This is a genomic window from Leptospira ainazelensis (assembly GCF_016918785.1).
GTDB classification, from domain to species: domain Bacteria; phylum Spirochaetota; class Leptospiria; order Leptospirales; family Leptospiraceae; genus Leptospira; species Leptospira ainazelensis.
Genome location: NZ_JAFFPT010000071.1, coordinates 1 through 115,343, shown reverse-complemented (window position 1 = coordinate 115,343; position 115,343 = coordinate 1). Strand labels below are relative to the sequence as shown.

Here is a 115,343-nt window from a genome sequence, read left to right as displayed (position 1 = left end):
TTCTCAAAATCCGAATCGTGGTCGAGGGAGTATTGGAAGCCCCCGGAACAGGTCTTGGTTCCACGATTCTTTCCACCGCCAAGATCAAACCGAGATAGGCTCCCCAGAGAACAAAGGCGATATTAGCGCCGTGCCACAGTCCTCCGAGACACATGGTGAGAAACATGTTCAACTGGGATCTGAATTCTCCCTGTCTACTTCCGCCTAACGGAATGTAGATGTAATCCCGAAGCCAGGTGGAGAGCGTGACGTGCCACCTTCCCCAAAATTCGCGGAAAGAAACCGATAAAAAAGGTCCACGAAAGTTTTCCGGAATATCGTATCCGAGTAAGAATGCGGATCCTCTCGCGATATCCGTATAACCCGAAAAGTCGCAGTAAACCTGACAGGCGAAACCGACCATTCCGATATAAATCGAAGCCGCATGATACGAACTCGGTTCGAGATACATCGGCCCGACGATTCCCGCTATCGAATCCGCGAGAACCGATTTTTTAAAAAGACCGAAGATCAAAAGAAAAATCCCGAGTTTCATCCGATTTTTATCGATTTCCGGATGATCGAGTTTCGGAAGAAAATCGGTGGATCTCATGATCGGACCCGCGATCAATTGAGGAAAAAAGAGAATGAAGAGAAAATAGTCGCCGGACCCGATTCGATTCGGAATCAAACCCCTATGGATATCGACCTGAAGTGCGATCAATTGAAACGTATAAAAGCTGATCGCAAGCGGAAGAAGGATTTCAACCGAGGTTCCCAGTCTTTGCCAGAGTTCCATTCCCGTGAGAGAACTCATGGAATCCATTACGAAATAGTAATATTTAAAGAATGCGAGGTTGATCCCGTTTAATACGATCACCCATTTCAGTAGCTTGCTCGTGGATTCTCCGCGTTCCCGAATCTCCCAGAGTTTTGTGGAGAAGTAGTAATTGACTCCGATGATCAATAAAAAATGAATCAAAAAGGCGATATGGGAATAACCGTAGAAGATGATCGAAGAAACGAGGAGAACCCTTTTTTTCCAGGGTCCGTCTACGTTCCAGTAGATCAAATACGTAATAAGAAATAAAAAAAGAAAAGGTAAGGAATTAAATAACATCAGAGTTCCGAAAGATAAATTCTAAATCTATAATATTCTCAATAAGACCAGAGATACAAAAAACGAACCTGTTTTCCGGCTCCGAGAATTTTCGAAATCGGAGAATCCAATTTTAACTCCGGAGATTGAACCTGATAGAAGTTTGCTCTTTTTTCGGCGCTCTGTGAATAGTAGATGATTCGAGGACTTGTATTTCCGGGAGTTTTACGGTAATTCGGGAGGGCCATCGTTTCCTGAATTGCGTTGTCAAAATAACCGACCTTATCGATCAAACCGTGTTGTAACGCTTGCGAAGCGGTAAAAATTCTTCCGTCCGCGATCTTACGAAGTTCGGTCGGATTTTTTCCGGGGCGTCCCGTTTTAACCACTTCGAAAAATTTTTCATAAAGATCGTCTACGATCGATTGTAAAAGTTTTCTCTGTTCGGGAGTTAGGTCTTCCAAAGGAGAACCGATCGTTTTGTTTCCACCCGAACGAATCGATTGATCCTTGATTCCTAATTTGTCGAGACCTTCCTTAAAATTGATTCCGGAAAGAATGACTCCGATAGAGCCGGTGACCGTCGTCGGATGTGCGACGATAAGATCGGTCGCCATTGCGATATAATAGGCGCCGCTTGCCGCCGTATCCATAAAAAGCGAAACAACAGGGATTTTCTTTTTGTTCTTAAACTGGAGAATTTCTCGATACAAGATATCGCTCGAAGTTACGGAACCTCCGGGAGAATTGATTTTTAAAATGACCGCTTTGATTTCAGGATCCAACTCCGCGAGTTCGAGTTGTTTTTTCACCCCGGCAAGAATCGAATCTTCCTGTCCTCCAAAAAAGGTTTTTTCACCTTCGTCGCTGATCACTCCGTCGATCGGGATGATGAGAATTTTATCTTCGTTTTTTCCCGTAAGAAGTTTTTCTCTGAGTTCGGCCGATTTGCCGGGGCCTCCGAGATTTGCGTTCACGGGGATATAACAATTCGTTACAAAGAGAGCCAGGATGAGGGAATAGGTCCAAGTTAGAATCGGTGCTTTCAAAGAAATTCTCCTGTGGAATCGTCAGTTTCCGCCGACAAAGCAGGCTTTCAATTCCTTTCCTAAGACCCAAGTTTTAAAAAAGAATTCAAAATTGATTGGAAATATTTTCCCGTTTCCCGCAGTCTTGTCCGCCGTGCCAAAAATATTCAGCCAACAATCACAATTGAAACTGAACGAATCGGGGAATCAGATTCTTTCTTGGATTTGGAAACATCCGGAGAGCGGTAAAAATCTCGAGATCATCGCCGGATACGATCCTGCGGAACGCTTTTTTAGTTCCGGCTCGTATTTGATGTATCCTTGGGTCAATCGTCATTCTTCCGATCACATAACGCTTGGTGAAGAATTTATTTCCTTAAAAGACTTGGGATCCAAAGACAATAAAGGTTACCCTTCACACGGTCTTGCGTATTCTTGGAGACGAAGCGTTCTCGATCGTACGGATCATTCGGTTTTTTTGGAATTGATTCCGGACGAATCTCTCTCGCTTACACCTTTGGGTAAGATCCGAGTCCGGGAAGAATATTCTTTGCATACGGTTTCCAACGAAGAGATTTTGACTCTAAGAACCTTTTTTCAAAATGAGAATTTGGTGCCTTTCCGTTTTTGTTACGGTTATCATCCTTATTTTCGAATCAATTCTCAACCACCTTTGGCGCAACTTAGGTCTAACATCAAGAAACAGATTCCTTTACAAGAAGATTTGATTCCGGTCTATCCGATCTACGGAGTCGAGACGAATGTATTCGAGTTGGAACAAATACCAACTCTGGATTCCTTATTTTTTGACGAAGAGCCGAATGTAGTATTGCAGGTTCGAAACGAGTCGTATCAAGTTTCAATTCATTCGTATGCAAACGTTTCGAATGAGATCCCACTTTCTTATATGCAAATCTACACAGACTTTTCCGGAAATCGGATCGCGATCGAACCTATGAGCGCTCCGGGGAACGCGGTTTTACACGGTTTTTCTTTGACGACCTTGCTGCCCGAAGAAGAAAAGAGCGGTTGTTTTCAGATTCGGCTTTCTCCGTTGTAAAACTTTTGACGACGTCCTATCTTGGAACGAAGGAAAAAACCTTATGTTCGCATTCTTCTTGACAGAAAGGGGTCGATTTTCAGTCTAAACAAACAGGAAACCAGACACAAATGAGCAAACCCTTAATCGTTCAGAGTGATAAAACTATGCTTTTGGAGGTCGATAACCCCGAGTTTGAGGCCTGTCAGACCATTGTTTCCAAATTTGCAGAACTAGAAAAAAGCCCGGAATACCTCCATACTTATAGAATTTCACCACTTTCTCTTTGGAACGCCGCTTCCATAAAGATGTCTGCGGATGAAATCGTAGAATGTCTCGAAAAATTCTCCCGGTATTCGGTTCCGAAAAATATCGTGAACGAAATCCGCGAACAGATCAGCCGTTACGGAAAGGTAAAACTTGTCAAAGAAGAATCCGGTGAACTCGCGATCATCTCGAATGAAAAAGGATTTCTCCAAGAGATCGGAAATCATAGAGCTGTACAACCGTTTATCGAGTCTACTTTTCCGGATAAGATCTATATCAAAAAAGAATACCGCGGTCATATCAAACAAGCCCTTATCAAAATCGGTTTTCCTGTGGAAGACCTCGCAGGCTACGACGAAGGAAATAAATACGGATTCAATCTCAGAGCCGATAGCATCAGCGGAAAAAAATTCGGAATGCGCGATTACCAAAGAGCCTGTGTGGAAGTGTTCCACGCCGGAGGAGGTAACGAAGGCGGCTCCGGTGTCGTAGTTCTTCCTTGCGGAGCCGGGAAAACCATCGTAGGAATCGGAGTGATGCAGATCGTCGGAGCCGAAACTCTGATTCTGGTTACCAACACACTTTCGATCCGCCAGTGGAGAAACGAAATTCTAGATAAGACCGACATTCCTCCGGAAGACATCGGAGAGTATTCCGGTGAAGTCAAAGAGATTCGTCCGATTACGATTGCGACATACAATATTCTCACCCATAGAAAGAAGAAGGGAGGGGATTTTACCCACTTTCATCTTTTCAGCGCGAACAACTGGGGATTGATCGTCTATGACGAGGTCCACTTACTTCCCGCTCCCGTTTTCCGTATGACTTCGGAACTCCAAGCCAAAAGAAGACTCGGTTTGACCGCGACCTTGGTTCGAGAAGACGGTCTGGAAGAAGACGTATTCTCGCTTATCGGACCAAAAAAATACGACGTTCCTTGGAAGGAACTCGAGAGTAAGTCTTGGATCGCGGAAGCAAAGTGTAAGGAAATCCGAGTGAATATGGACGACGACCTTCGTTTGAAATACTCCATCGCGGACGATCGCGAAAAATTCAGACTCGCTTCGGAAAATCCGGAGAAGATGAAGGCGATCGAACTCATCATGAAAAAACATTCCGAGTCTCATTTGCTCGTGATCGGACAATACATCAATCAGCTGGAAGAAATATCAAAGAAATTTAATATTCCTTTGATTACCGGAAAAACTCCGCTTCCGGAAAGACAGACTTTGTATGATGCGTTCCGTTCGGGACAGATCAAATCTCTCGTGGTAAGTAAGGTGGCGAACTTCTCCATCGACTTACCGGATGCGAATATCGCGATTCAGGTTTCCGGAACCTTCGGTTCTAGACAGGAAGAAGCGCAGAGATTGGGACGAATCCTAAGACCTAAAGGACACGACAATACCGCCGTATTCTATTCTTTGATTTCAAGAGACACAAACGAAGAAAGATTCGGACAAAACCGTCAGTTGTTTCTTACGGAACAAGGATACGAATACGAAATTTATACTCTGGATCAATTCAGAGAAGCTCAAGAAGAATTGGCTCAGCTTCAACTGAACAACGCCTGATTCTTTTCGACAAAACCGATCGGCAAGAGTTGTTATTAAAGTAAGAAACACCAAAAAGAGGAACAGCATGGATCTCAGCGCAAAAAGGCTGAACGTCATCGAGCCCTCTCCTACACTCGTGATCACCGCGAAAGCGAACGAGCTGAAAAAAAAAGGAGAGGACATTGTAAGTTTCGGAGCCGGAGAGCCGGATTTCGAAACTCCGTCCCATATCAAAGAAGCCGCAAAAAAGGCGATCGATAAGGGAATGACGCGTTATACGGCTGTTTCCGGAACGGTGGAACTCAAAGAAGCGATCGTAAAAAAATTCAAAAGAGACAACGGTCTTGATTACGAAAAGAATCAGATCATCGTCGGAACCGGCGGAAAACAAGTCATTTATAACTACTTTCTCGCCACCTTAAACGCAGGAGACGAGGTAATTATCCCCGCCCCGTATTGGGTGAGTTATGCGGACATCGTTCGTCTCGCGGAAGGGGTTCCGGTTATCGTTCAAACGACTCCTGAAAACAATTTTCAGATCTCTCCGGAGCAGTTGAAAAAAACGATCACTCCAAAGACAAAATGTCTGATTCTAAACTCTCCTTCTAATCCGACGGGAGCCGGTTATTCCAGAAAGGATCTGGAAGCGATCGGAGAAGTGGTTCTTAGTAGCGGAATCCACGTTATGAGCGACGATATCTACGAAAAGATCGTCTACGATGGTTTTGTGTTTTCGAATCTTGCGATGCTTTCTCCCGAACTCAAAAAACAAACCTTTGTCATCAACGGTGTTTCGAAAACCTATTCCATGACGGGTTGGAGAATCGGCTACGGCGCCGGAGATAGCAGCGTCGTAAAAAACATGGAAACGATTCAGAGTCAGTCGACTTCCAATCCTTCTTCCATTTCGCAAGCAGCGGCGGAGGCGGCTATCGGCGGGGATCAGGCTTGTGTGGAAGAAATGAGAAAGGCTTTCGAACAAAGAAGAAATAGCATCGTATCACTTTTAAACTCGATTCCCGGCGTTCAATGTAAAAATCCGCAAGGAGCCTTTTACGTATTTCCATATCTGAACGACGTCTACAAAACCCCCGGTTTTGAAAGGCTTCGGAAAGAATCGTCGGAAACGTCCTTGAGTAAACTTTTCTGCAGCGTTCTATTAGAAAAGTATAAAGTAGCTGCGGTTCCGGGAATTGCTTTTGGAGAAGATAACGCACTGAGACTTTCTTATCCGATGAGCGAGGTAGATATCAAACGGGGCGTGGAAAGAATCGCGGAAATGATAAGGGATTTGAGCAAGTAATCGATGAGACGGATCATCCTGATCCTCGCCTTTTTTACCGCGAATCCGTATCTTTGGGGAGGAGATTGGTTGGTTCTCAAGCCGAACGCTCCTCTCTATTTATTCCCGGATAAACAATCGGAAATTTTGAGAAGACTCGGATTCGGAGAAATCGTCCAGAGTAAAAACGAAAAGGAAAAACAAAGCGAGAAAAATTTTCGTTTTGTTTCCGACGGGACAGGACTGAGCGGTTGGGCCTCTACGCAGTCCCTATTTAACGTTCAGGAAAAGGGCGGTTATAGAATTGTCCTTCGTTCCATCGATCGTATGTTGTATTCCCCGAATACCGGTCTCACAGAACTCGAATCCGTATATCAATATCTGAGTTCTCTCGAGGACAACGGAGTTTATCACGGAGACGAATATCTTTACTTAAAAATAAGAAGAGCCGTTGTTCTTCAGAGAATATTAGAGATTTTGCAGGAAGGCGACGGCAAAAAAAAGGAAACAAAACTTCTCGATTACCTTTCCAAAAATCCGGGAGAAATCATTCCCGGAGAAAGAGGAAAACCTTCCAAGATCAATCCTGAGGTTTTCTGGAAAATCGGAGAAGAGTTTAGAGATACGGGACCGGGCGACTTTGCAGCCTTCCTAGGAGTGAAGTATTCCGAAGAAACGATCTGTAAAAAAGATATATTCTGTTATTTAAACGACGAAAAAAAAAGAAAGATCCGTTATCTCCAACTCCAACCAAACGGTAATTATGCGACTGTTTTTGCGGGTCAGGTTTCGAAACGTTTGGAAACTCTGACAAAAGATCCAGAAACCGTAGACTGCGGAAAAGATCCGGCAAAAAAGGAAATTTTTGAATCGTTTCGAAAGGATCTGCAAAGTTTACCGTATCGATACGGAAAAAAATATCACCAATTCTTAAAAGTGATTCAGAAAGAATGTCTGCAGTAGATCTGAACTCCCGTAAAATCCAATTCAACAAAGAAAAATATTCCACTCCGATCTGCGGGCCGATTTTGATTTTACACGGACTTTTCGGTTCTTCCAAAAACTGGCCGACGGTCGGAGATTTCCTAAGCCGATATTCCGACGTTTATCTGCTTGATCTTCGCAATCACGGAGATTCTCCGCACGCGGACGAACATTCTCTCGCTTCGATGGTCGAGGACGTTGAGGTTTGGATTCGTAAGAATGGAATCGTGGACCCGGTATTTCTCGGTCATTCGATGGGGGGACTTGTAACGATGGGATTTGCGTTGAAAAATCCTGAAGTTCCGTCTTTTCTTTTTGTCCAAGACATTGTTCCAAAGGATTATCCTCTGCGTTACGATCTCGAATTCGCTTGTTTACGAACCGACGTTTCCCAATTCAAAACGAGACAGGAAATCGACGCGGCCCTTGCCAAAATTCTTCCCAACGCCTTTATCCGAAATTTTTTGGAAATGAACTTGGAAAGAATGGAATCGGGCGGTTATCGATGGAAGTTAAACGTAGAGGGAATAGAAGGTTCGCCCCGTTTGCTCCAGGACTTTTTTCAAAAATTCACTGAAAACCCTTTTCCAAAAAAGGCTAACTTTCTTATCGGCGGCGCTTCCGAATATTTTTTAGAGGAAGACATTCCGGTGGCAAAAAAATTCTTTCCGAATTCTAAATTCTATAGAATCCCGAACGGAGATCATTATATTCATTTTACAAAGGCAGCGGAATATAAAAGAATCTTAGAATCTATTTTGGAACAGAAAGACGATTCTGAATTTTTAGTAAAATAAATCCGAACAGAAGACAGGTTCCGATTCCAAAGGGAACCAAATACGTAAATCCGAATCCGGTCCATTTCCCAAAGATCAAAGTAAGGATCGGAGTCAAGACGATCGAAAAAGCAGCATAACTATCTTTTAAATCTTGCATATAAGAAAATGCTGAAATTCTTCCGGTCAAAAAGACGGCGATGATCGGACCTACCGTGTAGGACGCGATGGAAAGTCCCAATTCCACCAAACCCGTTTTTCCCGTCGTCAGAAAGAGGGGAAGCAGGGAACTTAACAACAAGACAAGGCCCCAAAAAAGACTCAAGGTCGCAGGACCGTATTTCGAAATTCCCAAATCCACTTTGGTCGTAAGGGAAAGGGAATTGATCGAACTCGACAACGTGGACATCGCGGAGGCGAGGATGGCGGCGAGTAAAAAACCGGTGATCGGTGAAGGGACTTCTTCTAAGATAAACTTCGAAAAAACCTTATCCTTGGGAAGATTTTCTCCCGCATAATAAAAGTATAATAGAACACCGATACCTAAAAATAAGACGAACTGGAAAAATACAAAAATACCCGAAGAAATCATCGCCTTCTTTGCATCCGGTTCCGATCTACACGCCAAAACTCTTTGGACAAACATCTGATCGACCCCGTGAGTTCCTAACGTCAAAAGAATTCCGCCGAGGATCGCCGTCGGAAAAAAATACGCCGAGGAAAAGTCGCTCCACTCGAAAACCTTGAGTTTGCCGATCGTGGAAGCCGTTTGAAATACATTCAAAAAATCGAATCCTTTTTGGGAAAGGAGATATCCTAAGTAGAAAAAGGCAAAAATTCCGCCTCCGACATAGATCACAAATTGAATCGAATCCACCCAAACTACGGAACGAAATCCACCCTGAACCGTATAAAGAATCGTAATTCCTGAAATCAGAAGTAAACTTAGAATTTCGATTTCTTGAGTTCCTAAACGGATCAGACCGTATTGCCGGAAAAACACTTCGAGTAAGATGGCGACGGGAATCGCAGAAGCATACATTCTTACTCCGTCTCCTAAAATTCTCGTGAGTTTAAAAAGATAAGTTACGGTCTTTTGCGAAATTTTTCCGTATTTCATCCCGACCCATTCGTAAACTGAAATAAATCCGGATTGATAATACATGGGAATAAAAAGTTGCGCGACGAGGATTCTTCCTAGAACAAAACCCAAACCCAAACCGAGGAAGGTGAGATTTCCCGAATAACTCAGTCCGGGAATGTTTAAAAAAGTAAGCGTCGAAGTTTCTGTCGCAACGATGGAAAAGCTGAGTGGAATCCAGGAAAGTTCTCTTCCTGCGAGAAAGTAGTTGGAAGAATCCTTATCTTTTTTTCGGGAAGTAAACCAACCTGAAAATAAAACGAGAATGACGTATGATAAAAGTACAAATAGGTCTGCGATTCCAAAGTGCATAATCAGGCAGAATTCACTCTTGTTTTACGCGGAAAACTCTTTTTCGCAAAGAATTGTTTTCCGTATTTCTTTCCTTGGACCAAGCTGTTTTTTAATCAAAAGACTTAAAAAACTGAATTCCAATCCGTTCGAAACTAAAATTCGATCGATCGTTTTTTTCTATAAAAGTTGAATTCTCAAAATCCGAAATTCTAAAACGGAAAAAGCAAATGACGATTTGATTTAGAGAGAAATCGTGGTCCTAATTTTTACGATTCGGTTCCTTCCTGGCGTCGGTTTACATCGTCCAAAGCGGGTTCAAAATCGGAATCAGATGGTTTTGCAAACATGACATCGATCCGACAGTATTCCATTACCGTTCCGGGAACCTCCGCGAATTTAGGACCCGGCTTTGATCTTTTTGGTCTCGCGTTTCGAATCTACAATCGGTTCCAATTTCGTTTTTTTTCGGATGGAGAATTTCATACTTCCGTCAAGGGGATGGAAGTCCTTCCTTTTGATCCGGACGAAGACCTTGTCATTTCCTCGTATCGGTCCTATTTTCAGAGATTTCTTTCGGGACAAAAATTGGTTCCTTATTCTCTCATTATGGATTTGCGTCTTCCGATGAAGGGCGGTTTAGGCTCGAGCGCAAGCGCGGCTGTGGCGGGAGTTTGTGCGGCCAGATTTGCTCACAAAAATTTTTATCCGGAGATTCCGCTTCCGAATGAAAACGAATTTTTATTTCACCTCGCTCAGATAGAAGGTCATCCCGACAATACGATCCCCGCTTATTTAGGCGGATTTGTCTTTGCCTATTTTAACGGAGAACGATTGGAGTTTGTAAAAAAGAAATTTCCTAAACGAGTTCGTTGTTTTTTGCTCGTTCCGGATTTGGAAACCTCGACTCATCAATCGCGTAAAACGTTGCCGGGAAGTTACACCACGGAAGACGTAATTTTTAACATGAGTCGGGTTGCAACCTGGATGGAATTTTTGGATTCAGGAAATATGGAATTGTTGAAGTTGGCTTTGGAGGATCGGGTTCACACTCCGTATCGAATGCATTCCGAATTCGAACTCAATCCTCTTTTGGAAAAAATCAAGAAGAATCTTATCGGATATTCCCTTTCGGGAAGCGGGCCTTCGGTTCTTCTTTTTTGCGAACGTAAAAAAGCGGGCAGGGTAGAACAGATTTTGAAAGAGAAAGTCGCGGAGTTTTGCGACCTGACTCATTTCGGTTGTCAGATTCTTTCCCTAAAAGTGGAAGAAAACGGAATTTCGGAATCCGAAAAGAATATTAAGATTCCTTAAACTTGTTCCTCGTCCTCTTTGTCTTCTCTTTCTTCTTTCCCGAACGTATACAATCCCTTTTTGATCGGAGTTCTTCGGTTGAGTCCCGGATGAATTCGGGAAACGGTAAAGATAAATCTCATTCTTTCTTTACCGAAATTATTGATAAAGAATTCGGAGGACAGACTGATTTCAAAATACTGAGTCATCCTTTCCTTATTGACTTTATCCGAAATTCTAAAATCGGCCTTTTTACCGATCACTTCGTAACTATCCAGTTTCTCCGTGGATTCCATTCGGGAAAATGTGGGCATCGCGGGAGGTTTGAAAAGAACGGGAGCGTTTCTCATGATTTGAATTTCGTAGTCTTCCGATTCTTTCGCCTTTTTGAAATTGAAGACGAGGTGATCGTCGGAAATCGAGTTGCAAAAAGTCCGTATTTCTCCGGTCTTTTGTCCCACGCTAAACCGAACGTTTCTCTGACTTTCGGATACTACGAGAACAAAACGGTCTCCTTCTTCCGGAGGAGTTCCGGCGCCTGCGTTTTGTTTTTTCAAGGCCGGATAAATGATTTCTTGAAAGAATAAAAGGGATAGACCTGCGAACGCGGCCAGACCGACGAGCATTAAAAAAATGTCTAAACCTACGGTGTAGATGAGTCCGAGAGTGAAAAACAAAATCCCTCTATCGTCTTACATCGATTTTGTGAACGGACGAATCGTCGCTCATTCTGGAACGAACCATCATAGAGAGCAGATTTTTCATCTGCTCCGGACTGATCACCTGATTCATTCTTTCTTCAAAGGAAACCGGAGAAGGTTTCATTACGAGTTCTTCGGGTTTGATTTCATTCTTTTCGGTATTTGGCGCCGGAAACGAGTTTGGATTCGATTCTTTTTCCAGGATGATCGGTTCTTTGTTTCCTTCTTTTACAGGCTGGGCCCAGGAAAACGAAAAAGGTTGGATCGTCATTCCAGTTACATTCATAAACCCGTACCTCCTTTTGGATCTCTGTTCGCTTTTTTGCGAAAGAAAGTCTCTATGTTCAATATCGGTAATAGGAGATTCACTTTAGGGTTTTTTCGAAAAATTTTCCTTGCATACCCAAATTTGCTCAAAAACGGAAGCTCGGGTCCATCCGGATTGGATTTCAATCCTTCGAGGGGAACCTTCCGAATTTATCGTTTGCCAGCTTATCGGAGGTTTCTAACCTGGCTAGTAGGGAAACCAAGTCTCGATTCTATGAGACCATCGGGGGAAATATTTCCATGCAAGACATAATTGCCAAACTCAAAGCCAAAGAATCCAGACCGCTCTTGGTGATCACTGCACTTTTCTTACTCTATATCGCGGTCACGTCTCCTTTGGTGGTTTCTTACTTTTCTCCGGACGGTGTAGCCGAAATCAACGGAAAAAATTATACGATTAAGGATGTGGAAAAAGAGAATGCGAGACTCGCTCGTAAATTCTATTCCGAAACCAATGATCGTTTGTATCGTGTACTTTCCGAATTTGCGAGCAAAAAGGTCGTCGCGTTAGCGGCAAAGGAACGTAACGTTTCGGAAAAGGATCTGATGGAACCTTCCGTGCAGGAACCGACGCTTGCGGAAATGCGCGCGATCTATGATCAGTATAAAAATTCTCCCGCTCTCAAGGGGAAATCCTTTGATGCGGTAAAAGCCGAAATTCAAAATCATCTCCTTTCTCAAAAAAAGGAAGAAGCTCGAAATTCTGTCTTTGGCGAACTTCGCAATCAATATAAGATTTCGGTAAAGGTAAAAGAACTTCCTCCTATGAGAGACGATTCGATTCTTACGGGTAACAATCCGTCTCTGGGTCCGGAAAAAGCAAAGGTTACGATCATCGAGTTTTCGGATTTTGAATGTCCTTATTGTAAACGAAGCCAGGATGTAAATTCCCAACTCAGAGCGAAGTATAAGGACCAAATTCGCTGGGTTTTTAGGGACTACCCTCTATCCTTTCACCCGAATGCAATGTTTGCCCATATCGCAGCGAACTGCTCCGCTCCCCAAGGAAAGTATTGGGAATTCTTCAATGTTCTTTTTGAGAATTCCGGAAATCTTCCAAAAGACCGCGTTTTAGATCTCGCAAGATCCTCCGGCATGGATATGAAAGCCTTTAGCCAGTGTGTGAACGACGCCGCCGTCAGAAAAGAAGTGGAAGCCGATATGGCCGAAGGTGAGAAATACGGAGTCAGCGGAACTCCCGCATTCTTTATCAACGGAATTATGGTGGAAGGCGCTCAACCTTTGGAAGCGTTTACCAAAGTGATCGATCAAGAACTTAAAAATTAAAATTAAAAACTTAGGAGTCGGCCAAATATGAGTAAGACAGTGAAAGTAGCTGTTACAGGCGCTGCAGGACAAATCGGATATTCTCTACTTTTTAGAATCGCTTCCGGACAAATGTTCGGAGCCGATACTGCGGTGGAAATTCAAATGCTCGAATTGGAAGCTGCGGTCCCTGCGGCAAAAGGTGTAATCATGGAATTGGAGGACTGCGCGTTTCCTCTTCTCCAAAAAGTGACCGTGTCTTCGGATTTGGACGTCGCTTTCAAAGATATCAACTGGGCCTTGCTCGTAGGATCCGTTCCTAGAAAAGCCGGAATGGAAAGAGGAGATCTCCTCAAAATCAACGGTGGAATTTTTGTAAATCAAGGAAAAGCGATCGAAAAGAACGCGGCGAGCGACGTAAGAGTTCTCGTAGTCGGAAACCCTTGTAATACAAACTGTTTGATCGCTATGAACAACGCAAAGGGTGTTCCGGGAGATCGTTGGTTTGCGATGACAAAACTGGATGAGAACAGAGCAAAATCGCAGTTAGCCGGCAAAGCGGGAGTTCCCGTAAAAGAAGTCACTCATCTCGGAATCTGGGGAAACCATTCTTCCACACAATATCCTGATTTTTATAATGCAAAGATTTCCGGTAAACCGGTAACCGATGTGATTTCCGATCACGATTGGCTCAAAGGCGATTTTATCAAAAACGTTCAACAGAGAGGAGCGGAGATCATCAAAGCAAGAGGAGCTTCTTCCGCTGCGAGCGCGGCTAACGGAGTCGTAGACACCGTTCGTGGAATCATCAATCCTACCGCGCCTGGGGACGCATTCTCCGCCGCGATCGTTTCCGACGGATCATACGGAGCTGAAAAAGGTCTGATCTTCGGGTTTCCTTTGAAGTCCGACGGAAAAAAAGTGGAGATCATACAAGGTCTCCCTTTAAACGACTTTGCAAAAGAGAAATTCAAAATCACTCATGACGAACTCGTTTCCGAAAGAAATGAAGTAAAGGAAATGCTCTAAACTTTAGTCGAAGAGGCTTTCAGAATCTGAATCCATCCACATTCATTCAGAAAGCCTCTGGCGTTCTGGAATCCTTAAAAAAGGATTTCTTATATCGCACCCTGGAAGTTCCTTTTGGGGTCGATTTCTCTTCCAACGATTATCTCTCCCTCACAAAACATCCAAAACTGATCGCAAGTCTAAAAGAAGGTTTGGACCTCTATGGAGCCGGTTCCGGCGCTTCTCGTTTGGTCAGCGGTCATAGGGAAAGTTTTGATCGGGTCGAAACGGCCGTTTCCGAATGGACCGGAACTCAAAGCTCCTTGTTTGTGGCAAACGGTTACGCGGCCAATCTCGGGCTTCTTTCGTGTATAGCCAACGCAAAGACCGAGATCTTTACGGACCGTCTCAATCACGCTTCGATTTTGGACGGTGTTCGTCTTTCCGGAGCCGAAAAAACATATTACAAACATCTAAACTTAGATCATCTGGAAGAATTGCTCCGCAAGTCGAGGTTGAAGGAAAGGATCATCGTTTCGGAAACAGTTTTTAGCATGGATGGTGATTTGGCTCCGATTGAAGATCTTGTTTTTTTAAAAAACAAATACGAGGCGATCCTCGTTCTCGATGACGCACATTCCATCGGAGTTTTTGGAAAGCAGGGTTGCGGAAGAGTCGCACAAGTTCTCGGAAAAGATAGAATCCACGAGGTCGATTTTATCACTTATACGAGCGGAAAGGCCCTCGGGTTAGAAGGGGCTTGGATCGGAACTTCGAAAATCGGAAGAGAGTTTTTGATCAACAAGATGAGGACGTTTATTTTTTCCACGGCGCCTATGCCCTCGATCGCACACGCCATTCCGACTTCGATCGGGCTTTTAAAAACGATGGATCGGGAAAGGGAGAATCTTTTTCAAAAGTCAAACCGCCTCCGCGCATTGATCCAAACCAAAAATTATCCGATGACAAATTCGGAATCCCAGATCATTCCGATTCTTTTTCCTTCGGAAGAATCGGTATTAGACGTCGCAGCTCGTTGTAGAGAAAACGGTCTTTACGTAAAGGCGATTCGACCGCCGACCGTGTCCGCTCCTCGGTTGAGAATCTGTGTTCATTCCGATACAACCGATTCTGCATTAGAAAAATTGATTTCACTGTTGCCGGTTTTCTGATGTCGGTTTTTATTTCAGCAACGGGGACGGATGTGGGAAAAACGCTCTTGAGTTCTTTGATTCTTACGAAATATGGAGAATCTCTGGGACTCAAGTATTTCAAACCGATTCAGACCGGAGACGACAGCGATCGCGCCTCTGTGATGTATCTCAGCGGTCTGCATGAAAGCAGATTTTTAAAAAATTATTATTCCTTTGCTTTTGCGGGTTCTCCTCATTACGCCTCAGAACTCGAAGGAATTGAAATCGATACCGACGAATTGGCGAGACATCTTTTTAGCATCCGAGAAGAGAATCTCGTAGTGGAAGGAGCCGGCGGTCTTTTGGTTCCATTGACTCGAAAGACTCTGGCGATCGAAGTCATTCGGCAATCCGAAATTCCTTTGATCTTAACCGCGCCCGTTTCTTTGGGTTCGATCAATCACACTCTACTTTCTTTGGAAGCGATTCAAAATCGAAAAATAGATCTCAAAGGAATTTACTTTATAGGAACTCCCGATAAGACAACCGAAGACAATATAAGAACGATCTTAGAATGGAGCGGGGTTCCGCTATTAGGATTTTTCTTTTTAAACTCTAAGGAAAGAATGAGCCGAGAACAGTTTCAGAAAGAATGCGGACAAAGATTTGATCCTGATTTTATTTTGAGGGATGCGATTTTATGATCTGGTATCCTTTTACTCTTCAATATGAACCTGAAATCCCGCTCAAAATCGTAAGAGCGGAAAAGGAATTTCTCTATGACGAAGCAGGAAATTCCTATGTCGACGCGGTTTCGTCCTGGTGGGTCAGTATCCACGGACACAATCATCCCAAAATCATCCAAGCGATGAAGGATCAACTCGATCGTCTCGATCACGTTTTACTCGCGGGTTTTACTCATGATCCCGCCGAAAATCTCGCGAGTGAACTTCTCAAAATCACGGAAGGATTGTTCCACAAAGTTCTTTATTCAGATAACGGATCGACTGCGGTCGAGATTATGATCAAACTCGCGTATCAGTATTTTCAAAATCAGGGAGAATCCGAAAGAAACATATTCCTAAAATGGAATGTTTCGTATCACGGAGATACGATCGGGACGATGAGCGTGGGAGGGGATTCCGTCTTTAATCGGGTTTTTGCAGGTTTATTTTTTCCGACTCAGGAATTTACGAGTCCGAATTGTAGCTTTTGTCCGGTGGGAAAAAAACCGGATTCTTGCAAAACGGAATGTGCGGATGCTATCGAAACCTTTTTTAAAAAAAATCCGAAACGTGTCGCCGGAATCGTCATCGAACCTTTGATTCTCGGATCCGGAGGAATGATCTTTTACAAAGAAGAGGTTTTACAACGTCTGGAAAGAATTTCTAAAGAATATGGAGCCCTTCTTTTGGTCGACGAGGTCTTTACCGGTTTCGGAAGAACCGGATTCTTCTTTGCGTATCAAAGGGCAAAAATAAAACCCGATCTCATCGCGACGGCAAAGGGACTTAGCGGCGGAGCGGCTCCGATCGCGGCGACTCTGGTTTCGAAAAAGATACATTCAATTTTTGTAATTCCTGAACCGGAAAAGGCGTTTTATCACGGACATACAATGACCGGAAATCCTATTGCCTGTGCGGCCGCGCTCGCTTCCACAAAACTGATGTACGAAGAAAATCGTTTGGACCAAGTGGCCTTACTTGAAGTGAAGTTGAAAAAAGGACTTGAAACCGTTCGGAAAGAATTTGCAGATTTGATCCGCGACGTTCGAGTTCTGGGAGCCGTCGGAGTTTTAGAATTGGAGGTCGGTGAACAAAGCGGCTATACGTATCCTGGAAACAAAGTTCTGAAAAAAAAGTTTCTTGAGAAAGGTGTGGTTCTAAGACCTCTTGGAAACGTGGTCTATATCGCTCCTCCTTATGGAATCTCGGACGATTCTTTGGAAAAGATTTTTCGGGTTATACGCGAGACCTTAGCCGAAATTTATTCAGGGAAATGACTTTTCAAGAAAACTCCCACCCTCGAATCTGTCTGAAGAATGTCTGCAACACTCAATACCGCCGAAAAAATATTCTCTGAAGCTCCGAGCATGATTACAAAGGAAGAGGCTCTGGAAATTCTCGATGGAAGACTTCCGTTGACAACCTGTTTGGACAGAGCGTTTCAAGAAAGAAACCGATATTACGGAAACAAGGTTCGAATTCATATCTTAGATAATATCAAAAACGGACATTGTCCGGAAGACTGCGGATACTGTGCTCAAAGAAAAAACGCCAATTCCGGGGTTCAGGAATACCCAATGAAATCCGAAACCGAAATTTATGAGGACGCGGTGAAGGCAAAGGAGAATGGGGCCTACCGTTTTTGTATGGTTACTTCGGGAACAGGACCGAATCGGCCGACCACCGAAAAACTCGCCTCGACAATTCGTAAAATCACCGACGAACTCGGAATGAAGGTTTGTCTTTCAGCCGGTTTGTTAGACGAGGACAAGGCTCAACTTTTGAAGGCAGCCGGTCTTGATCGTTACAATCACAATCTCAATACCTCTCAAAATCATTATCCTGAAATTTGCGATACTCATACGTATGAACAAAGGGCGGAAACCTTAGGTTCGGTTTCCAAAGCTGGAATCGGAATGTGCAGCGGGGTGATCGTCGGAATGGGGGAAACTTTTCGTGACCTCGTGGATGTTGCTTTTGAACTCAAGTCTTTTCGAGTGATTTCAATTCCGGTGAATTTTTTCATTCCGGTCAAAGGACACGCGATCAAAAATCCAAACGTTTTGAGTCCTGAACTTTGTGTAAGAATTCTTTGTCTTTTCCGTTTGGTGAATCCGGATTCTGAAATCCGGATCGCCGCAGGAAGAGAAGGGCATCTCAGAAGTTTGTCGGCCACGGCTCTTTTTGCGGCTAATTCCTTGTTTTCGTCGGGATATTTGAACGTAAAAGGATCCGACATGGTGGAAACGATCGGAATGATTCGAGACGCCGGTTTTATCCCGGAACTCGCTGACGGGGGGATACTTCCGGAAGATTCCGAAATGGAAGCTCTTTATTCCGAAAAAAATTTCCCGGAATTGTATAAATTTAAGAAATTGTAAGGGCTTTTAAAACCTCTAAAAAAAGGGGTTTCCGGCATTTTTTAAGCTTTCCTCGCAACTTTTTTTTGTTAAATTGAGTCTGAAGACAGTGTGGATTGTTAAGTACCCTCCCCAAATTTGGCGATCCAAGTAGTGAAAGAGATTTTTCGAGAGAAATATCACTTTTGCACGAAGCTAAATAGAAATTTTAGTTTTATAAGACAAGAATACGTTATGCGCTTTGTTGTTGAAAAAAACTGAAGTCAAAAATTTGAAAAATGATTTGGAAATGTCGGAGTTCGAGATTATTCTTTTTAAAAAAAATTGGAAAGAGTAAGTTCATTTTTTTTAGAATCGGTTTGAAAGCCTGAATCCATCTAAAAATCTGGCATTACTGGAGTTAATGGATGAAATATAAAATAGAAATCAATAAACTGAAGAACGGTTACATAGAAGCTAAGCTGATTGATACTGCTTCCAACAATCCGATCGAGTTTAGAATTTGTGATTCTGAAGATTATCTCCAAGCTCAGATTGCAGATTGGCACAAACGTTTTCATATGAAAGAGCCACAGGAACAGTGATAGATCTTTGATCAGGTTTCTCTTTACTTTTTCTTTGCTTTTTGTTTTTGTTTCCTGTTCAGTTCTGATTAAAAAATCATACACAGACTACTCCAGTTCTGACTTCGAATGTTGGTCTGGAGCCGGTTACCGATCCTCCGAAAAATTCCAACAATACTATACTCTCTGGAACACGATGCGCGGAATTTATCGCGAGGAAAACCAGAGGATCGAAACCGCCAATATAGTATTTGTCGGAAATTCTTTGATTCAATTGTTTCCGAGCGATCTGATGGCGAAAGAATTTCCCGGAGCTCTCAATCGAGGAATCGGCGGCGACCTCACGGAACTCCTTTTGCAACGTATCGAAGAGGACGTTCTTTCCTTAAATCCAAAGGTTATCGTTTTGGAAATCGGCGGCAACGATCTGATTCAGGGAAAGTGTTTGAACGACATTGAAACGAATCTTGCAAAAATTTTAGAAAAAATCTACCAAAAAGATCCAAATCTAAAAGTGATCATACTTGGAATTCCTCCGGTTCGAACACAAAGTATCAACAACGTATCTCCCGTGCTCAATCTGACTTGGATCTCGATATCCCAAGGATATAAGAACGCCGTATTCCTGGACAATTGGCAGTGGCTCCGAGAAAAAGAAAGACCGGCTTTGAGACGCGAATTTTGGCTCGAAAAAGATAAGATCCATCTGAATGAAAACGCGTATAAAATCTGGGTCCAAAAATTAAAACCGCTTCTGACACCGTATCTGTAATAGTTGTATCACCTTGCTCTTAATTCTCACTCAAAATCCGGAAGAAATTCGTAAAGAACTCCTTTTAGAAACTGGGAGTTTTGACTTCCTATCCCAAGATGACAATTTATCTTTATCGTCCGCAAGGATTCGAACGACCGGGTCTTGGAATTGTATCGAATGGAAAATTTCGAAAAAACTCGAACCGAAAGAGCTTATGGAACTTCGAGAAAAATTTGCAAAAAAGAATTCGGATCTTTTGCAAGTGGATCGCTTGCTCGATTCTAAAAAGAAAAGTTTGTTCGCTTTCGATATGGACTCCACTCTCATCCAACAGGAAGTGATCGACGAACTCGCCAGGCTTGCGGGAGTTTACGATCAGGTGGCTTCCGTCACAAAGGAAGCGATGGAAGGAAATCTGGACTTTCACGAAGCGCTCAAAAAAAGATGTCTTTATCTCAAAGGACTTCCGACTTCGATTTTCGAAGAATTGTATCCAAATCTTACTCTGAATGTCGGAGTAGAAAAACTTCTTCTCGGTCTTAATGAAAAAGAAAGTAGAACTGCAGTTTTTTCTGGCGGTTTTACGGACATCCTCGAGACGTTTCAAAAGGAACATAGAATCGGAGAAGTCCGTGCAAACGTATTAGAAAAAGAGAATGGAGTTCTTACCGGCTTTGTCTCAGGAGAGATCGTGGACAAGATCAAGAAGTGTAAATTCTTAAAAGAAATTCGGGATCGGGAAAAAATCGATTCTTCGCAAGTTGTTGCGGTCGGGGACGGAGCTAACGACGCTCTTATGTTAAACGAAGCCGGGATCGGAATCGGTTTTCACGCAAAAGACGGTTTGAAAAAGCTGATCACCAACTGGGTCGATTTTGCGCCGATGGACGTTTTGTTATTTTTGTTTTCTTAATTTTTTCTGAAAGTCTTCCAAAGCTTTTAAGGCTTCGATCGGAGTCATCTCTTCCAATTTCAGTTTCAGAATCGATTCTTCCGTTTCGGAACGAACTTCCTTTTTTTCGGTTTCGACGAACAACATCGGCTGTGCTTCTTGGATCCGAATCTCTTTCTTTTTGGATTCGAGTTCTATGAGAAGTTCCGCCGCACGTTTTACGATCGGTTCGGGAACTCCGGCGATCTTCGCGACGTAGATCCCGAAGGACTTCTTGGCTTTTCCCGCACGAACCTTTCGTAAGAATAGGACTTTGTCTTCCTTCTCCAATGTTTCCAGATACAGATTGAAGATCCCGCTCAATCGGGAAAGTTCAGTGAGTTCGTGATAGTGGGTGGCAAAGATTGTCTTTGGTTTGATCGAAAGAGAAGAAAGATATTCTAAGATCGCCCATGCGATGCTCATCCCGTCGTATGTGGAAGTGCCTCGGCCGACCTCGTCAAAAAGGATCAAGGAATCTTCGGTGCAGTGATTTAAGATGTTCGCGGTTTCTTTCATCTCCACGTAGAATGTGGATTCTCCGGCGGTTAGATTGTCCCCCGCGCCGATTCGAGTAAAAAGTTTGTCCACGATCGAAAGCCTCGCAGACTTTGCAGGGACAAAGGCTCCCATTTGAAAGAGAATCTGATTGAGCGCGATCTGTCTCATAAAAGTCGACTTACCGGCCATGTTCGGTCCCGTAAGAACCGCGATCGCCTTGTCCTGCGTATCCAGATAAAGAGAATTGGGAGTAAACTCCTGACCGGGCGGAAGAGTCGCTTCCACAACCGGATGTTTGGAATCTACGAGATCCAAAGAACGATCCTCCGAAAGTTGAGGACGAATCCAACCGAATTTGTCCTTTGCCGTCAGCGTTGAGATCTGAAAATCCAAATCGCCGATTTCTTCCGAAAGTTCCAAAAGAAAGGAGGAATACTTGAGAACTTCCTCGACCATAAGATTGAATTCGGCTCTTTCGATTTCCTGAATGATTTCGTCCGCTTCGAGGATGGTTCTTTCGATTTCTTCGAGCTTTGGAGTCGTAAAACGTTCACTACCGACTAACGTCTGTTTTTTGAGATAATCTTTCGGTGCTTGTTCGGCTTGAACGCGGGAGATTTCTATAAAATATCCAACGATCTTATTATAACGAATCTTTAATGTGTTTAAACCGGTCCTTTTTTTCTCTTCGGTTTCCAATTCTAAGATCCAGTCCTTTCCCTTAACTCCGGCCTCTCTCGCCTTGTCCAGTTTCGGGGAGAATCCCGAGCGTAAAAACGGGCCGTTTCCTAAAATGACGGGGAGGTCGTCGTTCGGATTCAGTTTGGAATCGATAAACTGAGAGAGGGAATTTAATTTTTCAATCGGGATCAAAAACGGATAGGAGAGGGTTTCCAATTCTTTCTTTAAGCGAGTTCCGGTTGCGATCGAACTTGCGATTGTCCTGAAATCTCTCGGATACGCGTGATTTCCCCGAAATCGAGTGAGAATTCTTTCCAGATCTCCGATGTCTTTTAGAGCGGAAACAAAGGGGGCCAAAACGGTCTTTAAAAGAATGTCCTGTTTTTCCCAGCGAGCATAGAGAATCAGAGGATCACATTCGGGAAACAAAATTCTTTGTTTGAGAAGTCTTTTGCCTTTTGCAGTATTGCAAAAATTGAATATAGAATAGAGAGTATGGTTTTTTTCCTTCTCATTCTCCACAAGTTCTAAGTTGAGAATGGTTTCCCGATCCATTTCCAAAAACTTACCGGAGCTCAAAATACGGGGTTCTCGAAGAACGAGTTTGTTGTCCCGATATGTTTCGCGGATATATTCGTTTAAATAGAGCGAAAGAATGTGAAACGGGTCCTTATCGCTGATTTCGGCTTGGTCCGGCAATAGAGTAAATTCACGATTCTTAAAGTATTCGAGATCCTTAAAAAAGGTAACTTCGGTTTTTGGAACGCAGATTTCGGAAGGACGAAATTTTTCGAGTTCGGCGATGAGTCGTTCCAAACCCGTAATCGAAGCCGAAGAATAAAACAATTCCCCCGTGGAAAAGTCGGCCATGGCAAAATAAATCAGGCTTTTTTTGAGATGTAAAACCGCGAGATAGTTATTCTGATAACCGGAAAGCAGATTTTCCTCGATGACCGTTCCCGGGGTAATGATACGAACCACGTCTCGGGTCATGAGTTTGGAACTCGGATCGTCCGATTTGGTCTGTTCGCAGATCGCGATTTTTTTTCCTGCGCTCAAAAGTCTCGAAATATAATTGTCCTTGGAATGATACGGAATCCCGCACATAGGAACCGCATTCTGTCGTTTGGTGAGAGCGATGTCTAAGATGGAAGAAGCTACTTTTGCGTCCTCCAAAAACATCTCGTAAAAATCTCCCATTCGAAAGAAAAGAATCGTATCCGGAAAATCCTTTTTGATCGCGAGAAATTGTTTCATCATCGGAGTGTTGAGCGCATCGGCGAGATCACTCCAGTATTCCGCGGAGGTTCCTGTGGTTTCTAAACTCATAAGACTGACTTTGCGTTCCTGATAAAATCGATTATTTTTTGCGGGTCTTTTTGCCCGGGTGAAGATTCCACTCCGCTTGCGACGTCGACTCCGAAAGGTTTTACTCTTTCAATCGCCGAGGCTACGTTTTCCGGATTGAGACCTCCGGCGAGTAGAAACTTTCTTGTGATTTGAGACACGAAGTCCCAGTTAAAACTTTCTCCGGTTCCTCCGCCCACGCCTTTGGAGTAACTATCCAGGATCAAAAATTCTCCCGGAACGGAATTCAAATCCTCGTCTACAATTTGTTTGTCGACACGATACGAGCAGATCTGGTTTTCTCCGAGAAGTTCGATTCGATAGATGGACGCAAGCGCCGGATCGTCCCAAACCCACTGAACGTAATCGTGCGTAAGCATGTTTCGAATCGATCGAATTTCTTCGGGAGAATTTTTGTAAAAGAGTAATACGATTTTCGGTGAATCCTTTTGGGTCCGATAGAATTGAATGATGTCTTTTGCAGTCGCGATCTCTATCTTTCTCGGGCTGGAAGGGGCGAAATTAAGGCCGACAAAATCGGCGCCTTCTTCTTTGCAAATTTTTGCGATTTCAAGATCTCGGATTCCGCAGATCTTGACCTTTGGTTTTTGAGCGAAATTCGGTTTCATGAATCTGGTTTTTCCAGTTTGGGAGAGGGGTTTCTTTAGATCACGTACTTTAACACTCGTCAGTTTCTATCGGGAATTTACTGTCGGTTTCGATGGCCCTTTCTCAGTCCTTCCCGATCGCAAACGGAAAGAAAATCCGGATCTTGATCCTTGGGAAAAAAGAACTTCCGAATCTTTCTCTGGATGCAAATTCTCAGAGAAGCGAAATTTCAAAACAAACCGGATTGGAAGAATCTTCTATCTTTCTTTTGAATCAGGTGCACGAGGATTCGATTTTGGATTCCTCCATAACTCCTTCCTTTTCGTTTTCCGTTGCGGATGCTTGGATCGGTTTTGAATCTCAAAAAATTCTCTGTATCAAAACCGCGGATTGTATGCCGATTTTTTTTTGGTCCTCGACAAGCGGGAAGTTTGCGGCGGTCCATGCGGGCTGGAAAGGAACGTTAGCCGGAATTGCTGAGAAAACGATTCTCCAATGTTTTTCCGAAACGGAAAGAAAAGACGGATCTCTTTTCGGTTTTCTCGGACCTTGTGCGAGCGGGCTTCGTTACGAAGTGGGAGAGGACGTGGCCTCTTTGTTTCGTTCCGAATTTTCCTTCTGTTTAAAACCTTCCTCCGAAGAGAAAAGTTTTTTGGATTTGGAATCTTTTCTTAAGTTTCGACTGGAAAAGAATCGGATTTGTGTAAATCTCGATTCTTCCGGAATTTGCACGATGGGGAAAAACTCAGATTTCTTCAGTCATCGCAAAAAGGACGTGGGAAGAAATCTGAATCTGATTTGGAAAGAAGATTAGACCTTTGGAATTTTCTTGATTGCTGCGTTGATCTTTTCCAAAACCTTTTCGCGTTTTACCGGTTTTGGTATATAGTCCATTGCGCCTTCGTCGATGAGATACTTGAGAACTGCAGGTGTGTTCTCTTCGGAAACGAGGACGATTCTCGGTAAAACTCCCTTTTCTTTGATCTCGAAAAAAGTTGCGAATCCGTCCATGACGGGAAGATTCAAATCCAATGTGATCAAATCAACCAAACGATGTTGGTCGAAAAGTTTTACGAGTTCCTTTCCGTTTTCCGCGAATCCGATTACCTGATATCCCTCCGATTCCAAGATTTGAGCCAATTGTTTGGCCTGAAATCTCGAGTTTTCGGCAATCAATACCTGATAAGGTCTTCCGTTGGGAGCTACACCTGCTTTCATACTTAACCTCTTTTTAGAGAAAGGATTCGATTACCTGACCGATTTCTTTTGTTCCTACGACCGTAGATCCGGATTCCGCGATGTCTCTCGTTCTTTTCCCGGTTGCGATCGTCTGGCGCACCGCAGTTTCGATCTTGTTTGCTTCTTCTTCCATAGAGAAAGAATAACGCAACAAGAGAGCCGCGCTCAAAACCTGAGCGATCGGATTGGCCACACCTTTTCCGGCGATATCGGGGGCCGAACCTCCGGACGGTTCATACAATCCAAATCCGGATTCCGAAAGAGAAGCCGAAGGCAACATTCCGATCGAACCCGTAATGATCGATGCCTCGTCGGAAAGGATATCTCCGAACATATTCTCGCAAAGAATCACGTCGAATTGTTTCGGATTTACGATCAACTGCATCGCCGCGTTGTCCACGTAGAGATGATTCAATTGGACGTCGGAAAATTCTTTCTTATGCAGATCGATTACAACTTCTTTCCAAAAAACTGAAGTCGTCAAGACGTTTGCCTTGTCGATGCTTGTCACTTTATTATTTCTTTTACGAGCCGCCTGAAACGCCACTCTGGTAATCCTTTCGATTTCCCTTCTGGAATACTTCATGGTGTCATAGGCGAATTCTTCCTGTCCGGATCCTTCTCTTCCCTTGGGTTGCCCGAAGTAGATCCCGCCGGTCAATTCTCTTAAGATAAGAATATCGAGTCCGTCTCCGATGATGTCAGCGCGTACGGGCGAAGCATTCTTTAGTTCCGGATAGATGATCGCGGGTCTGAGATTGGCGAAAAGATCGAAGTGTTTGCGAAGGGGAAGAAGCGCGCCTCGTTCGGGTTGTTTTTCCGGCGGAAGGGTTTCCCATTTGGGGCCGCCCACGCTTCCGAAAAGAATCGCTTGGGATTCTTCACAGAGTTTGAGAGTTTCCGGCGGAAGCGGATGTCCGGTCTTGTCGATCGCGATTCCGCCCACATAACCTTCCTTAAAGTTAAACTCGGAAGCCTTTGCGCCGAGGGCTTTTTTTAAAACGGAGAGTGCTACCTCCATTACTTCCGGACCGATTCCGTCTCCGGAAAGTACAGCTACGTTCTTCATTCTTTTTTGGATCCTTGTTAGTTTTGTTTGATTACGGATTCGAAAATATCCAGACCTTGATTTAAGAAGTCCGTGGAAATCGTAAGAGGAGGCATGATTCGGATCACGTTATCCGCCGTTGCGTTGACTACGAGTCCGGCTTCCAACATCGCTTCCGCGACCGGTCTGGATGGAATCGCCAATTCCACCCCGATATGAAGTCCCTTTCCTCTGACGTCTTGGATCACAGGATACTTTCCTTTCATCTCGATCAGTCTGGAAAACGCAACGTCCGAACAAACGTTTACGTTGTTTAAAATTTCTCTTGTCTGGATAATTCGAATGGTTTCATACGCGACCGCCGCGGCGAGGTGGTTACCGCCGAACGTGGAACCGTGAGATCCCAGTGTAAAAAGATCCTGGTATCTCTCGCCGACGATCAGTGCGCCGATTGGAAAACCGGAGCCGAGTCCTTTTGCGAGGGTCATCGCATCCGGACTAAAACCCAGAGTTTCAAACGCAAATAACGTGCCCGTTCTTCCCATTCCCGTTTGGATTTCGTCAAAGATGAGTAACGCGTCGTTTTCCGCGGTCAATTCTCTGGAAAGTGTGAGAAAGTTTTTTGTCAGCGGTATGATACCGCTTTCACCGAGGATCGGTTCCACGAGAAGAGCTACGATTCTTCCTTGATATCTTTCAAACGCGGAGACGAGCATCTCGTCGTTGTTAGGTTCGACAAATTCGATTCCTTTGAGAAGTTCACCGTAACCTTTTCTGATCTTATCCTGTCCGGTCAAACTCATCCCGGAAACGGATCTTCCGTGAAAACTTTTTTCAAGGGAAAGAATGATCGGATCTTCGATATTTTTGGAATAGGCGTATTTCCGCGCGAGTTTAAAAGCGCCTTCGATCGCTTCGGTTCCGGAGTTTGTTAGAAAGACCTTTCCCGGAAAAGAATTGAGAATCAGAAGTTCCGCGAGTTTCGCGGCCTCCTCGGAGTAGAAGAGATTGGAAGTGTGAAAAAGTTTGTCAGCTTGGTTACGGACTACCTCGATGATGTCCGGATCCGCGTGTCCTAAATTTGTGACGGCGACACCGGAGTGAAAGTCGATGTATTGTTTGTTGTCGTAGTCAAAAAGGAGTTCGTTGACTCCGTAACGAAACGCGACGTTGTATCTGGCATAGGTATTGATCAGATAGTGTTCGGCCAATTCCTTGGTATGTTGAAAAAGTTCCTTTTGAATTTCCGTGTCGTTCATGTAAGCCCTGCCAATTTTAAAAATATTTCTTCGGAGGCCTGGATCTCGGAAAGAAGACCGTCCGTTAGTGTTTGAATCTCTTCCTTGGTTTTCGGAGCGATCAAACTTTGAAAGGAAGAATAGATCTTGATCTTAGGTTCCGTGCCGGAAGGTCGAATGGTAAGTTTCGCGTTGTCTTCGAGAATCACTTGGATTACGTCCGAGGATGGACAACCGGAAAACGCGGATTTAGAAGCGCTTCCTTTTGCAGTCTGCGTTTTGTAATCCAGAATACCAACGATTTTTCTTTGGTGAATCCGTTTTCCCAAAAGATCGCTCGTTTTCAGCGATTCCAAAGATTTTTGGATCTTTTCCTTTCCAGCGCTTCCTTCCAAGGTCAGGGATTTGAGACTTTCTTGGAAGAGGCCGTACCGAAGATAAATCTCATCCATATAGGCGAGAAGATCTTTTTTTTCGGTAAGAATTTCGAGAAGAAGGAGCGCCGAGGAAAGAGAGTCCTTGTCTCTCACAAAAGAAACCGGAAGATAACCGAAGGATTCTTCCCCTCCGAATAAAAAGAAATCGGTTTTGCTTTTGTCGAGTTTTGCCATCACCTGCGCGATGAATTTAAAACCGGTAAGGACGTTCTTATATTTTACCTTGTTTTTTTTCGCGATGATTTCCTGCAGATCCGTTGTGACGATCGTTTTGACAAGAACTGCTTTTTTCTTTTTCTTTTTAGATGCCGCATAACGTTCACAGAGATAGGCCGCCATGATCGAACCGATCTGATTTCCGTTGAGGAGGACGTAATTCCCTTTGCCGTTTTTAACTCCGATTCCGAGACGATCCGCGTCGGGGTCGGTCGCGATAAAAGCGTGAGCGTCTTTGGAGATTGCGAATTTACGGGAAAGTTCCATCGCTTCCGGTTCTTCCGGATTGGGAAACTTTACGGTAGGAAATTCACCGTCCGGATCTTTCTGCTCGGGGACTAAGAATACGTTTTTGTAGCCGAAACCGTTGAGAAGTTCCTTCATCGATTTTCCGCCTGTTCCGTGTAACGGAGAATAGACGACCTTCAAAGAGGAACGATCCTTTGTTTTTAAGTTAGGAGAAAGAATTCCCGCCTTTGCGAGTTCCTTTTTGTAGGAGGTAAAACAATCCTTGCCCGCAGGTTTTACGAACTTTTTGTAAGCCGCGTCCTTTGGAGAAAGAATGGAGACTTGATTCCAATCGTTTATGGATTCGATCTGAGAAATGATCTTTTTGTCATCGGGAGGAACGAGTTGTCCTCCGTCGGCGAGATAGGCCTTAAATCCGTTGTAATCGGGAGGGTTATGGGAGGCCGTGATAACCACGCCGCCGCTTGCTTTGTAATAACGGATCGCATAGGAAAGAAGAGGGGTCGGAGTTACTTCCTTAAAAAGAACTACCTTCACACCCAAGGAAGCGGCGATTCCCGCAGTGACTTCGGCAAATTCTTGGGACCTTCTTCTGGAATCGTAGGCGATTACGATGGATGCCTTTTTGTTTTTCTTTGCGAGATAACCGACGAAGCCGAGGGCTGCGCGACCGACCGTATATTCGTTCATTCTTCCGATTCCGTTTCCGAGACGACCTCGCATTCCTCCTGTCCCGAATTCAAGAGGAACTGAAAATGCTTCGACTTCGAGACCCGATTCTCCCTTTTTGAATTTTTCAAGAGCGGCCGTTGCTTCTTTGCGAGCTGCGGAGGAGAATGGATCTTTTGTCCAGGAAAGGATCAAGGATTCAGGATGATTCATAGTTATAAAAAGATTCCGAGTGACTTTTTTTTAAGAGGATTAAATTCATAAAAATCGGGTTTCCCTGAGGTTCAACCCTAATTTTAGCCGATTCTAAAAGTATGGAATCTTACGAATTCAACCAAGATGAAAACAGAGAATTTTTGAGTTTGAGCAAGGCCCTCAAGATCGCGTCTCTCTCTTTTTTCTGTCTTTCCGGAGTCTCTTTTTTTTCAGCCTTTGTCTCAAACGATATGGGCAGACTGATCCTGTATCTTGTTCCCGGAATTTTATTTCTTTTGATCGGAATCTGGAGTTATAGCGCGGGGATTTCTTTTAAGAGGATCGCCGAAACCAAAGGAGAGGATTTAGATTATTTAAGAATTGGGTTGCGCAGTTTGAAAATCCATTTTTGGCTTCAGATTTCTTTTGGATTTTTTGCAATTCTATTTCTTTTGGGAGGGGCCATTCTTACCCTTGTCTCTTGATGGAACCGAGAGAATTCTGGATCGAAGAAAGGCTCGAAAAGTATCGAAAGACCACAGGATGTAATTTAGGAGAAAGTGGAATTCGAAATATCAGTTTTGGAGAATTGCTCCGGACTTTAGGAATCGGTTTTGATGACCTCGCTTCGATTTCCTTGGAAGATTCACCCAACCAAGGTGATCTGGAACTTCGAGAAGAGGTCGCCAAACTTTATCCTGGGATACAAGCCGATCAAGTTTTGATCACGACCGGGACCGGAGAGGCCCTCTACATTCTTTTTTATCTTCTCTGTAAAAAAAAATCTTCAATCGCCTACTTTGAACCGGCGTTCCAAGCGTTGTATGAAATCCCAAGGATGATTGGAGCGGAACTCCGATCCGTTTCCCTTTTGGATAGTCTTCGAAAAAATCCGAATTCTTTTTTGTCTCGAAATTCTATCTTAGAATTGTTTTCGAAAAACGCGGATCTTACGATTTTCAATCATCCTCAAAATCCGAGCGGTCTTTCTTTGGATGCGGAAGGAATCGAAACCGTTCAAGACGCCGCTTTTAAAACACCGGGTTGGATTCTTTTTGACGAACACTATCGTTTTTTGGATTTTCAAAATGACTTGAGTTGGAGCGGGGCCGGTTTGAACGAACGAGCCGTTTCCACGGGTTCGATCACAAAGTGTTTTGGAGTGATGGGACTTCGAATCGGTTGGATGATAGGCCCCAAGGATCTGATTGCAAAAGCGAGATCCTTCAAAGACTATCTAACGCATACGGTTTCTCCGATTTCGGAATTTCTAACGCTCCAGATTCTAAAAAATAGAATTCGTCTTTCGGCTCGGATTAAAAACTCGATCTTAGAAAATATTCAATATTTTGAAAGTGTTTGGAGGGAGGTTCCCGGACTTGACGGGTTTACTCCTCCCGGTGGAGGTGTTGTTTCTTTTGTGCCTCTTCAGGATGGGATCGTTTCTGCGGAATATGCGGACGCTCTGATCGAACAGTGCGACGTTTTTGTTCTTCCTGGAAAGGATTTCGAAACGGAAGGCTGGATTCGAATCGGTTTTGGCGAAACCGTGGAACGATTTCGTTCGGGGATCGATCGCTGGAAGAAGCTGAGGTTGTAATAGCTCCTACAAAATCCGTGTCTTCTGCAAAAAGCTAAAATTTCAAATGGAAACGTTCGAGGGTCTGGATGGATGGTTTTGAGAAGAATTTTAAAATTCTTTCCCAATCAAAAAAATCAAAAATTGTGAAAAACTCGATTTGTGAGTTGCATCGGATGATAGGTGAAAATGGCCCTTTGGAAAAATCTAGCCCTGAGATGTGGTCCTTGCAGAGAATATTGTTTTCCACCTGCCTGTATAAAATCCGAAACCAAGGGTTCGAATTCTTCCAACTGAATCCGAAACCGAATTTCTTTTTGAAAAACTTTGAAAATTTGTTCTCTGGAAGAACTTTTCCACTGAAACGGATTCGGAAGAAGGTTGCGCTCCTTTAACCAAAGCGGGAGATTCTTTCGTTCTAATTTGGAAGGAATGAGAGTCCCTAGATAATACGATTCCGGATGTTCCAGATCCACATTTTTATCGGAGGTTTCCCGAAGATATCCTTGGGCGTAGAGATCACAAAATGCAAGTTCGGGAGAATAGGATTCTTCATAAAATTCCTGTTTGGAAAAAGAAGAAACACGGGCCGCGACAAAACGGATTTTGATTTTTTTCCCGATGCCAAAAGGGATCCAAGAGGATGGAAGTTTTTCCTTCCATTCTTCCCAGGGAAAAAGTTCATCCCAAAGAATCAAAGAATGAAGATACAACCGATAAGGATGGGGCGCCGCGGCGCTGAGCAGATCCGGGTCTGTTGCGACTAACGTAGAACCGGATTCTTCTTTGGAAAAAAGTTTTCTCCAAGGTTTTCCGCTGAAAAAATGAAGTCCGTTTTTTAAAAGTTTCCAAAAAAGAAACTTTGTCCGGTTGGAAATCTTAGGATTGAGTTTTTCAGTAACTTCGATCTTTTGTTTTCCTCCGGCAAAGGCCTTACTTTTGATTTCGACCTCGGTTTGAAATCGGGTTGGAATTCCATTCTCTCGAAAGAGATGGGTTTGACCCAAAAGATTTTCCAAATCCTTTTGATTTACGATCGTTTCTTTTTTGTATTCTTCGCTGAGAATCGGTTGAAGTCTCTGTTGTGCAAGGACCCTTTTGCTCTGAAAGAAGGGAAGGATATTGACGTTCCAGATACGATCGATCTGGAGTTGTAATTTTGTAAAGGCGAGACGAAACATGAATAGAAAGGTTGCCAGGTAGAGCTTTTGAAAGGCTCTGAGATTCTCCACTCAAAAAGGAAAAAGTCATTCAAAATCCTTCTTAAACGCCAGAAAATCGGCGGAAAGGTTGACAGAGAAAGGCGCCAATCGATTATGTCCTTACTATGGCCAGAAGATGTGAAGTAACCGGGAAGGGCACCGCCTCCGGAAACAATGTTTCCCATTCCCACATTAAGACAAGAAGAACCTGGAAGGTGAATCTTATCAAAAAAAGAATCTTTTTGGAAGACGAGAACCGTTGGGTTACAGTTCGTCTTTCTACCAGAGCGCTCCGCACTCTGAGAAAAAAAGGAATTAAGGCCGCCATCAAAGATAACGGCGGATCCTTGGGCGTTCTTGCTCCGAAAAAATACGCAGGAATCCAGAAGTCAGCTCCAAAAACAGCCTGACTCTTCTTTCCTCAAGTGGTTTTCCCGAATCTTTTCTCTTCTCAGAAAAGAATTCGGGGAGGTCGCCACACCTCTTCATTTTCAAAAAGACTACGAACTCGCAATCGCCGTAATCCTCAGCGCTCAGTGCACGGATGAACGCGTCAATCAAGTCACTCCCGCTCTTTTCAAAACGTTTCCCACATTAGAATCATTTGCCAACGCGGATATTTTGGAGATCGAAAGGCTGATCTTCTCCACGGGTTTTTATCATAACAAGGCGAAGTCGATTCAGGGATTTGCACGGAAATTGTTAAACGACTTCCGCGGAAAAATTCCGAATACGATCGCCGAATTGATTTCTCTTCCCGGTTTTGGAAGAAAGACCGCAAACGTCGTTTTATCCGAGGTTCACGGACTCGTGGAAGGGATCGTAGTCGATACACACGTCAATCGAATCGCGAAAGTTTTGGGACTGAGCAAAAAAAGCGATCCCGTTCAAGTGGAAAAAGATCTCATGAATCTTCTTCCCAAAAAGTATTGGAGAGATATTTCCTTGTATTTGATTTTCCTCGGAAGAAAAAGTTGTAAGGCACATCGCCGATTTTGCGAAGAATGTATTTTAAAAAAAGAATGTCCCTCGTCCTCGTTTGTCAACGGAGCTTAGAAGAATATGGAAGTATTTATCGATCAAAAATTGGAAGGAATGGAACTCGCGACCCAACACATCGTGATGTCGAGGGATCTCAATCAGCACGGATTTCTTTTCGGGGGACAGATGCTCGCTTGGATCGACGAGGGTTGTGCGATGTTTGTCATGGAAAAGATTCGTTATTCGAACATCGTTACGGTGAGTATGGCTGACGTCGTTTTCAAAAGTCCGGGTCTTTTAGGAGATATCATTCAAATCTTCTCCAAAATCGAAAAGGTGGGGAACAGTTCCATCACGATTCGAAACACTTCGATCGGAAAAAGCCAGAGTCGTAAAGAATTAAAAGAGATCATCGATTGTAAGATCACCTATGTCTGTTTGGATGAAAATGGAAAACCCTTTCCGTATTTTAGAGATCATTTCGAACTTCAGGATCTGAAGTAATTGTTTTTATGGCTCCTCGATTTCCCGTCTCCGTAGAAAAAGAACAAAAACTCTCCGAATTGATGGAGGCTCTTCAGATAAAAGAGAACGATTTAGAAGAAAGTTTTACGAGAAGCGGCGGAAAGGGCGGACAAAACGTAAACAAGGTTTCCACCGCGGTTCATCTCAAACACAAACCCAGCGGAATCGAAATCAAATGTTCGCTTTATAGAACCCAGGGACTCAATCGTTATAAAGCCCGAGCGATTCTTTGCGAAAGAATCGTAGAACAAAAACAAAAAGCGAGTTCAACAATTTCAGAAGTTCAAAAAAAGGCGATTCGGAACAGACAAAAGGATGCGAAACGAAAGAAGGAAAAGTATTCCAGAAAAGGACAAAATTTTCCTTCCATTCTTCCGGTCGCGGAAGAATCTTTTGAAGAAGAGATTCAAGATGAAACTCTGGATTGAAATTCTAAAAGTCTAACGTATATCCGAATATGGCCGAAATTCTAAACCACACTCTGATTTTGGAAAAGATCAAAAACTTGGGCGCTTCTCCGGGGTGTTATCTTTGGAAATCTAGAAGAGGCGAGGTTTTGTATGTAGGTAAGGCGAAAAATTTAGACAAAAGAGTCCGCAATTATCTCAAAGAATTTCATCCGGATATCAAGACCCGCGCTCTCCAAAGAGAAATTTTCGATCTAGACTGGATCGCGACACGAACCGAAAAAGAAGCGCTGATCCTCGAAGCGACTCTGATCAAAAAACACAATCCTCGTTTTAACGTTCGTCTCAAGGACGATAAAAAATATCCTTATATCTGCGTTTCTCTTTCCGAACCGTTCCCGATGGTCTACGTTACGCGAAAGCTCAGGGACAACGGAGACCGTTATTTCGGTCCGTATTCGGACGTTCGTTCCACTCGCGAAACGTTAGACATCATTCTTAGAATTTTTCCCATCCGTAAAACAAGACAGGTCCTTCCTCTTCCAAAACCCAGAAGACCGTGTTTGAATTTCGATATGGGTCGTTGTCTCGGCCCCTGTCAAGGAACGGTTTCCGTAGAAGAATATAAAATCATAGTCGATCAGGTGATTCAATTCTTAGAAGGAAAAAAGGATTCTCTCGTCGGAGATCTGAGTACCAAGATGAATTCTTCTTCCGAACGTCTTGAATTTGAAAAGGCGGCCCGTTATCGGGACATGCTCCAGAGGATTCAAAACTTCCGGGAAAAACAAACCGTGGTCAGCACCGACGGCGGAGACGAGGACGTGATCGGTTTTGCAAGAAAGGAAGACGAAGGACAGGTGATTCTTCTCGAAGTCAGGGGCGGAAGACTCGAAACCAAAAAGTCGTTTCCGATCCAAGGGGTTTTGGATGCGGAAGAATCGGAAATCCTCGGAGCTTTTTTCCGAGACTATTATTTGAACGCCGCCTTGGTTCCACCCGTGATCTTTGTTCCGACCGATATCCAAGAGGAAGTTTCCGCGGTGATCGACGTCCTACAGGAGAAAACCGGGTTTCGACCGAAGCTCAAGTCTCCTCGTACAGGAGACAAACGTTCTCTTTTGAAAATTGCGGAGAAGAATGCGGAGCTCAGTCTTACCGAACGTCTACTCGCGACCCATTACCGGGACCAAACCGCTTCTTTAAAGGAAATCCAGGAGATGTTCTCGCTCGAACGTCCTCCTCATATCATCGAATGTTACGATATCAGTCACTTTCAAGGTTCCCAACCCGTCGCGAGCGGGGTTATGTTTGTGGAAGGCAAACCTTTTAAACAAGGATACAGAAAGTATAATATGCGCGGATACGAGGGAATCAACGATCCCGGTATGATGCACGAGGTGATCTCGAGACGTCTCCAAAGGATCGTAAACGAAGAAGGTGTTTTCCCGGATCTGATCGTGATCGACGGAGGTCCGACTCAGTTGACCAAGGCCTGCGAAGCCGCGGTCGAAGCGGGCGCCGAAGGAATTCCGATGGTGGGTCTTGCGAAAAAAAGGGAAGAAATTTTTTTTCCCGGAGACAACGAACCGTTTATCTTTGATATGAATTCTCCCGGAATGAGGCTGCTCCGACATCTTCGGGACGAAGCTCACCGATTCGGTGTTACACATCACAGGACGCGTAGAAATAAGGAAACGATGCGCGCTTTGATTCAGGATGTTCCGGACATCGGACTCAAAAGAAGCAAACTTCTCCTGCAACATTTCTCCGGAGAAAAAAAGATCGAAGAAGCTACGAAGGAAGAACTTCTCGGAGTTCCCGGAATCGGGGAAAACCTGGCCGAAAAAATTTTGAAACAACTGCAAAAAAAAGAATAAAAAAATCTAAAATTCCATCCGCACGAATGTTTCCCGGAACCGTTGAAGACGGAGGGAAACATGAAACTCATATCCGTCTTTACGACGTTACTATCTCTGATCCTTTTTACGTCCTGCCGGGGAAAGGGAAATTCCGCCTTTCTGATGCCGATCGCGCATCCCGGAGAATTCAAACTTTTCTATGACCCCGCCTACTGGAGCGGTCGGGAAATTCCAAAACCCAATCTCAAAGAATGGCTTTCACCCGGAGTAAAAATTCGATCCGCGCATGGGGTCGCGTGTTTGTTCGCGGGCACCGATTTTGTATACGGTATTTCGGTCTGTTTTCCGGACCCGGAAAAAAATGTAGAATTAGAAATTCAGAATATTCTAAAATTCTGGAACGAAAATCCGGAAGGAAGAACCGAATCGGAAGAATTTAGATTCTCCGAACTCGGAAACGGAAAACTGAAAGTGGAACTCAACAGGGATCTGCTTTCGGATTGGGACGAGGACTGGTTGATTCTTTCCGGAGATCCGGGTTTGGATCGATCCTTCAAAAAAGTTTCCTTTTCGAAAACGAATCTTCTTTCCATCTTTTCCGAAAACTCACTTTTACGACCTCATTCTCCAAATGCCTTTGTCGGGTTTAGCGTTTTAGCGGGTCCAGGAAGAATGAAAATTTTGTTCCATTCTCATAACAGAACGCGGGCATTTAACAGTTTGGTTCTTGAAATTCCGGGAGATGTTTCCATTCTTTCGGATTTCTTTTTGGAAATTCAAAAAAAGAACTCGGAGGTTTTGGTTCTTTGTCAGAAAAAAATTCCTGAACTATCGGAGGTTTTCGGAGGGACCAATGCATCGACGGGAAGATTTCTGGAATTTCAAAATCCTTCCGGACAAACGATTTGTTTTCAAGACCTGCGATTGGAGATCAACGAGAAAGAATTTTCGATGCAAGAAGGAAACGCGTTTTTGATTCCGGGGGAAACGATTCTTCGAATCGAATCCGAAAGTACTCTTCCGGGAACTGAGCTCCCCGGTTTTCCTTGGGCGGAACTCAAAAAAAAAGGAGATTGGTTTCTAAAAACTGCCTCCGGTCAGATCCCGATTTCCAATCGAGAAAGTAGTTTTCAAGAAGGGGAAAAATTTTATTCGAGTGAAGGAAATTTTTACTCCCTTTGCGCCAAACCAGGATTTTTGGAAGGATCGGACCGACTTTGTATGAGTCCCGGTGTCGCCGGAAACCAGGACGATTTCGAAAAAACTTCGTTTTGTGAACTGGAAAAATTCCAATTGGAAGAGGCCAACTTCAGCGGTCTTTTTTTAGGCGAAAAGACGGACGGAAATCAGAAGTTTCTGGATTTGGAATATTCAGGAAATAGAAACTGTAATCCGAATCGATTGTCCGTCGAGATCGAAGGAAAAGAATCTCCGATCTGGTTGGATGAAGAACTAATAGAGCCGAATTCGATTTTGACTCTGGGCAGACGGGACTGGATCCAAAAACGGATCCTTCTTTCCCGGAACGATCTTTCCGATTTGAAATTCGGAGCCGAGTTTTTTTTAAAGGATCGATTTTTGAAAAAGAAAATCCTTCTTTCGCAAAAAAGCGAGGAGACTCCGATTCTTCAAAAGAAAAACGGTTTGGTCCTTTCTCTTTTGTTTCGAAACGGAATTTGGATCCCGCATCCAAGTTTGAGATCCGATGCTTTTTCCGCTTCCATTCAAAATTTTCATTTTATGAACCCGGGAGCTAAATCCGAAACGGATGATTCTTATAAAAACGTCCACGCGGAACTTTCCGAACTTTCTTGGATGGGTTCTTACGACGGCGGCGTTGCCGTAAGCGGCGATCGTTTTCTGGAATTGGATTCCTTAAATTCAACGGGCAAAATTTTGGAGGTTCTTTCCGGAGCAAAAAGTTACCGTTTTTTAGTTTCTCTTTCGGCCGGAAAAAACGTATTCTCTGCGTCCCAACTCGTTTGTTTTCCGAATGTGGACACTTGGCTTTTGCCGGAACTGAGTCTTGGTTCTTCGGGAAGAATTCGGATTCTTTCCTTGGATAAAAATTCCATCGAGGACGAGGTCGTATGGAACGCGCAAGGACCGGGAATCAACTCTACTTCGCAAAAGGTCAGAAGATCCGCTTCCAGGATGCGGACCGTTGCCGGAACCTCTTTGTGGAAAAACAGCGCCTTGTCCGATTTGTCCGAGCGAAAGTCGAGCTGTTCTCAAACCGAGGCGAGTCCAGGTTTTGCCAATCGAACCTTCCCCTTTCTTTTTAGAGAAACATCAGCAAATCCATCGGGACTCGATCCGCATTTGAGCTGGAATCTTCCCAAAGAAGCAGGGCTTGTATCGAGTGGAATTCAAATTTTCAGCTTTCAGCCGAGTTTTTCAGAAAGCTCGATCGTCGGGGAATTTTTGAGTTTTTGGTCCCAGGTAAATAAAAATATATTCGAGTTATGGAATATTCCAAAAGATTCATTGAGGTATCTGATTCCGGTGGAAGGAGAGGATCTTATACTAATTCCGGGTTCTTCTTCGATTTTGATTTCGGCCGTTTATCCAAATCCGATTCTTTCCACGAACGAATGGTTTGTGATCTGTAATCGCGGATCTGAGGCTGTGGACGTGCAAAATCTCGAAATCCGAGACAGCTCTTCCTCCGACCGTCTTGTGGAATATTCGGTTCGATTCGGAACTTTAAGCCCGCCCGGTTGGGGAACATACAATTCGGATCTTTACGGTTGGATTTTTAACGATCGATTTTTGCAACCGGATGAATGCGGTTATGTTCTTTCTCCGACTTTTAAAAACGAATCCGTTCCGTTTTATACTGAAAATTTTCGTAAAATTTATACGATCGAGAAGACAAATACGATCGGGAACGGAATCTCCAAAAATGAAGGTTTGGATTTATTTCAGGAAATTCAACAAACTCTTGTTCACGTTCATAGTTACGGAAATCAATATTCGCCCTATCCATTCGTGATCGAAGCGGAGGCGGGCGATCTCATTCTTCTCAAAGAAAATCGGTTCGGCGATTCCATCTTCGACTACGAGGTTAAGAAGAAGGATCTGCCATGAAACGATTCTTAGTATATTCCGTATTCCTTATGGTCTCTCCTCTTTTTGCGGCGGAGAAGAATTCAGGGTGGAAACAGATTTCTTGGTTTGCTTGGGGACTCGGCTCAGGAAGAGAGATTCAAAATTCTTCCGAGAATCGGAACGAAAAAACCTACAAAGAATTGAGAATCAACGAGTCTTTGTTTCACGCAGGTCTGGATGAAAATTACGGCTCAAAACACTGGAATCTAAAAATCCAAGCCGACGGTTTTGTTTCCTCCGAATCCAAGATTCGTTTTTACGCAGGAAGAGATCTTTTCTTTGAACTTAAGAATGCAAAACTTTCACTCGCTCTCGGCAGAATTTCGGAGGAAGGAAAACATTCCTCCTTTCGGGATTGGGCTGACGGAACCGATGGAATCGTGGTTCGAGCGAACTTTAAAGAATGGGGAAACGTTCGTATCGATCTTTTCGATTTTTATTCGGGATATCAGCTTTTTGAAAAGAATTCCTTTCGAGAAACGATTCGGAATACAAAAAAGGATCAGTCCTTCTCGTTAGACGAAATCTCTAACGTCGACTCGAATTCGGACTCGTTTCGAAATCGATATCGGGGAGGCGTCGGCTATCGATACGCTCTCTGGTTCTTAGAAGCGGGGGTTCGGTTTCAATATCTAAACTTTCAGAATTGGGGAAGATACGGAGACGATCTTGCGGTAAGCTCGAATTCTTCGGGGGATCGGGATTATCTTACACATTCTACGATCGATTTGAATTGGAAGTGGAACGGCTTCTTTTGTTTTCTCTCGGGTATTCTTGCGAAAGGACAAGACAAAACGGGCTGGAACCGAATTCGGAATTCCGGAAACATTCCGATCACGGGGGAAGCGATTCTCGTATCCTTTGGTTTTGAAAATTCACGCTGGAAATTGGAAACCTTCGGTTTTCTTCCGGACCGCGATCGACGCAAAGAAAACGGGGAAATTTTAGAATTGGGTTTTGTGGGAATCGGATCCAATCCTTCTCCGGTGTTTGCGACCAATCAAAGCCTGGATTTTTATCCTTCCGCCTGGGTAACGGAGAAAGGTCTCGAAAAACAGTTTTCTCTTCTCTCCGGGAAAAGGCAATCGGCTTGGTCCGGAATCAATTTAGAATATAAGGAATCCATGATGCGATTGCGATTTTATCTCGCATCTTACTTTTTTCTTCGAGAAAACGCGGGGTGTTCGGGAGCTTTGACTCTCTCCAGAGACTCTTTTCAGAATGGATATTTTCGAGAGTCGTTTTTCCAAACTACTCTTTTTTTTCCCACGGAAGAGGAAAGGGTTCCGCTTTCCTTTTTGAAGTTGACTCTGGGAGGTTGGATGAGTGATCCACAAACGGCTCAGAGAGAATTTTTCTTTCAGGTCCAATCCGGAGTTGTTTTATGAAAACTTATTTTTCTCTTTTTGCGATTCTTTTCCTTTTTTTCGGTTGTGGGCATCCCGAGGATCCGAATCTATTTTGGGTAAACCCGACTCGGCCGCGCAGTCTGGAAGCTTATTTTTCCTTTCCGGGCCGTTATGTTTCGAATTCTAAAAAACGAAACGTGAGGGATCAAATTTTAAGTTTGATCGAGGAAGCGGATCATTCGATCGATCTGTGGATCTATTCTTTTGACGATCCCGAAATTTTAGAGGCTTTAGTCCGAGCCGAGAAAAGAGGAGTTCGATTGCAGATTGTCGCGGACCCTGAAAAAGTGTATCCGGACGATTTGGTTCGGCTCGGACTTTTTAGAAGATGGGAACGATCGGGTTTACAACATTCTAAAATACTCATAATCGATCGAAAAGAAGTGTTTCTGGGTTCCGGAAATTTTACCTGGTACGGGTTGGAGAACGATCTTAACGGTTATCTGTTGTTTTCACTTTTTGAAACTGAAATTTCGGATTTTTATTCGTTTTTAGAAGAGGATCCAAGATTTCCGAGCCTTGCTATTCCTCCTTTTCTGTTTTATATTTCTCCGGACAAAGGAAGGTTGATTCAGAATCTTTTGTTAAGAGAAGTAGATAAGACAAAAAATTCGATCCGATATTTGATCTTTGATCATTTTGATTCGGTCTTGAGTTCCCGTCTTTCCTTAGCGGATCGTAAAGGAGTTGTAGTCCAAGGCGTCTATGACACTCCGGTGGACGGGGAAGGAAAGTTTCTCGCGAACGTTTTGATACAACCCGATTCTAAAATTTTAGGTGATGGAAACGACGAAAACGTTTCGACGGATTCTTTTGGAAAAGGCGGTTTACTCCATCATAAAACGATGATATTGGACGAGACGACCCTTTTGAGCGGTTCTTTTAATTTTTCGGTGAGCGCGAGGGATAATAACCGTGAGATTTTATTTAGGACAAACGATTCGTATCTACTCAGGGAATTTAAAGAAGAATGGAATCGTGTTTTGCAACAGTCGATTCCCTATCCATCTTCTTTTCCGAAACAGAATGTTAGCATAAACCCGATCGGCTTTCGTTATTCTGAGGATTCACTTCCCAACGGGATCGAACAAAATCTCTGTAGAGAAACTTTCGAAAATGAAGAATCCCTTTATCTTGAATCGGGATCCGCTTTTCTAAAGTCGATTTTAGAATACGATTTCGATCCGGGAGAACGTTGCAAAACCGTGAGCGATTTTTCCTCGGGTAGTAGCGGGTTTACCGGAAGAAAAACAAATCATCCGGTAAAAACTCCGAACTTTCGCCGGAACTCGAGGCTCCTTAGCAAAAACGGATTCCTCCTCCGCGAGAGCGGGGACACTGAAACAAATAAGCCGAATTTCGGTTTGAAACCGGTCTTCCTTTTTATGCCGGATCTTTTTTCCGTAAACTCGGGGAATTTACTTTTACCGGATTCCCTTTTTTTTATCGAAAATCCGCTCCGCGTTTTTTACTATCAGAGAGGAGAGGGACCGGCTCTCGTTGTTTGGAATCGAATCGGTTCCTTCCTAAACATTCCGGCTTTGTTAAACGAAGGAATGATCTTTTTGGAATTTGAATCTGCTTTTTATTCGTTTTGTTTTCACGAACGGAGCAAAAAAGGAACCGAATATACGGAATTGATAAACGAAATCCTTTCTTTTAGAGTCAGCGAATTGACGACTCAAAAACTTCCCGAAGAAAAAACGCCGATTCAAAGAAGAAAGGAATCGGGTTCTTTTTGTTATCAATACTGAATCGACGGAGAATCGGATTCTTCTTTGGATGTCCTGAGAAAAAAGCCGCTCAAGATCCAAAATAGAATCACAACTTCGTCGTCTTGGAAGTAACACTGAAAAAGACCGGAAAGAAAAAATCCCGAGAGCCCGAAAAAATATAAGGATCTTTCGTAAGGTAAAGAACTGGAAAGAAGCTTATGATACAAACCGGTTCCTAATGCGATAAAAAGAAAGATCGCCGGAAAACCGAAAACCGCAAAGAGATGAAAGTAGTCGTTGTGAGCGTGGCCTCTTTGTGTGGTTTCATAAAAGTAATAGAGCTCTCTGTATTTTTCGGAATGTGCGATTCTGGATTTTTCAATCTCTCGGTTGTAATTTCCAGGACCTACTCCGAACATTGGATTTTCCTGAATCAAAGGAAAGGTGGAATCCCAGATAAACGTTCTTCCTGCGTCGGTATGTTTTTCTTTCCCGAAGATTGGATCCGTGATCTTTTGTCCCGCTTCCGTAAAAGAAAGTCCGATTCCGAGTAAGAGCAAAAGAAACAAAACACCTGCGGATGCGATCAGAATTTTGGCGGTCGGCAATTCTTTACGCAAAGGACCTAACACCAAAAATGCGGTAAAAGAAGAAAAGAGAGCGCCGATCATCGAAGAACGCGCGTTGTTTAGAAAAACTACGTAGAGGAAAACAATAAGAATCAATCCTTTGAGTAAGGCTTCTTTCCAGTTTTGGTTAAAGAGCGGTTTTAAAAAAAGAAACAAAGGAAGAGGAAAGAAAAATTGGAGAAGGCCGCCGAACGTTAGGTGTGTGTTCATCAAGCCGATCGGAAGATATAGGGGAAGTTTTCCGATCTGACCCATAGGGTGTGTAAACTTCCAGTTCGAAGACTCTCTATATAGATCGCTGATCAGTCTGGAAAGACGAACCGAAGAAAAGCTGGAGACAAGTCCCGTAACCAAGAGCACCCAAAAAAGAATCTGTAAGGCTCGATATACCGCCGGAAATTCTTCCTTTTTTAGATTCCACGCTACGATTAAACCGCTGAAAAGAAAGATATCTTTGAGTTCCGCGTTGAATGCGGTTTTCGCATAACGAGAAACACTTTCTTCTCCCATAGCATGAACGCAAAAGTCGATCAGATACCAAACAAAAAAAGCGAGTGCGATCGTGATGACGGGCTCCTTCCAAAAACCTTTTGTTTTGGATGAAAATAAGGAGGATACAAAAGCCAGGACAAGAAATCCCTGACTGAGTGAGACGGAGACTCCGATTGTTACAATGCTTGCGCAGAATAAAAAAAGAGTGATTTTTCTAAGACGTTCGGGCATCTTCTCTAATCGATTGAACCCAGGTTTTCTGTAAGCTAGGAATTGTAAATTCGATAATTTCTTTCAATCGATTGATACAGAGGATTCCGGTAGAGTCCGTGATTTTAGGAGATCTTTGATGAGAATTCTTTATTTTTCCGATACCTTTCTGCCAAAAGTGGACGGCGTCGCTATTTCTATGAAAAACTTTGCGGAGCTTCTGGCAAAACGGGGACATACTTTTATGATCTGTTGTCCTCGTTACGGAGAAGGGGATTTTGATCGTATCGGAGACTCGATTCGGATCGAAAGATTTAGAAGCGGTTATCTTCCGAGTTACCCCGATATCAAAGTGGTACTTCCGTCTCCGAGTAAGATCAAAAGAATCATCAAAGAATTCGAACCGGATCTCGTTCACATCCACACTCCCGGTTTGCTCGGTCTTTACGGAATCAATGCGACCGAAAAATACGGAATTCCTACGATCGGAACCTATCATACCCTTATGTCCGAACAAGACATGTATCTTTCTTTTTACAGACTTCTAAAGTTGGATAAACTTTTTTTGAGGGCGAGCAAATCCGAAAAAAAACTCAAGATCAAAGACTTGAGTAAAATCGAGAAGTTTGATAAGTTCAACATCCGTAAAAAAATCATTCTAAAAATTTCAAACAATATCTACGAACGCTGCGACCTTATCATTTCACCTTCGCATCTCATAGAAAAACAACTGAGGGAATTCGGACTCAAGACCAAAATCGCCGTGATCTCCAACGGACTGGATCTCACGAGTTTCAAAGGAACTATCAAAAAACTACCTACCGCGCCGAAATTACTTCACGTCGGAAGAATCTCGTATGAAAAGAACTGCGACGTGATTCTCAATGCGTTTAAATTGATCCACGACGAGATTCCGGATTCTACGCTTACGATCATCGGCGACGGACCGGCTCTTCCTTCGTTAAAGGTGCAGGCGCAGAATTTAGGTTTGGAAAATGCGATCACGTTTACCGGGTTTATCAAACGTGAGGAACTTCCCGAAGAATATCCGAAATACGATTTGTTTCTGACCGCTTCTACGATGGAAACCCAAGGACTTGTAATCTTAGAATCCGTTGCTTGCGGACTTCCCGCGGTCGGTGTGGATTCGTTTGCGATCCCCGAATTGATTCACGACGGAGGGAACGGATATATCGCAAAACCATTCGACGTAAAGGGAATCGCGGAAAAAGCCGTTGCGATTCTAAAGGATCCTGCGTTGTATGAACGTTTTTCGGAAGAATCCATTAAGATCTCGAAAGGTCACGAGATGACGGCTTGTGTCGATAAGATGGAAGAGGTTTATAAGACCATTGCAAGCGTAAAAAACAAAAAGAAAAGAAACACTCTGATCAACATGTTATTCTCTCTTCCCGATCCTCTGGATCAGTTTTTACGTTTTTTAGAATAGGGTATTGATGTTGTAAACGACTCGAATTCGTTTGATCACGTCTTCGGGTTGAATCCATTCCATACATGCGAAGTCTTTTCGAAAGCAGGTTGTGTTTCCGTAGATACTGCAAGGTCGGCAAGGTAGATTATCGATTTGTAATACTCCTGAATCTTCCTGGCCGAACGGCGCAAATCCGGAATAGGGATGTGTCGTTCCGTAGATTCCTACGACGGGACGTTTTAAAAGGGCTGCGATATGGACGTTGGAAGAATCCATTCCGATCATGATATCCATCTTTTCCATGATTCCGAGTTCGCCGCGAATCCCGAGTTTACCGCCGGAGACGATCTTCAGAGATTCTTCGCTTCCTTTTGCCCATTCTTCTAAAATTTTGGATTCGTCTCTAGATCCGAAAAGGAAAATTTTCACCCCCGGAAATTCCTCCAGAAGAAGTTTGAGAAGAACTTGGCTCTTTTCTCTCGGCCATTCTTTGAGTTCATGACCGGCAAACGGCGCGAAGCCGATCCAAAGCCCTTCTTTCTTTTTTACGTTTTGAGATTCAAAAAATTCTTTTGCGAAAATTTTGGATTCAGGATCCACATTGATCCACGGGCCTTTTCGAACCGTCGCTGGGTAACCCGCTTTTTCAAAAACCTTTAAATAACGTTCCACCGTGTGCGGCAACGGAGTGAGAATCTTTTTTTTCTGACGAATTTGTCTGAGTTTTTCTTTTCTTCCCTTTACGATCCGGAAAACTCCGATCCCCCGAATCAGGAAAAGAAGGCTAATCAATCGGGAGCGTACGGAAGAATGAAGATCGATTACTTTTTCGTAAGGACCGAGTTTGTTGATCTCTTTGAAAAGACGATACAAACCTTGAATGCCGCGGTAACGTTTGAGATTAAAACCCACGACGTTCACATTCGGGATATTGTAAAAGAAGGGAGCGTAGTTTCCTCGTGTAACGATCGTAAGTTGTATGTTGGTATATTTGGCCGCAATCGCGATGATCGCCGGGGCCATAAGAGCCACGTCTCCCATGGCGGAAAAACGCATGACTAATAAGTTCATGATTTTTTGGAATACAAGGAAGGGTTCAGGTTTTGATCGTTGTACATCTTCATCTGCCTGTAGACCTTATAGAACTTGTCGCCGTTTTTTAAATCTTCCAGAAGTTCGTCGAGACAAGTGGAAAGATCGATTCTTTGTTCGAGTAAAACTTCGAGTTTCCGTTTGCAGTTTTGGATATGAATTTCGTCCACGTCCTTTCTCTGAGTTTGTTCTTCCATGTGATAGATTTTGAGTTCGAGAATGCTCATCCGATCGATGAGCCATGCCGGGGTTTCGGAGTTCATTCTCGCTCCCGGTTTTTTCGGAACTGACTTGAATTCGGAGGAAATTCGATCGTCTAAAATTTCAACGAGATCGGTGCGCTCCTGGTTGAGTTTATCGATCTGTCTTTTAAAACCTACCAAGTCCTTATCCGGAAGGTCCGGTCTGCGGATCTCGTCTTCGACATGCCACTGGATGGTATCGATTTGATTTTTGCTATAAAGAATGGATTCTATACTGTCTGCGGGAAAGGGATTGGGGGACGCGGCTTCTTTTTTATGCCAGTCTACAACGGATTGACGAAAAACGGATACAACTGAGTTCGCTTTCAAGGTCATTGTGTATAACTTTGTGCGGTAACCCAGAAAATCAAGAGAAAAGCATCGAAAGAAAGCCGATTCAAGCCGCGGAGCATTGAGAAATCCTTTACATTCTCGTCCAATTCCAATAGAGTCACCTGCGTCTTATGGCACGAAAAATACATCCAGAAATTTTGAAATTTCTTTCCGGCATATCTCTATTCCAAAAATTATCTCCGTCCGTTCTCACTCGGATCTATCAGAATATAGAGGAACGAAACGTTTATAACCACGACGTTATTTACTTTCGAGGCGATATTTCGGATAAACTTTTTATAGTTCGCCACGGAGAGGTGATGCTCACTTTTGGGGAATCGGGAAAGGCGGTAAAATATCTTGGAGAGGGTGATTTTTTTGCGGAGAATAGTCTGATGACACGAACCCAACACGGCGGTTCTGCGATCGCAGTTATGGATTCGCTTTTGTATGTGTTAGACGGACATTTTTTTCTCAAACTCGCCGAAAAGGAACCGATCCTTTCGGGAAATTTGATCCGTCTGATGAGCAACCGTTTTCGAGAACATCTCGAACCCGACGACAAGTTGACTTCGGTACCAAGAAGAATGATCTGTCACGTACCATTGGAGGAGATCCAAGGTTATAAGGAGAAACTCGACGCGATCGTAAAGATCAGCGGGTATTCTCACGAAGGAAAGATGACCTTGGTCCCGATGGAATCCTTTGAAAAGGTAAGTTCGCAGGAAGCCATTCGAAAATTATCGATCTTACGAAATCAATATCCAGTGATTCATCTTTTCTTTCAGCGTGCGGGACTTAAACCCGAGTTGGACAAACTCCTTCTTCAATCGGACCAGATCGTTTTCTGGGAAGACAATCCGGAACGGAACCAAAAGAAAAAAACCGAAATTCTAACCTATTTTCGTTCTCGAATCCGAAACTTTGCCGGAAGAACGATCCGTTATATCGATTCTTCGAATTCAATCCATCCCGAAGACAGCGTCAAACACCAGAAAATCTTTCATAAGGAAGAAACCTTCGGCAGATATTTGGTCTCCAGAACCAGAGGTCTTGCGTTAGGCGGAGGCGGAGCCAGAGCGTTGGCCCACGTTGGCCTCTTGAGAGTATTAGAAAGAGAGAATATAAAGATCGACTTTGTTTCCGGGGCTTCCTTTGGCGCGGTGATCGCCGCGCTTTATGCAAGGGGAGAAAATACGGATACGATTCATAAGATGATTTATAAGTTTTTCGGCGGATTGGACAAACCCTTTGATCCGACCGTTCCTCTTGTTTCCTTTTTTAAAGGGAAAAAAATGAATCGAATGTTGAAGGACGCTTTCGGTTCCGCGCTGATCGAGGATCTTAAGATTCCGTTCGTGACTTCCGCGGTGGACCTTCACAGCGGAGAGGAATACGTGATGGATAGAGGTCCGGTCTGGGAAGCCTTAGCGGCGGCGATGAGTTTGCCGGGAATGTTTCCTCCCGTATTTCACGGAGATCATCTTCTTGTGGACGGGGGAGTGATCAACAACGTTCCCGAAAATTTAATCCGACAAAAGGGCGCGGACATCATTCTTTCCGCGAACGTTTCTCCCTTACGGGACGAGGCGATCGTACGATTGTTGGAAGACAGAAAGATAACCGGGAAATCGTTCTTTAAAAATCTTTGGGAAGATCTCAAATACCCTCCGATTTTAAAAATTATGGGGCGCGCGATCACATTGGAAGGAAGAGAAATCACAAGATTACGAAAGGATAAAATGGATCTTTTTATCAATCTTCATATCGAAGAATATTCGTTTTTTGATTTTGGAAGATTTCGGGAAATCATACGGAGGGGTGAAGAAGAAGCCGAAAAACATCTCGAAGATATCCACGATCTTTTTAATCCCGGAAAAAAATTTTCAAAGAAGAAAGGATAGAAGAAACTCCTGAAGACGAGTCGATTCTTTTCTGTAGTTCTGTTTCCATTCTGCGCTTCCGCTTGGTCCGACGGTATTCGTGAGGGCAAAGAAGGCGCAGAAAGAAATTTGAAATTCTTCGCAGACTCGGGCGAGTCCGAAACATTCCATATTTTCAAGACCGAGATCGTTTATTCTCAAGAATTCCAGACTTTTGCCGGAGACGGTTTCGATCGTTACGGATCCTGTTCCGTTCGTTTTGGAGACTAGGATTTCTTCCACGGCTGAAAATTGAAATGGACTTGTAAACTCGAAAGAATCCGGAACGATTTCCGGGATACGAATTCGTTTTTCGATCTTTGCAATTTCCTGATTTTGAAATTCAAACGAATATCCGAAACGTTCCTTCCAAAAACTAGGATGTAGCCAAGGATAAACTCCCGCAGAACCTATAAAAACGATCTGAGAAGGAAGAGTCAGGCCTTTGTTTCGTTTTTGAAGCAGGAGTTTTTGAAGATTCAGAGCCGCTTCTAAGTTCCCGATTCCGCAAAGAAATGTGTTCCATTTTCCGGAATCTTGAAACCGGTCCAGTTCTTCCGGAATCGCGGAGCAGAGAAGAGTTGAGGCAGGGTCAATCTTCATCGTTTGTATAGAGAGAATGAATTACGTTTTCGTAAAGTTCAAAGACGACGTTTCGTTTGAGTTTCATCGTCTCGGTCATCTCTTTTCCTTTTTCAAATTCTTTTGGTAGAATGTGGACGTGAGCGATCTTTTCAAAAGACTTAAATCCCGCACGACTGGAAATTTTTTCTTTTACGATATTCTTAAAAAAATGAAGGATATCCTTATGAGAATTCCATTCGTTCGGATCTTTGGGAATCGATTTTCCTTGCGATTTGAATTCTTCAACGACTCGATCATAAAAAGGAACGATCAAAACTCCGAGATTTTTGCGATCCTGACCGACGACGATGACCTGGTTGATAAATTCGGATTCGGTAAGTTTGGCTTCGATCGGCGCGGGTTCTAAGTTTTCACCGCCCGAAAGAACGATCGTATCCTTGGCTCGTCCCGCGAATTTTAATTCTCCGGTTTGTGTCCAAGTCAGAATATCGCCGGAATCCAACCAACCGTCTTGCAACGCTTTGGCGGACTTTTCGGGTTCTTTGTAGTAACCGGAAGTTACGTGCGGACCCTTGTGCCAGGCCACTCCTTTAGCACCCGGTTCGGTGACGATCTTTCCGTTCTCTCCTACAAGTTTGATCGCCGTTCCGGGTAACGGAGCGCCGATTGCTCCGTTTTTAGGAAGCGGAAATTCTCCGATGGCTCCGATTCCCGTTGTCTCAGTCATACCGTAGGTTTCGATGATAGGGATCCCCGCACTACGAAAGAAAAATTGAATGTGATAGGGCATGGCTCCCGCTCCACAAAGTGCGAAGCGCATTTGTCCGCCGAAAAGATCGCGGACCTTTTGAAGAATCTTATAGGAAATAACTTTCAGAGGATACATCGATAAAAGCAGAAGACTCGCTACAAAACGATCCAAGACCTTTTGGTTCGGATTTTCCACTTCGGTAGACGTGTAAGAATCCCGGATGGTGTCTTGCAGACTTGTAGTAATGGCCGCGATTTTAACGGCAAAATGAAATAGGTTTTGTCGAAAAGGGGGGCTTTTGCGAACCGTGTCGTGAATTCGTTTGTAAAGACCTTCCCAGAGTCGGGGAACTGAAACAAGCACCGTCGGTTTTACTTTTTGCATATCGGCCGGAATCGTAGGAACCGAAGAACATGCCATCGATGCCCCCCAAGAGATCAGGGTGGTTTCCAAAAGACGTTCGGCTATATGCCAAGGCGGAAGAAAGACGATCGTTCTGTCTTGGTAAGACCCGGGAACAAATTCTTGGAGTTGGTGGATTCCCCAAGTAAAACTTCTATGATTGAGCATAACACCTTTTGGCGCGCCCGTAGTTCCGGATGTATAGATGATGGTCGCGAGATCTTTTCCGCCTAAAACTTCGCCTCTTTGATGATAGGTTTTGTCTCCCTTTTTCATCCGAATCTTTTCGCCGTCTAAGAGCGCTTCTTCTAAGAAGAAAAATTTTACTCCGCTCAGATGATTGCGAGCGCTTTCTAAATCTTTCCACTTGGATGGAGGATCGATGAGAAGAATGGTCTTTACGTTTGCAAAGCTGGACTTATCTTCTAAAAGTTTTTTCAAAACCTTTTCGTTTTCTAAGAATAGAATTTTAGCTTCGCTGTGACCCAGGATGTATTTCAAATCGTCCAGAGTCGCGTCACAACCCCTGGGTACGTCCACACAACCGATCGTCACCAAGGAAAGAGAACAGAGGGACCATTCATACCGGTTATCGCAGATCAGTCCTGCGGTGTTGCCTTTTTGTAAACCGAGTTCGATCAAAAAGGAGGAAAGATTGAGTAGGTTCTCATACCAGTCTTTGTAGGAGATTCCACGAAAGTCACCGGCTTCTTCTCGGATCCAATACATAGGTCGATCTGCATAAACGGAGGCGACGTCTCGGACTAAATGGTAAAGGCTCGTTTTTTCCATGGAAGGTTAGGGTAGAAGCCCGACGGTTTCTTTGATTCCGGTCATCAAATTGATGTTTTGAAGGGCTTGTCCGGCCGCACCTTTGACAAGATTGTCCAAAGCGGAAACGACGACTAACGTGTTTCCTCTTCTTCGGATGGAGATATCCAGGAAGTTTGTATTTTGCACTTTCCGAAGTTCGACTTCTTCCGGAGTTTTTAAAATCCTCACAAAAGGTTCGTTTTTGGAAGAATTCAAAAGGACTTGCATCGGATCTAACGCGGGTTCCTTCTCCAATTCCAAAAAGATCGTGGAAAGAATTCCTCGGAAAACGGGTAAAAGATGGGGAACAAACAAAACTTCCGGCTCTTTGAGCCCCGAGTTTGCAAAGATATATTCCTGGATTTCGGGTTCGTGTTGGTGAGTGAGAATCTTATAAGCCCGAAAATTTTCATAGACCCCCGTGTAGGAAAAACCAGCGTCTTCGGTCCTTCCACCCGCTCCCGAAACTCCGGACTTGGAATCGGCGACAATTCTGGGTTTAAGGTTTTTTCTGAGTTCGTTTAACAAAAATACCGGAAGAATCACCGAAGTGGAAAAACAGCCGGGATTGGAAACAAAGTCGGCGCCCGCGATTTTTTCTCTGAAAATTTCAGGAATTCCAAAAACGGCCTTATCCACATAGGAGAATTTTGTGTGTTTGAGTTTATAAGATTTTTCTAATATTTCTTGATTGTGAAGTCTGTAAACTCCGGAAAGATCGATTACTTTATGACCAGCGTCTAAAAACTTCGGGGCCGATTCGATCGAAACTTCGTTGGGAACCGCTAATACGACTAAGGATTTTCTGGGAACTGCGTCTTCGTGTTTGTGAAAGGTAAGATTTTTTGGAAAAGGAATTTCTGGAAAAACTTCGGATAGAGTTTTTCCGGCGAGTTTGTCGCTTGTGATATGAACGACTTCGTGTTCCGATTGGTGCGAAAGAAGAGAAAGAAGTTCCTTACCGGTAAAACCGCCCGCTCCTAAAATACTGATTTCTGCCATAATTCCCTTGTCTTGTTTCGTCTATCTTCGCGCTGAAGAAAGTAAATCGTTGTAAGAACCGTTTTCTTTCTCGGCCCGTTTCCTGATTCGCTAAGGGAAAGAATTTAATGGGAGGACTCTTCTGTAACTAAAAAAAACGCCGGACGATTTCTCATCCGGCGGTCAAGGGTTCCTAAAAAGAAAGCCAGTGTTTAACCCGCAGCCTCTTCCAATTTTTCCTCTTTTTCTTTGCGAGGTTTTTTATCCTGCGCTAAGAGGGGAAGGCTGTTCAGATCTCGAACCATATTCTCGATCGTGAATGCGGTTTCAGGATTGGATCTCAGATACTCTTTTGCCGCATCTTTTCCCTGCCCGATTTTTTCCGTGTTATAGGAATACCAAGCTCCTGCCTTATTGATAATATCATGTTTTACTCCGAGGTCAACCAGAGAACCTTCTCGGCTGATTCCCGCGTTGAAAATTATGTCAAATTCAGCCTGTTTGAATGGCGGAGCACACTTGTTTTTGACAACTTTGACACGGACCCGGTTTCCGATCGATTCTTCTTTTTCCTTGATCGTTTCGATTTTACGGATATCCAGACGGACGGAACAATAGAACTTGAGAGCGTTTCCGCCTGTGGTCGTTTCGGGCGATCCAAACATAACGCCGATTTTCATTCGGATTTGGTTGATAAAGATCACCACGGTTTTGGATTTCGAGATCGTGCCTGTCAGTTTCCGAAGGGCTTGAGACATCAGACGGGCCTGCAATCCCATGTGGGAATCTCCCATATCTCCTTCGATCTCCGCTTTTGGAACCAGAGCCGCCACAGAGTCGATTACGATCAAATCGATCGCGTTGCTTCGAACCAGGGATTCACAGATTTCCAGCGCTTCCTCTCCGTTGTCGGGTTGAGAAACCAGAAGTTCGTCTATGTTGACGCCCAACTTCTTCGCGTAAGAAGGATCCAGCGCGTGTTCTGCGTCGATAAACGCCGCAACTCCGCCTCTCTTTTGCGCTTCGGCAATCGCAGAAAGGGTCAGAGTGGTTTTCCCGGAAGATTCCGGGCCATAAATCTCCACAATTCTTCCGATCGGATATCCGCCGATTCCAAGAGCGATATCCAGATCTAGAGATCCGGTAGGAATCACCTGGACCGTCTGTCTCGCGGCGTCCGATCCCAATTTCATAATCGCGCCCTTTCCAAATTGTTTTTCAATCTGGCTCATTGCCTGTTCAATGGCTAACTTTTTGGAATCGTCAACACTCTGTGGTTCTTCTTTTGTCTTCTTCATAATACCTTCTCCCATGTTTTTCTGCCTCCGTTTTTACGGTTCCAGGCAGTGGCTCTGCGATGCAGAAGCGGTTCACTTTTTTGAGTATAAATCCTATACCGGACAAAAAAGAATCATCCGGGTTAAAAAATGCCGGTTCTGATAAGATTTTTCAAAAACTTGGGTTTATGTCACCCGGTTTTCTGAGTGCAAATCTAAAATATATGTAAGTATTTGTATAGCAAATTTTTGAAGGCTATTTCGAAAGAATCGATTTTTTTTCTTGGTCCAGAGTCTTCTGGGCTTGTATCGCTTTTCGAAGTGTTTCTCGGTTTCGAACCAGAAAATTTCTAAAAAAGAAAAACGTAAGAATAAACGCGCTCAAAACGAGAAACGTTCCCAAACCAAAACGCGTCCAAAACGAGATCGCGTTTTGACTTGGAAAGAAGAATAACGTTCCATCCATAAGCCGAAGCCGATCACAACCTTGACAGTGGGAACTTTTGGATTGAAAGTAAGAATTCAATTCTCCGATGGATTGAGAATCCGCAATTTTCCACTCGTTTGTTTCTTGAGAATAAAGAAGACTTTCGTCTTCCGAAAAATAATAAAATGCAGAACTGAGACCCGTTTTTGGAAATTCTACCGAAGGGATTCCCCCTTGTCTTCCAAGATAAAAATCCACGTAGTACGAACCGACGGGAAAGGTTTGAATTTGAGAAAAGTTGGGAAACTCGTTTCCGAATGTCACGATATGAAAGAGTTCCGATTTTTGGTTTCGAATTCTCAAACCCCCGAGATTTGGAATTTTTTTCAATTCCAAAAGAAGAACCGTTTTTGACGGAAAATTCTTTCCTTCGAGTTTAGGTGAGAGAACTTTTTTTAAGTAGAGTTCGAGCCTGGATTCTTCGGCTTTTTTCCAGACGGGAATCGATTCGACGAGCCAAGACTTTTCCACCGTCGCAGGATCCCCTAAGAACCGTTTGAGAGAGTCCAATCTCTCCGAAAAACTCGGAGTTTCCGCGTAGGATGTCTGACTCCAGAGGAGAAAAAGTATAGAAAGAATAGAAAAACGTTTCATGGGGAATCCTTTTTTTGTCTACGGAGATTGGATCCAATGGATAGGATTTTCATCCTTTACGGGATTTCCGATCTGGAAAGAAGAATTCCGAGGAGAGAAATCATTTTTTCAAATTCTTCAAAAGATGATTTTCTCCTATACAAGACGCGATTCTTTGGGATACTCATAGAATTCGAATTTAGGTTTTAAAAGATGATCGATTGTCCGATTTGCCAAGTGTATCAGTCCGATGAAAAACCGGAAATTCTCGCTCGTTTTGGAGAATTTTCAGTTCGTCATTCCGAAGAAGAAAAAGGGCTCAGAGGATATCTTTATATCGAACCCGCTTCTCACTGGACTTCCTATCAAGAATGGAACAGCGGAGCTTTTTCCGATTTCGGAAAGGCTTTAGAGTTTGCTACAAAATGGATCTATCAAAATCATTCTCCGGTTAAAATTTATACGGTTACGGTTTCGGAAATGGCGCCTCATATGCACTTCCATCTGATTCCGCGTTATACGGACGATCTAAAAGGTGTGGATTACATTCGTCTGGCTCTTCAGGGAAAACTCCCAGGACAGGGTTATATTCAAAATTTATAAAGTAATTGTATTAGAATTTGGAGGAAAGGATATGAGAGTTTTGAAACTAAAAAACATTCTGCTTTTAGGAATGATTTCATTCTTACTGAGCGGTTGTATTTACCGCGACATCCGAGTTCCGGGATTGGGAACCAACTATACACAGTATCTGATCAATTCGGAGGATTTTCAGATTCTCGGAACCGTGGAAACCGAGGGAGTTTATACTTCCTGGGTCATGCTCTGGGTCACCGGAGAAACCGGTTATCAGGAATTGTTGGACAAGTCCAAGGCGATGGGCGGCGACGAGATCATCAACTATCGTTTTGAAGTGAGGGAAACCAGCATTCTTCTCGTGATCTGGAATCGAATCCAATGGAAGGCGACCGCACACGCCATCAAATACAGAGAAAAAATCAAAAAACCTTGAGTAGAAATTGAAAAGACTCCGGGGCAAACCGGAGTCTAACAGGATAGAATGCAGACAAACAAAGCCCACCTGATTCTGGAAGCAGGCCTCTCCAGAAAAGCAGATTTCGTCGAAATTTTTGAAGAAGAAACCAGATCCTCCTCGGTCAGTCTGAGAGATCGTAAGATCGAACAGAGTTTTGCCGGGATCGACTACGGAATCGGAATCCGTCTGATTTACGGAACCGACGTTCTCTACGCACATACAAACAACGAAGATGCGGAACATCTGATTTCTCTCATCGATCTTCTCGCCGATTCCAGAGGAGCCGCGAAAGGAAAAGGACAGGCCCTTGTCTTTCGTGGAGATCTAAAAACTCCTTCCTTTCCCGCGCAGATCACAGATCCGAGAAAAATTTCACCGGATCAAAAATTAGAAATTCTTTATAGAGCCGATCAAACCGCAAGAGCTACTTCTACGAATATCGTTCAAGTCAGCGCCTCTGCATCCGATTCCGTTTCGAAGATTGGAATTTACAACTCGGAAGGATTGGCTTTAGAAGATTTACGCGTGAGAAGCAGATTCAGCATCAACGTGGCCGCCGAAAAAGAGGGGGAACGATTTGTGGCTTCGGAAAATCCGGGCGCAAGAAAGGGTTTTGAATTTTTTACAAACCTTCCGATCGAACAACTTTCCAAAACAGCCGCCGAAAGAGCTCTGATGATGTTATCCGCCGGTTATATCGAAGGAAAAAAAATGCCGGTCGTGATGGGAAACGGATTCGGAGGAGTGATCTTTCACGAAGCCTGTGGACATCCTCTGGAAACCGAAGCCATCCGTAAAAAGTCTTCTCCCTTTGTGGACAAGTTGGGACAACCGATTGCAAAGGCTTGTCTGACCGCAATCGATGACGGAACGATTCCCGATTCTTGGGGAAGTATCAGCGTCGACGACGAAGGAATGACTCCTCAGAAAACCGTTCTCATCGAGAATGGAATTCTCAAAAATTATCTTTCCGATCGAATCGGCGCCGAGGAAGTCGGGGTCGCAAGAACGGGAAGCGGACGCAGAGAAAGTTATATGTATGCGCCCGTATCTAGAATGAGAAATACTTATATCGCCGCCGGGAACGATTCCTTTGAGGACATGCTCGCTGGAGTAGAATACGGACTTTTCGCCAAAAAGATGGGCGGCGGTTCCGTAAACCCCTCCACTGGGGAATTTAATTTTTCAGTGGAAGAGGGATACGTTATCCGAAACGGCAAAGTCGCGGAACCGGTGAGAGGCGCAACTCTGATCGGAAAGGGCGATGAAATTCTTCCCAAAATCAGCATGGTAGGAAACGACTTGGAACTCGCCGCGGGAATGTGCGGAGCCGCATCCGGTTCGGTTCCGGTTACGGTCGGTCAACCGACTCTCAAAGTGGACGAAATTCTTGTGGGAGGTCGATGATGGACTTGGATCAATCCGTTGAATACGTGTTAGGCGTCTGTAAACAGAAAGGTCTGGATCAATACGATCTCGTAGGTTCCGAATCCAAGGACGTGGGAATCGAACTTTTTAAAAAACGAGTGAGCAACACCGAACTTTCCAACTCGAGAGGAATCGGAATCCGTCTGATTCAAGACGGAAAACCCGGTTACTCCTACAGCGAAAAACTTTCCGAAGAAGCCTTGTCTCAGATGGTGGAAGACGCGATCGCTCAGGCAAAAATTTCGGATCCTTTGGACATCGATCTTCCCGGACAATCGGAACTTCCTGACATTCCGATCCGTTCCTACGAAGAATCTTTGGAGTCTCTCGGTTTTGAATGGTTGAAATCCACCGGAGAAAAGTTGGACGAGCTCGCCTGGACGGCGGACGAACGAATCGAAAACGTTCCGTATTCTTATGCCGGAAAAACCTGGAATCGATTTATATTAGCAAATTCGAAAGGACTCTTTCACAGCGAAAAATCGAATCTGGTCTCCGCGGGAGTTGCGTTAGTCGCAACCGATGGAAAATCCAAAAAGATGGGCGGTTATACGAAATCCGGACTCGACGTGGATCAAATTCAACCCGAGAGGATCGTAACCACCGCGACCGAACGTTCTCTTTCTCTTTTGGGAGCGGAACCGGTAAAAAGCGGAAATTATCCGATCGTTCTTTCCAATCGGGTCAGTCCCCAAATTTTCGGAATGTTCTCTTCTCCTTTTTCCGCGGACAGCGTTCAAAAAGGTCTTTCTCGTTTGGAAGGAAAGGTCGGATCTCCGGTCGCTTCTCCGATTTGGAACGTCTTTTGTGATCCTCATATCGTGGACTATCCCGGTTCTCGTCTTCTGGATGCGGAAGGGGTTTTGACCCGCAAAAAAGCGATCATCGAAAACGGAATTTTGCAGACGTATCTTTATAACTTAGAATCCGCAAAAAAAGCGGGAGTGGCTTCCACGGGAAACGCAGTTCGTTCTTACGGCGGACGAGTGGGGACTTCGTTTACCAACTACGTGGTTCCCAAAGGAAAAGAATCTCTTGAGGAATTGCTTTCCCGTTATCCGGAATGTATCTACGTTTTAAAACTGGAAGGCGGTTCGGGTTGTAGCGCCGTTTCCGGAGAAATTTCGATCGGAGTCCAAGGCTTCTATTATAAAAACGGAAAGCCGGTTCATCCGGTAGATCTGATAACAATGAATCTGAATTTTTTTGATCTTCTTTTCTCTATTGAAGGAATTTCAAACGAGTACAACGATTCCTATTCTTCGATAAAGATTCCTGATATATTAATTCGGGAAGCGAGCATCGCCGGTTAATCCGAGTTTTCGCTTGCAGATCTTTTTACTCCGAGGTTTTCTTTCCGAAACAAACATCGATTCGGGAGAAAACCTTGAGTTCCTTTGCAGTTCCCAAATTCCTATCTAAAACTTATTTCCTCATTCTCTTATTTTTTGCGACCGGTCTGAGCGCGCAGGTTCGAATCGAATTCACACCTACGGGTGAAGTCAAAAAACCTTCCCAGATCCGCGCTCGTTTTTCGGAATCGATGATTCCTCTCGGAAATCCGAAATTCTCTTTGAACCCTTTTGCAATCCGTTGTCCCGTATCTGGAAGCGAACGCTGGGTGGACGATAAGAATTGGGTATTGGAATTTCAATCGCCGCTTCCCGGCGGAGTGGAATGCAGCTTTGAAACCAAAAAGATAAAATCCATCGCCGGAACTTCCTTAACCGAAGGGGAAAAGTTTTCATTTCATACGGGCGGACCCGAACTCGATTCTTCCGCTCCGTATGAAGGCGGGATTATCGACGAGGATCAGATTTTTATTTTGGATCTGGATTCGGAAGTCGATCTTTCCTCCGCGAGCGATCATCTTTACTTCGTAACCGAAGGAATCCGGGACAAGATCGGATTTAGCAGAGTGACAGGTTCCTTGGAAAAGGAACTTCTCAAAGCCAATTACAGAGAAGGCAAAGACGAAAGAACCATTTTGATCAAGGCCGATCAAAAGTTTCCCAGCGGAAAAAAAATTCAGATCGTTTTAGAACAAGGACTCAAATCCAAGACCGGAGTGGCGAGAAGTTCCACGAGAAAGATAGACTTTACGGTTCGCAAAGCTTTTTTGGCGGAATTTAACTGCGATCGTGTCAATGCAAAGGCCGCTTGTATTCCTTCCTTACCACTTACCGTAAATTTTAGCGCTCCCGTATCCGTGGAACTTTTGCGAAAGATTCAACTGCAGACCGCAGACGGAAAATTGATTCCCGCGAAAGTTTCTTCCGAAGGAGGTAATTACGATTACGGGGTGAGTTTCCCCACGCCACTTTCACCGAAGTCCAAGTTTCAGATTCTTCTTCCCTCCGGAATCAAGGACGACGCGGGAAGAAGTCTTGCCAATCAATCCTCCTTTCCTCTGACGGTTTCGACGGACGATTATCCGCCGCTCTTAAAGTTTGCGGCGCGATTCGGAATTTTGGAACGTTACCCGGAAGCGGTCTTGCCCGTTACGATTCGAAATTTAGAAGCTGAGAATCCGGTCCGACTTTATCAAGTCAAAACGAGTCCCGACACTCAGGAAGTGGTCCAACAGCAATTTGATAAGTTAAAAGAGAAAGGAAAAGAAATTCTCAATTGGGCTACCGGAAAGGACGAAAAAAATCAAACCCCTCCAAAACAGTTTACCGGAAAGGAAGTGATCCTCGGGGTCGGTCAGGTTTCCGAAATCATAAAATATTTAAAAATTTTAGAATCCTTAGATCACAAGGATTCGATCTTTGATCCGAGTCGAAATCAGCTCCCACCCGGAACCAACGAAATCAAACTCCAATCCAAACAGGGAGTCCGCCGTTTTGAAGTGGTCGGAATTCCTCTCAAAGCGCCGGGGTTTCACGTCGTGGAAATGAAATCGGACGTATTAGGAAATTCTTTATTAGGAAAGAATCAACCGTTTTATGTTCGCACCGGAGCGCTTGTCACCAATCTTTCGATTCACTTCAAATGGGGAAGGGAATCTTCTCTTGTTTGGGTGACAAAACTCAACGACGCAAAACCCGTTTCGAACGCGGACGTACAAATTTTCAATTGTAAGAATGAAAAGGTTTTTTCGGGTAAAACCAGTTCTTCCGGAACCTTGATCATCAAAGGACTTCCTACGAGAAGTTCCGTTCCGTATTGTTCTTGGAAACCGTATGAAAACGGCCTTTTTTTGACCGCGGCGCACGAAGACGATTTTACGTTTAGCCATTCCCGTTGGCAGAACGGAATCGAAAACTGGAGATTCAATCTTCCCGGAGATTACGGATCGAGTAACGTTCACTTTCATCCGGTGATGGATAGAACTCTTTTTCGTGCAGGCGAAACCGTTTCGATGAAGATCGTTTCCAGAGCCAAAAAATCCAGCGGATTTGAAATTCCGGGCGCGAGCGAATATCCGAGTTCCGCCAAAATCATTCATTCCGGAACCGAAAAAGAATATTCTCTTTCTCTAAAGTGGAATCCGGAAGGAACGAGTTCCGTTCAATTTAAGATTCCGAAAGAGGCCAATCTTGGAGTCTACCGAGTTTTGTTAAACGAATTCGGCGGAAAAAATCACGAAAGCCAGATTTCGATCGGAGAATTTCGTGTGGAAGAATTTAGAGTTCCTTTGATGAAGGCGGACTTTCAGACGAGCGGTTCGAATATCGCTCCTTCCAAAATAGGAATTTCGGGCAACGTCCGTTATCTTTCGGGTGGTGGAGCCGGTAAAATTCCGGTGTTATTACGAACCCGAGTTCTTCCTGGTGGCGGGGTTTATTTTTCGGATTATTCCGAATTTTCGTTTAGCAACGGTAAGGTGGCGAAAGCGTCCGAGGAAGAAGGTGAAACACAAAACGCAGGTTTTACAAAAACACAGCTGACCTTGGATCCAAAAGGATTTTTTGATACAACCGTGAAGTCGATTCCTGAATCCGATTCTCCTCAAAGACTCGAGGCCGAATTGGAATACAGGGATCCGAACGGCGAGATCCAGAGCGCGTTCCGTTCCTTTCCGATCTATCCTTCCGAGTTTCACGTGGGGATCGCTCCCGAGGGTTGGGCGGCTGTGCAAGATTCGGTGAAGTTTAAAGTGGCCGTCCTTGATCTCAAAGGGACGCCGGTCGAAGGAAAGAAAGTCTCCGTTCGCGCGTTCACAAAAAAATACTATTCCAACCGAAAGAGGCTTGTAGGAGGATTCTACAGTTATGATCACAAATACGAGATCAAAGAAATCGGAGAGTTCTGTTCGGGGAAAACAAATGGTAAAGGATTTTTGTTTTGCAACGGTTCGGTCAAAGAAACGGGAGAGATTTTCTTTGAGGCTTCTCTTTCCGGAGAAGAAGTAAAAGCGAATTCTTCGGTTTGGATTACCGGGAAAGAGGATCTTTGGTTTGCGGCCAGCGATCACGATCGTATGGATCTTCTTCCGGAAAAGAAAGAATACCAGGCCGGCGAGAAAGCTCGCTTTCAAGTTCGAATGCCTTTTCGAGAAGCGACCGCGCTTGTGACCGTGGAAAGAGAAGGGATTCTTACATCCTTTACAAAAGTTTTAAGCGGTAAGGAACCCGTTCTCGAAATTCCGGTGGAGAATTCATACGCGCCGAACGTATTCGTTTCGGTTCTTGCCGTCCGAGGACGTGTGGAGAATCCGAAAGAAACGGCCCTTGTCGATTTAGCAAGACCTTCCTTTCGTCTGGGACTCGCGCAGATCCGAGTCGGATGGAAACCGTTCGAGGTTCCGGTTCGTGTGGAAACCGATAAAACGGTTTACGGAACCAGACAAAAGGCAAAGGTCAAGATTCAGATCGAACATCCTTCCTCCCAAGTAAAAAAAGATGCAAGAATCACGTTAGCCGCCGTTGACCAGGGACTTTTGGAACTCAAGGCCAACGATACTTGGGATTTGCTTCGAGCGATGATGAAAGAAAGAGGAAACTCGGTGGAAACTTCCACGGCTCAACTCCAAGTCATCGGAAGAAGGCATTTCGGTTTAAAAAGTCTTCCTCCGGGTGGAGGCGGCGGTGGAGCGACCACAAGAGAACTCTTTGATACACTTCTTTATTGGAAAGCCGATCTTAAGCCCGACGAAAACGGAAAACTGGAAGTCGAAGTTCCTCTCAACGATTCTTTGACTTCGTTTAAGATCGTCGCCATCGTTCATTCGGGAAAAGATAAGTTCGGTTCTGCATCGACTCAGATTCAGACCACGAGGGATCTCCTTGTTTATCCTTCGATCGCTCCGTTTGCAAGGGAGAAGGATCGTGTTCAAAGCGGTCTTACGATCAAAAACACGACGGATCGTTTGATGGATCTGAGTATCACTCCAAAAACGTCTCCGGATCTCGGACTCGAGATGAAGAACGTCAAAATTTCTGCGGGAGAATCGATTGTAGTTCCGTGGGATCTTGAAATTCCGACAAAAAAAAAGGAGATCGTCTATGAGTTTCTTACAAAAGAAAACGGAGGAACGTTTGCCGATACGGTTCGGTTTCGGCAAAAAATAGGGGAGTCAGTACCGGTTCGGGTTTTACAGTCCACTTTTGTTCAGATAGAAGACGGAAAGTTAAACGTTCCGATCCAAGAGAATCAGGAAGCGATAGCGGGAAGCGGAGAATTGGAAATCAGTTTGAAATCTTCCCTCACGGGCGGTGCGATTTTTTCCGCGAAGGAAACGATGAGTCGTTATCCGTATTCTTGTCTGGAACAAAAACTTTCCAAGTCGATTGCGGCCGGATCTCAGAAGGATTGGGATCAGATCATGGATCAGCTCAATTCGTATATGGACGGAGACGGGCTTCTGAAATTTTTTCCTTCCTCCTTGTATGGAAGCGAAATTTTGACGGCCTATCTTTTGATTCTTTCATCCGAATCCGGATACAAAATTCCGGATGCGATCAGAGAAACACTGATCGAAGCTCTCAACCGATACAGTAAGGATTTGATTTTTAGGAACAGTTATATTTCCAATACGGATACAAGACTCAAAAAAATCATCGTATTGGACGCGATCTCTCGTTTTAGCAATCTCAGCGACGAGAGCATCCGTGCGATCCAGACCGATCCGAAAATTCTTCCTTCGGATATCCTGATCAGTTTGAGAAATATCTATTCCCGATCCAATTCGTTTAAGAATCAGGTTCCAACGTTAGACATTCTTTTAAAATCCAGATTTCGGATCCAAGGAACCTCTTATAACTTCGTGGATGAATCGGGCCTTTGGTGGCTTCTTTCTTCCAACGATTCCACCGTGATGAGGACGATTCTTTCGGTGGTCAAAGATCCGAATTGGAAAGAAGATCTTCCTCGGATGATTCGTGGCGCGATCACAAGACAAAAGAAAGGAAGCTGGGATATCACAACCGCAAACGCGTTAGGAATTCTTGCGTTTCAAAATTTCTCCAAACAATTCGAGAGGGATTCCGTAGACGGAACCACAACCGTCACATTGGAGAATCAATCCAACACTTTGGAATGGAAGAATAAAAAAGATCCTTCCGCGTTATCGCTGCCGATGCCGAAGACAACTCAAAATCTTGAGTTTGTACAAAACGGAAACGGGAAACCGTACGCGGTGATTCATACAAAGGCCGCACTTCCTCTCAAAGAAAAATTGGAAAGTGGAATGAGATTGGATAAGGAAATTTTGGACGAATCCGGAAGTAAAAAATCCTCTTTTAAAGAAGGGGATCTGGTCAGGGTTCGTTTGAAAATTCAAACAGAATCGACTCTTTCTTGGGTGGCGATCCGGGATCCGATTCCGGCGGGGGCGAACATCCTCGGTTCCGGTTTAGGAAATGATTCCAGATCGGGAAGCGAACTCGCAACGGACGGAGACTGGTGGTCGTCTCCTACGTTTGTGGAAAGAAAGTGGGAAGGTTATACCGCGTATTTCGAGTATCTGCCGGCCGGAAGTGTCACTCTGGAATACGTCTATCGCATCAATCAATCCGGAAAATTCGTACTCCCGTCGACCCGCGTAGAAGCGATGTATCTTCCGGATCAGTTCGCGGAAGTGCCAAACGCGGATCAGACCGTAAACAAGGACTAAAATAATGATTGGAAAGAATATGCTGATTTTTTTGTTTATCAGTATATTCTTTTATTCGAATGTATCTTTTGCGGAAGAGATTCCGACCTATAAGTCGGTCCGGAATTCCTATCGATCCTCGGATGGGACTCTTTTGGACGTTCACGGAAGATTTTTGCAGTCGATTCGTTTTGATACAAAGGAAAGAAAACTCGCCTGGGTGGAAGAAGGGGAAATTCCGGAAACTCTGTTTTTAGCCTTGTTGCTCCAAGAAGATAAACGTTTTTTCGAACACTCCGGAGTGGACACGATCGCGATTCTGGGAGCGGTTCGAGATCGTGTCGTCGGAAATTCCAAACGGGGCGCGAGTACGATTTCCATGCAGCTTTCCGGAATTTTTCTAAAAACAAAACCGGGAAGAAGGGGTTTTTTTGATAAATGGAATCAGATTCAATTTGCCAGAGAGTTGGAAAAATCCTGGAAGAAGAATGAAATTCTTACGGCGTATCTAAACCTCGCTCAGTTTCGAGGAGAACTCAGAGGACTTCGTTCGGCGAGTCGTGGAATTTTTCACAAAGAACCTTCCGCGTTAAGCGAAACCGAGTCGATCCTTCTTGTCTCTATGCTTCCGTTTCCGGGAGCGGGGGCTGAAGTTTTGGCGAAACGGAGTTGTATTCTCGCGAAAAAAATTCAGAAAGAATCTCTTTGTTCTTCTTTTGAAAAGTCGGCTCAAGCTGCCGTTTCAAAACCGACGGGACTTCCATCGACGGGCGGCATCGCGTATCATGCGGCTCAAAAATTCTTTCGAGAGAATTTAGGATTTTTAGAAAAAAACGGAAAACAAAAAACTACCATCGACTTTGATCTTCAATGGAAGGTTACAGAACTCGCAAAAAATATTTTAGACGGACTTAAAAAACAGAACGTCGCCGAAACCGGCGTTGTGGTTTTGGATAACACATCGGGGGCGATCCTTGCCTACGTCGGCAATCTTCCGGAAAGCCGCACTTTCTATGTGGACGCGATTCAATCCAGAAGACAAGCGGGCTCCACGCTCAAACCGTTTTTATACGCGCTCGCATTCGAAAAAAAATTGTTAAAACCGAATTCGATCTTGGAAGACAGTCCTTCGGAATGGAACGCGGTCTCAGGAATCTATCGGCCTTCCAACTACAGCGATACATATCATGGAAAAGTTGAGGCGAAGTTTGCGCTGGCTTCTTCTCTGAATATTCCCGCGATTCACGTTTTGGATCTTGTAGGAGTTTCTACATTCGTACAAAGATTGCAGGAACTCGGAATTCAAAACATGGAACGCTCCGATTTTTACGGTGGTTCTCTTGCGCTCGGGACCGCCGACGTAACACTTTTGGAATTGACCAATGCCTACCGAACTCTTGCAAACGGAGGGATGTATTCCGAGCCGAGTTTGGTCCCTTCCGTTGTGAAACAAACCGTTCAAGAAAATTTCGAAGAAGGCAATTTTTGGAAGAAAATTTATTCCAAAGAAACATCTGACGCGTTAGGCGAAATTCTTTCCAACCGGGAATATCGTTCACTTTCCTTCGGTTTAAACAATCATCTAAGCACTCGTTTTTTTACGGCCGTCAAAACGGGAACCTCGCAGGATATGAGAGACAACTGGTGTATCGGGTATTCTAAAAAATTTACAGTCGGAGTTTGGGTTGGGAATATGGACGGAAGTCCGATGTGGGATGTAAGCGGTGTGACGGGGGCGGCGCCGATTTGGAACGCGGTCATCCATCTTTTGCAGGAAAGAGAAGGAGAAAACTGGAAACCTCCTATGGAGACTCAAAACGAAACTCCGCTGAGAACCGTCTTCGATTCTCAACCGATTCCTAAAATCCTTATTCCCGGAAACGAAACGATCTTTGCCCTGGATCCTGATATTCCCGAAGGAAGACAAAAACTTCGTTTCGCAGCTTCCATTTTTGAAAACGGATTTCAGTGGATCTTGGATGGAAAGAATCTAAAGGAATCGCACGAGAAGGAAACGTTTTGGAAACCGGAGAAAGGATTTCACATTCTTTCGCTGCGAGGTCGTGACGGAAGAATTATCGACAGCGTAGTTTTTGAAGTCAGATAAAAAGAAGGTTTTTCTCTTGCCGGGCACGGCCTTCACGTTAGAATCAATCCATACATTTTTATGAATCCATTGATTGACACTTACTTACTTTCTCCTTCTTTGGAAGAAGCGATCCTGATGGCGGAAATCACTTTCCGTCCCTTACTTTTAAAGGGAGAACCCGGAACCGGAAAATCGCTTCTCGCGGAATACTTAGCGAATCAGAGAAAACTACCGATCCATACCTGGCATATCAAATCGATCACACAGGCCAAAGAAGGTTTGTATTTTTACGATGCGGTTTCCCGTTTGAACGATTCCCGTTTTGCCGAAGACTCCGAAAAAGTAAAAAATATCGAAAACTACATACGCCTGGGATCCTTAGGCGAGGCCTTTGACTCCGATCAAAAATCCATCGTATTGATCGACGAGATCGACAAGGCCGACATAGAATTTCCGAACGACCTCCTTTTGGAATTGGACCGGATGGAGTTTTTTATTCCTGAAATCCAAAAACGGGTTCAGGCGAAACAACGTCCTCTTACGATCATAACTTCCAATAACGAAAAGGAACTTCCGGCGGCATTCCTAAGAAGATGCATTTTTCATTATATAGAATTTCCGGATCCCGAATTTATGAAAAAAATTATTCTTTCCCATTATCCGGGCGTGGGGCATACTCTTTTGATCAAAGCTCTTGAGATGTTCTATCTAATCCGAAGAATGGACGACTTAAAGAAAAAACCCGGCACGAGCGAACTTCTGGATTGGATTCAAATTTTGGTTCACCAAGGAGCAGCTTTAAAGGACGAAGTTCGAATTCCATTCTTAGGAGCTCTTATCAAAAACGAAGAGGATCTGAAGTTATTTAGGAATTAAGAATGTTCATTCCTTTTTTTTACAGACTCAAGGCCGAAGGAATTCCCGTTACTACGGGAGAGTTTTTGGATTTTTTGAAAGTGGTAGATTACTATACTACGAATCAAAAGGCCTGGATCAACTTGGACGAACTCTATCGTTTTTCAAGAACCTGTATGGTAAAGGACGTCAAATACTTCGACGCCTTTGATCTTGTCTTTTCGGAGATTTTCGGGGAAAAGGGCGCGTTGCGTCCCGAATTCAAACAGGAACTTTTGGATTGGTTAAATCGGATTTTTGAAAACCCCAATGGTCCGCCCCCGGCCTCCTTGATCCCTCCCGATCGGCTTCTGGAAGAATTAAAAAAACGGCTCGAAGAACAAAAAGGAGAGCATCACGGCGGGAACAAATGGGTGGGAACCGGAGGTTCTTCCCCGTTTGGACACAGCGGCTCCAACCCGGAGGGTGTGAGAGTCGGAGGAGAAGGGGGGAATCGTTCCGCTGTTTTCCAAGCATTAGAAAGACGTTATAAAGAATACAGAACCGACGAACAGCTCGACGTCCGTCAGATTAAGACGGCCCTCAAAAAACTCAGGAATTTTCGAAAAGAAGGGGTTTCTGAATTTCATCTTCCTAAGACTATCGATTCCACTTGTAGAAACGCCGGAGATATTCATCTAGAGTTTGAACGTTCCCGTAAGAACGGCCTTAAGGTTTTACTTTTGATGGACACGGGAGGAAGTATGACAACTCATGCGGAACGGGTGAATAAACTTTTTTCCGCGAGTCATCAAATCAATCATTTCAAGGAATTTCATTACTATTACTTTCATAATATCATTTACGACGCCGTTTATCCGAAGGCAAACATGCGAACTCCACTTTCTCTGCAAAGGGTTTTTAAAAAACACAGCGACGATACAAAATTGATTCTCATCGGCGACGCTTATATGGCTCCGTATGAACTCTTGGATTCTACATACGGTTACTATCACAGTCGGTTTCGAATGGACTTTCGACTTCCGGAGAATCCCGAATCGGGACTCGATTCTTTAAAACGAATTCGAAGACATTTTAGGGATTCGATCTGGTTGAACCCGGAACCGAAAAAATACTGGGAAGCGCCTACGATTCAAGAGATCGGAAAACAAATTCCCATGTATTTTCTTTCTCTCGACGGATTGGAAAAAGGAATCAAAAAACTTTTGAACTCACTTTGAGTGACTTTTGAGTTTGAGGAGCGCGTAGAGTGTTTCGATATGGGGAGTTCTGAAATGAAACTTCTCGCCGATTTTTAGCGCGTTTCCGAGAATCGCGTCGATCTCCATCGGTCTTCCGTTTTCAAAATCCAATAACATACTTGTCTTGTACGGTTTCATGGATTCAGTCATTTCTAAAAAGATCTCGATTTGTTCCAGGGGAACCGGCGCACCGTCCAACTCGGAAAGTCTCTGGACTTCCTTCATGATTTCGATCACCAGGGAACGACTCGAAGATTCCGCAAGAATTTGAGAGGTGTTTTTACCGCCGGAAAGAACGCTGATAGGATTGAAAGGCGCGTTCCACATCAGTTTTTTCCATCGTGCTTGGCGGATTGTATCCGTACTCTGTGTGGGAACTCCTGCGGTTTCAAAAAATTGGACGACCCTTTCCAAAACGGAAGAAGAACTCCGATTCCAAGAGCCGATCGTAAGATCGCCGTAGTCGAGGTGGTGGATTTTACCGTTGTCCAGACGATTGGCGCAGACGAAGGCAAGCCCGCTCAGAATCTCATTGGACGGATAAAGTTCGGTGATCGGTTCCTCGATTCCGATTCCATTTTGCAAGAGTAAGATTGGGACGTTTTCGGGAATCCGAATTCCTAAAATCGTTTCCAGACGAATATCCGGCAAAGATTTCAAACAGTTTAGAATGAGATCATACTCCTCTAAATTTTTAGGAACTTCTTCAAAAACAAGATTCGGTTGGTATTCGAAGTCGCCCCAGTGACTCTGAATTTGGAATCCTCTTTCTTCGAGTTCAAACGCGTTTTTTCGAACCCAAAAATCGACACTACAACCCGCTTGTTTGAGTTTTCCCGCGTAGAGCCCGGCGATTGCGCCGGAGCCTAATACTAAAATTCGAAACAAATCAACCCGCCTGCAAAAATTTCTTTTCTATTTTTTTAAGAATTTCGGTGATCGCCTGAACGTATCCGTCGTAAACACCTCGATCGTATTCGTTTAAGGACCTATAGTTCAAACCCTGCATCTCCTTCAAATGGCTTCGAAGCTCTTCGTCGATATAATTTTTACGGACATAAAGCGTCTCAAATACTTTTGGATGCATTCTATTCTCCCACAAGCCAAGATAAGGACCAAAGTTTAAAACGGATTCTAAGCTTGTAAACATTCAATTTTCAAAAATTAGAGATTTATGGATTGGTGGTATTTGGACTTTAGCCACTGATTGGCCCGAAGATAGTCCGGATATTTTTTTTCCAAGGAGCGAAATTCTTTTCCGTGGATCACATTTTTTCCATTCTTTCTCGTCGCTGGAATGTAAACGTGTAAAAGCTCGTGAAAGACGATGTATTCCAAAACAAAAGTGGGAACTACCTCTTTTCCCAGAATCGGGTTGATGACGATCATTTTGTGAGAGGGGTCAAAATGTCCCAGTCTGGTTTTTGAACTTCCTTTGCCCCAATAAATTTCTATGTCCGAAAGGTCGATTCCGAGATACGTTTCGTTGATTCTAGAAAGTATATCCTTGAGAATCGCATTTTTAGAATCGGAGGATTCGATTCTTTTTTTACGTTTGTTTTTTTCCGATTTTTGTTTGGAATGAAGTTCGTAGAAGCTCTGAATTTTTTCTTCGATCGATTTTGGAATCGGGAGTTTGAGAAGTTTGTAAAGAAGCAATTCTATGACCGCTTCCAGGGAATCCGATTCCAAATAAGAAGAATGGATCTTAAATTCCAAAACGCCGGAGGAAATTCGGATCGCACTCCCCAAGTTCGCATAGGGATAAAATTTATAACGAACCTTTTTTCCTTGTAGAATTCTTCCACCCCGAGTATTCAGAAATTCAAAAACTTTATCTTCGAGAAACGTTTGGATTTTATCCGAAGCGATTTTCGTTTTCTGTTTTTCAAAGGCTAAAATCATCGATCAGTTTCCGAAATAGTCCTGAATTCTGGAAAAGGATTCGGAAGCGGGTTTTCCGCCGGCGGAGCCGGCGCTCGCACCGAGTTCCGATTTGGGAGCCGATTTTGATGAAACAAGTTTGAGTTCGAAAACCTTTTCCGGCAAAGGAATTTCGGTCAGAAAACGGGATAACTTTGTGTAATAAGGTCCTGATCTAGATTGTGCCAAAGATGGTCTTGTGAGATAGAGTTCCTTTCTTGCGCGTGTGATCGCTACGTAAAAGAGTCTTCTTTCTTCTTCTGTGTCCGTATTTCGACTCGAAGGAAAGGAACCTTCGGTCGCGTTTAGAACAAAGACGAGATCAAACTCCAAACCTTTTGCCGAATGGACTGTGGAAAGATTGAGAAGATCGGTTTCCGCGTTGTCGGGATTGATTTTTTCCAAACTCAAAGAAGTGTGATCCATCGTTAGATCCGAGAGAAAATCGGATAAAGAAAAATATTTCAAAGAAAATCCGAGCACCGAATCCAAGTCTTCCGATCTACGTTTCGAATCGTCGTAATTTTTTTCCAAAAGAACTCTATAGTAATCGATAAAATCGGAAGTGATCGTTTTGACTTCGGCCTTGGATTCCGTGTGTTTTTGATAGAGATGAAATAGAGGAGTCAGATATTTTTGAATACTCGGACTTGTTTCCTCGTTCAATGCATCCATCTTTCCGGAAGATCTGCGGACTTTCTCCAAAATGTCGTTCGATTTTGCAGTGCCAATTCCCGGAATCAATTTTAAAACTCGAATCCAGGAGACAGAATCGAGTGGATTGATCAAAAGTTTTAAAAAGGAAAGTAAGTCTTTGATATGCGCGGTTTCGATAAATTTTCTTCCGCCGAATTTCACAAAGGGTATATTTCGTTTTGCTAATACGAGCTCGAGTTGATTTGAATTCCACCCAGCTCGAAAAAGCACGCTCATTTTATGAAAAGGGATTCCTTCTTCTTTTTTTTGCAAAAGAATTTCGGCGATTCCTTCGGCTTCTTCGAGTTCGTCGGTAAATTGGAGCACGGATGGAAGCGGTCCGTTTTCGTTGTCCGTAAAAAGAAATTTTTCGTATTTTTCGGAGAAATTCTGAAGAACCGCGTTTGCAAGATTCAAAATCGCTGGAGTGCTTCTGTAATTTTTTTCTAAAAAGACGGTCTTTGTATTTTCAAAAATTTGGGGGAAATCCAATATTCCCCGAACGGTGGCTCCGCGGAATGTATAAATACACTGAGCGTCGTCTCCGACGACCATAAGATTGCTGTGTTCCGCCGCCAGTAGGCAGGCTATATGAGCTTGGATTTTGTTAGTATCCTGAAACTCGTCGACCATAACATAACGATACTTCTCGGAAAGTGCGGAACGTACCCCGGAATGGTTGGCGAGAAGATCGCGTGTGAAAAAAAGTAAGTCGTCGTAATCCAAAAGCGCACGTTCTTTTTTATAAACCTTATAATCTTCGAATATTTGTACGATGTCTTTGGATCTTTGTAAGAAAGAAGGATAATCCTTTTCTAATATATCCGCGAGAATTTTCCCCGTATTTTGAATTTCACTGTGGATACCGAAAAGGGTTTCGTTGGAGGGAAAACGGGTTTTCGTTTTTCCAAAGTCCCTTTCGTTTCTCAAAAACTGAAACACATCCAAGGAATCCGATTCGTCCAAAATCGTAAAATCGGAGGAGAATCCGAGGACGGGGGCAAATCTTCTCAAAACGGAACTGCAAAAAGAATGAAAGGTCCCGCCCTGGACTTCGCCGCAGCGCGCGTCACCCAAGGACGAAGCCCTGAGAATCATTTCCCTCGATGCTTTGCGTGTAAATGTAAGAAGTAAGATGGAAGAGGCCGGGGTTCCGGAAGAAACAAGTTCTGCGAGCCGGCTGATGATCGTTTTTGTTTTGCCGGTTCCGGCTCCCGCCAAGACAAGCACCGGTCCGTCCTGGGTGAGGACAGCTTCTAATTGAGCTGAATTTAGGTCTTCCTTCCAGGACATGAAATGGTGGAGAGCGATCTCTTAGTGGTGGTGATGTCCACCTTCTCCGTGAACGTGTCCATGAGAAACTTCTTCTTCGGTAGCTTCTCTAATCTCCGTAAGTTCGACGTCGAACACAAGACTGATTCCCGCGAGAGGATGATTTCCGTCGACGATGACGGATTCGTCTTGGAGTTCGGTAATGGTAAAAACTTTGTCAGGTTCGTCCGTTTGAAACATCATCCCGACTTGCAGGTCTTCGTTCGGAGGAAACTGGGATCTCGGAACGTCAAAGATTAAGTCCGGATCTTTCAAACCGTATGCGTTTTCAGCTTCTACATTGATTCTTTTTTTCTCCCCCGCTGACATCTTTTTCATTTCCTCTTCCAGACCAGAAATGATATGACCAACTCCCTCCATATAGGAAAGGGGCGCCTTGCCCTCGGAAGAATCGATCAGATTGCCTTCTGTGTCATGAAGGGTGTAATGGAAAGTAATCACTCTAGTTTTCATGGATAGCTCCAAAATGGATAAATTCAAAATTCTGGCAGGAATCGGGGTTCAGAAAAATACCGGAATCTAAGTACTTTTCAGGGTAATTTGAGCGCGGTTTAACTCAATCAGAATTTTATTTAGAATTCCGATTCATACTGAAAATCCAATTTGGACTGTTCGTATTCTTTGAGAAAGGTTTCGATTCGATTGGATAAAAAGAACCAGGAATCTTGTGTAAAGGTTTCTCTGAATCTTTCGGAAAATCGTAGATAGCTATTTTCCGCAACTCGAGTATCTCCCGTATGATCCAGAAGAAGAGTATAGGAAATCAAAAGTACGTTTTTTTCTAAGCTGTAAGCAATGGACTTTTCCAAAACCTTTTGCGGTTCTTGAACCATGATTTTTTTCTTGAGTCCGTTTTTGGTTACGAACAAAGGAGGTTCTTCCACCTTGGGGGAAGTAAAAGCGCCGGAATAAATTTTCATATTCATAAGTACACCCAAGAGATAAAATTCCGGGGAGGAATCCGAATTCCCATTTTACAAAATAGGAATTGGATTCTACCCCAGCAAGCGAGCTGGCTTTAGACGGCAATCCAGTGAATAGGAGATTTGGAGACTGATTCACCTGATTTCATTCTTGAGAGAAGTGCTCGATTCTTTTCCAAAGAATGAATTAATTATGACTTATAGTATTAAATTGAAACAATTTCAACAATAAATTCTTTGAAGAATCCATTATGATGCTTTTTTTCTTTCTTTGCCTCCAAGATCGGCTCTTTTCCTCCCTGAAAAGTCAGCAATACGCTGAGAATTGACCTGTCCAGACATTCTTAGAAATAGACCTTCCGTACGAAGGAGAAGTTTCTCCGAGAAAAGACGGATCAGTTTGAAATTCTGTGTTTTTTTGGCTAAGAGAAGAGTCGTTTTCGAGAGGTGAAGATTTGCGGGGTTTTGAACCGAGGCTTTGGCGAAAAAAGACAGGGCCTTCCTGAATTCACCCTTTTGAACCAAATCTTTTCCCATTCTTTCATACGAATTGCTTTTTGCCAGAAGATCAGGATCGAACGCCTGAGAGGATCTTTGGATTTTGAGAAGGCTTAAGTCATCGGAAAGTTCTCCGAGGTTTCGGATTCTTTTCTCCAATACTTCCAGATTCGAAATCGGGTTTTGGACGGTTTTCAAAAAGAGTTCCGGAGAAGAGACTTTCTGTCTTTGAGTCGGATCGGAATCGACGGATAGATACAAATCCTCCCGTCCATCCGAGCCGTATAAAATCGTATCTTCCGGCAAAACTTTGAAGTGTTGGATCCGAATCGGGAGATCCAGGTCCGGAAACCCTATCTTGCGGAGGATGGATTCTTCCGGGAGATAATTTGCGGTTTGATTTCGAACGAGTAGGATGGGAGGGTGTTCGCAATTTAGATAAAAAAGATCTCCCGTTTCCTGTCTATATAAGGAAAGAATGGAGGAGACGAGCATACTTCCGTCAAAACATTCAAAAACAGTCTGCAGGTTTTTGTAGAGAAGAAAGAGCCAGTTTTCCGGACTGCGGTATTCGTAATCCGGGGTTTGCAAAAAACTTTTCACGATGGAACAAAAAACCAAAGCGCCGCTGGCTCCTTGAAGAGATTTTCCCATCGCGTCCGCGTTGATCAAAACCTGATATTCGACTCCGGAAATAAAGACCGTTTCGTTGAGTACGACGTCGCCACCGATTTCATAGTTTCGATTCTTAAATTGAAATTGTTTGTACTGTTTTCTATAAACTTCGATCTCGGCAAAATCGGTCCGTATGTCCTTGGAAAGAAAAGGCTGAAAGAGAAGGGTGATGAGAAAATAATCCCCGTCTTGTTGTTCTTTTAGAGTTCGAATTTCCTGTAGACTCTGAGTGAGTTCCTTTGTTCGTTTGCGAATCGCCTCTTCTAAGACCAGGTTCCAAGTTTTGAGTTTTTCTTTCATTCCGACGAATTTTTCAGCGAGAATCAAAGTGAGAAAGAATAGAAAACCGCTGACTCCAAAACCGGAAAGACGTATCATCGAAAAATTTCCTCTTTCCGAAAGGATGTCTACGCTAACGCAGCCAATCAGAAACAGAATTCCAAAGAGGATTTTTCTAGATTCCTTTTGTTTTTTGAGATGGGGAAGAATCAATCTAAGCGAAAGCCCTATATAACCGAGCCAGAGCCATTGATGAAGGTAACGGTTGCTCCAATCCAGAACGGAGACTGTCCGCAAAAACCAAAATGATATACACAAAACAAAGGATACGATTTCCAAAATGTTTTGAACTGGACTGATCGGTTTTTTTAGAAAGGAAGCGAGAAATCGACAAAAAAGAGGAAATAAAAATACTAAAAAGGAATATTCTAATTTCTTTAAGTATATAATTTCTAAACCGGTCAGATATTTGAATTGGCTTAGGGAAATTTGATAAACCGAAAACGTCGCGAGAAAAAGTCCGAAGTAAAAATTCTCATTTTTCTTTTTTTCCCGAAAAGAAAGAAATAGAAAAAATCCTCCGATCATAAGAAAGGAGGAAAACAATAGAAGTCCTCCTATCTCGGAGATACAGTATTCTTTCCAAACGGCGATTGAAGATCCGATGAAAATCGGGCCCGAAAGAATTCCGAACTCGTAATCGAAATAGGGTTTGATCCACACTTCGATCGTATTAAAATCTCTGACGAGTTCCTGTGGAATCGCGTAGATCCGAGTTCGGTCGTAACCCTGCGGGGTCGAGTTTTGATACGAAGAAAAAAGCGCTTCCTTGAGTTCAGTTCCGTTGAAAAATACATGGGCTTGATCCGAAATCTTTCCTAAACAAAGGTTTTGAAATACTTGTTTTTCGGTTTTGAAAATTCTCTTTCGAAGTAAAATGCTTCCCTTTGGCGATTCTAATGATTTTATAAGGTTCGAAGGAATCAAAACCGTTTTCTTAGGATTGTATTTCCGGGATGAACGTTCGGGTATATCGCCGTGGATGGTTTCGATCTCCCAGTTTCCCGATAGATCGAGAATGGGATCGTGAGTTGTTGCGGGTTTGAGCTCCGGTTCACAGGAAAGAACGGAAAGTATGATAAGAATGGGGCTGAATTTTGAAAACAATAGATTCTCCTCCTAACACATACGGTTCTTGGATGTGTTCGAAGGAGAACGTCGGAGCGGAAAATTTCTTAAAAAAATTCGTTTTAGATTTAGTTTACTCCGATTGTAAGCGCCGCTTCGAATCCTTCCAACATGGCGCGTTTTGCGTCGATCCCGGAAGCGTCTTTTGCTCCTCCGATGAGAAAGGTAGGAATGTTCGAGACCTTTTGTTGGAATTCTTCGTAGAGAGAAACCTCGCTCAATTGTCCCGCACAGAGTATGATCGAATCACATTCGATCGTAACGGGGCCGTCCTTTTTGGTTTCTACGACAAGACCTTTGTCGGTAACTTCCTTGTAACTCAGTGAAGTATAAAAGCCCACTTCTTTGGATTCCAATTCCTGAAGAAGGGCCCACGCCGTCGTGGCTCCGAGTCCCGATCCGATTTTTCCCGATCTACGGAAGATGGAAACCTTTCGATCCGATTTTTCAGGTTGGATCCGGGCTTTTGTATAGGAAAGTACGTTGTACTTATGAAAGTAAGAATCGATCGTCGGGGCTTCTTCTTCCGTGAGTTTATGCGCGACGTCGCATCCGATTCCTCCGCCTCCGATCACTGCGACTTTTTTGCCGGGGGTGAATTTTCCGGAAAGATAATCCGCGTAGGACGCCGTTTTCTTTTTTTCAATTCCGGGAAGAGAGAATTCTCTCGGTTTGACCCCGGTTGCAAAGATCACCGCGTCCGGTTTGAGAGCAAGAATGCTGTCTAACGTTGCTTTGTGTCCGAATTGAATTTCGACTCCGAGCATTTTGAGTTCATTCTTAAAATAACGAATCGTCTCGAAAAATTCCGATTTACCGGGAATTTGGGCGGCGAGGTTTAGTTGTCCGCCGATTTTATCCGAGGCTTCTAATACCGTAACCTTATGTCCACGGATGGCGCTGATTCTTGCGGATTCAAGTCCTCCTGGGCCGGAGCCTATCACAACAACGTGTTTTTTGTCAGCATTCTTCAATTTGCTGATTTCCAATTCGCGGTTTGCTGACGGATTAACGAGACAGGATACCATTTGTTCTTTGAAGGTGTGGTCTAAACACGCTTGATTGCAGGCGATACAGGTATTTACCCTTTCTTCCTGATCCGCTTTGATTTTGTTGAGAATATCTGGATCCGCTAAAAAAGGCCGAGCCATACTTAGGATATCCGCTTCGTGATCCTTGAGAATTCGAGACATGGTTTCCGGCATATTGACTCGGTTGGATGCTATGATCGGTATGTCCTTGACCTTTTCTTTGATCTTTCCGGAGATCTTGGCCCAGGCTCCTCTTGGGACAAGCATGGAAATAGTCGGGATTCGAGATTCGTGCCAACCGATTCCAATGTTTAGTGCGTCGGCTCCGTTTTCTTTTAATTTCTCCGCGAGTGTGACGACCTCTTCAAAACTTGGATTGCCGGGAATCAGGTCGATTCCGGACATACGGTAGACGACTGGGTAATCTTTGCCGACTTTTTTTCGAACGTTCTTCATCACCTCGATGGCGAAGTTCATTCTTTTTTCGGGACTGCCACCGAAAAAATCCTCTCTTTGATTTGTGACGGGTGAGAAGAATTGATTTACTAAGTAGCCTTCGCTTCCCATAATTTCGATCGCGCCAAATCCTACTTGTCTCGCTTTCAGTGCGGAATCTCCAAAGTCTTCGATCGTTCTCCAGGCTTCTTCTTCCGTGAGCGCCCTTGGGATAAATCGGTTGATGGGGGCTCGGAGCGCCGAAGGCGCGACGAGTTCTCTATGATACGCATATCTTCCCGCGTGGAAGAGTTGTGCACAAAAAACTCCTTTCGGTTTGAGCGCGTTCGCTACCATCGAAAGTTCTTTACAGTCTTCTTCTTTTTGAAAATTAAAAAAGATATTGGATCCTTTTCCTTCCTGATTGACGGAGATTCCTCCGGTCGTAATAAAACAAGCCCCTCCGTCAAACCTCCTTCCGTAGAACGCGATCATTCTTTCGGCGGTCATTGGCATTCCTTCCAGCCCTAAGTGCATGGATCCCATAATTACTCGGTGAGGAAGGGTAATAGAACCGACTTGGATCGGTTGAAAAATTTCAGAATATTTCATAACTAACCTGTTTGTATAAAAAGAATCTTTGCTTTCTACCTTGGAAATGAATCTAAAAACGGGCAAGAGAATTCTTTGGTCTGAAAATCGCTTAGTTTTGGTTGGAAACTATTGGGAGGGTCTCTTGTGGGGCGTTCCAAGGGAAGGAATCCAAACTGTTTTTATCAAAGTCGCTTTTGAGAAGATTAGGAATTGATTTAATTTGTTTTTGTCTGAATCTTGAACGATTTTTTTTTAGAATTTTTCCTTTTTCTTTGTTTGGATCCGTCTGCGGCTGATTTTGTGGGAACCGTTTTTGGTATATGGAACTTCTATCGCTTTATTCTCAGGGAAAAATTGAATCGGTTTTGATCGAAGGAGAAATGGGGACGGATTCGATTTTGATTCCTCTTTCGCATTGGAATGAGTTGGATTTTGAGGAAAGAAAAATTCTCTCAAGGAAGTTACCTTATCTTTTGCGGAGATATACGAAATATGTTGCTTCTATGAAGAGGCTTCATTGGAGGGCTGGTAAGATCAAATACAATTGGGGAGCGGGAAAGATGAAGAAAATGAGCATTCGGGTGAATACGGGCGCCTGGGCGATGCTTGGCGCTTTGGCCGCAGCGCATGGTGTGTCGCGGTGTTTTTTGTTTAATTATATGCTTTGGTTGGATGAGATAGGTGTTGGAGATTCTATCGTTGAAACTTTAAACCTAGGAGTTCCTAGGTTTCATGGGACTTACAGAATGATCTGGACTTTAAATTTAGCGGAAAACCTCATTTCCAGGGAACTCGATTTCGACCCAAACCCCTTCTTAGGTTTTTATCCTTTCGCCTTTCCTCCGAGCCAACCAAAATAGACCTCACATTAGAAAAACTAAAGTCGATTCAAGGCCGAAATATAAGCTCGGGAGCAAGCCTCAATGATATCCGTGGAACTCCCTTTTCCAACCACTCTCTCACCTTTGTATTCCAAAGTAACGGAGGCTTCCGCCATCGCGTCTTGTCCCTCGGTAACGGGAGAAATCACCAGCCTAGAAACTTCCGGATCCATCCCCGTAGTTTTCTGAATCGCTTTGTAGATTGCATCCACAGGACCATCTCCGGTTGCAGATTCTTCACGAACGTGTCCGTCGATCGAAATTCTTACACCCGCAGTTGGGGTGCTCTTTGTCCCGGTGGAAACCGTAAAACCTTCCAGTTGATAACGGTCCCCCGTGGACTTTCTTGTCTCATCGGAAAACAAGGCCCGAATGTCTTCGTCATAGATTTCTTTTTTTCTATCGGCGATTTCTAAGAATCTCTGATAAGCTGCTTCCAGTTCTTCGGTTTGAGGGGAAAAACCTAACTTAACGATTCTATCTTTAAAACCGGCTCTTCCGCTGTGTCTTCCAAGAACCATACGATTGGAAGAAAGACCCACCGTTTCCGGTTTCATAATCTCATACGTTTCTCTGTGTTTGATCACACCGTCTTGGTGAATCCCGGATTCGTGGGCGAAGGCGTTGGCGCCGACGATCGCCTTGTTCGGTTGGACGAGCATTCCTGTGATTGTTTTTACGAGATAAGAAGCGCGCGCGATTTCTTCGGTCTTAATTCGAGTCTGAATTCCCAAAGTATCTTTTCGAGTTCTCATCGCCATTACGACTTCTTCCATCGCGGTATTTCCGGCCCTTTCCCCGATTCCATTGATCGTACATTCGATCTGACGGGCTCCGTTCTGAACAGCTGCAAGAGAATTCGCCGTAGCAAGACCAAGATCGTTGTGACAATGAGCCGAGAAGATCGCTTTCTCGGCTCCTCTCACATTTGTAATTAAGAATTTAAACAGATTCCCGTATTCTTCCGGTGTCGTATAACCGACCGTATCGGGAATATTGATGGTCGTGGCTCCTGCTTCGATCACGGCTTCACAAAGTTCTCTTAAAAATTCCGGTTCGCTCCTGGTTGCGTCTTCCGGAGAAAATTCTACGTCGTCTACGAATTCTTTGCAAAGGGTAACGGCTTCAATCGCCATCTTCAAAACTTCTTTGGGTTCTTTTCCCAATTTGAATTTCATGTGAATCGGAGAGGATGCGATAAAAGTATGAATTCTTCTTTTTTTTGCGGGTAGAAGGGCCTTGGAAGCGGATTCTATATCGGCTCTCATGGCTCTTGCGAGAGCGGCGATGATCGGTCCTTCTGTTTCTCTTGCGATTCTTTCCACCGCTTGGAATTGGACCGGAGAAGAAACGGGAAATCCCGCTTCGATGATGTCGACTTTCATCGTAGCAAGTTGAGCTGCGATCTCGAGTTTTTCGTTCTCGGTCATCGCAGCTCCGGGACATTGTTCTCCATCTCGAAGAGTTGTATCAAAAATTCGAACGTAATCTTTCTGATCTTCTTTTGTCATCTTTTACTCGCAAAAAGTTCTTCTTCCAATTTTTTCGGTTTTACTCTTTAGACAACCAATTAAACAAGAAGAATCCGCATTCTTTCCGCTTAGAATGCGGATTTGATATATCATGATCCAATTCTACGCATCCAACTTTCAGTCTTCCGATAGTTCCGTTTCGGCCAATCTCTACTCCGAACTTTTCGGGTTGAAGATCCGCAATAGCTCCAAGGTTCATTCCGAATTGATTTGGGAAAACGGCTCAGCGCTCATTTTTAGCAAAGAATCGAAAAATTGCCCGGTGAGTCCCGGAACCTTAACCTTTCAGATTCAAAAAGGAGAATGGGAGAATTTTAAACTTCTTCTTTTGAGTCGGGGCTTTTCCCTGGAAACCCAGGATGTGAAATACGTTTCCGTTTTAGATCCATGGAAGAATCGACTTTGGTTTTATTTTGAGTGACGAGCCGAGTGGGGCTCATTCTTCGCAATTTTTCTTTTTCAAATCATAGACCAGACGATACTTTTTTCCGGAAAGAGAAGTTAGATCTCGGCAGTTTTCCAGGTTCCAAACCGCGTTTAAAACGATTCTTTGTTCCATTAGGGAAAACTGATATATTAATCCGCACCGGCTCTTATCTTTTCCAGCATAGGAGCTCCAAAGATTCTTATCTGCCGAGGAAAGAATCTCGTTCAAAAAATGATCTTTCAAATCGGAGACGTAAAATTCTTCATAACCCGGAAATTCTCTTTCTAAGAATTCTTTTTCGATCTTAAAAAAATGAGTTTTCGTTGAAAAAAGGCCGAACTCGTTTTTTCCAAAGTAAAGAAATTTAGAATCATCAAAAAGTTTGTAAGTATTGACCATGATCTTAACGTGTTTTCGATTGCGGATCCAGATTTGAAAAAATTCCTCTAAAGAAACGGAGGGAATCCGATCCAAATCCTTTCCTTGTTTTACTCTTTCAAACGTCATTTCCGGTTTCAAAACGCAGGAAAAAAGAATGAGGGCGGAGAAAAGCTGAAGCCCGGTTTTCAAGACAAAATCGAACTTGAATTGAATCGGAACCAATGCCTTTCCTCCTTTCAACCCGGGGAAATCGGTTCTACATCGGAACGGCCGTCATGCGTGGCGGCGGCGATCATCTTTTCGGCTTCGGCTCCCAAATACCAGTCTATGAATTTATGGGCTCCATAGATGATCGGGGTAATCGCGACGGCGACTCCACATTTATAGAGAAAGTTGTTAGTTGAAATTTGGTTCAATTCTTCAAAACTTAGTTTTCCGCCGCTCAAGGCGATATAAATCACCACAAAGGAATCCACAAGTTGGGAAACGATCGTCGATCCGGTCGCGCGCAACCAGATAAACTTGTTCTTGGTTTTGACCCTTATAAAGTGAAAGATCTGAATATCAATGAGCTGTCCGACTAAATAGGCCACGATCGAACCCACTATGATCTTTCCCGAATTCCCAAAAACAATGTTAAAGGAACGATCGTCGACGGGAGAATTGGGAGCCGCCGGAATCCACATATCCAACATCAATAAGAAGTAGGCCACAAAGATCATCACCATTCCCACGAGCGTGGTAAAACGCACACCCTTACGGCCATAGTATTCGTTTAAAAGGTCCGTTACGATAAACGTTACGGGAAACGGAATCACTCCCATCGTAAGCGTAAATCCGAAGGAGACAAAAAGTTTAGAACCCGTTACTTCGGCAAGAATCAGAAACGTGAGAAAGAATCCGTTTAAGGCGATAAATAATTTCAGAGGTTTCGAAAGAGGCATAAGCGGTTTTTTCCCTTGCTCATTGGATTTCGTCAACTTGTAAAAAGAACCATTTGACAGTCCTCTCACCTCGAAATCTCTGGAGGAGGATCCTCAAATCAAAGACTTAGGAAACTTCTTTATTTTCCACCACTTTGATTCGATAATAAGACAGTTAACACAATGGCAAACGAACAAGAAGACAAACACAAAATCCCGGACGGACTCAGTCAACCGGTTCCATTCCCGAGAAATTCAGAACCTAAAAAGAAGATCTTATTCTATTCTTTGACTTGGTTTTTATTATCAGTTCTCTCTTTCTCTTTAGGGATCAATCTTCTCAAAAAAGACCGCTCCACAAACGCAAATCCATCGGAGACGGTCCGCGCGAGTTCCGTCGGAATTATGGACGGAATCCGAGATCTTTTCTTTATCAACAAGCCTGTCAATCAGACCGAAGACACAAACTCAACTCCAGAGTCCGATTCTTCTAAACCCGGATTTTTCTCCTTTGGAAAAGACGAGGGGGAAATGCCGGAAGCAACCTTGCTTCCGAAAGCGGACGACAACACTACCTTCCGTGCGTCCACTTGGTTTTCCGATTACGAGGCGATGAAAAAAACCGTCCATCTCTACAATGAAATCCATCCTTTTATCTATGGAATGAAGGGCCGTGAAACCAACAACGGAGATCTTTACTCCAGTTGGGGAAGCACTCAAAAACACGAACGGGTGGCCGAACTCAAAAAACTCAACCCGAACGTAAAAATCATTCCTACCATTTTCCGCTGGGAGAATAAATACGAAAAGATTTCCGAAAACATCGGGATGAACGGCCGCAACGATATCAGAGACAAACACCTTTCCAACATTCTTCACGAACTCGATACCTACGGTTACGACGGAATCGACATCGACTACGAAGGAATGAGTTGCGAGAAAAAGGAAAAGTTCGAAGAATTCATCGTCATTCTTTCCAAAGAAGTTCATAAACGCGGAAAGATCTTATCCGTTGCGGTCCATCCAAAAACTCCCGCGAAAAAGGAAACCTTCAAGGCCTGTAAGGGTTTGAAAGAAAAGATCAAAATGGATTACGCTGAAAACTGGAGAGGGCCTATGACACACGACTACGCCTTTCTCGCAAAGTATGCAGATCGCATTAAGATTATGGCATATGAATTGCACCCTCGCAAGTACAGAAATCCGGGACCGGGACCACAAGCGCCGAATACATGGATTAAAAGTATCATAGAATACGCAAAGGCAAGAGTTCCTTCCCGTCAGTTGTATATGGCGATTCCGACTTACGGTTACGACTGGGCTCTCAACTGTAACTCCAAGATCAAGTCGGTTTATTATATGGACGCAATTCGTAAAAAGGATCTGGGAATTCACAGACAACCGACTAACATCGATCAGATTATGGCGAATACTCAGAACTCCAGCACTTGGACCAATCTTTCCAAATTCTCCTGGGTTCATACCGGAAAAACATACGAAGATCCGAGTATCTGGTATAAATCCGAAGGTTGTGACCGTGTAGCGTTTTATATGAATCGAAAAGCCTTTGAAGACAAGATGAGTCTTTTAAGACAATACGACTTGGGTGGATTTTCCTTTTGGCAGTTGATCAGCGATAACGATCCGGGAATCAACGATTACCTAGAATTATTGGTTTCTAATAAACTTCCTCCAGTGGAAAAAATCAAGGAACCGGTAAAGGATCCGAACGCTCCTGCAAAGGACGCACAACAAACTCCGGAAGAAGCCAACGCAAACCGCCAGCACGCGGAGAAAGTTGCCAGAAAACAAGGTTAACACTCTTATCACAGACTCTCCCTTGGAAGCGGCCAAAGTTTTGCTTCGGGGAGGGCTCGTTATCTTTCCCACCGAAACGGTTTACGGAATCGGGGCGTCCGCTTTCGATCACAAGGCCTGTAGAAGAATCTACGAAGTAAAAAATCGTCCATCCGATAATCCTCTCATCCTTCACGTGGGAAATCTGGGCGCACTAAAAAGTTGCGCCGTTGTCAATTCCAGCGGAGAACTCGTCTTTCAAAAATTCTCACCCGGAGCGATTACTGGAATTTTTCCTAAAAAAGACTCGAACCTTTTTACGGCCGATCTGAAAACAGTCGCGGTAAGAATTCCTTCCAATCCGACCGCGATTTCTTTTTTAGATTTTTGTAATGTTCCCGTGGCCGCGCCTTCCGCCAATCTTTCCGGAAAACCCTCCTTAACAAAAATGGAATATATTTTGGAGGAATTTAACGGAAAAGTAGATTGTATTTTAAAAGGAGAGGAGCCTCAGATCGGAATCGAATCCACTGTGATCGATTTTACATCGAATCCGCCGATTCTTCTCCGTCCCGGGTTTGTGGATGTTCAAGATCTCAAAGAAATTCTTCCGGAACTCCGAGTTTGGAAGTCGACCGAAAAGAAGTCCGAAATTTTAGCGGAAACCCCAATCAGCCCGGGACTCAAATATCGGCACTATGCTCCGGTTTGTAAGGTCATTCTTACCGAAAACCTGGAGGATGTGCCGAAAACCGCCGCCCAGATCGGATTTCGATTTTATAAGGATGTCGTTTATCAAATTCGAGTTACTTCCAACGAAGAGTATATGAAATTTCTCTATTCTTTTTTTGTGGAATGCGATCGAAGGGGAATTGAAGAAGCCTTCTGTGAAATTCCAAAAGAAGAAAGAGGAAAGGAGGCCCTTCTGAATCGAATCACAAAGGCCGCTTCGAAATGATTATCCTTGTGTCCAAAACTTGGATCGAAAGATAAATTCGCCTTCGGAAAAGAGAAATTTCTTTTTTAAGGAATTTTCATTTTTCGTTATCGTTTCGTCTATCCAAGAAGGAAAAATCCCATTCTTACCAAAGCCGATTGTGTTCAAAAAACCCGGTCGTAAAGACTTTAAAAAACTCTGAAATGTAAAAAGTGTGGGAAGGTATTGCAGTTGGACCCGTTCCGCTTTGAGTTCCTGTTTGATATCGTCCACGAGCCCCAGAAAGTCCGTGATAGAATCGATCATCTTGTCTTTCAAAAATTGACTCGCCGTAAAAACTCTTCCTTGTCCGAATCTCTGATCCAGCGTGGAAACGTTGATCTTTCGAGCGTCCGCAACCCTTTTGTAAAAAAGACCTTCGGACTCGCGAATTTCCTGTTCCATCAATTTTTTAGAATCCGCGTGAATCGGTCCGTATTCCGAAAGAAGATCTCTGTATTTATAGAATCCAACCCGATCTTTGGTGACGCCCAACTTGGAATACAGATTTTTTAAATCCATACGAAGAGAAATACTTCCGATACTTCCCACGATGCTGTAAGGAGATGAGTAAATCTTCGAAGCTCCGCAAGAAAGATAATAACCTCCGCTTGCGGAAACGTTCTGAACAAACGCGTAAACGGGTTTCTTTTTGGATAACTTTAGGATTTCTTGATAAAGAAGTTCCGAAACGAAAGCCGAACCTCCGGGAGAATCCACTTCCAGGATCACCGCCTTTACCGCCTTTTCGTCTCTGAGTTCCTTGATCGCGTTTTTGACAGAATGATACGAGATTCCTTCCGTTTTTCCTTCGCCTTTTCCCAAAGTATCGTGATGAATATTGCCTTTTAGAGGAAGAACCGCGACGATCGGTTCTCGTTTTGAAAACACTTTAAAATTTCTTAATTTCGCAAAACGATATAAGGACGAAAGGGTCAATTCTTTGGTAAGGGTTTTTTGTTTTTCTTCCTCGTTTGTATAACCTTCGTATAAAAAGTTTTCCCGAAAATCTTCTTCATTTAAGAATCCGGTAATGAACTTTCTCTCTTTCAAAACTTTCGCCGATAAAAAGGGTTCTGAAAATATTTTTAAGGAGAATTTCGTATAACGTTGAAAAATATTCTCCAGATCGGTTGTCATCTGTTTGAGAAGAACTGCCAGATTCTCCCTCGCTTTGGGAGAAAATTTATCCCTTTGAAACGATTCTCCAAAGGATTTGTAGGGACCGCTCTGGAATGTTTCTACTTTGACTCCCCATTTTTTTCCAGCGTTGCCGAAAAAAAAGGATTCGGCGGAGGGAAGGACCGGAAAAAATTCGGAAGCCTCCGAACAAAATCGAGTATTACAAATTCCTAAAAGAAAGAGGGATTTGAGTCCTCCCGTCAGCGCAAAACCCTCCAGTTCCACTCCGGATTCTTTTAATATTTGGAGTCTTTCACCGATGCTCAATGTTTCTCCAAACCCGTATTCCGGTTGTTCTATGAGAACCGAAACTTTTTTGAGACCGGGGATCTGTGAAAGGAGTTTTAATTCCAATAAGAATTCGGTGAAAAACAGCTCCTCGTCTTTGGAGGAAAGAAGTCTCATAAAAAAAGATTTTCGATAACTTGAGAATTCGGAAGGAATTTCGAGAAAGTAGTGATCGCCTCGAAAAAATCGAAATCGAAGCCAACGAACGAGTTGGGAAACGAGACGTATCGGTAAAAAGACGAATTTGAGAAAATTTCGAAACATGAAAGCCAGTATATGGACCGGTTTCTTCTTGAAAAAGAAGAATTTGTTTCAGGAAAGGAGTTTTCAGATTTCCGGAAGCTATAAATCCTAAAAAGTGAGAGGGTATTTCATTGCAGGAAATTCGGATTCGGGGAGCGAGAGAGCATAACCTAAAAAATATAAACGTGGACATTCCCAGAGATAAACTCGTAGTCATCACGGGTTTATCCGGTTCGGGAAAATCCTCTCTCGCATTTGATACGATCTACGCGGAAGGTCAGAGAAGATACGTGGAAAGTTTGTCCGCGTATGCGAGACAGTTTTTGGGTCAGATGGAAAAGCCGGATTTGGATCTGATCGAAGGTCTTTCTCCCGCGATCTCGATCGAACAAAAAACGACTCACAGAAATCCGAGATCCACCGTAGGAACCGTAACGGAAATTTACGATTATCTCCGTTTGCTCTATGCAAGAGTCGGAAAACCACATTGTCCCGAATGCGGAACTCCGATCCAATCGATGTCGATTGATCAGATCACCGCGCGTGTTCTTGCGTTTCCACAGGGAAGTAAACTCCAAATCCTGGCTCCTCTTGTTTCCGGTAAAAAGGGAGAACACAAGGACATATTGGAAAAGGTTCGTAAGGACGGATTCAATCGGGTGAGAATCAACGGAGAAATCCGAACCCTCGACGAAGAAATCGTCTTAAAAAAGAATTTCAAAACCTCCATCGAGATCGTAGTCGATCGGATCGTGATGAAGGATGGAATTCGAAGCAGGCTCGCCGATTCCGTTGAAACCGCTCTCAAACAATCCGAAGGACTTGTGATCCTGGACGACGGCACAAAAGACCACGTTCTTTCTCAGAAGATGGCATGTCCGAACGGACACGATATCGGCTTTACCGAACTCACTCCCCGAATGTTTTCTTTCAATTCTCCATACGGCGCCTGTGAAACCTGCGACGGTCTCGGAAGTTTATTGGAATTCGACGAGGATCTTCTTGTAAACGATCCTGAACTTTCACTCGTGGACGGTTGTATCGAAGCCTGGGCGGGCTCCAAGAGCAACGGCTTTTGGTTTATGGCGACTCTCAAGTCTTTATCGGATTCTTTAAAATTCAAGATGAACACTCCTTGGAAGGATCTTCCCGAAAAAACGAGACAGACGATTCTCTACGGGGACAAAAAAATAAAAATCGAATATGATTTTCGAGGCGCCAACTCGCACTACGAATTCACAAAAGAATACGAGGGAGTGATTCCCAATCTTCAGAGAAGATATAAGGAAACAAAGTCGGACTCGATGCGTCAGTGGTTCGAATCCTACATGACCAATCATCCTTGTCCTTCCTGCAAGGGAAAACGTCTCAAAAGAGAAAGTCTTTCCGTAAAGGTGCATAACGTTCCGGTGGACGAGTTTACTTCCTTTTCCATCGAAAAAGCCCTTCATTTTGTGGAGAATCTAAAGGTTGTCGGCTCCGAAGAAATCATCGCCAAGCCGATCTTAAAGGAAATTCATCAGAGGCTTACTTTCTTGAACGACGTCGGTGTAGGATATCTTACACTCGAAAGAAGCGCCGGTTCCTTGTCCGGAGGAGAAGCACAGAGAATTCGTTTGGCGACTCAGATCGGATCGAGACTTATGGGAGTTCTTTATATCCTCGACGAACCTTCGATCGGATTACACCAAAGAGACAATACAAAACTCATCGCAACTCTTAAAAATCTCCGAGATCTGGGAAACACGGTTCTCGTCGTCGAACACGACCACGAAACGATGGAGGAATCCGACTGGCTTATCGATATGGGACCCGGAGCGGGAGTTCACGGCGGAATGATCGTCTGCGCGGGAACACCGGAACACGTAGCAAAAGATAAAAATTCACTCACGGGGAAATATCTTTCCGGAAGATTGAGTATCCCGGTTCCTGAGAAACTCAGAGAAGGAAACGGTTTTCATCTTCAAATCATCGGAGCCAAAGAAAATAATCTCAAGAACATCGACGTGACGATTCCTCTCGGAAAGTTAGTCGTCGTTACGGGAGTTTCCGGTTCCGGAAAATCCACTCTGATCAACGACATTCTCTACAACGCCGCGGCCCATAAGGTAATGAAGATGAAAACCTTGGCGGGAAAACACAAGACGATCAAAGGATTTGAACAGATAGACAAGATCATCAATATCGATCAGTCTCCGATCGGAAGAACTCCTCGTTCTAATCCGGCGACGTATACCGGTCTTTTTACTCCGATCCGGGAAATGTTTTCCAATCTCGAGGACGCAAAACTGAGAGGTTACGGACCCGGAAGATTCAGCTTTAACGTAAGTGGAGGAAGATGTGAAACCTGCGAAGGAGATGGAATTCTTAAAATCGAAATGCACTTTCTTCCGGACGTCTACGTAACCTGCGAAGTCTGCAAAGGAAAACGATACAACCAGGAAACATTAGAAGTTCGTTATAAAGGAAAAAATATCTTCGACGTCCTTGAAATGACCATCGAAGACGCCAATCAATTCTTTGAAAACATTCCCATCGTAAAAAGAAAACTCGAGACTTTGATGGAAGTAGGGCTCGGTTATATCCGACTCGGACAACCCGCTACCACATTCTCCGGAGGAGAAGCGCAGAGAATCAAACTCGCTACCGAACTTTCGAAACGGCCCACGGGAAAAACTCTCTACATTTTGGACGAACCGACGACCGGGCTCCATTTTGAAGACGTTAGACATCTTTCTGTAGTACTTCATACACTCGTGGATCGCGGTAATTCTATGATCGTCATCGAGCACAACCTCGACGTCATCAAACAAGCCGATTGGTTGATCGACATGGGACCAGAAGGCGGGGACGGAGGAGGACTTGTCATCGCGGAAGGGACTCCGAAGGAAGTCGCGAAAGTAAAAAATTCCTATACCGGACAATATCTTAAGAAAATCTTTGCATCCGATAAAAAGAAAACCGGCTGAGGTCTTATGAATCTGAAAGAATTCCTATCGTCCGTTCCATCCGAAGAGTATCGGAGTGTGTTTCGAAATGCTCTTTCGTATTTGGTGGAGGAGGGATACTTTGACGCGATCGTGGGAGGATCTTTTGAAAACTTTCACAAGAAAATTTTCGCGCTCGGTTCGTATCCGAGAGGAATCGGGATCGGAATCGCGCTTATGGCGCAGACCAATGTCGCCGGACGAATTCTAAAATTTGTCTCCGAAGGTTTTGCGAACGAAACCGAGACAAACGGACTTCCAAGCCGGGATAAGACGATCAGGATCGTAAAAGAACTCTTACAAGGAGTCGGAACCGGGAAAGACATCGTTTCCATGGGTGTAAGCGAGTCCGGTTGGAAAGGAAGAATCTCGAACATCACGAGTTCTTATAAAATCGAAAAAAATCAAATCTTTCTCAATCTTACAAAATCCTTTTTGACAAACGGGGCCAATTGCAGCGGGTTTCTCGTGGTTGCGAAGTCGCCTAACGAAACATACGACGTGATCTACGTTCCTTTAGAAACTCAGGGTCTGGAAGTCGAACTTTTCGATTTGGAATACGCAAAGGAAGCGACTCATTGCCGATTGAAAGGCCAAGACTTATCCTTTCCTCTGGAGAATTTGATTTTTCTAAACTACCAGGGATACGCACCCGAAATTCATCTTTCGGAGATGCTTTCCGCATCGGCTTTGTTTTGCGGTTATGTGGATTTGATTTTAAGGACTCTTCTCAGGGAAAAAAAGGAGAACGTAGATCCGAGAATCGCAGGAAAAATATTAGACATTCAAGAATTATTATATTCTAAAATTCTGGAAATTTCCCGAAAAAAGGACGAGGATCCGAATTTTAGAATGGAGGAAGTTCATCCTTACGGTTATGAAACCTCCCTTGATCTCATTTACACCTGGTTTACGGACTGTGTAAGCAGCGTTGAATTGACTAAAATGTTCCCCGATATAGGTCTTTTTTATTCGATTCATCCCGGCAAAACTCCGATTTACCAGAAGAATATTTTGAAAAAAATCAGAGCTCTTCGTTAGGCAAAAGTTCAATGATGATGGTGGTGTCCGTGATGACCTTTTTGCGGACCATGAGAATCATGAATTTCTAATATGCCGATTCTTTTCGTAAGTTCCGATTCTTCACACTGAACGGTCACAAAATCGATCCCGAATTCAGATTTTAGAATCTGTTGTGTTTGAAATACGATCTCCCCCGAAGTTTTTAGATCCGTCACGGAAAGACGCAAAGTACACGCATGAACTCCTCTTGTGATCGCCCAAAAGTGATAGTCCAGAATTTTCCGAATTCCGGAAATTTTACGAAGGTGCTCTAAAATATGAGGAATATCGAATGTAGCCGGAGACGATTCCAAAAGCACCGAAATACTTTCCCAAAAAATTCCCCAGCCGGAACGTAGAATTAAGACGGAAATCAAAACGCTGATCAACGGATCGATCCATTGCCACTGCGTAAAATAAATCAAAATAGCTCCGATTAGAACGCCGGTCGTTGCCAAAAGATCGCTGAGGACGTGGATATAAGCGGATTTGATATTGATATTCTCGTTGCTAAAACGAAATAAAATCCAGGCGCTGATCAGATTCAAAACGATTCCGCCGGAACTGAAAATCAACATTTCAAAACTCAGAATCTCAGTTTGATTTTGAAATCTCTGAATCGCCTCATAGAAAATATAAAACGAAATTCCGAAGATCAAAATCGAATTCACGAGAGAGGTAAGAATTTCGATTCTATAATAACCGAACGAAAACTTAGGATTCGGTTTGCGTGATGCGAGTAGAACCGCGATCAAAGAAAGCGAGAGAGCGATCGCGTCCGTGACGATATGTCCCGCGTCTGCGAGGAGCGCGATACTTCCGCTCCGGATTCCTCCTACGACTTCTACCACAAAGATCGTAAGAGAAACGAGGATCGCCAAAAGAATGGATCGTTTGAGACCTTTCTCTTGGCTTCTTTCTACGTGGTGGAGTTGAAAAAAATCATCCATCAACGAGGAACGACTACGATATCGACTCTTCGGTTGAGAGCGCGGTTTTCCGGTGTATCGTTAGACACGATCGGTTGGAATTCTCCATAACCGGCAAGGGAAAGGTTCCTCGCGTCTAAGTTTTTATTTTCTAAAAAGTAATGCAGTACGGAAAGGGCTCTTTCTCCGGACAACTGCCAGTTGTCCGCGAACTTCTTTGTACGGATCGGAACGTTGTCAGTATGTCCTTCGATGATGATTAGGTTTCCGGGATAATTCACGAGAATGTCTTTGATCTTATCCAAAGCCGGAAGGATCGCTTTTTTGAGATCCGCGGATCCGGAATCAAACGAGATCTTATCGTCGATATTGATCACAAGACGGTTGTGAAATCGTTTGAGACGGATCTGTCCTTTTTTGATTTCATCCGTAAGTTTGTTTTCCAATTCGTTCGCCTGATCGGAAAGACGATCCAATTCTTTCCTTTGATTTTCGGAAAGATTTTTAAGTTTCGAGATTTCGTCGTTTAAGGAAAGAATTCTTCCCTCGAGGTCGCCTATCTTTTTTTCGTATTCTTTCTGGAGGGCTTCGGTCTTTTTTTGACAAGCGGCTCTTTCTTTTTCGAGTTCTTCCTTTAGATTCTCCAAAAGTTCCCGAAATTTTTTGGCCTGTCTTTCGCTTTCTTCGATCAGCTCTTTTTCTTTGTTTGTACTTTTTGCCTTTAAAACTGCGATCTGATTTTCGAGGGCTTTGATTTTCTCTTCACTCAGGTCGTTGTCCTTGGCTCTGAATTCTTTCTCTCTCCCTAAAAGCTCTTCCAAGGAGCGGATCTTGGATTCGATCTCCAGTTTTTCTTTTTTAAAATTATCGGTCTCGTTTCTATATCTGGTTCTTAGGGAATCCAGTTCGATTTCCAGAGCGATCTTCTCGTTGTAGACCTTATTGTATTCCCAAGGATAATAGAATGTATCCGCAGAAAGAGGGTGGATGGAAAGAAGAAGAACAAAGAAGAAAAGAAAAGATTCGGTCAAAAACGATTTCATAGTGAATGGCGCCCTGTGTTTCTAGGATGGAACAGTTTGCGAACGGGTCAAATGAAAAACTCCTTTTTTGGCGTTCGGATGGAAATTCATTGATCGGTCTGGAAAGTTTTCAATCCTGTTCTTTGAAACCATTTCTCGGGGAGAATTTATGGAAGAAAAAGGAGCCGGTCAGAGTCTATTCTCGGAAAAAGCGAATCCGTCTTCTATGGAATGGATCGAATTCTTCCAAGAAAAAATCAAAGCCGCAGACGTTGCATTTTTAGATCGTTTTCTCGCGTTCAATCACCCTGCCGATATCGCCGAGGTTTTGGAGAAGTTGGAGGAGGACGAAGCCTTTTACGTTTTCAAACGTTGCGATTCCGAACTCCAAGGCGCGATTCTTGTCGAGTTTGACGAAGAATTTCAGGCGGACCTTATCTCCCGTTTTCAGATGAAGGAAATTTCTCCGATTTTGGAGAATTTGGAAACCGACGAACTTTCCAGTTTGATCTCGGAATTTCCGAAGGATAAGGCCGAGGAAATTCTCAACTCCATCGACCAAGAAGATTCTTCTCAAGTTCGTAAACAACTTACGTTTCGGGAATACACGGCCGGACGTCTGATGAACACCGTATTCGCATCCGCGGTGGAAAACGATACGGTCCGAAAGGCGATCATCAAACTCAGAAAGATCGCAAGAGACACCGACGACATTTATCATCTCTATCTCACCGATGAGAATAACGTTCTCAAAGGTTATGTTAAACTAAAGAATTTATTCTTAGCCCCCTTGAACACAAAGGTGAGCCGTTTGATGAAAACGGGTTTTACTTCCCTTCACTACGACACGGATCAGGAAGAGGTCGCGAAAATTTTCCGAAAATACGACTTGGTTTCGGCTGCGGTTGTCGACGATCTTGGAAGAATTTTGGGAAGAATCACCGTGGACGACATTTTGGATATCGTTCATGAAGAGGCTTCCGAGGACATTCTTCGTTTGGGAGGGGTTTCCGAAGAGGAAAAGTTGACTTCTTCCGTTTTAACATCTGTTAGGCGAAGGATCGTCTGGCTTACGATCAATCTCGGAACCGCTTCTTTGGCCGCTTCCGTTGTATCCTTTTTCGGGGATACGATCGAAAAATACGTTTTACTCGCATCCCTGATGCCGATCGTCGCGGGAATGGGCGGGAACGCCGGAACCCAATCGATCACTCTGATCGTTCGAAATTTAGCGACGGGAGATCTGACCACGGAAAACTGGAAGTCGGCGATTCGAAAAGAAGGGTTGGTCGGACTTTTTAACGGATTTATGGTCGGGGTCACCGCGGGTTTGATCGTCTATCTTTTTACGGGAAATTTTGCGTTGTCTGCGGTAATGTTTATGGCGTTGCAGGCAAACCTTGTGATCGCGGCGGTTATCGGGACGTCGATACCGTTGCTCCTTCGGGTTGTCGGAATCGATCCAGCGATCGCATCCTCGATTTTTGTGACGACCTTTACGGACGTCTTCGGTTTCTTTTGCTTTTTAGGACTAGCTACAATCTTTATTCATTTATTGTAATGTAGTATTCGGAACAAAAAGACGAATGCAAAAATGAGAACGGGTTATTTTAGAATAGAATTTAGTTTTGGAGAATAAAAATTGATATCGGGTATGAAAACAAAGTTCACATTTACAAAAATTCTTTTGATCGTCGGGATCACCTGGAGCGGACTCGGGATTCTATCCTGTTCCACGACCGGCAAAACTACCGAAGGAGAATCGGTGAAAACCGAACCGGTTCCCAATCCGGCCGGAGAAAACGAAGTAGTTTTAGACGAGGAAGGAAAGGAAATCACCTTAAATACGGGAGATCATCCTGCGTTTCTCAAACCTTCCAAGGACTCACTGGAATACTTTCGAGTTCATATTTCGAGCGACGGATATCAGCTTCGTCAACTTCGAGGTTCCAAATACATCAAACGGAAGGTGGATAAGGGCGGGGACGCGCTCATCAGCGAAGAATTGGTTCGTTACAATAAAATCAACTTTATCGACGACGGAATCATCATCGTTGTGTTAAACGGAAACACCGGTGCGTTCGAAACGATCCGTTTTAATACGAGAGTCCCGAGAATCAACGACCTAGCGAAGATCGTACAAAACGACGTTACTCGTTGGTCTATGGAACATTCCGAAGAAAAACCGGTAGTTACTAAATTCCAAATTCATTATACTCTCGAACTCAAAAACAAAGTGGGAAGCAATCGGGACGTAGTTAAGGAAGAATTGAAAAAAGAAGTGATTCGCAGGAAATAAAAAAGGGTTTGTCCCTGAAAAGTAAATCCTTCTTTTCAAGAACGTTTGTATAAACCCGATTCTCCTTTTATGAAGTTCAAATGCCTCGATTGAATTTTGTCCTCGAAGCCGAGGCTTCCCACACAAACGCTCGTGCCACGACGTTTACTACGTTGCACGGGCAGGTTCAAACTCCCATCTTTATGCCGGTGGGAACCCAGGCCACAGTAAGGGCTCAGACCGTCGATTCTTTGAAAGAGATGGGTTCGAGAGTTCTTTTGGCAAACACGTATCATCTTCTTTTGCGACCAGGCGCGGAAGTTTTTCGCAAGATCGGCGGAATTCATAAATTTATGAACTGGGATTCTCCCGTGCTTACCGATTCGGGCGGGTTTCAAATTTTCAGTCTTCCGAATTCCAGAAAGATGACCGAAGAAGGGGCGCTCTTTCGGAGTTACGTAGATGGAAAGATGATTCTTCTTTCTCCCGAACTCAGCATTGATATGCAAAAGGCGATCGGTTCGGACATCATGATGGTTTTGGATCAGTGTATTCCGTCTACGGCTAATTATGCGAAGGCGAAAGACGCGATGGAAATCACACATCGGTGGGCAAAACGAAGTCTTGACGCAAGAGGGGATTCTTTACAATCTATGTTCGGAATCGTTCAAGGCGCTTGTTTTCAGGATCTAAGAAAAGAAAGCGCAAAGACCCTGACTCAGATGCCCTTTGACGGATTTGCGATCGGCGGTTTGGCGGTCGGCGAAACCAAAGAGGAAAGAAACGATTTCTGCGAACTTTCAGCTTCCTTGCTTCCGAAAGATCTTCCTCGTTATTTGATGGGTGTTGGAACTCCCATCGATCTTCTGGAAGCGGTTCACCGTGGGGTGGATATGTTCGACTGTACGATTCCGACGGAACTCGCTCAACACGGAGTCGCTTATACAAGCGCTGGGAAACTTCAAATCCATAGAACGATTTATAAGTTTGAAGATTCCAAACTCGACGAAAACTGCGAATGCCCTTGTTGCCAAAATTATTCTCGTTCCTATCTACATCATCTGATCAAAACGAGCGAAATTTTGGGATGGCACCTGATCGCGATGCACAATTTGAATTTTTATCACCGCCTCATGGCCGAAATGCGCGCGCGAATCTTCGAAGGAAATTTTGCTTCTTACTATTCTCAAAAAAAAGAAGAGCTGACTCGAAGCGACAACATTGATCCATCCTTACACAAAAAAAGAACTCCGAAGGCTCAGAGAAAAAGAATTCTCGGAGACTATGAGATTCGAGAAAACAAGGAAGGAAAGTATTGGAGCGTTCGTCAAAGAAGTTCGGGTGAAGTCATGCATTCGGTAAACAATCCTTCCGAAGAGGCAAAGTCGCTTTACATTGTACAAACGGGTCTTTCCGAAAAACTTGCCGATGCAAAAAAAACTAAGGAAGAATCGAAATTCTCCAATCATTTCGTGATTTGGGACGTGGGTCTGGGAGCGGCTACCAATTCGATGGCGGCGATCCGTTGTTATGAGGAGATCGATTCTCCCGGGCCGATGAATCTAATCAGTTTTGAATGTGACTTAGATCCGTTTCGACTCGCTATGAGAAACATCGGATGTTTCCCGCACCTCTTTCACAAGGCCCCACGATCCATTTTGGAAAAAGGAAGCTGGACTTCTCCCTCCGGTGAACTGATCTGGGATTTGGTAGAAGGTGATTTTGAAAAAACGTTCTCGGTTCAAAAAACACCGGACCTCGTCTTCTATGATCCGTTCTCTTTCAAAACGGATTCTAAATTATGGCACCCTGATTTTTTAAAAAGACTCTTTCTCTTTTTTCAAAAGGATCCAAAGAATACGATGTTTGTCACGTATTCCGCTTCCACTGCTGTGCGTTCTTCTTTGATCTTTGCGGGCTTTTGGGTCGGTAAAGGAAAAGGCAGCGGACCTAAGTCCGAAACGACGGTGGCATATACAAAACGACCGGAAAGCGAGAAAGAATTTTCCCAACTCCTCGGCGAAGAATGGCTGGGAAGAAGACAAAGAAGTCACGCTCGTTTTCGAGAAGAATGGAACGAGAACGAAAATAGAATCTGGGAAAAAACCATTCTTTCCCATCCTCAATTTACAGCTTTCACTTAATCTTTTCTCTTAAATTCGTTTCCGCGCTCGAGTGGCATACTTTCAAAGTCAGTCTTACTTTTCACATTCATTTGATTCTTAGCCAAGAATTTGCGTTTTTGGCTTTGCAGTCGCAATTGTTTATAAAAATCTTAAATAGATTCTTTTCGTAAAAGGAAACGGATTCTAAATCGAGTAAGACAAAAATGGCTCAAAACAAAGAAGATATGCAGAATCCTTTATTCCATTTTTGGAATTTATCCCCTAAGGAATGTTTGGATCGTTTAGGATCCAATCCTCTCGGTTTATCCGAATCGGAGGCAAAGGAGAGAATTTCTAAATACGGCGCCAATCGCCTGACCAAAAAGAAAGATTCCGGTTCGATCGGCTTATTTTTTTCTCAGTTCAAAAGTCCCATCATTCTTCTTTTGTTTTTTGCCGCCGGGCTTTCTATCATCGTTCGGGATTCCACGGAAGCGATGATCATTCTTGGAATCGTTTTAATCAGCGGAGTTCTCGGTTTTTGGCAGGAACTCGGAGCTAAAAACGCAGTCGCAAAATTGATCGAGATGGTGCAAGTAAAGGTTTCCGTCTTCCGAGACAATTCTCAAAAAGATGTGTCCTTGGAAAACGTGGTTCCGGGCGATATTCTAAGGCTGAGCGCCGGGGATGTCATTCCCGCCGATTGTCTTCTTTTAGAATCGAAGGATCTCTTTGTAAACGAAGCGACTCTTACCGGTGAAACCTATCCTGCCGAAAAAAATACGGAGACCGTTTCCAAAGAATCGGGTCTTTCCAAAAGAACAAATTCGCTTTGGATGGGAACACACGTAATCAGCGGAGAAGCAAAGGCGATCGTGGTGAAAACCGGAAAGGACACCGAGTTTGGAAAAATTTCGGAACGACTCAAGCTAAGACCACTTGAAAACGAATTCGAGGCGGGCGTTCGGAAGTTCGGATTTTTTCTTCTTCATATTACTTTACTTTTAGTAATTTCTATCTTTGTGATCAACGTGCTGATTGGTCGTTCCGTTCTGGATTCTTTTCTATTCTCTCTTGCTTTAGCGGTTGGCCTTACTCCTCAGCTACTTCCGGCGATCATCAGCATCAATCTTTCGCACGGTGCAAAAAGAATGGCCGAGAAAAAAGTGATCGTGAAACGACTGACCGCCATCGAAAACTTCGGGAACATGAACATCATCTGTTCGGACAAAACCGGAACACTTACGGAAGGAACCGTAAAGATGCAATCTGCGATGGATATTTTCGGAAAACAAAACGACGAAGTCGCCCTTTTTGCATTCTTAAACGCTTCTTTTGAAACAGGTTTTATCAACCCGGTGGACGAATCGATTCGAAACGATCTTCAGTTTGATATTTCCGAATACAAAAAAGAGGACGAAATCCCCTATGACTTTCTTAGGAAACGCCTGAGCATCGTCGTGTCTCACAAAGAAGAACATTTTATGATCACAAAAGGAGCCCTGACAAATGTTCTTTCCATTTGTAGATTTGCAAAAACGAATCAGAAAGAAAAGGTCGAGATCGATTCCGTAAAGGACCAAATTCTAAAACTTTACGAAGAGTTCAGCGCAAAAGGTTATAGAATTTTAGGAATCGCTGTAAAGGATCTCGGGCCCGTTTCCAAAATCGATAAATTAGAAGAACAGAATATGACCTTTATAGGACTTCTTTCTTTCTACGATCCGCCAAAACAAAACGTTGCAAAAACCATTGCCGAATTAAACCACTTAGGAGTTTCGCTAAAAGTGATAACCGGAGACAATCGATTTGTCGCAGCGAGTCTATGCTCTCAGATTGGAATGGACGAACACAGAACCCTCTGCGGTCCCGAACTAAATTCGATCAGTGATGAAGCTTTGATTCAAATAGTGGGAAACATCGACGTTTTTGCCGAGATTGAACCGAATAGTAAGGAAAGAATCATCATCGCGCTCAAAAAAGCGGGTAACGTAGTCGGATATATCGGAGACGGAATCAACGACGTATCAGCGCTTCATTCCGCGGACGTCGGAATTTCGGTAGATACAGCCGTCGACGTGGCAAAAAATGCCGCCGATATCGTTCTACTGGAAAAGGATCTGGAAGTCTTGGTGGAGGGAGTCGAGGAAGGAAGGGTCACCTTCGCTAATACTCTAAAATACGTTTTTATGGCAACGAGCGCTAACTTCGGAAATATGTTTAGTATGGCCGGGGTTTCTCTTTTTCTTCCGTTTTTACCACTTTTGCCAAAACAGATTTTACTCACTAATTTATTGACTGATTTTCCCGAGATGACCATCGCGACCGATCGTGTGGATACGGAGATGGTCGCAGCTCCGAAACATTGGGACATTGTCGCAATTCGAAAGTTTATGATCGTGTTCGGTCTTGTGAGTTCTTTTTTTGATTACCTCACTTTTGGAATTTTATACTGGGTTTTAAAAGTAAGTCATGAGCAGTTTAGAACGGGTTGGTTTATAGAATCCGTGGTCTCCGCTTCTCTCATCGTTCTTGTGATTCGAACAAGAAATCCGTTTTACAAAAGTCGTCCGAGTAAGTTCCTTTTATTCGCCACCTTCGCCGTAATCGGAGCAACATTAGAGATTCCTTATACTCCGATTGCCGAAGTTTTTGGCCTTGTTCCCTTACCTCTGGAGTTTTTAAGTCTTTTGTTTGGGATTATACTTCTTTATATCAGCGTTGCGGAAATCACAAAACGTAAATTTTATAAAAGGGTAAAAATCTAAATTCTAAAAATGGATCGGATCGAGATTAAAAAAATTTCCCGGAGAAGGATCGTTTGCGGAACTTAAAAAAAACGAATCCACGATCCTTCGTCGAGATTATTTTTTAGAGGACAAGCGTTCTTCTTCCCATTCTTTCCAACCCAAATATACGTTTCCCATTCCTGAAATTAGAAAACCGGTCCCAGTCCAGATGAGAATCGTAAAAATTCCGATGATCGGAAAGAATAGGATTGCGATCGCGAAAAGGAGGGTTGCGATTCCCAAAGCCATCGTCCAACCCCAAGGATAAGATTTGAATACGCGAATGTCCATAGAAAACGATATCAGCGAAGACGCTCGAAAGATCAGTAAAAATCCGAAAATAAACGGAAGCGTCACCGCGGTGATCTCGGGATGTAAGACTAAGATCGTCCCCACAAGTAAATCAATGATTCCTAATACAAGATTCCAACTTAAAATTCCGGGACTTTTACGATTGTAAAAAGCGAAAAGAATCTGGGCCACTCCCGTCACCGCAAGAATGACTGAGAATAAAAGTGCGAGTCCCAGATAACTTTGTCTCGGAAAAAAAACGGTAAAAGCACCGGTTGCAATCCAGATCAGACCGACGAGGATATGAAGCCACCAGTGTTTCGTGTCTTTAAAGATACTCACCGGAATCTTATTTTTTTACAGGGCAAGTGCTGATTCCCAAAAGGGAATAAAGCGGGCACCAGCCGACCACTCCGGTCACGATCGGAATCAATCCAAGTACTGAAATCCCGGTTCCCAACAACCCTTGTGTCATAAACCCGAGAACCACCAAACCAAGACCGACTACGATTCTTGCGATTCTATCGATATTTGCTTCATTTGTTTTCATCATTCTTTCTCCGTAAAATTTTGATACACTCATTCTGAACTCGTTTTCAAAGAATGAAATCGTAATTTCTCTTCAAAGCGCGTGAGGGACGATGATAATTGTCAAGGACGGATTTGATAAGAATCCCCTAAGACGACGTGATTTGTCCGGATTCCTAAAACTTTTGCCACCAAATCCCAAACATCCTTTTGCAAAAGTGTGGTAAAATTCAAAAAAAATCCATCCAATTGAACAAATTCTTAGAAAATGAATTGAAAACCGACTTATAATTTGATAGGTTCTGTTTCTGCATTTCTCCCTGTGCGGAAACAGTAAAAACAAACGAATTTTCTATCGTCTTCGCCTTGAATGATTGAATTTGCAATGAATGAAAATGAGTTAAAATCAAATGATTTTCGCCTGATTTTTGAGTCCTTGCCCGGTCTTTATCTTATTTTACTCCCCGATTTTAGAATTACGGCAGTCAGCGAATCGTATTTGCGAGCTACGAATACCAAAAGGGAGGAGATAGTCGGAAGGGGGCTTTTTGACGTTTTTCCGGACAATCCCTCCGATCCGAACGCGACGGGTGTCAGCAATCTAAAAGATTCGATTCTTTCCGTGATCAAAGACAAAGCGACTAACGCAATGGCTGTGCAGAAATACGACGTGAAACGCCCGGACTCGGAAGGAGGAGGTTTTGAAGAAAAATTCTGGAGCCCTGTCAATTCTCCGGTTTTAAATTCCAAAGGAGAAGTTGTCTACGTCATTCACCGCGTCGAAGACGTAACAGAATTTGTCCGATTGAAGAATTTAGGAAACGAACAGAATAAAATCACCGAAGAATTGAGAAGCCTAACCGCTTCGATGGAAAATGAAATTTATCAAAGAGCTCAGGAGATCCAAAACTCGAACAAAAAACTTACCTCTCTCAACGACGATCTTACAAGAAGAGAAGAGGAACTAAAACAGGTTTATGAAAAGTTAATCGAACTCGATCAGCTCAAAACTCAATTTTTCGCCAACGTAAGTCACGAACTCAGAACTCCTCTTACCTTGATTCTTGGTCCGACCCGTTCCTTGTTAAAACAAGAATCGATTTCTCAGTTTCAAAAAGGTCTTCTGGAAACGATAGAACGGAATTCCTACACTTTACTCAAACACGTCAACGATCTTCTGGATATCTCCAAACTGGAAGCGGGCAAGATGACATTCAAATATTCGAATGTGGATCTTTCCAGAACCGTTTCGAACATTACCTCACATTTTGATTCCGTCGCTAAAGAAAGAAATATCGAGTTCGAAACAACCCTTCCTGAAACTTGTATGATTCCCCTGGACGAGGCAAAAGTGGAAAGGATTCTATTAAACCTGATCGCGAATGCCTTTAAATTCGCGCCGGACTTCGGCAAAATTCGCTGTCAACTTCAAAGAGAAAATTCCGAAATTTCCATTCGAGTAGAAGACGACGGGCCGGGAGTTCCCGAAAAATTACGGGAATTGATTTTTGATAAATTCAGACAAGGTGAAGAAGGGGACTCTCGTTCTTTTGGAGGAACCGGTTTGGGGCTTGCGATCGTTAAGGAATTCGTAAATCTCCATTCGGGAAAGGTCTCAGTCACGAACTCTTCGCTTGGAGGAGCGTTGTTTGAAGTCATTCTTCCGATCGTCTCAAACGAAGGAATCGAAAACGCAAGACCTTCCCCTCATGAAGAACTGATTCCCGCCATCATGAGCGCCGTCTCCGATCTAAAAAAAATCGGAGACGATACCTTAGAAGAACCGAATCTGTCCGGCTCAAAACCGAAAGTTTTGATCGTGGAGGACAACGCAGAAATGAGGCGTTATATCGCGGACACAATTTCATCCGAATTTCAGATTTCAATGGCGACTAACGGTAAGGAAGGATTGGAAAAAGCGAAACAGGAAAAACCGGATGTGATCGTGACCGACATAATGATGCCGGTTCTAAGCGGGGATCGAATGGTTCGTGCAATTCGAGAACATTCCGAATTGAATTCCACGTCCATCATCTTTTTAAGCGCCAAAGCGGATATGGACGCTCGTATCCGACTTTTGAGCGAGGGGGCTCAGGATTATCTGATCAAGCCGTTTGCTCCGGAGGAACTTTTGGTCCGAGTTCGGAATTTTATCCGATTAAAAAAAACGATCGAAACTCTCGAAGCCACAAACGCAGACATGGAAGCCTTTAGTTATTCCGTATCTCACGATCTACGAGCTCCGATCCGAGGTATCGAAGGTTTTGTAAAAATTTTGGTGGAAGATTTCGGCGACACGTTGGATCCGGAGGCGCTTCGGATCGTAAATATAATCGAGAAAAGTATAGTGCTTATGAATAGCCTTATTCAAAATCTTCTTGATTTTCATAAGGTGAGCAAAATCGAACTCGCAAGCCGAACCGTGGATATGGACGTCCTTGTCCGCGATATTGTCATGATGTTACAACAGGAAAATCCGAATCAAAATCATTGTTCGATCCAAATCGATAACCTTCCGACCGCTTTGGGAGACGGCGCCGCTTTGAAACAAGTCTGGGTTAACTTGATTTCGAACGCCATAAAGTATTCTTCCAAAAGCGATCATCCCGAAGTTCGAATCGGATGCAAAGAAGGAGAAGAATGGAATACTTATTTTGTCCAAGACAACGGAGTTGGATTTGATAAACGATACGTAAATCGGCTCTTTAAGGTATTTCAAAGATTACATTTACAGGACGAGTTTGAGGGAACGGGGGTAGGTTTAGCTATTGTAGCTCGTATAGTCCAACGTCACGGAGGGAAGGTTTTTGCGGAAGGGGAGGTGGGTAAGGGTTCAAAATTCTCGTTTTCCCTTCCTGTAAATTTACAAGAATAGTTTAAAATAAACTGATATTCTAATATATCAGATCAGGGCGCAAATTTCAAATTTCGAGTATGGAGTGTCGTAAAAATGAGATGGAGATTTCTATTTTTAGAAGATTCTCTTTTGGATTTGGAGTTGATTCAAAGACAGTTGAGGAAGGCTAAAATCGATTACGAATCGATTCACGTCAGCGATTCGGAAGGATTTTCACACGCTATACAAAAAGATAAACCTCATTTGATTCTTTCCGATTTTAGTCTCCCAAAATACGACGGTTTTTCAGCTCTGATGGCGGCCAAAAAAATGTGCCCTGAAACTCCGTTTATCTTTGTTTCAGGAACCTACGGAGAAGAAGCCGCAATTCAGACCTTGACGATGGGTGCGACCGATTATGTTCTCAAAGATAAGATTGAAAAATTATTACCCGCCGTTCAAAGGGCTCTGCACGAGCTCGAAGACCATGAACTCAGAAGAAAGGCCGAAAAAGAAAAATACGAATTAGAAGAGCAGTTAAGACAAAGTCAAAAGTTGGAAGCGATGGGACTTATGGCCGGAACTCTAGCGCACGAAATCAACAATCCCTTGTTTGCTATCACCGAATACGCGGCTCTCATCGCAAAAGAAGATCTCGACCGAGAAAAAATAAGAGCTCTCGCGACCAAAATCAGAGATGAAAGCGCGAGAATTTCCACGATTATGAAGGATCTTCTTCGATTTTCACGCGAAGAGAAAGGAAATTTTTATCCGGTCGATGTTTCCGAAGTCCTCGTAAAAATTCAGTCTATCTCTCAACAGATTTTTAAGATGAACAAGATCGATGTTCGTTGGGAAAACATCGACGAGGGAAATGTCATCCTTTGCAGATTGGGTCAGATCTTGCAGATTCTTTTAAACCTCATCAACAATTCCGTGGATAGCCTCAATCAGAGATTTCCGGATTATGACGAAAGAAAAAGAATTCGGATTTCGGTATTCTTACAGGAGATCCAAGGAAACATGTTCGCTCAATTTGAAGTGGACGATTATGGAATGGGAATTCCCGAAGAAATTCAGAATTCAGTCTTTAAAACGTTCTTTACCACGAAGGCCGCTGACAAAGGAACCGGTCTCGGTTTATCCGTGAGTTTGGGAATCGCGGAGGAACACGGAGGTTCTTTGTCGTTTAAAAGCGTTCCGGGAGAGAATACATGCTTTTATTTGAATATTCCGCTTTGTAAAACTCCGTTGCAATAGACGAAATTGATAAACGAAAAGAATTTTTCTTAAAAAGGGAGCCTATACGATACAAGACCGCCGAAAATATCCGGAGATCGTCGAGTAAGAACTAACGATAACGTCTATGCATTGATCGAAAACCGTAGACGTTATCAAAATTTTGCTTAAGGTTTTTTCGGAGCAAATTTCAAGAAGTGTTCTACTTCTTTTTTGCTACCGACGACTAACGTAGTACGTTGGTGCAATTCTTCCGGAGTCAAATCTAAAATTCGTTCTCCGTAAACCGTGACCGCGACACCGCCCGCTTGTTCAGCGATAAACGCCATCGGCGCCGCTTCGTAGAGGAGTCTAAGTTTACCGTTTGGATACTTTGTTGATTTTGTATCGTTCGGATAGAGGAAGATTCCACCTTTTAAAAGATTTCTATGAAAGTCAGCGACCAAGGAGCCGATATATCTTCCCGATTGAGGTTTTTTACCGCCTTCGATCGACTTGATATCGCGGATGTAGTTTTTCACCTCGTCGGACCAATAGTTGTAATTCCCTTCGTTGATGGAATAGATTCCACCCGTTTCGGGCATCTGCATATCGGGGTGAGAAAGAATGAATTCCCCACAAGAAGGATCCAAGGTAAAACCGGAAACTCCCTTTCCAGTGCAAAGAACCAGCATGGTAGAAGAGCCGTATAAAACATAACCCGCAGCTCTTTGTTTGGACCCTTGCTGAAGAAGATCGCCTAACGTGCCCGGTGTTCCGCCGGGACTTTTTCTCAAGTGAACCGAGAAGATTGTTCCGATGGAAACGTTAGCGTCGATATTGGAAGATCCGTCGAGGGGATCGATCGCGATCGTATATTTTCCGATCTTGTAGCCGTTCGGTACCGGGACGGTTTCTTCGTGTTCTTCGCTTCCGAGAATACAAAGATGACCGCAGCGGGTCAGGGTGTGGTTGAATACTTTATCAGCATATTCGTCCAACTTCATTTGGGTTTCACCCTGAACGTTTACGACTTCCGTAGAACCGAGAATGTTTTCTAAAAGTCCGGCCTTGCGAACCTCTCTGGATACGATCTTAGCCGCATAAACCAAATGGCTCATAAGAGCCGTAAAATCCCCGGTCGCCTGGGGTAACTTGAGCTGTTCTTCGATTAAATACTGGGAAAGACTCAATGTTTGTGTAGGATGGACAGACATAAATTCCTCTAGGAAAATGATTCCAACAGAGTTTTACGAGTGCCTGCGAATTCAAGCGAAAAGCTCTCTTAAAATGGCTCGAGAACTTCGTTCCAAAACCTGAATTTGTGGGAACTCCTCGTTTTTGATTACTCGGCAGATCCAACTCCCAAAAAACACATATCCTTACCCGCAAGTTAAAAAGCGCTTTCGAATCAGGGCGGTCCCAATCAAAATTTTTGTAGGAGCTTCTACAAATTTTCTTTCCGTTTTCGAGATAGGACTCGGAATTCTTCTTTTAAAAATTAGAAACGGAAGGGAAGAATCTTGCAATTTCACGAGAATCAAATCCGATATTGAAAGAAGAGGAAAGTCTTGTGGAATCTACAATCAAACCGATCACTCATAAATACAAAATTTCGGAAGATTTATTCGAGGAATTTTCGGATCAGATTTTGAGGGACATTCGAAATTCCCTGAGTAACGAGATCGTGATCACCCATTTTCGTTTCCAAGATCTTTATTCGTATTTCAAACTCTTGGGTGAGCAGAGATCCGGCGAGATCATGAAGGAGCTCAAGGCTATCATCCAAGCTCATCTAAGACCCTATGACAAGTTGTATGTTCTCAATTCAAGATCCATTCTTACACTCTCTCCCGATTGTAAGATAGAGATCGTACAAGCTCGTTTTGACGAGGTTGTCTTTCAAGTCAATCATCTCATCGTAGACTACGAGATCCAGTTTATGGAACTCAATTCTCCGATCGAAAGCCTGGAGCCGATTTGGAAGAATCTTCTCGTCTCTTCAAAAAGTACATGACGTCTGTTAAGCGATTTTTTTTGATTCCGATGTACAAAGTTTGCCTTTTTTAAAAAGTCCTTTAGGGAATACGAGATTGTACCGTAAATTTTCACGAGGCTTCAAACCTCGGAGGAAAGTATGGATCAAGCAGAAAAGTTCAAGAATACCTTGGCGCGATACATTGAATACAGAGGAATCGATATCATCCTCCATCTCAAAAACGGAACCGTAATCGAACTTGATAAAAACAGAAGATTGAACGGCGATGTTGTGATTAAGAACGGGAAAACAGGAATCGTAGCACAGATCGAAATTTCTGAAATTCAGAGAGCCGAATTCTTCGCCGCTTAAGGTTTATAGAAAATAAAATCACTTTCTGAGATTTTGTCGGAAAACCCTTGACATAATACCCCCTTTTTCAGGTAATGTAAATCTGGTCTATCCATTTCTTTTGGAAATTGGTAGGTATTTTTGCATGCAATTTTGTCACCGAATGTTTCGTTTTCGGGACATCTATTAAAACGAAGGAATCAAAAAATCGAATGGTAGGAATCATTGTTAAAGACGGAGAGTCGATCGAATCTGCTCTAAAACGTTTCAAACGCGACTGCGCGAACGCTGGAATCATGAGCGAAATCAAACGCAGAGAATACTTCGAAAAACCGAGTATCAAAAAGAAAAAAGCGATCGAATCCGCAAAAAGAAAGGCTGAAAAGAAAAAACGCCTTTTCTCTAAAAAAGACAAAGCCTAAGTTTAGGCTTTGTTAAAACCGGAATCCAAAAAGATTCCTCTCTTAAAGAATCATAAAAACTATGTCCCTGCAGATAAAAATCAATGACGATCTGAAAGAGGCGATGAAAGCGAAGAAAGAACCTCATCTTTCTACGCTTCGTCTTTTGAAGTCCGACATACAGTATGAGCTCACAAAAACCGGAGCCAAAGAGCTTTCGGACGAGCAAGTTATCACCGTCATCAAAAAGGCTTATGCAAAACGTCTGGATGCGATTGGTATGTATGAAAAAGCGGGGAGAAAAGATCTTTTAGCACAAGAAGAAGGAGAAGCCAGCGTTTTGAAGGAATACCTTCCGCCGGAACTTCCCGAATCTGAAATCATAGCAATCATAGACCAGATCTTTGCGGAACTACAACCAACCGCAAAAGACATGGGAAAGGTAATGGGTCGTGTCATGGCCGCATTCAAAGGAAAGAGCATAGACGGTACCAAAGTTTCGGCAATTGTTAAATCCAGGCTTTCCTGAGTGGGCTCCCTTTGTCTAACAAAAAGGATTTCATCGATCGAATTCACCGGGAAGTCCCCATCGAATCTTATATATCCCGTTTTGTACCTCTTAAAAAAAGAGGGAAGAATTTCATAGGGCTCTGTCCGTTTCACCAAGAAAAATCTCCTTCGTTTAACGTTTCTGCTGAAAAGCAGTTCTACTATTGTTTCGGCTGTAAAGCTTCAGGAGATCTTATCCGCTTCGTAATGGATTACGAGAGAGTGGATTTTACAAGAGGTCTTGAAATTCTTTCCGAGTATTCCGGAATTCCTCTGGAAGAGAAAAATTCGAAACTCGCGGAAGTTTCCGATTTTCTCTATAAAATCAATCAAAAGGTTTCCGAATATTATCAACACCTTTTGCATACACCCGTTGGAAAGAGCGCTCTCGATTATTTGAAGTCGAGAGAGATCGAAGATTCTGAAATCCGTCTTTTTGGTTTGGGTTATGCACCCGAAGGATTCGATACCCTGGCTAAAGAAGTTCTTAAAACCAAGGATGAAATTGCGGGTGCGATCCAACTCGGACTTCTTCGCGAAAAGGAAGCCGGAAACGGACGTCCTTATGATTTTTTTCGAGATCGAATCATGTTTCCCGTGTTGGATCTTTCCGGAAGAGTGATCGCTTTCTCCGGAAGAATTTTGGGTCCCGGGAAGGAAGCCAAATACATCAATAGTCAGGCATCGGTTGTTTTTGATAAAAGTAGGACCTTCTACAATTTCTTCCGTGCCAGAGAAGGTGTCAGAAAGACCGGCGAGGCGATGCTCGTAGAAGGATATCTGGACGTAATTGGACTAGCGAGACGGGATTTTGAAAATGTGATCGCTTCTATGGGAACAGCCATTACGGAGAATCATATCCGGACTTTGAAGAAGTTTGCGGAAAGAGTGGTTTTGGTTTTGGATGGGGACGTCGCCGGAAGAAAGGGCGCCCTTCACGCGGCCGAAATCTGTCTAAAAGAAGGAATGGAATGTTCCATCGTGTTGCTTCCGGAAGGAAAAGACCCGTTTGATCTGGCAAAATCGTTAAATAGACAAGAACTGAACGAACTCCTTTCCCAAAGAATTCAAGGTTCCGAGTTCGTTGTCGAAGAATTGCTCGATAGAGCCGATTCTCGTGCGCTTCCCGAGAAAAAGAGAAAAGCACTTCAAAATCTATATTCTTTTATTCAAAATCTAAACCGGGAAACTGACAAACAATTCTTTCTTGGACTGGGAGCAAATAAACTCGGAATCAGCATGGATGCGGTTCTTCGGGATTTTAAAGGAGGGCCAGGTGCAAAGAATGGACCCTCGACTGCCGATACTAGATCTAACGTAAAAGAAACACAAACTCTTACGGGTCCGGCTCTTGATTGTGAAAGAAAGATCATTTCGATGCTCGTAAAACATACGGGGTTATTCTCTTATTCGGAAGAGATTTCTTCCATGGAATTTTTGGACACGGCGAGTTCTTATCTCTGGGATTATTTGTATACGATCTACACGGGAGAAGGGGAAATTTCTCCGGTTCAGATCTTAGCCTCGGACATTCCCGAGGACTTAAAACAGGCGTTAGCCCCTTATCTTTTGGAAGAGGATTCCGAAAAGATAGAACCGGGAGAATTGCAAAAAGTATTTAGAATTCTGCTTTTACAGCAGAAGAAGTTTCGGATCGAGGAACGAATTCGGGAACTCGATCAAAAGAGAGAACGTTTTTTTACGCCCGAGATCTTTACGGAACTCAGTTTTTATCGTAAAGAAAAAGAAAAGATTCTGGAACATATCCGGAGTCAATCAGCTACCACATAAATAGAGGGAATTTGAAATGATGGAAAATCTGCAAAGCATGCCTGAGGTTCAGAAGATTATATCTCTTGGAAAGGCAAACGGAGAAGTTTCGTATGATGATATCAACGAGATTCTTCCCGACAAAATTCTGAACTCAGAAAAGATCGACGATTTTTTTACCCTCTTACACGAGATGGGGATCGAAATCGTGGAAGAATACACCAGAAATACTCTGGAGCCCGCTTCCACACTCGTTCCCAAAGACGATTCTAAACCCGCGAGAAAGAAAAAAGAATCTTCTTCGTCCGCAAGCGGTTCCGAAGATCCGATCAAACTCTATTTGAGAGAAATCGGAAAGGTAAGTTTGATCTCCGGTGAAACCGAAGTATTCCTCGCAAAAAGAATCGAGAAGGGAGAAAAGATCATCGAAGAGACGATCTTAAGTTCTTCCATTCTCAGAGCTAACTATATCAAACTTCTTCCGAAAATTAGAAGCAAGAAGATCAAAGTTTACGACCTCATTCGTGTAGACAAGATGTATGCGCTCAACGCGGAAGAGGCGCACAAATTAGAGGAATTATTCTTCAAAAACATTCTCGTGATTCAAGAACAAGAGAAGGTTTTACAAGAAGCCGTTTCTAAGATCCGGAAGTATTCCGAGACTTCCAAAAAGTTCAAAGAATTTAAAGAGAAGATAGACGCTTCCACCGACGTCATTCACAATGCGATCCGAGAGTTGGGAGTTTCTCAAAAAGAAATTCAGAAAATCTCGCAGAAGATCAAATCCATGGTTTTTAGAATCAAGGAGATCGATCGTCATTTCCTAAAAATCAAAGCCCAATACGGTCAAGACGTAAGAGACATCAAAGCGTTTAACCGATTTATCGAAAAGAACGAGAAGTTAGACGACATCGAAGTCAAGATGGGAGTGAATATAGACGAAGTTCGCGAGGTCATCAAAGACATTCGGAACAACGAAAGAAAACTCCGCCGTATGGAACAGGAAGCCGGTTCTACGGTTCAAGAAATTAAAGACTGGGGCGAGAAGATCATCAAAGGCGAGAGAGAAATCTCTCAGGCCAAAAAAGAACTTGTAAAAGCTAACTTACGACTTGTGGTTTCCATCGCGAAACGTTATGCGAATCGCGGGATGCACTTTTTCGATTTGATTCAGGAAGGGAACATCGGTCTGATCAAAGCCGTTGATAAGTTCGAATACAAAAAAGGTTATAAATTCTCCACATACGCTACTTGGTGGATCCGTCAGGCGATTACGAGAGCGATTTCGGATCAGGCGAGAACGATCCGCGTTCCGGTTCACATGATCGAGCAGGTCAACAAGGTGATCCGCGAAACTAGACTTTTTGTTCAGGAATTCGGAAGAGATCCGAGCAACGAAGAAATTGCGGAAAGACTCGGATGGCCGGTTCAGAAAGTGAAGATGGTAAAAAACGTGGCGAGAGAACCGATCTCTCTGGAGATTCCAGTTGGTTCCGAAGAAGATTCCGAACTCGGGGATTTTATCCCGGATACGGAAGTGGAAACCCCTGTAAACGCGGCGGCGTCCAGCATTCTCGCGGAACAGATTCGTCAAGTTTTACATACACTTCCTGCGCGCGAACAAAAGGTCATCCGGATGCGTTTTGGTCTGGACGACGGTTATCCTCAAACTTTGGAAGAAGTCGGTTATCAGTTCAAGGTTACGAGAGAGAGAATTCGTCAGATCGAAGCGAAGGCGCTCCGAAGACTCAGACATCCATCACGTTCGAAGAAACTCAAGGATTATATTGACGGTTGATTTTGTAGGAGTTCCTACAAGTAGAAGAGAGAATTTTGAATTGCCAGTCGCGGATTTTTCTGATAGAGAAAAATCTCCCGAGTTTTTCCCGCCACCGCACCCCACCACCCAAGATCAGGGTGGGGCGCGCGACTTTCACGGAGGATTTGTTGTTACGACAAAATAATCCATCGTTCTTTCTGACGTTTTCTAACCTTCAAACATTAGAACCGTAATTTCCCGATTCTATTCTTAACTCGCAATTCTTAAAAGGTGGAATAGCGTTACTTGTAAGACTTTCTCAAACTCTCGATCAGCTCGAGAGTTTCCGCTTCTTCCGCCTTCTTTTTCGTTTCCTTCCACTTGAGTTGTTTTGCAAGAATCGTCGCTACCGGCCCTATCATTTTCTGAGACAATTCCAGATCCAAGAAAAGAATCCTAAATCTCCTCGCCAGAATGTCTGTAACTCCCAAAGCAAATTCTTCTTTGACCGCAAAGACGACTTCTTCTTCAAAGAAAGGAATTCCCTTTCCGATCAGTTTCGGTTTTTTCCCTAAAACATCGAAAACCTCGGTTCCGTAGTAGTTCTGAAGACGTCTGGCAAATTTCGAATCGATCTTATAGGTTTTTTCTAATTCTTTATGGAGAGTTCCGGAATATCCTTTCGATCCGGGGAAAGGATAAATTTTTGTGGAACATTCTTCTTTGGTTTCTATGTTTCCGACCTGGATGAGTTTATCAACTAACTCTTCCGCCATCTTTCTATAGGTGGACCATTTTCCTCCACCCATCGTAACAAGACCCGAGTTGGAAACGAGAATCACTTCCTCTCTGGAAATATTTTTAGTATCTTGATTTCCTTCCGGAGAGATGAGGGGACGAATCCCCACAAAAACGGAAAGAATATCCTTTTGAGAGACTTTTGATTCCAGATATTCGTTTCCGGTATCTAACAAGAATTGAACCTCGTTACCGATCGGAAGAGGTTCGTCTCCCGGATTTTCAATCGGAGTATCCGTGGTTCCTAAAATCACGTGATCTTCCCAAGGAATGATAAATACGACCCTTCCGTCTTTTGTCTTTGGTATGATCATCGCGGACTCGCAAGGAATTTTTTCCTTGGAGAATACGAGATGGATTCCTTGACTTGGAGACAGCACGTTAAACGTCCTTGGGTCGTCCAATTTCCGTACGTGATCGACCCAAACTCCGGTTGTGTTCGCGATTACCTTCGCATAGATCGGAAAAATTTTTCCCGTTTCCAGATCTTTGAGATTCGCACCCTTGAGTTTTCCTTTCTCTTTGATAAAAGAAACGAGTTCCACACGATTGGCGACGGTCGCTCCTTCTTTCTCTGCCGCTCTCGCAAGGAGAACGTTCAAACGAGAATCATTGAATTGAGCGTCGTAGTAAGTGATTCCTCCGAAGAGCCCTTCTTTTTTGATCGCTGAGAATTCGGAGATCGTTTCGGACTTCGAAATCGTTTTGTGAGAAGGAAGTTTTCCTCTCGATGCAAGAATATCGTAAAGAGTCAATCCGATTCCATAATACGGTCTTTCGTAGAATCGGTACGCGGGAAGAACAAATTTGAGAGGTTTTACGAGATGAGGAGCGTTTTCTAAAAGTCTCTGTCTTTCGGTGAGGGCTTCGTGAATGAGTTTGAAATGAAACTGAGCCAGGTAACGGACTCCGCCATGAATGAGCTTCGTGGAACGGGAAGAAGTCCCCGAAGCAAAATCCCTCTTTTCGATAAGCGCGGTTTTATATCCTCTTTTTGCGGCATCAAACGCAGCGCCCGCGCCGGTGGATCCGCCGCCTATAAAGAGAATATCATAAGATTCTTTTTGTAATTTTGAAATTTGTTCGGCTCTGCCTTGTTTTTCCATTTTCACAATTCTTCCTGCTTTACAGGTTTCTTTCCCCCTGCAAATTTGCATTAAGTTTCACAATCGGTACCATTTTTTCTTGCATGCACATTCAAAAACAAATCGAAATTATTCGCCGGGGCTGCGTTGATTTAATCAGCGAAGAAGAACTCAAGGCCAAACTTACCAAAAAAGGTAAGCTTAAAATAAAGGCAGGTTTTGATCCGACGGCGCCGGATCTTCACCTCGGACATTTTGTTCAGCTAAAAAAGCTCAAACACTTTCAAGACTTAGGTCATGAAGTTTCCTTTTTACTCGGGGACTTCACGGCGATGATTGGCGATCCAACCGGAAAATCCGAAACGAGAAAAAGGCTCTCCAAAGAAGAGGTTTTGGAGAATTCGAAAACCTATCAGAACCAGGTTTTTAAGGTTCTCGATCCTCAGAAAACCAAGATCGTCTACAATTCCACCTGGTGCAGCGAGATGAAATTCGAAGACGTTCTGGTCCTGAGTTCCAAATACAATGTCGCAAGAATGTTGGAAAGAGACGATTTCAGCAAACGATATAAAGCCGGCCAATCGATTTCGATGATAGAATTTCTCTATCCCTTAGTGCAGGGTTACGATTCCGTCGCGATGGAATGCGACGTCGAACTCGGAGGAACCGATCAGAAATTCAATCTTCTCGTGGGAAGGGATTTGCAGAGAGAATACGGAAAGGAAGCTCAGTGTGTCATCACACTTCCACTGTTAGTCGGACTCGACGGAACGAAGAAGATGTCCAAGTCTCTCGGAAACTACGTCGGAATCACCGAAGCTCCGATCGACATGTTCGGAAAACTCATGTCCATATCCGACGATCTGATGTGGAATTATTTTGAACTTCTTACCGATCTTCCTCTCCCGGAAATTCAAAATCGAAAGAATGGAATCGAAAAAAAGGAACTTCATCCGAAAGAAGTCAAAACCGAACTTGCAAAAATGATCATGGACCAATTTTCACCTCCGTCCGAGAACGACGAAGCGATCGAAGAATGGAAGAAGGTGCACAATCCGAAATCCCGCGCCGTTCCCGACGATATTCCGGAAGTCAAACTCGGAGAAGAATTTTTCGCGGAAACCGCAGAACCCTTGCTCGTATGGGTCTTGAGTAAATTGGCATTTGTTCCCTCCGTTTCAGAAGGAAGAAGACTGATCAAAGCGGGCGGACTGTATCTTTCCGAAGACAAGATCACCGATGAAAAATTGGCGATCCAAAGAGGAAAAGAATACTTGGTAAGACAGGGGAAAAAGGGAAAATTTTTAAAAATTCTTTCCTAAAAATGATTTGAAGAATCCGCATTTTCTCTTTTCAATCGAATCCCCATGTTAAGCGAAGAAGAATCTTCCGAACTCTCCAGGACGATATCCGAAATCAAAAGAAGCGGAATCGAAACGGAGGTCATAGAACGAAAGTTTAGAATGCTTCGCATTCTATTTTCCATAGGATTTTTCACTTTCTTAGGTTCCGTCTCCATTCTTACCTTAACCCATAGAATCTTTCGCTTGGAAGCGACTGTTGAAAAACAAACGGTTCATATCACCAATTTGGAGGAAACTCTGACGTCTCTTCGCCTGGAAGAGCAGCAACAGGAAGAAGAACTCCTCAAATTCAAATCCGAACTCTACAACGCGGTTCCGGACGGGGATTTGTCCGATCAGATCGCCGAAAACAAAATAAATCTCGAAACCTTTCCCGGAGCGGACATCGGAAAGAATATCAATCGGGGAAACGTAAACTTTAAGGAAATCTCTCTTACTTTCGATTTGGGGACGGGCGAGGATCTCAAACTTCTCTACGAATATCTTTCTAAATTTCCGATCAAGATCACCCTGTTTGTCTCCAATGAAAACCCGGCTCTCAAAAACGGATCTCTTTTTAGCAATACTAACATCTACTATTTAAAAAAACTCTCTCAGCTCGGAAATCGGGTCGTTTTCGGAAACCATACTTGGAGTCATTATAATATTCCAAGAAGTTTATATGAATCTTCACTTCGAAAGAGGGCGCTTTTGACTTATATTTCCGACGAGATTCCGGATACTAATTTTCTTCAACAAGAAATGAGAATGGTAGAAGAGAAGTTCGAATCGATCACGGGAAAGGAGCTGACAAAATTCTATCGACTTCCCTACGGAGGTTTCGATCCCCTTGTGATTAAAACCTTCGGAAAACTCGGATTTGCACAGCATATTTTTTGGAGCAACAATTCGGTCGGCTCCTTGGATATTCCGGATTTTGTATATAAGAAATTCATTTATAAAAAAGATCCGCAGACAGGAAAAACTAGAATTTTGCCGAACCCGAATTATAAAACAAGGGCCGAGGCTCTGGATTTTCTTTATCGCTGGGAAGAGGCTGATAAGAATGGAATGAATGGAGCGATCATTCTGATGCACTTGGGTTCTCCGAGACAAACTGAAAAATTAATCTACATTCTTCCGGATTTTATCCAAGAGATGCTTTCAAAAGGTTATAGTTTTGTTACCATTCCTGAAACTCTCAATGATCGACAGGATTGAAACGGAAAAGTCATTTTGTAAGAGCTCCTACAAAATGACTCCGAGAATTTCGATTGCAAAAAGTATGTTTTTCTGATATAGAAAATTCTCACGAGTTTTCCCACCAATCCCGCCTCCACCACCCAAAAAGCATAACCTTACCCACAAGTTAAAAAAGCGATTTCGAATCAGGGCGATCCAATCAAAATTTTTGTAGGAGTTCCTACA

The 115,343-nt window shown here is 43.6% G+C and carries 95 protein-coding genes (1 of these 95 running past the window's edge); 56 read left to right on the top strand and 39 right to left on the bottom strand.

The window, feature by feature from the left end; genetic code table 11:
* Together JWG44_RS16285 and sppA (JWG44_RS16280) are read right to left on the bottom strand one after the other, a co-directional pair.
* Positions 1–1,099, bottom strand: partial view of an MBOAT family O-acyltransferase gene (locus JWG44_RS16285; protein WP_205276057.1) — the 5' portion only. 323 nt of this gene lie to the left of the window's left edge; only the first 1,099 of its 1,422 coding nucleotides appear in the window; it begins with the start codon at positions 1,097–1,099; its stop codon lies off the left edge, out of view.
* Between the two features lie 38 nt (positions 1,100–1,137).
* Positions 1,138–2,127 carry a signal peptide peptidase SppA gene (gene sppA, locus JWG44_RS16280; protein ID WP_205276056.1) on the bottom strand — a complete coding sequence of 330 codons (990 nt, stop codon included), beginning with the start codon at positions 2,125–2,127 and terminating at the stop codon, positions 1,138–1,140.
* A gap of 133 nt (positions 2,128–2,260) precedes the next feature.
* On the opposite strand from sppA (JWG44_RS16280), the gene JWG44_RS16275 reads away from it, so the two are divergent.
* The 5 genes from JWG44_RS16275 to JWG44_RS16255 all read left to right on the top strand — a co-directional run bounded on the left by JWG44_RS16275 (position 2,261) and on the right by JWG44_RS16255 (position 8,031).
* Entirely contained in the window at positions 2,261–3,166 is a 906-nt protein-coding gene (locus JWG44_RS16275; protein ID WP_205276142.1) for an aldose epimerase family protein, read from the top strand.
* Positions 3,167–3,276: 110 nt separating this feature from the next.
* Entirely contained in the window at positions 3,277–4,986 is a 1,710-nt protein-coding gene (locus JWG44_RS16270; protein ID WP_205276055.1) for a DNA repair helicase XPB, read from the top strand.
* A 67-nt stretch (positions 4,987–5,053) separates the two neighbouring features.
* Entirely contained in the window at positions 5,054–6,271 is a 1,218-nt protein-coding gene (locus JWG44_RS16265) for a pyridoxal phosphate-dependent aminotransferase (RefSeq protein ID WP_205276054.1), read from the top strand.
* Positions 6,272–6,274: 3 nt separating this feature from the next.
* Positions 6,275–7,213: a hypothetical protein gene (locus tag JWG44_RS16260; protein ID WP_205276053.1), complete on the top strand. Its 939-nt coding sequence runs from the start codon at positions 6,275–6,277 to the stop codon at positions 7,211–7,213.
* Positions 7,201–8,031 (top strand): alpha/beta fold hydrolase, encoded by an 831-nt coding sequence (locus tag JWG44_RS16255; RefSeq protein ID WP_205276052.1) that lies wholly within the window; start codon positions 7,201–7,203, stop codon positions 8,029–8,031. Before JWG44_RS16260 ends, JWG44_RS16255 begins: the two co-directional genes overlap by 13 nt.
* Here JWG44_RS16255 and JWG44_RS16250 read toward each other — a convergent pair.
* Entirely contained in the window at positions 7,988–9,463 is a 1,476-nt protein-coding gene (locus JWG44_RS16250; RefSeq protein WP_205276051.1) for a sodium:solute symporter family transporter, read from the bottom strand. The genes JWG44_RS16255 and JWG44_RS16250 overlap by 44 nt on opposite strands.
* Before the next feature lie 327 nt (positions 9,464–9,790).
* On the opposite strand from JWG44_RS16250, the gene thrB reads away from it, so the two are divergent.
* Positions 9,791–10,756 (top strand): homoserine kinase, encoded by a 966-nt coding sequence (gene thrB, locus JWG44_RS16245; protein ID WP_205276050.1) that lies wholly within the window; start codon positions 9,791–9,793, stop codon positions 10,754–10,756.
* Here thrB and JWG44_RS16240 read toward each other — a convergent pair.
* Positions 10,753–11,361, bottom strand: coding sequence for a hypothetical protein (locus tag JWG44_RS16240; RefSeq protein ID WP_205276141.1), 609 nt, complete (start codon positions 11,359–11,361; stop codon positions 10,753–10,755). The genes thrB and JWG44_RS16240 overlap by 4 nt on opposite strands.
* Positions 11,362–11,419: 58 nt before the next feature.
* Positions 11,420–11,722 (bottom strand): hypothetical protein, encoded by a 303-nt coding sequence (locus JWG44_RS16235; RefSeq protein ID WP_205276049.1) that lies wholly within the window; start codon positions 11,720–11,722, stop codon positions 11,420–11,422.
* Positions 11,723–12,003: 281 nt separating this feature from the next.
* Here JWG44_RS16235 and JWG44_RS16230 point away from each other — a divergent pair, with 281 nt between their 5' ends.
* The 9 genes from JWG44_RS16230 to serB all read left to right on the top strand — a co-directional run bounded on the left by JWG44_RS16230 (position 12,004) and on the right by serB (position 20,485).
* Complete coding sequence (locus JWG44_RS16230) at positions 12,004–13,050, top strand: DsbA family protein (RefSeq protein ID WP_205276048.1); 1,047 nt, start codon at positions 12,004–12,006, stop codon at positions 13,048–13,050.
* Positions 13,051–13,077: 27 nt separating this feature from the next.
* Complete coding sequence (locus tag JWG44_RS16225; protein WP_205276047.1) at positions 13,078–14,058, top strand: malate dehydrogenase; 981 nt, start codon at positions 13,078–13,080, stop codon at positions 14,056–14,058.
* A gap of 26 nt (positions 14,059–14,084) precedes the next feature.
* On the top strand, positions 14,085–15,209 hold the full coding sequence (locus tag JWG44_RS16220) for an aminotransferase class I/II-fold pyridoxal phosphate-dependent enzyme (RefSeq protein WP_232371694.1): 1,125 nt from the start codon (positions 14,085–14,087) through the stop codon (positions 15,207–15,209).
* Positions 15,209–15,874, top strand: coding sequence for a dethiobiotin synthase (bioD, locus tag JWG44_RS16215; RefSeq protein WP_205276046.1), 666 nt, complete (start codon positions 15,209–15,211; stop codon positions 15,872–15,874). The genes JWG44_RS16220 and bioD overlap by 1 nt, the downstream gene beginning before the upstream one ends.
* A complete protein-coding gene (gene bioA / locus JWG44_RS16210; protein ID WP_205276045.1) occupies positions 15,871–17,172 on the top strand; it encodes an adenosylmethionine--8-amino-7-oxononanoate transaminase in 1,302 nt (433 codons plus the stop codon). The genes bioD and bioA overlap by 4 nt, the downstream gene beginning before the upstream one ends.
* A gap of 39 nt (positions 17,173–17,211) precedes the next feature.
* The gene (gene bioB / locus JWG44_RS16205) at positions 17,212–18,276 is read left to right on the top strand and encodes a biotin synthase BioB (protein WP_205276044.1); all 1,065 of its coding nucleotides are present in this window, start codon (positions 17,212–17,214) and stop codon (positions 18,274–18,276) included.
* A 386-nt stretch (positions 18,277–18,662) separates the two neighbouring features.
* The gene (locus JWG44_RS16200) at positions 18,663–18,839 is read left to right on the top strand and encodes a hypothetical protein (protein WP_000875511.1); all 177 of its coding nucleotides are present in this window, start codon (positions 18,663–18,665) and stop codon (positions 18,837–18,839) included.
* Positions 18,840–18,846: 7 nt separating this feature from the next.
* The gene (locus JWG44_RS16195; RefSeq protein WP_205276043.1) at positions 18,847–19,590 is read left to right on the top strand and encodes a GDSL-type esterase/lipase family protein; all 744 of its coding nucleotides are present in this window, start codon (positions 18,847–18,849) and stop codon (positions 19,588–19,590) included.
* Between the two features lie 13 nt (positions 19,591–19,603).
* Positions 19,604–20,485 (top strand): phosphoserine phosphatase SerB, encoded by an 882-nt coding sequence (gene serB / locus JWG44_RS16190; RefSeq protein ID WP_205276042.1) that lies wholly within the window; start codon positions 19,604–19,606, stop codon positions 20,483–20,485.
* On the opposite strand, the gene mutS is transcribed toward serB, so the two are convergent.
* Together mutS and JWG44_RS16180 are read right to left on the bottom strand one after the other, a co-directional pair.
* On the bottom strand, positions 20,468–23,014 hold the full coding sequence (mutS, locus tag JWG44_RS16185) for a DNA mismatch repair protein MutS (protein ID WP_205276041.1): 2,547 nt from the start codon (positions 23,012–23,014) through the stop codon (positions 20,468–20,470). The genes serB and mutS overlap by 18 nt on opposite strands.
* Positions 23,011–23,661: a phosphoribosylanthranilate isomerase gene (locus JWG44_RS16180; protein WP_205276040.1), complete on the bottom strand. Its 651-nt coding sequence runs from the start codon at positions 23,659–23,661 to the stop codon at positions 23,011–23,013. Before JWG44_RS16180 ends, mutS begins: the two co-directional genes overlap by 4 nt.
* 92 nt (positions 23,662–23,753) lie before the next feature.
* Between JWG44_RS16180 and JWG44_RS16175 the strand changes: the two genes are divergently transcribed.
* Complete coding sequence (locus tag JWG44_RS16175) at positions 23,754–24,455, top strand: polyphenol oxidase family protein (protein ID WP_205276039.1); 702 nt, start codon at positions 23,754–23,756, stop codon at positions 24,453–24,455.
* Here the strand turns inward: JWG44_RS16175 and JWG44_RS16170 are convergent.
* Genes JWG44_RS16170 through JWG44_RS16155 form a run of 4 tightly spaced genes read right to left on the bottom strand, consistent with a single transcriptional unit; the run spans position 24,452 to position 28,950 of the window.
* Positions 24,452–24,859, bottom strand: a complete 408-nt coding sequence (locus JWG44_RS16170; RefSeq protein WP_205276038.1) for a response regulator — start codon at positions 24,857–24,859, stop codon at positions 24,452–24,454. The genes JWG44_RS16175 and JWG44_RS16170 overlap by 4 nt on opposite strands.
* Before the next feature lie 13 nt (positions 24,860–24,872).
* The gene (leuB, locus tag JWG44_RS16165) at positions 24,873–25,949 is read right to left on the bottom strand and encodes a 3-isopropylmalate dehydrogenase (protein ID WP_205276037.1); all 1,077 of its coding nucleotides are present in this window, start codon (positions 25,947–25,949) and stop codon (positions 24,873–24,875) included.
* 17 nt (positions 25,950–25,966) lie between these two features.
* Entirely contained in the window at positions 25,967–27,187 is a 1,221-nt protein-coding gene (locus JWG44_RS16160; protein ID WP_205276036.1) for an aspartate aminotransferase family protein, read from the bottom strand.
* A complete protein-coding gene (locus JWG44_RS16155; protein WP_205276035.1) occupies positions 27,184–28,950 on the bottom strand; it encodes a phospho-sugar mutase in 1,767 nt (588 codons plus the stop codon). Before JWG44_RS16155 ends, JWG44_RS16160 begins: the two co-directional genes overlap by 4 nt.
* 101 nt (positions 28,951–29,051) lie before the next feature.
* Here JWG44_RS16155 and JWG44_RS16150 point away from each other — a divergent pair, with 101 nt between their 5' ends.
* Positions 29,052–29,417 carry a hypothetical protein gene (locus JWG44_RS16150; protein WP_205276034.1) on the top strand — a complete coding sequence of 122 codons (366 nt, stop codon included), beginning with the start codon at positions 29,052–29,054 and terminating at the stop codon, positions 29,415–29,417.
* A complete protein-coding gene (locus JWG44_RS16145) occupies positions 29,417–30,532 on the top strand; it encodes a pyridoxal phosphate-dependent aminotransferase (protein WP_205276033.1) in 1,116 nt (371 codons plus the stop codon). Before JWG44_RS16150 ends, JWG44_RS16145 begins: the two co-directional genes overlap by 1 nt.
* A gap of 116 nt (positions 30,533–30,648) precedes the next feature.
* Here the strand turns inward: JWG44_RS16145 and JWG44_RS16140 are convergent, their stop codons facing one another.
* Positions 30,649–31,692: a hypothetical protein gene (locus JWG44_RS16140; protein ID WP_205276032.1), complete on the bottom strand. Its 1,044-nt coding sequence runs from the start codon at positions 31,690–31,692 to the stop codon at positions 30,649–30,651.
* A 146-nt stretch (positions 31,693–31,838) separates the two neighbouring features.
* On the opposite strand from JWG44_RS16140, the gene rpmB reads away from it, so the two are divergent.
* The 8 genes from rpmB to JWG44_RS16100 are packed head-to-tail and all read left to right on the top strand — an operon-like array spanning position 31,839 to position 41,762.
* Positions 31,839–32,123, top strand: coding sequence for a 50S ribosomal protein L28 (gene rpmB, locus JWG44_RS16135; RefSeq protein ID WP_069607250.1), 285 nt, complete (start codon positions 31,839–31,841; stop codon positions 32,121–32,123).
* The gene (gene nth, locus JWG44_RS16130) at positions 32,071–32,769 is read left to right on the top strand and encodes an endonuclease III (RefSeq protein WP_205276031.1); all 699 of its coding nucleotides are present in this window, start codon (positions 32,071–32,073) and stop codon (positions 32,767–32,769) included. Before rpmB ends, nth begins: the two co-directional genes overlap by 53 nt.
* Positions 32,770–32,775: 6 nt before the next feature.
* Positions 32,776–33,198: an acyl-CoA thioesterase gene (locus JWG44_RS16125; RefSeq protein ID WP_205276030.1), complete on the top strand. Its 423-nt coding sequence runs from the start codon at positions 32,776–32,778 to the stop codon at positions 33,196–33,198.
* A gap of 8 nt (positions 33,199–33,206) precedes the next feature.
* Entirely contained in the window at positions 33,207–33,647 is a 441-nt protein-coding gene (locus JWG44_RS16120; protein WP_205276029.1) for a peptide chain release factor family protein, read from the top strand.
* A 29-nt stretch (positions 33,648–33,676) separates the two neighbouring features.
* Positions 33,677–35,506: an excinuclease ABC subunit UvrC gene (gene uvrC / locus JWG44_RS16115; protein ID WP_205276028.1), complete on the top strand. Its 1,830-nt coding sequence runs from the start codon at positions 33,677–33,679 to the stop codon at positions 35,504–35,506.
* 60 nt (positions 35,507–35,566) lie between these two features.
* Positions 35,567–38,578 (top strand): LIC11755 family lipoprotein, encoded by a 3,012-nt coding sequence (locus tag JWG44_RS16110; protein WP_205276027.1) that lies wholly within the window; start codon positions 35,567–35,569, stop codon positions 38,576–38,578.
* Positions 38,575–39,987 carry an LA_2168 family protein gene (locus JWG44_RS16105; RefSeq protein ID WP_205276026.1) on the top strand — a complete coding sequence of 471 codons (1,413 nt, stop codon included), beginning with the start codon at positions 38,575–38,577 and terminating at the stop codon, positions 39,985–39,987. Before JWG44_RS16110 ends, JWG44_RS16105 begins: the two co-directional genes overlap by 4 nt.
* Positions 39,984–41,762: a phospholipase D-like domain-containing protein gene (locus tag JWG44_RS16100; RefSeq protein WP_205276025.1), complete on the top strand. Its 1,779-nt coding sequence runs from the start codon at positions 39,984–39,986 to the stop codon at positions 41,760–41,762. The genes JWG44_RS16105 and JWG44_RS16100 overlap by 4 nt, the downstream gene beginning before the upstream one ends.
* On the opposite strand, the gene JWG44_RS16095 is transcribed toward JWG44_RS16100, so the two are convergent.
* Positions 41,753–43,075: an O-antigen ligase family protein gene (locus JWG44_RS16095; RefSeq protein ID WP_205276024.1), complete on the bottom strand. Its 1,323-nt coding sequence runs from the start codon at positions 43,073–43,075 to the stop codon at positions 41,753–41,755. The genes JWG44_RS16100 and JWG44_RS16095 overlap by 10 nt on opposite strands.
* 118 nt (positions 43,076–43,193) lie before the next feature.
* Here JWG44_RS16095 and JWG44_RS16090 point away from each other — a divergent pair, with 118 nt between their 5' ends.
* Positions 43,194–44,504 carry a glycosyltransferase gene (locus JWG44_RS16090; RefSeq protein WP_205276023.1) on the top strand — a complete coding sequence of 437 codons (1,311 nt, stop codon included), beginning with the start codon at positions 43,194–43,196 and terminating at the stop codon, positions 44,502–44,504.
* Here JWG44_RS16090 and JWG44_RS16085 read toward each other — a convergent pair.
* Together JWG44_RS16085 and JWG44_RS16080 are read right to left on the bottom strand one after the other, a co-directional pair.
* A complete protein-coding gene (locus JWG44_RS16085) occupies positions 44,496–45,557 on the bottom strand; it encodes a glycosyltransferase family 9 protein (protein WP_205276022.1) in 1,062 nt (353 codons plus the stop codon). The two genes, JWG44_RS16090 and JWG44_RS16085, sit on opposite strands and share 9 nt — an antisense overlap.
* On the bottom strand, positions 45,554–46,156 hold the full coding sequence (locus tag JWG44_RS16080) for a DUF4254 domain-containing protein (protein ID WP_205276021.1): 603 nt from the start codon (positions 46,154–46,156) through the stop codon (positions 45,554–45,556). Before JWG44_RS16080 ends, JWG44_RS16085 begins: the two co-directional genes overlap by 4 nt.
* A gap of 128 nt (positions 46,157–46,284) precedes the next feature.
* Here JWG44_RS16080 and JWG44_RS16075 point away from each other — a divergent pair, with 128 nt between their 5' ends.
* Entirely contained in the window at positions 46,285–48,057 is a 1,773-nt protein-coding gene (locus JWG44_RS16075; protein WP_205276020.1) for a patatin-like phospholipase family protein, read from the top strand.
* Here the strand turns inward: JWG44_RS16075 and JWG44_RS16070 are convergent.
* From JWG44_RS16070 to JWG44_RS16050, 5 genes are all read right to left on the bottom strand, one after another.
* A complete protein-coding gene (locus tag JWG44_RS16070) occupies positions 48,040–48,678 on the bottom strand; it encodes a nucleoside phosphorylase-I family protein (protein ID WP_205276019.1) in 639 nt (212 codons plus the stop codon). The two genes, JWG44_RS16075 and JWG44_RS16070, sit on opposite strands and share 18 nt — an antisense overlap.
* Positions 48,668–50,605, bottom strand: a complete 1,938-nt coding sequence (locus tag JWG44_RS16065; RefSeq protein WP_205276018.1) for an AMP-binding protein — start codon at positions 50,603–50,605, stop codon at positions 48,668–48,670. Before JWG44_RS16065 ends, JWG44_RS16070 begins: the two co-directional genes overlap by 11 nt.
* Positions 50,606–50,611: 6 nt before the next feature.
* Positions 50,612–51,628 (bottom strand): N-acetyl-gamma-glutamyl-phosphate reductase, encoded by a 1,017-nt coding sequence (argC, locus tag JWG44_RS16060; protein WP_205276017.1) that lies wholly within the window; start codon positions 51,626–51,628, stop codon positions 50,612–50,614.
* Between the two features lie 191 nt (positions 51,629–51,819).
* Positions 51,820–52,920, bottom strand: coding sequence for a recombinase RecA (gene recA, locus JWG44_RS16055; protein ID WP_069607265.1), 1,101 nt, complete (start codon positions 52,918–52,920; stop codon positions 51,820–51,822).
* A 220-nt stretch (positions 52,921–53,140) separates the two neighbouring features.
* On the bottom strand, positions 53,141–53,965 hold the full coding sequence (locus JWG44_RS16050) for a hypothetical protein (RefSeq protein ID WP_205276016.1): 825 nt from the start codon (positions 53,963–53,965) through the stop codon (positions 53,141–53,143).
* Between the two features lie 192 nt (positions 53,966–54,157).
* Here JWG44_RS16050 and JWG44_RS16045 point away from each other — a divergent pair, with 192 nt between their 5' ends.
* The 8 genes from JWG44_RS16045 to JWG44_RS16010 all read left to right on the top strand — a co-directional run bounded on the left by JWG44_RS16045 (position 54,158) and on the right by JWG44_RS16010 (position 67,611).
* A complete protein-coding gene (locus JWG44_RS16045) occupies positions 54,158–54,547 on the top strand; it encodes an HIT family hydrolase (protein WP_205276015.1) in 390 nt (129 codons plus the stop codon).
* 31 nt (positions 54,548–54,578) lie between these two features.
* On the top strand, positions 54,579–54,956 hold the full coding sequence (locus JWG44_RS16040) for an LIC11742 family lipoprotein (protein WP_205276014.1): 378 nt from the start codon (positions 54,579–54,581) through the stop codon (positions 54,954–54,956).
* 48 nt (positions 54,957–55,004) lie between these two features.
* A complete protein-coding gene (locus JWG44_RS16035; RefSeq protein WP_205276013.1) occupies positions 55,005–56,387 on the top strand; it encodes a TldD/PmbA family protein in 1,383 nt (460 codons plus the stop codon).
* Positions 56,387–57,721 (top strand): TldD/PmbA family protein, encoded by a 1,335-nt coding sequence (locus tag JWG44_RS16030; protein ID WP_205276012.1) that lies wholly within the window; start codon positions 56,387–56,389, stop codon positions 57,719–57,721. Before JWG44_RS16035 ends, JWG44_RS16030 begins: the two co-directional genes overlap by 1 nt.
* Positions 57,722–57,795: 74 nt before the next feature.
* Positions 57,796–63,468, top strand: a complete 5,673-nt coding sequence (locus JWG44_RS16025) for an alpha-2-macroglobulin family protein (protein WP_232371689.1) — start codon at positions 57,796–57,798, stop codon at positions 63,466–63,468.
* Positions 63,469–63,472: 4 nt separating this feature from the next.
* Positions 63,473–65,554 (top strand): penicillin-binding protein 1C, encoded by a 2,082-nt coding sequence (gene pbpC / locus JWG44_RS16020; RefSeq protein WP_205276011.1) that lies wholly within the window; start codon positions 63,473–63,475, stop codon positions 65,552–65,554.
* 60 nt (positions 65,555–65,614) lie between these two features.
* The gene (locus tag JWG44_RS16015) at positions 65,615–66,412 is read left to right on the top strand and encodes an AAA family ATPase (RefSeq protein WP_205276010.1); all 798 of its coding nucleotides are present in this window, start codon (positions 65,615–65,617) and stop codon (positions 66,410–66,412) included.
* A gap of 2 nt (positions 66,413–66,414) precedes the next feature.
* Positions 66,415–67,611, top strand: coding sequence for a VWA containing CoxE family protein (locus JWG44_RS16010; RefSeq protein WP_205276009.1), 1,197 nt, complete (start codon positions 66,415–66,417; stop codon positions 67,609–67,611).
* Here JWG44_RS16010 and JWG44_RS16005 read toward each other — a convergent pair.
* From JWG44_RS16005 to JWG44_RS15970, 8 genes are all read right to left on the bottom strand, one after another.
* Positions 67,603–68,520: a ketopantoate reductase family protein gene (locus tag JWG44_RS16005; protein WP_205276008.1), complete on the bottom strand. Its 918-nt coding sequence runs from the start codon at positions 68,518–68,520 to the stop codon at positions 67,603–67,605. The genes JWG44_RS16010 and JWG44_RS16005 overlap by 9 nt on opposite strands.
* A 1-nt stretch (position 68,521) precedes the next feature.
* A complete protein-coding gene (locus JWG44_RS16000) occupies positions 68,522–68,719 on the bottom strand; it encodes a hypothetical protein (protein WP_118968568.1) in 198 nt (65 codons plus the stop codon).
* Between the two features lie 77 nt (positions 68,720–68,796).
* A complete protein-coding gene (locus JWG44_RS15995) occupies positions 68,797–69,537 on the bottom strand; it encodes a SprT-like domain-containing protein (RefSeq protein ID WP_205276007.1) in 741 nt (246 codons plus the stop codon).
* 3 nt (positions 69,538–69,540) lie between these two features.
* Positions 69,541–71,544: an ATP-dependent helicase gene (locus tag JWG44_RS15990; protein WP_205276006.1), complete on the bottom strand. Its 2,004-nt coding sequence runs from the start codon at positions 71,542–71,544 to the stop codon at positions 69,541–69,543.
* Between the two features lie 21 nt (positions 71,545–71,565).
* On the bottom strand, positions 71,566–72,036 hold the full coding sequence (locus JWG44_RS15985) for an FKBP-type peptidyl-prolyl cis-trans isomerase (protein WP_205276005.1): 471 nt from the start codon (positions 72,034–72,036) through the stop codon (positions 71,566–71,568).
* A 119-nt stretch (positions 72,037–72,155) separates the two neighbouring features.
* Positions 72,156–72,503: an LIC14007 family protein gene (locus JWG44_RS15980; RefSeq protein WP_205276138.1), complete on the bottom strand. Its 348-nt coding sequence runs from the start codon at positions 72,501–72,503 to the stop codon at positions 72,156–72,158.
* A 252-nt stretch (positions 72,504–72,755) separates the two neighbouring features.
* Positions 72,756–75,125 (bottom strand): SpoIIE family protein phosphatase, encoded by a 2,370-nt coding sequence (locus tag JWG44_RS15975; protein WP_205276004.1) that lies wholly within the window; start codon positions 75,123–75,125, stop codon positions 72,756–72,758.
* Positions 75,126–75,214: 89 nt separating this feature from the next.
* Entirely contained in the window at positions 75,215–77,224 is a 2,010-nt protein-coding gene (locus JWG44_RS15970; RefSeq protein ID WP_205276003.1) for an NADPH-dependent 2,4-dienoyl-CoA reductase, read from the bottom strand.
* Positions 77,225–77,526: 302 nt separating this feature from the next.
* Here JWG44_RS15970 and JWG44_RS15965 point away from each other — a divergent pair, with 302 nt between their 5' ends.
* Positions 77,527–78,066, top strand: coding sequence for a DUF1564 domain-containing protein (locus tag JWG44_RS15965; protein ID WP_205276002.1), 540 nt, complete (start codon positions 77,527–77,529; stop codon positions 78,064–78,066).
* Between the two features lie 17 nt (positions 78,067–78,083).
* On the opposite strand, the gene JWG44_RS15960 is transcribed toward JWG44_RS15965, so the two are convergent.
* The gene (locus JWG44_RS15960) at positions 78,084–79,598 is read right to left on the bottom strand and encodes a 2-isopropylmalate synthase (protein ID WP_205276001.1); all 1,515 of its coding nucleotides are present in this window, start codon (positions 79,596–79,598) and stop codon (positions 78,084–78,086) included.
* Between the two features lie 112 nt (positions 79,599–79,710).
* Between JWG44_RS15960 and JWG44_RS15955 the strand changes: the two genes are divergently transcribed.
* Positions 79,711–80,040, top strand: coding sequence for a hypothetical protein (locus JWG44_RS15955; protein ID WP_205276000.1), 330 nt, complete (start codon positions 79,711–79,713; stop codon positions 80,038–80,040).
* Positions 80,041–80,055: 15 nt separating this feature from the next.
* Here the strand turns inward: JWG44_RS15955 and JWG44_RS15950 are convergent, their stop codons facing one another.
* Together JWG44_RS15950 and JWG44_RS15945 are read right to left on the bottom strand one after the other, a co-directional pair.
* Complete coding sequence (locus JWG44_RS15950; RefSeq protein WP_232371688.1) at positions 80,056–80,649, bottom strand: hypothetical protein; 594 nt, start codon at positions 80,647–80,649, stop codon at positions 80,056–80,058.
* Between the two features lie 14 nt (positions 80,650–80,663).
* Positions 80,664–81,371, bottom strand: a complete 708-nt coding sequence (locus tag JWG44_RS15945) for a queuosine precursor transporter (RefSeq protein ID WP_205275999.1) — start codon at positions 81,369–81,371, stop codon at positions 80,664–80,666.
* A 162-nt stretch (positions 81,372–81,533) separates the two neighbouring features.
* On the opposite strand from JWG44_RS15945, the gene JWG44_RS15940 reads away from it, so the two are divergent.
* A complete protein-coding gene (locus tag JWG44_RS15940) occupies positions 81,534–83,168 on the top strand; it encodes a glycosyl hydrolase family 18 protein (RefSeq protein WP_205275998.1) in 1,635 nt (544 codons plus the stop codon).
* Positions 83,149–84,105 carry an L-threonylcarbamoyladenylate synthase gene (locus tag JWG44_RS15935; RefSeq protein ID WP_205275997.1) on the top strand — a complete coding sequence of 319 codons (957 nt, stop codon included), beginning with the start codon at positions 83,149–83,151 and terminating at the stop codon, positions 84,103–84,105. The genes JWG44_RS15940 and JWG44_RS15935 overlap by 20 nt, the downstream gene beginning before the upstream one ends.
* Here JWG44_RS15935 and sppA (JWG44_RS15930) read toward each other — a convergent pair whose 3' ends face one another.
* Positions 84,106–85,857 carry a signal peptide peptidase SppA gene (sppA, locus tag JWG44_RS15930; RefSeq protein ID WP_205275996.1) on the bottom strand — a complete coding sequence of 584 codons (1,752 nt, stop codon included), beginning with the start codon at positions 85,855–85,857 and terminating at the stop codon, positions 84,106–84,108.
* Between the two features lie 110 nt (positions 85,858–85,967).
* Between sppA (JWG44_RS15930) and uvrA the strand changes: the two genes are divergently transcribed.
* Both uvrA and JWG44_RS15920 read left to right on the top strand, forming a co-directional pair.
* Positions 85,968–88,805: an excinuclease ABC subunit UvrA gene (uvrA, locus tag JWG44_RS15925; RefSeq protein WP_205275995.1), complete on the top strand. Its 2,838-nt coding sequence runs from the start codon at positions 85,968–85,970 to the stop codon at positions 88,803–88,805.
* Positions 88,806–88,811: 6 nt separating this feature from the next.
* Positions 88,812–89,864, top strand: coding sequence for an acyl-CoA dehydrogenase (locus JWG44_RS15920; RefSeq protein WP_205275994.1), 1,053 nt, complete (start codon positions 88,812–88,814; stop codon positions 89,862–89,864).
* A gap of 8 nt (positions 89,865–89,872) precedes the next feature.
* Here the strand turns inward: JWG44_RS15920 and JWG44_RS15915 are convergent, their stop codons facing one another.
* Positions 89,873–90,835 carry a cation diffusion facilitator family transporter gene (locus JWG44_RS15915; protein WP_205275993.1) on the bottom strand — a complete coding sequence of 321 codons (963 nt, stop codon included), beginning with the start codon at positions 90,833–90,835 and terminating at the stop codon, positions 89,873–89,875.
* Positions 90,835–91,857, bottom strand: coding sequence for an OmpA/MotB family protein (locus JWG44_RS15910; RefSeq protein ID WP_205275992.1), 1,023 nt, complete (start codon positions 91,855–91,857; stop codon positions 90,835–90,837). Before JWG44_RS15910 ends, JWG44_RS15915 begins: the two co-directional genes overlap by 1 nt.
* A 148-nt stretch (positions 91,858–92,005) precedes the next feature.
* Between JWG44_RS15910 and mgtE the strand changes: the two genes are divergently transcribed.
* The 4 genes from mgtE to mgtA all read left to right on the top strand — a co-directional run bounded on the left by mgtE (position 92,006) and on the right by mgtA (position 98,987).
* On the top strand, positions 92,006–93,397 hold the full coding sequence (gene mgtE / locus JWG44_RS15905) for a magnesium transporter (protein WP_205275991.1): 1,392 nt from the start codon (positions 92,006–92,008) through the stop codon (positions 93,395–93,397).
* A gap of 84 nt (positions 93,398–93,481) precedes the next feature.
* Complete coding sequence (locus JWG44_RS15900) at positions 93,482–94,135, top strand: LA_2219 family laminin/E-cadherin/plasminogen-binding protein (RefSeq protein WP_408612000.1); 654 nt, start codon at positions 93,482–93,484, stop codon at positions 94,133–94,135.
* An 80-nt stretch (positions 94,136–94,215) separates the two neighbouring features.
* A complete protein-coding gene (tgt, locus tag JWG44_RS15895) occupies positions 94,216–96,258 on the top strand; it encodes a tRNA guanosine(34) transglycosylase Tgt (protein WP_205275989.1) in 2,043 nt (680 codons plus the stop codon).
* A gap of 185 nt (positions 96,259–96,443) precedes the next feature.
* Positions 96,444–98,987 (top strand): magnesium-translocating P-type ATPase, encoded by a 2,544-nt coding sequence (gene mgtA / locus JWG44_RS15890; RefSeq protein WP_232371687.1) that lies wholly within the window; start codon positions 96,444–96,446, stop codon positions 98,985–98,987.
* A 96-nt stretch (positions 98,988–99,083) separates the two neighbouring features.
* Here mgtA and JWG44_RS15885 read toward each other — a convergent pair whose 3' ends face one another.
* On the bottom strand, positions 99,084–99,641 hold the full coding sequence (locus JWG44_RS15885; RefSeq protein WP_332460799.1) for an HdeD family acid-resistance protein: 558 nt from the start codon (positions 99,639–99,641) through the stop codon (positions 99,084–99,086).
* A 7-nt stretch (positions 99,642–99,648) separates the two neighbouring features.
* Entirely contained in the window at positions 99,649–99,882 is a 234-nt protein-coding gene (locus JWG44_RS15880) for a YgaP family membrane protein (protein WP_332460798.1), read from the bottom strand.
* Between the two features lie 330 nt (positions 99,883–100,212).
* Between JWG44_RS15880 and lvrA the strand changes: the two genes are divergently transcribed.
* Both lvrA and lvrB read left to right on the top strand, forming a co-directional pair.
* Complete coding sequence (gene lvrA, locus JWG44_RS15875; RefSeq protein WP_205275988.1) at positions 100,213–102,702, top strand: hybrid histidine kinase/response regulator LvrA; 2,490 nt, start codon at positions 100,213–100,215, stop codon at positions 102,700–102,702.
* 75 nt (positions 102,703–102,777) lie between these two features.
* Entirely contained in the window at positions 102,778–103,923 is a 1,146-nt protein-coding gene (gene lvrB / locus JWG44_RS15870) for a hybrid histidine kinase/response regulator LvrB (RefSeq protein WP_205275987.1), read from the top strand.
* A gap of 146 nt (positions 103,924–104,069) precedes the next feature.
* On the opposite strand, the gene fbp is transcribed toward lvrB, so the two are convergent.
* On the bottom strand, positions 104,070–105,098 hold the full coding sequence (fbp, locus tag JWG44_RS15865; RefSeq protein WP_118982246.1) for a class 1 fructose-bisphosphatase: 1,029 nt from the start codon (positions 105,096–105,098) through the stop codon (positions 104,070–104,072).
* Positions 105,099–105,454: 356 nt separating this feature from the next.
* Between fbp and JWG44_RS15860 the strand changes: the two genes are divergently transcribed.
* The 6 genes from JWG44_RS15860 to rpoD all read left to right on the top strand — a co-directional run bounded on the left by JWG44_RS15860 (position 105,455) and on the right by rpoD (position 110,728).
* Positions 105,455–105,898, top strand: coding sequence for a hypothetical protein (locus tag JWG44_RS15860; RefSeq protein WP_205275986.1), 444 nt, complete (start codon positions 105,455–105,457; stop codon positions 105,896–105,898).
* 120 nt (positions 105,899–106,018) lie between these two features.
* Positions 106,019–106,231, top strand: a complete 213-nt coding sequence (locus JWG44_RS15855) for a hypothetical protein (protein WP_205275985.1) — start codon at positions 106,019–106,021, stop codon at positions 106,229–106,231.
* A gap of 191 nt (positions 106,232–106,422) precedes the next feature.
* Positions 106,423–106,632, top strand: a complete 210-nt coding sequence (gene rpsU / locus JWG44_RS15850) for a 30S ribosomal protein S21 (RefSeq protein ID WP_000232823.1) — start codon at positions 106,423–106,425, stop codon at positions 106,630–106,632.
* Between the two features lie 61 nt (positions 106,633–106,693).
* On the top strand, positions 106,694–107,140 hold the full coding sequence (locus tag JWG44_RS15845; protein WP_205275984.1) for a GatB/YqeY domain-containing protein: 447 nt from the start codon (positions 106,694–106,696) through the stop codon (positions 107,138–107,140).
* A gap of 11 nt (positions 107,141–107,151) precedes the next feature.
* Complete coding sequence (gene dnaG, locus JWG44_RS15840) at positions 107,152–108,951, top strand: DNA primase (protein ID WP_205275983.1); 1,800 nt, start codon at positions 107,152–107,154, stop codon at positions 108,949–108,951.
* A 19-nt stretch (positions 108,952–108,970) separates the two neighbouring features.
* Positions 108,971–110,728: an RNA polymerase sigma factor RpoD gene (gene rpoD / locus JWG44_RS15835; protein ID WP_205276133.1), complete on the top strand. Its 1,758-nt coding sequence runs from the start codon at positions 108,971–108,973 to the stop codon at positions 110,726–110,728.
* A 263-nt stretch (positions 110,729–110,991) separates the two neighbouring features.
* Here the strand turns inward: rpoD and JWG44_RS15830 are convergent, their stop codons facing one another.
* A complete protein-coding gene (locus JWG44_RS15830) occupies positions 110,992–112,644 on the bottom strand; it encodes a glycerol-3-phosphate dehydrogenase/oxidase (protein WP_205275982.1) in 1,653 nt (550 codons plus the stop codon).
* 32 nt (positions 112,645–112,676) lie between these two features.
* On the opposite strand from JWG44_RS15830, the gene tyrS reads away from it, so the two are divergent.
* Positions 112,677–113,894, top strand: a complete 1,218-nt coding sequence (tyrS, locus tag JWG44_RS15825) for a tyrosine--tRNA ligase (protein ID WP_205275981.1) — start codon at positions 112,677–112,679, stop codon at positions 113,892–113,894.
* A 45-nt stretch (positions 113,895–113,939) separates the two neighbouring features.
* Positions 113,940–115,136 (top strand): polysaccharide deacetylase family protein, encoded by a 1,197-nt coding sequence (locus JWG44_RS15820; RefSeq protein WP_205275980.1) that lies wholly within the window; start codon positions 113,940–113,942, stop codon positions 115,134–115,136.
* Between the two features lie 27 nt (positions 115,137–115,163).
* On the opposite strand, the gene JWG44_RS15815 is transcribed toward JWG44_RS15820, so the two are convergent.
* Positions 115,164–115,343: hypothetical protein (locus JWG44_RS15815; protein ID WP_205275979.1), on the bottom strand; the 180-nt coding region annotated here is incomplete at its 5' end.

Coding starts and splice junctions, on each gene's coding strand:
- bioB (WP_205276044.1), top strand. CDS start 17,212: ATGTCTGCAACACTCAATACCGCCGAAAAAATATTCTCTGAAGCTCCG.
- JWG44_RS15995 (WP_205276007.1), bottom strand. CDS start 69,537: ATGATTTTAGCCTTTGAAAAACAGAAAACGAAAATCGCTTCGGATAAA.
- lvrB (WP_205275987.1), top strand. CDS start 102,778: ATGAGATGGAGATTTCTATTTTTAGAAGATTCTCTTTTGGATTTGGAG.
- JWG44_RS16125 (WP_205276030.1), top strand. CDS start 32,776: ATGGAAGTATTTATCGATCAAAAATTGGAAGGAATGGAACTCGCGACC.
- JWG44_RS15845 (WP_205275984.1), top strand. CDS start 106,694: ATGTCCCTGCAGATAAAAATCAATGACGATCTGAAAGAGGCGATGAAA.
- JWG44_RS16080 (WP_205276021.1), bottom strand. CDS start 46,156: ATGACCTTGAAAGCGAACTCAGTTGTATCCGTTTTTCGTCAATCCGTT.
- JWG44_RS15920 (WP_205275994.1), top strand. CDS start 88,812: ATGAATCTGAAAGAATTCCTATCGTCCGTTCCATCCGAAGAGTATCGG.
- JWG44_RS16070 (WP_205276019.1), bottom strand. CDS start 48,678: ATGAAGATTGACCCTGCCTCAACTCTTCTCTGCTCCGCGATTCCGGAA.
- bioD (WP_205276046.1), top strand. CDS start 15,209: ATGTCGGTTTTTATTTCAGCAACGGGGACGGATGTGGGAAAAACGCTC.
- pbpC (WP_205276011.1), top strand. CDS start 63,473: ATGATTGGAAAGAATATGCTGATTTTTTTGTTTATCAGTATATTCTTT.
- JWG44_RS15965 (WP_205276002.1), top strand. CDS start 77,527: ATGGAACTTCTATCGCTTTATTCTCAGGGAAAAATTGAATCGGTTTTG.
- JWG44_RS16010 (WP_205276009.1), top strand. CDS start 66,415: ATGTTCATTCCTTTTTTTTACAGACTCAAGGCCGAAGGAATTCCCGTT.
- JWG44_RS15980 (WP_205276138.1), bottom strand. CDS start 72,503: ATGAAAATTTATTCCGGCGCTTTTACTTCCCCCAAGGTGGAAGAACCT.
- sppA (WP_205275996.1), bottom strand. CDS start 85,857: ATGTTTCGAAATTTTCTCAAATTCGTCTTTTTACCGATACGTCTCGTT.
- mgtA (WP_232371687.1), top strand. CDS start 96,444: ATGGCTCAAAACAAAGAAGATATGCAGAATCCTTTATTCCATTTTTGG.
- JWG44_RS16045 (WP_205276015.1), top strand. CDS start 54,158: ATGATCGATTGTCCGATTTGCCAAGTGTATCAGTCCGATGAAAAACCG.
- JWG44_RS16040 (WP_205276014.1), top strand. CDS start 54,579: ATGAGAGTTTTGAAACTAAAAAACATTCTGCTTTTAGGAATGATTTCA.
- JWG44_RS15830 (WP_205275982.1), bottom strand. CDS start 112,644: ATGCAAATTTGCAGGGGGAAAGAAACCTGTAAAGCAGGAAGAATTGTG.
- JWG44_RS15970 (WP_205276003.1), bottom strand. CDS start 77,224: ATGAAATATTCTGAAATTTTTCAACCGATCCAAGTCGGTTCTATTACC.
- JWG44_RS15945 (WP_205275999.1), bottom strand. CDS start 81,371: ATGCCTCTTTCGAAACCTCTGAAATTATTTATCGCCTTAAACGGATTC.
- JWG44_RS16155 (WP_205276035.1), bottom strand. CDS start 28,950: ATGAATCATCCTGAATCCTTGATCCTTTCCTGGACAAAAGATCCATTC.
- JWG44_RS15855 (WP_205275985.1), top strand. CDS start 106,019: ATGGATCAAGCAGAAAAGTTCAAGAATACCTTGGCGCGATACATTGAA.
- JWG44_RS16150 (WP_205276034.1), top strand. CDS start 29,052: ATGGAATCTTACGAATTCAACCAAGATGAAAACAGAGAATTTTTGAGT.
- rpmB (WP_069607250.1), top strand. CDS start 31,839: ATGGCCAGAAGATGTGAAGTAACCGGGAAGGGCACCGCCTCCGGAAAC.
- JWG44_RS16160 (WP_205276036.1), bottom strand. CDS start 27,187: ATGAACGACACGGAAATTCAAAAGGAACTTTTTCAACATACCAAGGAA.
- lvrA (WP_205275988.1), top strand. CDS start 100,213: ATGAATGAAAATGAGTTAAAATCAAATGATTTTCGCCTGATTTTTGAG.
- mgtE (WP_205275991.1), top strand. CDS start 92,006: ATGGAAGAAAAAGGAGCCGGTCAGAGTCTATTCTCGGAAAAAGCGAAT.
- JWG44_RS16250 (WP_205276051.1), bottom strand. CDS start 9,463: ATGCACTTTGGAATCGCAGACCTATTTGTACTTTTATCATACGTCATT.
- JWG44_RS16140 (WP_205276032.1), bottom strand. CDS start 31,692: ATGTTTCGTCTCGCCTTTACAAAATTACAACTCCAGATCGATCGTATC.
- mutS (WP_205276041.1), bottom strand. CDS start 23,014: ATGAGTTTAGAAACCACAGGAACCTCCGCGGAATACTGGAGTGATCTC.
- fbp (WP_118982246.1), bottom strand. CDS start 105,098: ATGTCTGTCCATCCTACACAAACATTGAGTCTTTCCCAGTATTTAATC.
- JWG44_RS16105 (WP_205276026.1), top strand. CDS start 38,575: ATGAAACGATTCTTAGTATATTCCGTATTCCTTATGGTCTCTCCTCTT.
- JWG44_RS15880 (WP_332460798.1), bottom strand. CDS start 99,882: ATGAGTGTATCAAAATTTTACGGAGAAAGAATGATGAAAACAAATGAA.
- rpoD (WP_205276133.1), top strand. CDS start 108,971: ATGGAAAATCTGCAAAGCATGCCTGAGGTTCAGAAGATTATATCTCTT.
- JWG44_RS15990 (WP_205276006.1), bottom strand. CDS start 71,544: ATGTCCTGGAAGGAAGACCTAAATTCAGCTCAATTAGAAGCTGTCCTC.
- JWG44_RS16260 (WP_205276053.1), top strand. CDS start 6,275: ATGAGACGGATCATCCTGATCCTCGCCTTTTTTACCGCGAATCCGTAT.
- JWG44_RS15985 (WP_205276005.1), bottom strand. CDS start 72,036: ATGAAAACTAGAGTGATTACTTTCCATTACACCCTTCATGACACAGAA.
- JWG44_RS16065 (WP_205276018.1), bottom strand. CDS start 50,605: ATGGAAAAAACGAGCCTTTACCATTTAGTCCGAGACGTCGCCTCCGTT.
- JWG44_RS15915 (WP_205275993.1), bottom strand. CDS start 90,835: ATGGATGATTTTTTTCAACTCCACCACGTAGAAAGAAGCCAAGAGAAA.
- bioA (WP_205276045.1), top strand. CDS start 15,871: ATGATCTGGTATCCTTTTACTCTTCAATATGAACCTGAAATCCCGCTC.
- JWG44_RS16090 (WP_205276023.1), top strand. CDS start 43,194: ATGAGAATTCTTTATTTTTCCGATACCTTTCTGCCAAAAGTGGACGGC.
- JWG44_RS16170 (WP_205276038.1), bottom strand. CDS start 24,859: ATGAAAGCAGGTGTAGCTCCCAACGGAAGACCTTATCAGGTATTGATT.
- JWG44_RS15940 (WP_205275998.1), top strand. CDS start 81,534: ATGGCAAACGAACAAGAAGACAAACACAAAATCCCGGACGGACTCAGT.
- JWG44_RS16015 (WP_205276010.1), top strand. CDS start 65,615: ATGAATCCATTGATTGACACTTACTTACTTTCTCCTTCTTTGGAAGAA.
- argC (WP_205276017.1), bottom strand. CDS start 51,628: ATGGCAGAAATCAGTATTTTAGGAGCGGGCGGTTTTACCGGTAAGGAA.
- JWG44_RS16085 (WP_205276022.1), bottom strand. CDS start 45,557: ATGAACTTATTAGTCATGCGTTTTTCCGCCATGGGAGACGTGGCTCTT.
- JWG44_RS16240 (WP_205276141.1), bottom strand. CDS start 11,361: ATGCTCGTCGGTCTGGCCGCGTTCGCAGGTCTATCCCTTTTATTCTTT.
- JWG44_RS16030 (WP_205276012.1), top strand. CDS start 56,387: ATGGACTTGGATCAATCCGTTGAATACGTGTTAGGCGTCTGTAAACAG.
- JWG44_RS16075 (WP_205276020.1), top strand. CDS start 46,285: ATGGCACGAAAAATACATCCAGAAATTTTGAAATTTCTTTCCGGCATA.
- JWG44_RS16050 (WP_205276016.1), bottom strand. CDS start 53,965: ATGAAACGTTTTTCTATTCTTTCTATACTTTTTCTCCTCTGGAGTCAG.
- JWG44_RS15820 (WP_205275980.1), top strand. CDS start 113,940: ATGTTAAGCGAAGAAGAATCTTCCGAACTCTCCAGGACGATATCCGAA.
- recA (WP_069607265.1), bottom strand. CDS start 52,920: ATGGGAGAAGGTATTATGAAGAAGACAAAAGAAGAACCACAGAGTGTT.
- JWG44_RS16180 (WP_205276040.1), bottom strand. CDS start 23,661: ATGAAACCGAATTTCGCTCAAAAACCAAAGGTCAAGATCTGCGGAATC.
- JWG44_RS15955 (WP_205276000.1), top strand. CDS start 79,711: ATGATCCAATTCTACGCATCCAACTTTCAGTCTTCCGATAGTTCCGTT.
- JWG44_RS16230 (WP_205276048.1), top strand. CDS start 12,004: ATGCAAGACATAATTGCCAAACTCAAAGCCAAAGAATCCAGACCGCTC.
- uvrC (WP_205276028.1), top strand. CDS start 33,677: ATGGCCGAAATTCTAAACCACACTCTGATTTTGGAAAAGATCAAAAAC.
- JWG44_RS16225 (WP_205276047.1), top strand. CDS start 13,078: ATGAGTAAGACAGTGAAAGTAGCTGTTACAGGCGCTGCAGGACAAATC.
- JWG44_RS16175 (WP_205276039.1), top strand. CDS start 23,754: ATGGCCCTTTCTCAGTCCTTCCCGATCGCAAACGGAAAGAAAATCCGG.
- JWG44_RS16200 (WP_000875511.1), top strand. CDS start 18,663: ATGAAATATAAAATAGAAATCAATAAACTGAAGAACGGTTACATAGAA.
- JWG44_RS16235 (WP_205276049.1), bottom strand. CDS start 11,722: ATGAATGTAACTGGAATGACGATCCAACCTTTTTCGTTTTCCTGGGCC.
- JWG44_RS16255 (WP_205276052.1), top strand. CDS start 7,201: ATGTCTGCAGTAGATCTGAACTCCCGTAAAATCCAATTCAACAAAGAA.
- tyrS (WP_205275981.1), top strand. CDS start 112,677: ATGCACATTCAAAAACAAATCGAAATTATTCGCCGGGGCTGCGTTGAT.
- JWG44_RS16110 (WP_205276027.1), top strand. CDS start 35,567: ATGAAACTCATATCCGTCTTTACGACGTTACTATCTCTGATCCTTTTT.
- JWG44_RS15960 (WP_205276001.1), bottom strand. CDS start 79,598: ATGACAAAAGAAGATCAGAAAGATTACGTTCGAATTTTTGATACAACT.
- JWG44_RS16000 (WP_118968568.1), bottom strand. CDS start 68,719: ATGCATCCAAAAGTATTTGAGACGCTTTATGTCCGTAAAAATTATATC.
- JWG44_RS16100 (WP_205276025.1), top strand. CDS start 39,984: ATGAAAACTTATTTTTCTCTTTTTGCGATTCTTTTCCTTTTTTTCGGT.
- JWG44_RS15910 (WP_205275992.1), bottom strand. CDS start 91,857: ATGAAATCGTTTTTGACCGAATCTTTTCTTTTCTTCTTTGTTCTTCTT.
- JWG44_RS16145 (WP_205276033.1), top strand. CDS start 29,417: ATGGAACCGAGAGAATTCTGGATCGAAGAAAGGCTCGAAAAGTATCGA.
- rpsU (WP_000232823.1), top strand. CDS start 106,423: ATGGTAGGAATCATTGTTAAAGACGGAGAGTCGATCGAATCTGCTCTA.
- JWG44_RS16120 (WP_205276029.1), top strand. CDS start 33,207: ATGGCTCCTCGATTTCCCGTCTCCGTAGAAAAAGAACAAAAACTCTCC.
- thrB (WP_205276050.1), top strand. CDS start 9,791: ATGACATCGATCCGACAGTATTCCATTACCGTTCCGGGAACCTCCGCG.
- leuB (WP_205276037.1), bottom strand. CDS start 25,949: ATGAAGAACGTAGCTGTACTTTCCGGAGACGGAATCGGTCCGGAAGTA.
- JWG44_RS16095 (WP_205276024.1), bottom strand. CDS start 43,075: ATGCCCGAACGTCTTAGAAAAATCACTCTTTTTTTATTCTGCGCAAGC.
- tgt (WP_205275989.1), top strand. CDS start 94,216: ATGCCTCGATTGAATTTTGTCCTCGAAGCCGAGGCTTCCCACACAAAC.
- JWG44_RS16270 (WP_205276055.1), top strand. CDS start 3,277: ATGAGCAAACCCTTAATCGTTCAGAGTGATAAAACTATGCTTTTGGAG.
- JWG44_RS16035 (WP_205276013.1), top strand. CDS start 55,005: ATGCAGACAAACAAAGCCCACCTGATTCTGGAAGCAGGCCTCTCCAGA.
- JWG44_RS16265 (WP_205276054.1), top strand. CDS start 5,054: ATGGATCTCAGCGCAAAAAGGCTGAACGTCATCGAGCCCTCTCCTACA.